The following is a 115,343-nucleotide window of genomic DNA, read 5'->3' on the forward strand; positions in this document are numbered from 1 at the left end:
GGAGATGCCGGTGTCCGTGCAGGGGTCGAGTGCGGTCGAAGCCGACCGCGAGCAGTGGCGCACCGCGGTCGCCGGGGTGCTGGCCAAGAGCACCCGCCGCGATCCCGCCGACCTGCCCGCCGAACCGGAACGGCTGCTCGAGTCGCCCACCTATGAGGACTTCGTCATCCGCGCGCTCTACACCGGCGCCGATGCCCTGCCCGAGCATCCGCTGCCCGGGCGGTGGCCGTTCGTCCGTGGCGCCGATGCGCGGCGCGACGTCAAGGCGGGCTGGCGGGTCGCCGAGACGTTCCCCGCCGCGCCCGCCGCGGTCGGCGAGGTCAACGGGTCCGTGCTGGTGGCCCTCACCGAAGGGGTCAGCGCGCTGGCACTGCGGATCGGCGGCCCCGACGGCGTCGCCGCGGACGAGCTGGACCGGCTGCTCGACGGCGTCTTCCTCGACCTGGTGCCGGTGATCCTCGACGCCGGTGCGGACTTCGCCGCGGCCGCCGCGGCCACGGTGCCGCTGCTCGCCGACCTCGACGCGGACCAGCGGGGCCGGTTGTCGATCGACCTGGGCGCGGACCCGCTGACCGCGGCACTGAGCCGGCGGCCGTCGCCCGAGGTGGCCGACGTGCTCACCACGGCGGCGAGTCTGACGGAGTTCGACGGCGGCGTGCGCGCTATCACCGTCGACGGCCCCGCCCTGCACAGCCTGGGCGCCAACGTGTCGTGGGAGCTCGCCGGTGCGGTGGCCGCCGGTGTCGACTATCTGCGGCTGCTCGGCGACGCGGGTCTCGCGGTTCCGGACGCCGTGGCGCAGATCAGCTTCCGCTACGCCGCCGACGACGACCAGTTCATGACGATCGCCAAGCTGCGCGCCGCGCGCCGGCTCTGGGCCCGCGTCGCGGAGGTGGTGGGCGCGCCGGACGCCGGTGACGCGACCGTGCACGTGGTCACCTCGCTGCCGATGATGACCCGCCGGGACCCGTGGGTGAACATGTTGCGCACCACGCTGGCGGCCTTCGCGGCCGGGGTGGGGGGCGCGGACACGGTGCTCGTGCAGCCCTTCGACGTCGCGATCCCGGAAGGATTCCCCGGCACGTCGCGCAGTTTCGCCCGCCGGATCGCCCGCAACACCCAGCTGCTGCTGCTCGAGGAGTCGCATCTGGGCCGCGTGCTCGACCCCGCGGGTGGATCGTGGTTCGTCGAGGATCTGACCGATCAGCTGGCCGAACAGGCGTGGCGGCATTTCCAAAAGATCGAATCCCACGGCGGCTTCGCCGCCGCGCGCGACGTCGTCACCGCCGGGATCAGTGCGGTCGCGGCCCGCCGCGAGGACGACATCGCGCACCGGCGCACCGCGGTCACCGGCGTCAACGAGTATCCGAACCTCGCGGAACCACCGCTGTCGCAAGGGAATTCGCTCGCCGCCGTGGCCCCCTACGCCGCGGGCTTCGAGAAGCTGCGCGACCGGTCCGACGCGTTCCTCGACCGCACCGGTGCGCGCCCGAAAGTGCTGCTGCTGCCGATCGGGCCGCTGGCCGAACACAACATCCGCGCCACGTTCGCGGTGAATCTGCTGGCCTCCGGCGGCGTCGAGGCCGTCAACCCGGGCCCGCTGGACGCCGCCGGGGTGGCCCAGGCCGTCGCCGATGCGGGTGCGCCGGACGTCGCGGTGATCTGCGGCACCGACAGCCGGTACGCCGCGGAGGCGGCAGGCGTGGTGAGCGCCGCCCGCGACGCCGGGATCTCCCGGGTGTACCTGGCCGGACCGGAGAAGGCCGTCGCGGAGGCGGACCCGAAACCCGACGACTTCCTCACCGCGAAAATCGATGCGGTCGGCGCACTGTCGGACCTGCTCGGCAGATTGGGGGCCTGAAGATGACCGCGACCACGAACGTCGGCAAGGGTATCGGCAGCTTCGAGGATGTGCCGCTGCGCGGTGAGCGCAGCGGCGAGGAGCCCACCGCCGCGGCGGTCGAGGAGCACGTCGTCGCGGCCGCCGCCGCGCACGGCTACACCCCGGAGCAACTGGACTGGCTGACCCCCGAGGGCATCGAGGTCAAGCCGGTCTACATCGCCGCCGACCGCGACGAGGCCGTCGCCGCGGGCTATCCGCTCGACTCGTTCCCCGGCGCTGCGCCGTTCGTCCGCGGCCCGTATCCGACGATGTACGTCAACCAGCCGTGGACCATCCGTCAGTACGCCGGCTTCTCCACCGCCGCGGAGTCCAATGCGTTCTACCGGCGCAACCTGGCCGCCGGCCAGAAGGGCCTGTCGGTGGCCTTCGACCTGGCCACCCACCGCGGTTACGACTCCGACCACCCACGCGTGCAGGGCGACGTCGGAATGGCCGGTGTCGCCATCGATTCCATCCTCGACATGCGCCAGCTGTTCGACGGCATCGACCTGTCGCAGGTCTCGGTGTCGATGACGATGAACGGCGCGGTGCTGCCGATCCTGGCGCTGTACGTCGCCGCCGCGGAGGAGCAGGGGGTGCCGCCGGAGAAGCTGGCGGGCACCATCCAGAACGACATCCTCAAAGAGTTCATGGTCCGCAACACCTACATCTATCCGCCCAAGGCGTCGATGCGGATCATCTCCGACATCTTCGGCTACACCAGCACCAAGATGCCGAAGTACAACTCGATCTCGATCTCCGGCTATCACATCCAGGAGGCCGGGGCCACAGCCGATCTCGAGCTCGCCTACACGCTCGCCGACGGGGTGGAGTACATCAAGGCCGGGCTTGACGCCGGGCTGTCGATCGACAAGTTCGCGCCCCGGCTGTCCTTCTTCTGGGGCATCGGCATGAACTTCTTCATGGAGGTCGCCAAGCTGCGGGCCGGCCGGCTGCTGTGGAGCGAGCTGGTCTCGCAGTTCGAGCCGCGCAACGAGAAGTCGCTGTCGCTGCGCACCCATTCGCAGACCTCCGGCTGGTCGCTGACCGCACAGGACGCGTTCAACAACGTCGCCCGCACCTGCATCGAGGCGATGGCCGCGACGCAGGGCCACACCCAGTCGCTGCACACCAACGCGCTCGACGAGGCGCTCGCGCTGCCCACCGACTTCTCCGCGCGGATCGCCCGCAACACCCAGCTGGTGCTGCAGCAGGAGTCCGGAACCACCCGCCCGATCGACCCGTGGGGCGGCTCGTACTACGTCGAGTGGCTGACCCATCAGCTCGCCGAGAAGGCCCGCGCGCACATTCGTGAGGTGGCCGAGCACGGCGGCATGGCCCAGGCCATCGACGACGGCATCCCGAAACTGCGCATCGAGGAGGCCGCCGCCCGCACCCAGGCCCGCATCGACTCGGGGGCGCAGCCGGTGATCGGCGTGAACAAGTACCAGGTCGAAGAGGACCACGAGATCGAGGTGCTCAAGGTCGAGAACAGCCGGGTGCGCGCCGAGCAGCTGGCCAAACTCGAGCAGCTGCGGGCCGACCGGGATCCGGCGGCGGTCGAGGCGGCGCTCGCCGACCTGACCCGGGCCGCCGGCGAGCACGGTCCAGGCGGGGAGGACGGCCTTGGCAACAACCTGCTGGCGCTGGCGATCAACGCCGCGCGTGCCAAGGCCACCGTCGGCGAGATCTCCGACGCATTGGAAAAGGTGTACGGCCGCCACCAGGCCGAGATCCGGACGATCTCCGGGGTCTACCGTGACGAGGTCTCGGGAGGAGGCGGAAACATCAGCCCCTATTCCTCTGCCACCGAGTTGGTGGAGAAATTCGCCGACGCCGACGGCCGCCGGCCGCGCATCCTGGTCGCCAAGATGGGCCAGGACGGCCACGACCGCGGGCAGAAGGTGATCGCGACCGCCTTCGCCGACATCGGATTCGACGTCGACGTCGGCTCGCTGTTCTCCACACCCGACGAGGTGGCGCGCCAGGCCGCCGACAACGACGTGCACGTCGTCGGGGTGTCCTCGCTGGCCGCGGGGCACCTGACCCTGGTGCCCGCGCTGCGCGACGCGCTGGCCGAGGTGGGCCGCCCGGACATCATGATCGTGGTGGGCGGCGTCATCCCGCCCGGTGACTTCGACGAGCTGTACGCGGCGGGCGCGACCGCGATCTTCCCGCCCGGCACCGTCATCGCCGACGCGGCCATCGGCCTGCTGCAGAAGCTGGCCGAGCGGCTGGGTTACGAACTCGGCTAGGGCCGGACACCATCGGCTCGATGAGCACCAGCCCGCAGGATCTCGCGCATGCCGTCCGCAGCGGTGACCGGTCAGCGCTCGCGCGGGCCATCACCCTGGTCGAGTCGACGCGCCCCGACCACCGCGCGCGGGCGCAGGAACTGCTGCTGGAGCTGATGCCGGAGGCCGGCAACGCCCTGCATGTGGGGATCACCGGCGTTCCGGGGGTGGGGAAGTCGACCACCATAGAGGCGCTCGGCATGCACCTCATCGAGCAGGGACACCGCGTCGCGGTGCTGGCCGTCGATCCCTCGTCCACCCGTACCGGCGGCTCGATCCTCGGCGACAAGACGCGGATGGCGAAGCTGGCCGTGCACCCCGAGGCCTATATCCGGCCATCGCCCACGTCGGGCACGCTCGGCGGGGTCGCGAAAGCGACGCGCGAGACGATGGTGCTGCTCGAGGCGGCCGGATTCGACGTCATCCTGGTGGAGACCGTCGGGGTGGGCCAGTCGGAGGTGACGGTCGCCAACATGGTGGACACGTCCGTGTTCCTCACCCTGGCCCGCACCGGCGATCAGCTCCAGGGCATCAAGAAGGGGGTGCTCGAACTCGCCGACGTCGTGGTGGTCAACAAGGCCGACGGTGAGCACGCCGTCGAGGCCAAGGCCGCCGCGCGCGAGCTCGCCGGTGCGATCCGGCTGATCTATCCCCGCGAAACACTCTGGCGCCCCCCGGTTCTCACGACGAGCGCACTGACCGGCGCCGGCCTGACCGAGCTGTGGGACACGGTGCTCGAGCACCGTCGGGTGCTCACCGAGGCCGGCGAGTTCGAGGCGAGGCGCCGCACCCAGCAGGTCGAGTGGACCTGGGCGATGGTGCGCGACACCGTGCTCGACCGCGTGCTGTCCCACCCGGACGTGAAGGCGGGCCGCCGGGAACTCGAACGCCGGGTACGCGACGGTGAGCTCACCCCGGCGCTGGCGGCGCAGCAGATCCTCGACGCCGCAGGCTGGGGAGGGCAGGAATCCTCCGGCGGTTAACGACTCGGTAACGCCTGGTTTATTTGCCGGGGTTGCGAGTAAATTCACATCTGTGACGGACGTACCGAAACGGGACCGCAACGCAGCGCTCCCGCACGGCGTACAGGGTGCGGCGGACCGGAATTTCGCCTGCACCCTGCGCGGTTTCTCCCAGCTGTTCCCGGGACGGCGGTTCGGCGGTGGGGCGCTGTCCATCTACCTGCACGGCGAGCCGGTCGTCGACGTGTGGACCGGGTACTCCGACCGCCGCGGCACCCAGTACTGGACGGCCGACACCGGCGCGATGGTGTTCTCCGCGACCAAGGGCATGGCGTCGACGGTGATCCACCGGCTCGCGGACCGCGGCCTGATCGACTACGACATGCCCGTCGCCGAGTACTGGCCCGACTTCGGCGCCAACGGCAAGGCTCACATCACCGTGCGCGACGTGATGCGCCACCGGGCCGGACTGTCACAGCTCAACGGCGTCGGCAGGGTCGATCTGCTCGACCATCTGACGATGGAGCAGCGGATGGCCGATGCTCCGGTCAACCGGTTGCTGTACGGGCACTCCGCGTATCACGCCCTGACCTACGGGTGGCTGATGTCGGGCCTGGCCCGCGCGGTCACCGGACAGGGCATGCGTGACCTCATCCGCACGGAGCTGGCGCAACCGCTCGGCACCGAGGGGCTGCACCTGGGCCGCCCGCCCGCCGAGTCGCCCACCCGGGTGGCGCAGATCCTGGTGCCGCAGAACCGGATCGCCAACCCGGTGTTCAACTTCGTCGCCCCCAAGGTGGCCAGGCTGCAGTTCTCCGGTGGATTCGGGTCGATGTACTTTCCGGGCATGAAGGCCGTGGTGCAGGGGGACATCCCGTTCCTCGATGCGGAGATCCCGGCCGCCAACGGCGTCGCCACCGCCCGCGGTCTGGCCAGGATGTACGGCGCCATCGCCAACGGCGGGTCGATCGACGGCGCCCGGTTCCTGTCCACCGAGACCACGGCGGCGCTGACCGGCGAGCCCGACCTGCGTCCGGACCGCAACATCATGGTGCCGCTGGCGTTCCACCTGGGCTATCACTCGCTGCCGTTCGGGGTGATGCGCGGCTTCGGCCACGTCGGCCTCGGTGGATCGCTCGGATGGGCCGATCCCGAGAGCGGTCTGGCGATCGGATACGTGCACAACCGCCTGTTGACGCCGATGCTGCTGGACATGGGGTCGTTCGCCGGCCTCAACGTGCTGATCCGCCGTGACGCGGCGCGCGCACGCCGGCGCGGCTACCAGACGGTGCCGGATTTCGGTTCGTCGTTCGCCGTGGCCGAGACGGCCACCGGCTAGATCTCGAGCGCCCCGCCGGTCATCGGTCGGCGCGGGCGAACCACTTGGTTCTGATGCGCCAGGAGTGTGCCGAGGCCAACGCGAAGCCGGCGCCGCACACGCAGGCGAAGATCCACACGAGCGTGCCGCCCTCGACCGCCTGCAGGCTGGGCACGAAAGCGGTGGTGATGCGGACGACGCACGCGATGATGCCGCTGGCCGAGGCCGCGAGGTACACGTTGGCGATCCGGCGCGACCGCGGATCCTTGCGGAGGATCAGCAGCGCCCGGGATCCGTAACCCAGCAGGTAGATCAAGGTGCCGCAGAGCAGCAGCCAGTACACGCTGAGCCAGAGGTCGGTGGGGACGTCGAAGAAGTCGGGCCGGTAGATGGCGGCGCCGTTGCCGATGGAGAACGTGGCCAGCAGCAGGGGGATGCAGAGCGTGGCGGGCCGCTCCACGTACTGCTTGAACGACACCTGCATCGCGTGATCGTCGGCGAGGCGGCCCAGCGCGTTGTAGACGATCGCCGAGGCGGCCACGATGTAGCAGTCGTGACCGATGTAGTCCTCGAGGTTCCACTTACCGGTCAGTGCATAGAGCCAGTGCCCGACGGTCTCGGAGGCGAACGGCGACATCAGGAACACCGCCATGCCCTGGAGCGCGATGTTGAGGGTGGCCGCAACCTCCCACCGGCAGCCCCACGTCACACGGCGGATCCACAGGCTCCACGCGATACACAGGAGTGTGATCGCGATCAGCGTTGCGAGGGCCATGAAACCGCTTTCCGGGCTGGGGATCGTCCAGCAAATTGTACGGCTTAGAGCGGCGGTGCGTCCGGACGCGGCGCCATTTCCGACAATTTGGCCGGCCGGGCCTCGGTCCTGGTCGCCTCGGTTACCGCCGTCGCCACCGAGAACGGAGCGGACTCGATGTAGCTCCACACCTCTTGGCGGCTCATCAGCCCGAACCGAATCTGCAGGTCGGGGTAGCTGAGTGCGAACCTGTCGGAGACTCTGCGCAGCTCCTCGGCGTCGGGGTAGTCCTGCTCCTTGATGCGCCGGTAGTACGTGCTGCTCGAGATGCCGAGCGCGTCGTAGATGTCCTTGGCCTCGACGTCGCCGTCGAGCAGGTAGTCGAGCAACGCCTTCAGCTGTCTGCCGTTCTCGTCTGTCCGGGGCACCCACCCACCTTAGCGGCAGTTCCCGACATTGGGCAGTGGCAACCAGAGACAGAAAGGTATTGCCTTTATTGACAGTGCCGTCACAGTTTTGGCACGGGTCTCCCATATCTGGGACACGGGGCGTAGCGTGGTCCACATGGTCGCCCCATATCTCGCCCATTCCGGCAACTACGCGACGGATTCGGTGGATCCCGCCCACATCCGGCTACGGATCGCGGACCGCGATGCGCCAGGCAGCCCGATCGCCAACACCCGGCTGGCGATGCCGCTGACCGACATGCTGACCATGGAACTGGACGGTGCGGCCGGCAGCCTCGGCCTCGCGGCCGACGAGATCCTGCTCGCCGCGCTGGGCCGGACCATCGCCCGCACCATCGGTCACGGCGTGCTCGCCGTCGACGTCGCTCGCAACGGCCGGGCCGTCCTGCACCCGGTGGAGCTGACCTGTGCCACCGAGCGCCAGGTGAGCGCCGACGACGCCGTCGGTGCGGTGCACCGCACCCTCGCGACGATGCCGCACCGCACCTTCAGGCACGGCATCCTGCACTACTTCGGGTCGGCGCATCCCGCGTCCGAGGTCTTCTTCAACGATCTCGGTGAGCGCTCGCAGGCGCCGTCGGGTCAGCCGGTCATGGGGCACGCTCTGGAGCTGCGGCTGTACCGCACGGCCGAGGGGGTCCAGCTGGAGTGGTGGTACGACAGCAGCCGGTTCGACCGGGTGACGGTGCTCGAACTCACCGAGCAGTTCCCGTTCGCGCTCATCGAGCTGACCTCGGAAGCCACCGCCGCGGCCTGACGCTAGAATCTCCTTCATCGGCACGGATCCGGACATCACCGGGGAGCCTCCGGAAGAACGGTCCCGGCACGCGCGCGGGGCCAAGTAGAACCGGACGGGTTGGCCCGTCACAGCCAGCGAAGAGCGGCGCACCGCGAGGCGCGCAAGCGGGGTGGTACCGCGGCGCTCGCGCACCAGCGCGACGTCGTCCCCGTGCCTGAACGTGGCACAGGAGACTACGCAGTGACCGCCTATCCCAAGCCGGCCGGTGGCGCGCCGAACTTCCCGGCGCTCGAAGCCGACGTCCTGGACTACTGGGACCGCGACGACACGTTCCGGGCCAGCATCGCCCGGCGCGACGGCGCCCCGGAATACGTCTTCTACGACGGCCCGCCGTTCGCCAACGGACTCCCGCACTACGGCCACCTGCTGACCGGATACGTCAAGGACATCGTGCCGCGGTACCGGACGATGCAGGGCTACCAGGTCGAGCGCCGGTTCGGCTGGGACACCCACGGTCTGCCCGCCGAGCTCGAGGTGCAGCGCCAGCTCGGCATCACCGACAAGGCGCAGATCGAGGCGATGGGCATCGAGAAGTTCAACGACGCCTGCCGGGCGTCGGTGCTCAAGTACACCGACGAGTGGCGCAACTACGTCACCCGCCAGGCCCGCTGGGTCGACTTCGACAACGACTACAAGACCCTCGACATCGGCTTCATGGAGTCGGTGATCTGGGCGTTCAAACAACTGTGGGACAAGGGCCTCGCCTACGAGGGCAACCGCGTCCTGCCGTACTGCTGGAACGACGAGACCCCGCTGTCCAGCCACGAGCTGCGGATGGACGACGACGTCTACCAGAGCAGGCAGGACCCGGCGCTGACGGTCGGATTCCGGCTGACCGGAGGCGAATTCGCCGACGCCCACCTGCTGGTCTGGACGACGACGCCGTGGACGTTGCCGTCCAACCAGGCCGTCGCGGTGAACCCCGACGTCACCTACGCGCACATCCGGGACGCGGACGGCCGGCGTTTCGTGCTGGCCGAGGCCCGGCTGGGCGCCTACACCCGCGAGTTCGGTGACGAGCCCGAGATCCTCGGAACCTGCACCGGGCGAGACCTTCTCGGCACCGGCTACCTGCCGCCGTTCCCGTACTTCGCCGACGCCGCGGGCTCCTTCGTGGTGCTGCCGGGCGACTTCGTCAGCACCGACGACGGCACCGGCGTCGTCCACATGGCCCCGGCCTACGGCGAGGACGACATGGCGACCTGCCAGGCGGCCGGCATTGTCGCCGTCACCCCGGTCGACGCGAAGGGCCGCTTCGACGCCACCGTGCCCGACTACGCCGGACAGCACGTCTTCGACGCCAACCCGCAGATCATCCGGGACCTCAAGAACGGCAGCGGCTCCGCCGGCGTCAACGGCGCCGTGCTGCTGCGGCACGAGACCTACGACCACTCGTATCCACACTGCTGGCGGTGCCGCAACCCGCTGATCTACCGCGCCGTGTCGTCGTGGTTCATCAAGGTCAGCGCGTTCCGGGACCGGATGGTGGAACTCAACCAGGAGATCACCTGGTACCCCGAGCACGTCCGCGACGGCCAGTTCGGCAAGTGGCTGCAGGGCGCGCGGGACTGGTCGATCTCGCGGAACCGCTACTGGGGCACCCCGATCCCGGTGTGGACGTCGGACGACCCGGCGTACCCGCGGGTCGACGTCTACGGCAGCCTCGACGAGCTCGAACGCGACTTCGGGGTGCGGCCGGACAACCTGCACCGGCCCTACATCGACGAGTTGACCCGGCCGAATCCCGACGACCCGACCGGGCGCTCGACGATGCGGCGCATCGAGGACGTGCTCGACGTGTGGTTCGACTCGGGGTCGATGCCGTATGCGCAGGTGCACTACCCGTTCGAGAACCAGAAGTGGTTCGACGGCGTCAGCGGGGCCGACGGACACGGCGGCGCCGACGCGCACTTCCCGGGCGACTTCATCGTCGAGTACATCGGCCAGACCCGCGGGTGGTTCTACACCCTGCACGTGCTGGCCACCGCGCTGTTCGACCGGCCGGCGTTCAAGACCTGCGTGGCCCACGGCATCGTGCTCGGCAACGACGGGCAGAAGATGAGCAAGTCGCTGCGCAACTATCCCGACGTCACCGAGGTGTTCGACCGCGACGGCTCCGACGCGATGCGGTGGTTCCTGATGGCGTCACCGATCCTGCGGGGCGGCAACCTGATCGTCACCGAACAGGGCATCCGCGAAGGGGTCCGTCAGGTGCTGCTGCCGCTGTGGAACGCGTACACGTTCCTGGCGCTCTACGCGCCGCAGCGGGGCAGCTGGCGCACCGACTCGCCGCATGTGCTGGACCGCTACATCCTGGCCAAGCTGGCGCAGCTGCGCGACGACCTCACCGAATCGCTTGACACCTGCGACATCTCGGGTGCGTGCGACCAGCTGCGGCAGTTCACGGAGGCGCTGACCAACTGGTACGTGCGGCGCTCGCGGTCGCGGTTCTGGGAGGAGGACGCGGACGCGATCGACACCCTGCACACCGTGCTGGAGGTCACCGGCAGGCTGGCCGCGCCGCTGCTGCCCCTGATCACCGAGGTGATCTGGCGGGGGGTGACCGACGGGCGGTCGGTGCACCTCGCCGACTGGCCGTCGGCCGACGACCTGCCGCGCGACCCCGACCTGGTGGCCGCCATGGACCAGGTCCGTGAGGTGTGCTCGACCGCGTCGGCGCTGCGCAAGGCCAACAAGCTGCGGGTGCGGCTCCCCTTGCCGAAACTCACTGTGGCCGTTGATGATCCGGCGGCGTTGGCGCCGTTCACCGATCTGATCGCCGACGAGCTGAACGTCAAGGCCGTGCAGTTGAGCGACGACATCGCCGCGTACGGGCGGTTCGAGCTGACCGTCAACGCGCGCGTCGCCGGCCCCCGCATCGGCAAGGAGGTGCAGGCCGCGATCAAGGCGGTGAAGGCCGGTCAGGGCGTGGTGAATCCGGACGGCACACTGACGGCGGGACCTGCGGTGCTGCAGCCCGGTGAGTTCAGCTCCCGGCTGGTGGCCGCCGACGCGGAGTGGACCGCGGCGCTCGCCGACGGCTCCGGGCTGGTGGTGCTCGACGGCACCGTCACCCCGGAACTGGAGGCCGAGGGATGGGCGAAGGACCGCATCCGCGAACTCCAGGAGCTGCGCAAGTCGACCGGACTCGACGTGTCCGACCGGGTCTCGGTGGTGATGTCGGTGCCCGCCGGGCAGGCCGAGTGGGCGCACACGCACCGCGAGCTGATCGCGCGCGAGATCCTGGCCACCAGCTTCGACTTCGGCGACGTGCTGGACGGCGCCGAGATCGGCGACGGTGTGCGGGTCGCGCTCACCAAGGCGTGATCCGCGGCGCTCAGCCGCGGACGACGCGGGCGGACTCGGTGCCGATCGACACGGTGTCCCCGGGGTGCAGCTGTCGGCCGCGACGCACCTCGACCTCGCCGTTGACGCTCACCAGCCCGTCGGCGATCGCCGCCTTCGCATCCGAACCGGAGTCCAGCAGCGAGGCCAGTTTCAGGAACTGGCCGAGCCGGATCGACTCGTCGACGATGGGCACCTCGTGCATGCACGTCAGGCTAGCGCCCTAGCATCGGCGGGTGTGGGCGCGCGGTGGGTCCTGCACCTGGACATGGACGCGTTCTTCGCATCGGTCGAGCAGCTGACCCGGCCGACGCTGAAGGGCCGGCCGGTGCTGGTCGGCGGGCTCGGCGGGCGCGGCGTGGTGGCCGGCGCCAGCTACGAGGCCCGGGTGCACGGCGCGCGTTCGGCCATGCCGATGCACCAGGCCCGCCGGCTCGTCGGTGCACCCGCAGTCGTCCTGCCGCCGCGCGGGGTGGTCTACGGCGTCGCCAGCCGCCGGGTGTTCGACGTCGTCCGCGCGGTGGTGCCCGTGCTCGAACAGCTCTCCTTCGACGAGGCCTTCGCCGAGCCCGCCGAGCTCGTCGGCGCCGCCACCGCCGACGTGAGCGCCTACTGCGAGGCACTGCGGGCGCGGGTGCGCGACGAGACCGGTCTGGTCGCCTCGGTGGGGGCGGGGTCGGGCAAGCAGGTCGCCAAGATCGCCTCCGAGCTGGCCAAGCCCGACGGGGTGCGGGTGGTCGGCCCGGACGAGGAGCGTTCGCTTCTCGACGGTCTGCCGGTGCGGCGGCTGTGGGGCATCGGACCGGTGGCCGACGAGCGGCTGCACCGCCTGGGCATCGGGACCATCGGCCAGCTCGCGGCGCTGTCGGACGCCGAGGTGGCCAACGTGCTCGGCGGCACCGTCGGCCCGGCGCTGCACCGGCTGGCCCAGGGCATCGACGACCGGCCGGTCGCCGAGCGCGCCGAGGCCAAGCAGATCAGCGCCGAATCGACCTTCCCGGCCGACCTCATCACCCTGGACCAGCTGCGGGAAGCGGCCGGACCGATCGGCGAACACGCCCACCGGCGGCTGGAGAAGGACGGCAGGGGAGCGCGCACGGTCACCGTGAAGCTGAAGAAGTCGGACATGAGCACGCTGACCCGCTCGGCCACCCTGCCCTATGCCACGGCCGACGCCGCGACACTGATCGCCATGGCCCGCCGGTTGCTGCTCGACCCGATGGAGATCGGGCCGATACGCCTTGTCGGCGTGGCGTTCTCGGGTCTGACAGAGGTGCGCCAGGAGTCGCTGTTCCCCGATCTCGACCTCGTCGCCGACGACGGCGGCGCACCGGTGGCAGCGGTACCGGTGCCGCCGTCGGTGAGCGACGCCGCGTCGACCGCGCCGGCCTGGCGGATCGGGGACGACGTGGCACACCCCGAACACGGGCACGGCTGGATCCAGGGCGCCGGGCACGGCGTCATGACGGTGCGCTTCGAGACCCGCAGCACCGGGCCCGGCATCGCCCGCACGTTCCCCGACCCGGCGCCGGACGTGGTGCGCGCCAATCCGGTGGACAGCCTCGACTGGCCGGACTACATCGACGGGTTGGCGGCCTACCAGAACTCGCTGTAGACGGCCGACAGGATGAATCCGTGCTGCCCGTAGGTCGTGCACGTGACCGTGCCCGGGTGGCCGACCGCGCAGCCGGCGCCCCAGTTCTCCAGCCGGTGGCCCTCCGGGAGTACGTCGACGTCGCGGGTGAACGTCGCGGCGTCCGAGTGGCGGTACTCGGCCGGGCCCCAGCTGTTGACCACGGTCTGGTTCATCCCCTCGGGGGCGTCGACGGGCACCGCGCCGCACCCGACCGGGCCGCCGTTCGGGCCGATTCCGCAGGACCGGCCGTCTGGTGTCCTGAAGAACACCCAGTAGAAGTCGGTGGGCGAGGTGTAACGGCCCTGGGCCAGGGGATAGGTGGCCGTCTCAGCGACGCCGGGCGGCGGCTGGGCGTGCGACATTGGCGCCGGCGCCGCGGCCAGCACGACCAGTCCCGATGCCGCCCCGATGCCACGCCAATTCATGGCACCAGCGTGTCATCCCCAGCGGTCGAGGACGTCGGCAACCGGTGAACCGGAGGCCAGCGCGGCCATCACCAGCACCCGCGCCTGCGACGGGCGCACCCGCGCCACCGGCACGGCGCCCGCGTCGACCAGCGCACGGCCGGGCCCGTAGCCGGGGCTGACCCGCCCGCCCGGCACCCGGGTCGACACCGCCACGGTCAGCCCGGCCGCGCAGAGCCGCCGCACCTCGTCGACCACCGCCCGGCCTGCGTTCCCCGCGCCGAGCGCCTCGAGCACGATCGCCTGCGCACCCGCGTGTGCGCACGCCGCCATCGCCACTCCGTCGCTGCCGGGATACACCGCGACGATGTCGACCCGTGGGGCGCCGGCGCCCGTCACCGCACCCAGATACGGCCTGGTTTTCTCCGCGGTGCGGACGAACTCGCCGCCGTCGACCGCGCCCACCGCCCGCCCGGCGAACCCCCGCAGGTCGCCGGTCGCCACCTTCTGCAGGCCGAGCGGCTGCCACACCGTGCCCGCGAAGCTCAGCACCACCCCGAGGTCGCGGGCATCCGGGTGGGCCGCCACGGCCAGCGCATCGCGGAGGTTGGCCGGGCCGTCGGCGTCGGGCGCGTCGGCACTGCGCTGCGCACCGGTCAGCACCACGGGAACCGTTCCGTCGTAGGTGATCTCGAGCCACAGCGCCGTCTCCTCCATGGTGTCGGTGCCGTGGGTGACGACGACCCCGGCGGCGCCGGCGCCGACGGCGTCGCCGACCGCCGACCGGATGGTGTCCCAGTCCGCCGGGGTCAGCTCGGAGCTGTCCAGCGAGAGCGCGTCGACCCAGCGCACGCCGGGGCCATCTGCGGTGCCGAGGCCGCCCAGCAGGTCGGCGCCGCTGCGGGTCGGTCGGCGGACACCGGCGTCGTCGACGCTGGTCGCGATGGTTCCACCGGTGGTGATCACGACGAGGCTCACGTGCGGAATTCTTCCCCATCCGCCGGTTTGGGATGATGGTCCGGTGACTGACGAAACACCGGGCCCCCTCGAACGGGCGACCGGCGCCGCTGCAGGCGGCGCCGCGGCGCCTGACGAGGCGCCGCCGCGGCGCCGGGTGCGGCTGCTGGTGAGTGTGGCCGCGGTGGTGCTGATCTGCGACATCGTCACCAAGGTGCTCGCCGTCAAGCTGCTCACACCGGGTCAGCCGGTCTCGATCATCGGTGACACCGTGACCTGGACGCTGGTGCGCAACTCCGGCGCCGCGTTCTCGATGGCCACCGGCTACACCTGGGCGCTCACCCTGGTCGCCACCGGCGTGGTGATCGGCATCATCTGGATGGGCAGGCGGCTGGTGTCACCGTGGTGGGCGCTCGGCCTCGGCATGATCCTCGGCGGCGCGACGGGCAACCTGGTCGACCGCTTCTTCCGTTCCCCCGGGCCGCTGCGTGGTCACGTCGTCGACTTCTTCTCGGTGGGCTGGTTCCCCGTCTTCAACGTCGCCGACCCGTCGGTGGTGGGCGGCGCGATCCTGCTGGTGGCGCTGTCGCTGTTCGGCTTCGACTTCGACAGCCCGACCCGCCGCACCTCGGAAGCGGCCACCGCGACGCCGGCCGACCGTCCCGCCGACCCGACCGCCGACAACGCGTAGTGGCCACCAGATCGATGCCGGTCCCCGAGGGGCTGAGCGGTATGCGGGTGGACGCCGGTCTGTCGCGCCTGCTCGGGTTGTCGCGGACCGCCGCGGCGGCGCTCGCCGAGGACGGCGGGGTCGATCTCGACGGCGCCCCGGCGGGCAAGTCCGACCGGCTCACCGCGGGGGCGTGGCTGGAGGTCAGGCTGCCCGAGGCGCCGGCGCCGGTGGAGAACACTCCGGTCGACATCGAGGGCATGGACATCCTGTATTCCGACAACGACATCGTGGCGGTCGACAAGCCGCCAGGGGTGGCGGCGCACGCCACCGTCGGCTGGCACGGCCCCACGGTGCTCGGCGGGCTGGCCGCGGCGGGATTCCGGATCAGCACCTCGGGCATCCACGAACGCCAGGGCATCGTGCACCGGCTCGACGTCGGCACCTCCGGGGTGATGGTCGTCGCGCTGTCCGAACGCGCCTACACCGTGCTCAAGCGGGCGTTCAAGGAACGCACCGTGCACAAGCGCTACCACGCACTGGTGCAGGGTCACCCGGACCCCAGCAGCGGAACCATCGACGCGCCGATCGGCAGGCATCGCGGGCACGACTGGAAGTTCGCGGTGACCGAGGGCGGGCGGCACAGCATCACGCACTACGACACCGTCGAGGCGTTCCAGGCCGCCAGCCTGCTCGACATCGAGCTGGAAACCGGGCGCACGCATCAGATCCGGGTGCACTTCGCGGCGCTGCACCACCCGTGCTGCGGTGACCTGACCTACGGCGCCGATCCCACGCTGGCCCGCCGCCTCGGCCTGGAACGGCAGTGGCTGCACGCGCGGTCGCTGGCATTCGTGCATCCCGCGGACGGCCGGCGGGTCGAGATCACCAGCCCGTATCCCGCGGATCTGCGGCACGCACTCGACGTGCTGCGCGATCACGCGCTGTGACCGGCGACGCCCGCACGAGGCGCACCGGCACACTGTTCGGCGCCGGCGCCTTCACGTGGTGGGGCCTGTGCCCCGGCTTCTTCCCGCTGCTGCTGCCCGCCGGATCGGTCGAGGTGCTGGCCCACCGCATCGTGTGGAGCGCGGTGTGCATGGCGCTGGTGCTGCTGGTGGTCCGCCGGTTCGGCGATCTGCGCAGGCTCAGCGCACGCACCTGGCTGCTGCTGGCGGCCGCGTCGGTGCTGATCGCCCTGAACTGGGGGGTCTACATCTACGCCGCGACCAACGGTCACGTCGTCGACGCGGCGCTCGGGTACTTCGTCAACCCGCTGGTCACGGTGGCGCTCGGCGTGCTGGTGTTCCGCGAGCGCATCGGGAGGTGGCAGCTCGTCGCGCTGGTGCTCGCCGCGGTGGCGGTGGTGGTGCTGACGGTGGGCGTGGGCACCCCGCCCTACATCGCGGGCGTCCTCGCGGTGTCGTTCGCGGTGTACGGCGTCGTGAAGAAGGTGGTGGTGGCCGACCCGCGGGTCAGCGTGGCCGTCGAGAACTTCATCTCGCTGCCGGTGGCCGGCGGCTATCTCGTCGTGCTCGGGGTGCTGGGGCAGGGACACTTCCCGCACGAGGGCGCCGCGCACTCGGTGCTGCTGGTGCTCTCGGGGCCCATCACCGCCGTCCCGCTGCTGCTGTTCGCCGCCGCGGCGCAGCGGCTGCCGCTCGTGACGATGGGGCTGCTGTTCTACCTCAACCCAGGACTGCAGATGGTGTGGGGTGTGCTGATCGGACACGAACCGATGCCGGTGGCCCGGTGGGTCGGTTTCGCGTTGATCTGGACGGCGCTGGCGGTGATGACGTTCGACGCACTGCGCAGGAAACCGGACGGCGAGGCCTCACCTGTCGATCCGGCGACGTCCGGATCGTCATCACGGTGACACCGCACGACGCGGCGCACACCGCGACGGAGGAGGAGCCATGCAGTACTGCCTGATCACCCACTACCAGGAGGGCGCGGAGGCCGGCGTGCCCGAGGAGGTGCTGGCCGCGGGCCGGGCCGCCTTCGCCCGCTACGCCGACGACCTCGACGCCGCAGGCGTGCTCGTCGGCACGCAGGTGCTGGAGTCGGCCGCGGCCACCACCACGGTGACGGCGCGCACCGGCGCCGTCGACATCCAGGACGGTCCGTTCGCCGACACCAGGGAGCGGCTGGGCGGCATCTTCGTCATCGACGTGCCCGACCTCGACGCGGCGATCGGGTGGGCGCAGCGCAATCCCGCCGCGCATTTCGGTGCGGTCGAGATCCGTCCGGTGGCCGTCACCTACGCCAGCGGCCGCGGCTGGTACCGCCCTGAGTGACAACGCGCCCGCCGCGCAGCTCGCCCGGCTCACCCGCGAGTCGTACGGCCGGCTGCTCGCGGTGCTGGCCGCGCCGAGCCGCGACATCGCCGCGGCGGAGGACGCGCTGGCCGACGCCCTCGAGCGCGCCCTTCGGCGCTGGCCGGACGACGGCGTCCCGGCCAATCCGGAGGGCTGGGTGCTCACCGTCGCGCGCAACCGGCTGCGCGACACCTGGAAGTCCGCGGCCCATCGGAGCACCCGGCCGCTCACGGGGACCGACGAGCGGGCGGCGGAGGCCGACGAGCCGGTCGCGATCCCGGACCGCCGCCTCGAGCTCATGCTGGTGTGCGCACATCCCGCGATCGCGGCCGACGTTCGCACGCCGCTGATGCTGCAGACGGTGCTGGGCGTCCGGGCCGCCGACATCGCCGCGGCGTTCGCCGTGGAGCCGGCGACGATGGCGCAACGGCTGGTGCGGGCGAAGAAGCGCATCCGGGATGCCGGGATCCCGTTCGTCGTCCCCGATCCCGCCGAACTGGCGGTTCGCCTGCCCGCCGTGCTGGAGGCGGTCTACGGGGCCTACTCCATCGACTGGCCCGCCATCGACTGTCCGGCCGGCGACGCGTCGCAGACGCTGGCCGCCGAGGCGCTGCACCTGGCCGACGTGCTGGCCGAACTGATGCCCGACGAACCGGAGGTGCTCGGCCTGCTGGCCCTGATCTGCCTCGCAGAGGCCCGCCGCCCGGCAAGGCGCGGCCCGGACGGGGCGTTCGTCCCGCTCGACGAGCAGGACACCGCACAGTGGGACGCCCGGCTCATCGCGCGCGGAGAGGACCTGCTGCGGCGCGCGCACGACAGGGGGAGGCCCGGCCGCTTCCAGTACGAGGCGGCGATCCAGTCCGCGCACTGCGCACGCAGGCACGGCCCCGCCGACCTCGAGGCGCTGCGCCGTCTGCACCGGGCACTCATGCGCGTTGCGCCGTCACTCGGCGCGGCGGTGGCGACGGCGGCGGTGGAAGCGCGGATCGACGGTCCGGCCGCGGGTCTGCGGCTGCTCGACGCGATCACCGACCCGGCGGTCGTCCGCTTCCAGCCGGCGTGGACGACACGTGGTCACCTGCTCGCCGAGGCGGGCCGGACCGACGAGTCGGCGGCCGCCTACCGGCGCGCCATCGAGCTCACCGGGGACGCCGGCGTGGCCGCCCATCTGCGGCGACAGCTGTGATGACCGGATGCCGGGATCGCAGGCCGTTGCCATGATCAACACCGATGTCATACGGTTTGCTCGTGCAGCGAGGGGGTCGCAGCGTGCCGGCTGCGCGTGGGCGTGGTCGCCCCGTCGGCGCGGACTCCGCCCAGACCCGGCGCCGTATCGTGCGTGCCGCGCGTGAGGTGATCAACCAGCGGGGCTATCCGGCGATGACGTTCCAGGCGATCTCGAAGCACACCGGGCTGAGCAGGCCGACCCTGCACTACTACTTCGCCTCCCGCGAGGATCTGTACCGCGCGGTGATGGAAGAGGCGAAGTCGATGCTGACGTCGGCGATCGAGCGTTCGCTGGCCCACGACGCGTTGCTCGACCGGTTGGCCACCTTCTTCGTCGCGCTGCAGGAGGCCGAGCAGCGCGACCGGTCGACCATCGCGTTCACCATCTCGGCGCGGCTGGAACCGCAGCGCAACCCCGAGCTGCTGCCGTTCAGCGCGCCGTCCCCGGTGCGGCAGTTCCTCACCAGGGTGGTCGAGGACGGCGTCGCGCACGGCGAGATCCGGGCCGACACCGACACCGCCGCGATCGTGTCGATGCTGCATGTCGTGATGTGGGGGCTCGGCTGCTACGCGAGCTTCGTCGCACGTCCCGACGACATGGAGCCGGTGACCCAGCAGCTGGTCCGGCTGTTCGCCGGCGGACTGCCCACCGAGGCCGCAGGCGACCGCCCGGGTTGAGGCCGAAGACACGCATCGCGACACGCCGAGCGGTGTCGGAGGTCGGTCATAGACTGGCCACCCTATGAGCGGTTCTGATTCACGGTCTTTCGTGCACCTGCATAACCACACCGAATACTCGATGCTCGACGGTGCCGCGAAGGTCAAGCCGATGCTCGCCGAGGCGCAACGGCTCGAGATGCCCGCGCTCGGGATGACCGACCACGGCAACATGTTCGGCGCCAGCGAGTTCTACAACGCCGCCACCGATGTCGGGATCACGCCGATCATCGGGGTCGAGGCCTACATCGCCCCGGCCTCGCGCTTCGACACCAAGCGGGTGCTCTGGGGAGACCCGAGCCAGAAGAGTGACGACGTGTCGGGCAGCGGCTCCTACACGCACATGACGATGGTGGCCGAGAACGCCACCGGCTTGCGGAACCTGTTCAAGCTGTCGTCGCTGGCGTCGTTCGAGGGGCAGCTCGGCAAGTGGTCCCGGATGGACGCCGAGATCATCGCCGAGCACGCCGAGGGCATCATCGCCACCACCGGCTGCCCGTCCGGCGAGGTGCAGACGCGGCTGCGGCTCGGGCACGAGCGCGAGGCACTGGAGGCGGCGGCGAAGTGGCGGGAGATCTTCGGGCCGGAGAACTTCTTCCTCGAGCTGATGGACCACGGCCTCGACATCGAGCGCCGGGTGCGCGAGGGACTGCTGGAGGTGGGCCGCAAGCTCTCGATCCCGCCGCTGGCCACCAACGACTGCCACTACGTCACCCGCGACGCGTCCCAGAACCACGAGGCGTTGCTGTGCATCCAGACCGGCAAGACGCTGTCGGACCCCACCCGCTTCAAGTTCGACGGTGACGGCTACTACCTGAAATCGGCGGCGGAGATGCGCGCGCTGTGGGACCAGCAGGTTCCCGGTGCGTGCGACTCGACGTTGCTGATCGCCGAGCGCGTGCAGTCCTACGCCGACGTGTGGCAGCCGCGCGACCGGATGCCGGTGTTCCCGGTGCCGGAGGGTCATACGCAGGAGAGCTGGCTGCGGCACGAGGTGAGCGCCGGTCTGGCGCGCCGCTTCTCGGGCGGCACCGTGCCGCAGGAATACGTCGACCGCGCCGACTTCGAGATCACGGTGATCTGCGACAAGGGTTACCCGTCGTACTTCCTCATCGTCGCCGACCTGATCAACTACGCCCGCTCGGTCGACATCCGGGTGGGGCCGGGGCGCGGATCGGCGGCGGGCTCGCTGGTGGCCTACGCGATGGGCATCACGAACATCGACCCGATCCCGTACGGGCTGCTGTTCGAGCGGTTCCTCAACCCCGAGCGGGTGTCGATGCCCGACATCGACATCGACTTCGACGACCGCCGTCGCGGTGAGATGCTGCGCTATGCCGCCAACAAGTGGGGCAGCGACCGGGTGGCCCAGGTCATCACCTTCGGCACCATCAAAACGAAGGCGGCGCTGAAGGATTCGGCGCGGGTGCACTACGGTCAGCCGGGATTCGCGATCGCCGACCGGATCACCAAGGCGTTGCCGCCGCCGATCATGGCCAAGGACATCCCGCTCTCGGGCATCACCGACCCGGCCCACGACCGGTACAAGGAGGCCACCGAGGTCCGCGGGCTGATCGACACCGATCCCGACGTGCGGACCATCTACGAGACCGCCAGAGGGCTGGAGGGCCTGGTCCGCAACGCCGGCGTACACGCCTGCGCGGTGATCATGAGCTCCGAGCCGCTGGTCGACGCGATCCCGCTGTGGCGGCGACCGCAGGACGGCGCGGTGATCACCGGTTGGGACTATCCGTCATGTGAGGCCATCGGCCTGCTGAAGATGGATTTTCTGGGCCTGCGCAACCTGACGATCATCGGCGACTGCCTGGAGAACATCAGCGCCAACCGGGGCATCGACCTCGACCTCGACGCGGTGCCCCTCGACGACCCGGCGACCTTCGAATTGCTCGGCCGCGGTGAGACACTCGGGGTGTTCCAGCTCGACGGTGGCCCGATGCGTGACCTGCTGCGGCGGATGCAGCCGACGGGATTCGAGGACGTCGTCGCGGTCATCGCGCTGTACCGGCCCGGGCCGATGGGCATGAACGCCCACAACGACTACGCCGACCGCAAGAACAACCGCCAGGCCATCAAGCCGATCCATCCCGAGCTCGAGGAACCGCTGCGCGAGATCCTCGCCGAAACCTACGGCCTGATCGTCTACCAGGAACAGATCATGCGCATCGCGCAGAAGGTGGCCGGCTACTCGCTCGCACGAGCCGACATCCTGCGCAAGGCGATGGGCAAGAAGAAGCGCGAGGTGCTGGAGAAGGAGTTCGAGGGCTTCTCCGAGGGCATGAAGGCCAACGGGTTCTCGGCGGCGGCCGTCAAGGCGCTGTGGGACACCGTGCTGCCGTTCGCCGACTACGCGTTCAACAAGTCCCACGCCGCCGGGTACGGTCTGGTGTCCTACTGGACGGCGTACCTCAAGGCCAACTTCCCGGCCGAGTACATGGCCGGTCTGCTCACCTCCGTCGGTGACGACAAGGACAAGGCGGCGGTCTACCTGGCCGACTGCCGCAAGCTCGGAATCACCGTGCTGCCACCAGATGTCAACGAGTCGGTGCAGAACTTCGCCTCCGTGGGCACCGACATCCGGTTCGGGCTCGGCGCGGTGCGCAACGTCGGCGCGAACGTGGTGGCGTCGCTGGTGAACACCCGCGCCGAGAAGGGCAAGTACACCGACTTCTCGGACTACCTGAACAAGATCGACATCTCGGCGTGCAACAAGAAGGTGACGGAGTCGCTGATCAAGGCGGGCGCCTTCGATTCGCTCGGTCATCCGCGCAAGGGCCTGTTCCTGGTGCACACCGACGCGGTGGACTCGGTGCTGGGCACCAAGAAGGCCGAGGCGATGGGTCAGTTCGACCTGTTCGGCGGGGCCGACACCGCCACCGACGCGGTGTTCACCATCAAGGTGCCCGACGAGGAGTGGGAGGACAAGCACAAGCTCGCTCTGGAACGGGAGATGCTGGGGCTGTACGTGTCCGGGCATCCGCTCAACGGGGTGGCGCACCTGCTGGCCAACCAGGTCGACACCCAGATCCCGGCGATCCTCGACGGCGACGTCGCCAACGACGCACAGGTGCTGGTGGGCGGCATCCTCGCCTCGGTGAACCGGCGGGTGAACAAGAACGGATTACCCTGGGCCTCAGCGCAATTGGAGGATCTCACCGGTGGCATCGAGGTGCTGTTCTTCCCGCAGACCTACTCGTTGTTCGGCGCCGAGATCGCCGACGACGTGGTGGTGCTGGTGAAGGCGAAGGTCGCCGCCCGGGATGACCGGATCGCGCTGATCGCCCATGAACTGGTGGTGCCGGACTTCTCGAGCGCGCAGGTTAACCGCCCGCTCGCGGTGAGCCTGCCGACGCGCCAGTGCACGGTGGACAAGGTGAGCGCGCTCAAGGCGGTGCTGGCCAACCATCCGGGGGTGTCGCAGGTGCATCTGCGGTTGATCAGCGGTGAGCGCATCACCACGCTCGAACTCGATCAGGCCTTGCGGGTCACGCCGTCGCCGGCGTTGATGGGTGACCTCAAGGCGCTGCTCGGTCCGGGCTGCCTGGGCGGTTAGAGGTCGATCCGGACGATCGCGCTGTCGTTCCACAGGCCGCGGTCGCGCGCCCGCCGGAGCTTCTCGCGCCACGGCAGGTTGCTGTGCACGTTGCGCACGCCTGGGATCTTCAGCAGCGGGACGACGTTGTACTGCCAGCCGTAGCGGCCGCGCAGCAGCTCGTTGGCCGCCTCCGCCGCGGCGCCGTCCAGGATCGACGCCCGCCCGTCGACGGTCGCGCCGTCGTGGCCGACCCGGCCGCGGTGGTCGCAGACCTGTAGCTGGACTCTTGGGTCGTTGGTCAGGCGCCGGGTCTTCGGGCCGATCTTCGTGCGGAACACCAGGGCGGAGCCCTCGAACGCGAACCAGATCGGGGTGTCGACGGGGCTGCCGTCGCGGCGGTAGCTGCGCAGCAGCGCGTAACGGGAAGTGCGGAGGTCGTCGAGGGTGTGCATGACGTCGAGTCCAGCACTTAGAGTTGACTCCAAGTCAAGGGTGAGGACGAAACGGATGACAGCGAGCCTGACGATCGGCGAGGTGGCCCGCCGCGCGGGGATCGCGGCGACCACGCTGCGGTACTACGAGCAGATCGGGCTGCTGGCGCCCACGGCCCGGGTGGGAGGGCAGCGCCGTTACGGCGACGCGATCCTGGCCCGGCTCGAGGTGATCCGGTTGTGCAAATCGGCGGGGTTCGCACTCGACGACATCGTCGTGCTGTTCGCCGACGATGCACCGGGGCGGCCGGTCAGCCGGTCGCTGGCGCGGGCGAAGCTCGCCGAGATCGACGCCAGGATCGACGAGTTGCGCCGGGCGAGGGAGATCGTCGAGTGGGGGATGGCCTGCACCTGTCCCTCGATCGACGACTGCACGTGCGGGGTGCACGCTGTCGGGGCGCCTGCCGGATGACTCCCGTCTGCGTCACCATGGAGTGGTGACCGACGAGACGACCACACCACCGACCTCCCGTCACATCGGGGTATGGATCGACGCGCCGCCGGATGCGGTGTACGCGTTCGCGTCCGACCCGCAGCAGATGCCGCGCTGGGCGGCCGGGCTGGCCGAGGGCGAACTGCGGAGAAGCGACGAGGGCTGGGTGGCCGATTCACCGATGGGGCAGGTGACCGTCGAGTTCGCGCCGGTCAACGAGTTCGGGGTCATCGACCACGTGGTGCGGATGCCGTCCGGCGAGGCGGTGTACAACGCGTTGCGCGTCCTGCCCGCGGGCGCCGGTGTGCCGCGCTGCGAGGTCGTGTTCACCGTGCGGCAGCGCGCCGGGATGACCGACGAGGAGTTCGAGGCCGACGTCGCAGCGGTGACCGCGGACCTGCAGGAACTGCGCAGGCTGCTGGAGCGCTGAGCTACTGGCGGTCGGTGCAGAAGACGCCGAGGCCGAGCCAGGCGACGGTTGCGGCCGCGGCGCCGGCGAGCACCGCAGGCGCGGCGCTCATGGCGGCGAGGCCGACGATCACGGTCACCAGGGCGCCGAGCATCAGCGCGATCACCTTGTAGGCCGGCCACGGCACACCGGCGACACTCACGTCACACGTCGCACGGGAGACCGTGGAGCGGAAGTGGCCTGCGGTGGTCATAGTTCGAGGGTACCTCTCAACCATGGTTTCGGCCAGCCGAAACTCTCAATGCGGGGACCGCGTTTCTGTACCCGCCTAAGCTGGTTTCATGCCGCTGACCGGAGAATACGAACCGAGCTCGTCGGACTGGGCACGCGAGAACGCCGAGCAGTACGTGGCCTCCGGGGGAACGGAGGGCACCGAGCTCAAGGGCCGCCCCGTCATCCTGCTGACCACCGTCGGTGCGAAGACCGGCAAGCTCCGCAAGACCCCGCTGATGCGGGTGGAGAGCAACGGCGAGTACGCGGTGGTGGCGTCGCTCGGCGGCGCGCCGAAGCACCCCGTCTGGTACCACAACATCAAGAAGAACCCGCGCGTCGAACTGCAGGACGGCCCGGCCACCCGCGACTACGACGCCCGCGAGGTGTTCGGCGACGAGAAGGCCGAGTGGTGGGAGCGCGCCGTCGAGGCCTGGCCCGAGTACGCGGAGTACCAGGAGAAGACCGACCGGGAGATCCCGGTGTTCGTGCTGACCCCGGCCGAATAGACCGGGCACGGCAAAACCGCCTGTACCCGTGTGACGGGCGGATGGCACCATTGAGCGGTGTCCGCCGACCTGAGCCAGCCCGTCACGTCGCCGTTGACCGCGGCCGACATCGACGAGGCCGCCCAGCGGATCGCCGACATCGTGGTGCGCAGCCCGCTGCACCTGTCCGAACGGCTGTCGGAGGCCACCGGTGCGACGGTGTACCTCAAACGCGAGGACCTGCAGGCCGTCCGGTCCTACAAGCTGCGGGGCGCCTACAACCTACTGACGCAGCTGACCGACGACGAGCTGGCCGCAGGCGTGGTCTGCTCCTCGGCGGGCAACCACGCCCAGGGGTTCGCGCTGGCCTGCCGGTCGATGGGCATCAGGGGCCGGGTGTACGTGCCGACCAAGACGCCCAAGCAGAAGCGTGACCGCATCCGGTACCACGGCCGCGAGTTCATCGACCTGATCGCGGTCGGCGCCACCTACGACCTGGCGGCGGCGGCAGCCCTCGACGACGTGGCGCGCACCGGGGCCACGCTGATCCCGCCGTACGACGACCTGCGCACGATGGCAGGGCAAGGCACCATCGCCGCGGAGATCCTCGACCAGCTCGACGTCGAGCCGGACCTGGTGATCGTCCCGGTCGGCGGCGGCGGGTGCATCTCGGGCATCACCACCTACCTGGCCGAACGCACCGCCAACACCGCGGTGCTGGGTGTGGAGCCTGCGGGTGCCGCCGCCATGATCGCGGCACTGGCCGCAGGCGAGCCGGTCACCCTCGACCACGTCGACCAGTTCGTCGACGGCGCCGCCGTGAACCGCGCGGGCACGCTGCCGTTCGCCGCGTTGACCGCCGCGGGGGACATGGTGTCGCTCACCACGGTCGACGAGGGCGCGGTGTGCACGGCGATGCTGGACCTCTACCAGAACGAGGGCATCATCGCCGAGCCGGCCGGGGCGCTCGCGGTGGCGGGCCTGCTGGAGGCGACGGTCGAACCGGGCGCCACGGTGGTGTGCCTGATCTCGGGCGGCAACAACGACGTCTCCCGCTACAACGAGATCCTCGAACGCTCACTGGTCCACCTCGGGCTCAAGCACTACTTCCTGGTCGACTTCCCGCAGGAACCGGGCGCGTTGCGGCGCTTCCTCGACGAGGTGCTCGGTCCGGGCGACGACATCACGCTGTTCGAGTACGTCAAGCGCAACAACCGGGAGACCGGCGAGGCGCTGGTCGGCATCCAGCTCGGTTCGGCCGCCGACCTCGACGGGCTGATGGTGCGCATGCGCAGCTCGGACATGCACGTCGAGACGCTGGAGCCGGGTTCGCCGGTCTACCGCTATCTGACCTAGGGGCTCAGCCGGTCACTGCCGGCGCAACACCGCGAACGAGTGTCCCGGCAGCCGGGTCGCCCCGCCCTCGACCGCCGGCTCGTCCCAGGACAGCACCACCTCGCCGGCGACCGGCACGGACACCGGGTCGGCGCCGAGGTTGCAGGCCACGGCGAATGCGCCGCGGTGCATGACGAGCCAGCGCTGCTCCTCGTCGTAGTCCACCCGCAGGTGATCCAGCCACGGATCGGCCAGATCGGGTTCGCGGTGCCGCAGCGCGATCAGATCCCGGTACACGGCCAGCATCCGGGCGTGATCGCCGTCGGCCACCTCGTCCCAGTTCAGCTTGGATCGCAGGAACGTCTCCGGGTCCTGCGGATCGGGGATCTCGTCGGCGTCCCAGCCGTGTTCGGCGAACTCGGCCTTGCGGCCCTCGGCGGTGGCGCGCGCGAGCTCCGGTTCGGGATGGGAGCTGAAGAACTGGAACGGTGAGGACGACGCCCACTCCTCGCCCATGAACAGCATTGCGGTGTAGGGCGATCCGAGCGCCAGCGCCGCCTTGACCGCGAGCTGGCCCGGTTCCAGGTTCTGCGACGGGCGGTCGCCGACGGCGCGGTTGCCGACCTGGTCGTGGGTCAGCGTGTACGCGAGGAGCCGGGTCGCCGGGATCGACGACGCGTCCAGCGGCCTGCCGTGCCTGCGATGCCGGAACGACGAGTACGTGCCCGCGTGGAAGTACCCGTTCCGCAGCGTCTGCGCCAGCGTCTCGAGAGAGCCGAAATCGCCGTAGTAGCCCTGTGTCTCGCCGGACACCGCGGCGTGGATGGCGTGGTGGATGTCGTCGTCCCACTGTGCGGTCATCCCCAGGCCGCCCCGCTCGCGCGGTGTGATCAGCCGCGGGTCGTTCTTGTCGCTTTCGGCGATCAGCGACAGCGGGCGGCCGAGTTCGGCTGCCAGCGCATCGGTCTCGGCGGACAACTCCTCGAGGATGTGGATCGCGGTGGTGTCGACCAGGGCGTGCACCGCGTCCAGCCGCAGCCCGTCGGCATGGAAGTCGCGCATCCACCGCAGGGCACAGTCGATGATGTAGCGGCGCACCTCGTCGGCGTCGGCGTCGGCGATGTTGACCGACTCGCCCCACGGGTTGCTGCCGCTGGACAGGTAGGGGCCGAACCGGGGGAGGTAGTTGCCCGACGGTCCAAGGTGGTTGAACACCGCGTCGATCAGCACACCAAGGCCGCGGCGGTGGCACGCGTCGATCAGCCGGATCAGGCCGTCGGGACCGCCGTACGGTTCGTGCACGGCATACCAGAGCACGCCGTCGTAACCCCAGCCGTGGGTACCGCCGAATGCGTTGACCGGCATCAGCTCCACGACGTCGATTCCGAGATCGACGAGGTGGTCCAGCTTGTCGATCGCCGCGTCGAACGTGCCCTCCGGCGTGAAGGTGCCGACGTGCAGCTCGTAGATCACCGCACCCTCGATCGACTTGCCCGCCCAGTCGGAGTCGGTCCACGCGTCGGGCGCGGGCCGCCAGCGCTGCGAGCGTTCGTGCACGCCCTCGGGCTGGCGCGGCGACCGCGGGTCGGGCAGTACCTTCGGATCGTCGTCGAGCACGAAGCCGTACCGCGCGTCGATGCGGGCGTCGACGTCGGCGCGCCACCACCCGTCGCCGGAGGCGGCCATCGGATGCAGCGTGCCGTCCACGTCGAGACGCACCCGCTCGGGCCGCGGCGCCCAGACCGCGAACTCAACCATCCGTGCGCTCCAGCAGGGCCACCGGCAGTTCGGCGAAGAGCTCGCCCACCGAGACCGCACCGCTGTACCGGCCGCCCCCGATGCGATCGGTCCACTCACCGGCCGGTAACGGCAGAGTCGTGTCGCCCCAACCGGATTCGGTCAGCCCGACACTGTGTCGGGTCACCGCGGTGAGCACATCGGCGCCTCGGGTGAACGCCAGCACGTGCTCGGCGGCGGCACCGCCTGCGAGCACCGGCCGGTAGTCACCGGTGAGGAACGCCTCGGGGCGCTCGCGGCGCAGGTGCAGCGCCTCGCGCACCACCCGGATCTTGGGGTGGGTGGCCGCGTCCAGCGCCGCCCGCCGTTCGGCGTAGTCGACCGGTCGCCGGTTGTCCGGATCCACCAGGCTGTCCTCCCACAGTTCGGTCCCCTGATAGACGTCGGGCACGCCGGGCGCGGTGAGCGCCACCAGCTTCTGGCCGAGGCTGTCGCTGCGGGCATGCCGGTCGAGCTGTTCGAGCAACCGGGTCAGCTCCGCGCCGACAGGTCCGTCGAGCACGGTGTCCAGCCACCGGTGCACCGCCGATTCGAACGTCTCGTCCGGGTCGTTCCAGGTGGTCTTCAGCGCTGCCTCGCGGATCGCCTTCTCGGCGTAGCCGTGCAGCCGCTCCCGCAGCTCCGGGGTGACCGTTCCGTCGGTGGGCCAGACGCCGAAGATGTTCTGCAGCAAGAACATTCCGGTTGCGGAGTCGGGCGGCGAGGTGCGCTCCAACCAGGCCTCGACGTACTGCGCCCACAGTGCGGGCACCTGCGAGAGCACCCCGATCCGGGCCCGGACGTCCTCGCCGCGCTTGGTGTCGTGCGTGGTGAGCGCGGTCATCGCCGACGGCCACAACCGGGCCCTGCCGTCGGCGCGCTGATGGAACTCCGCGGTGCTGACCCCGAACTTCTCGGGCTCGTTGCCCACCTCGTTGAGCGCAACCAGCCGGGCGTCCCGGTAGAACAGGCAGTCCTCCATCGACTTCGCCGTGGAGGCGCCGCACAGCTGCTGCAGCCGCACTGACGTCTCGCGATTCGCCGTCACCGCCGCGCTCAGGATCGCCAGTGGCTCCGCGAGAGCCGGGCGTTCGGCCAAGGTCTCTTCGATGGCGACGGGCAGCACCAGGGACAGTGACGGGTAGTCCGACCGGTACACCCCGACGTGGCTCAGCAGGGCGGCGATCGCGGTCCGCAGCTGCGGGTGGTCGACGCCCGTCGCGCCGGTCACGGTCCGGTGCAGCCGGGCCAGTTCGCTGCCCAGCGTGTCGGTGACCGCCTGCGCCTTGAGCCGGCGGGCCTCCGCGGGCATCGACGCGTAGTCGACGCCGGTGGATTCGTAGAGGTCGGTCAGCGGCGCCTCACCGGCCGGATCGAGGAACACCCCGCCCACCTCGCGCAGCGCGTCGTATCCCGTGGTGCCGGAGACGGGCAGGCTCAGGTCGAGCGGTTCGTCGACGGCGAGGATCTTCTCGATCACGATCCAGGCGTCGGCTCCGAGCAGGTCCCGCAGCCATGCGAGGTATCCGGCGGGGTCGGACAGGCCGTCGGGATGGTCGATGCGCACACCGTCGACCAGACCGTCGGCGACCCATCGGCCCACCTCGGCGTGCGTCGCCTCGAACACCGCACGGTCCTCCTGGCGCAGCCCCGCCAGCGAGGTGATGGAGAAGAACCGGCGGTACCCGCAGATGCCGTTGCGCCAGCCGATCAGGCGGTAGTGCTGGCGGTCGTGCACCTGCGCGCCGGTGGCGTCCTCGCCTGCGGTGCCCGGCGCGATCGGGTAGGCCAGATCGCCGAGGCGCAGCACCGGTTCCTCACCGCTGCCGTCGACGGTCAGGTCGGCGACGTCGTCGTCGGAACCCAACACCGGCAACACGATCCGGTGATCGGGATCGAGATCCCAGTCGATGTCGAAGTAGGTGGCGTAGCGGGATTCGCGACCGTGGGTGAGCACGTCCCACCACCAGGCGTTCTGCGCGGGGGAGTCCACGCCGACGTGGTTGGGCACGATGTCGACGACCAGGCCCATGCCGCGTGCCCTGGCGGCGGCGGACAGCCGCGCGAGACCTTCGGGACCGCCGAGCGCCTCGGACACGGTGGTGGGGTCGGTGACGTCGTAGCCGTGGGTGGAACCCTCGGCCGCGGTCAGGATCGGCGACAGGTACAGGTGCGAGACACCCAGCGCGTCGAGGTAGTCGAGCACGTTCTCGGCGTCGGCGAAGGTGAAGCAGTCGCCGCGCATCTGCAGTCGGTACGTCGAGAGCACACGATCCATCGGTCAGGCCGTCTTGCGCAGCACGAGGACCGAACGGGCCGGCAGCGATACCTTCTCGCCCGCCGCCACCACCAGCTCGGTGGCACCGGCGGGATCGGCGGTGTCGAGTTCGGCGGTCCACTCGTTGGCGTAGAAGCCCTCCGGCGCGGCGAAGTCCTGCACGCGGTCATGGGCGTTGAAGCACAGCAGGAACGAGTCGCCGACCACCCGCTCGCCGCGCGCATTCGGCGCGAAGATCGCCTCGCCGTTGAGGAACACCGCGACGCACTTGCCCAGTCCGGTGCCCCAGTCCTGCGGCGTCATCTCCGTGCCCGCCGGTGTCAGCCACGCGATGTCGCGCACCTCGTCGCCGCTGCGGATCGGGTTGCCCTCGAAGAACCGCCTGCGCCGGAACACCGGGTGCTTCTTGCGCACCCCGATCACCCTGCGGGTGAAGTCCAGCAGGTCGGCGTTGGTCTCACACAGCGACCAGTCCATCCAGGCGATGTCGGAGTCCTGGCAGTACACGTTGTTGTTGCCGCGCTGGGTGCGGCCGATCTCGTCGCCGTGGGCGATCATCGGGGTGCCCTGGGACAACATCAGCGTCGCCAGGATGTTGCGCATCTGCTTGCCCCGCAGCGCCGTGATGTCGGGGTCGCCGGTTGGCCCCTCGACGCCGCAGTTCCACGACCGGTTGTGGCTCTCGCCGTCGCGGTTGTCCTCGCCGTTGGCCTCGTTGTGCTTCTCGTTGTAGGACACCAGGTCGTTCAACGTGAAGCCGTCGTGGCAGGTGACGAAGTTGATGCTGGCGCTGGGCCGGCGTCCGGTGGCCTCGTAGAGGTCGGACGATCCGGTCAGCCGCGAGGCGAACTCGCCGAGGGTCGCGGGCTCGCCCCGCCAGTAATCACGCACAGTGTCGCGATACTTCCCATTCCACTCTGTCCACAAACCTGGGAAATTACCGACCTGGTAACCGCCTTCGCCGATGTCCCACGGTTCGGCGATCAGCTTGACCTGACTGACCACCGGGTCCTGCTGCACCAGGTCGAAGAACGCCGACAGCCGGTCCACGTCGTAGAACTCGCGGGCCAGGGTGGAGGCCAGGTCGAAGCGGAATCCGTCGACGTGCATGTCGAGCACCCAGTAGCGCAGCGAGTCCATGATCAGCTGCAGGGTGTGCGGGTGGCGGGCGTTGAGGCTGTTGCCGGTGCCGGTGAAGTCCTTGTACAGCCGCAGGTCGCCGTCGAGCAGCCGGTAGTAGGCCGCGTTGTCGATCCCGCGGAAGTTGATCGTGGGCCCGAGGTGGTTGCCTTCGGCGGTGTGGTTGTAGACGACGTCGAGGATGACCTCGATGCCCGCCTCGTGGAAGGCCTTCACCATCGTCTTGAACTCGGCGACGGCGCCGCCGGCGTGCCGATTGGACGCGTACTGGTGGTGCGGTGCGAAGAACCCGTAGGTGTTGTATCCCCAGTAGTTTCGCAATTCCAGGTCGAGCAGCCGGTGATCGTGCATGAAGGCGTGCACGGGCATCAGTTCGATCGCCGTGATGTTCAGCGACTTGAGGTGGTCGATGATGACCGGATGGGCCAGGCCCGCGTAGGTGCCGCGCAGCTCCTCCGGGATGCCCGGGTGGGTCTGCGTCATGCCCTTGACGTGTGCCTCGTAGATCACCGTCTCGTGGTAGGGCGTGCGCGGCGCCCGGTCCGATCCCCACTGGAAGAACGGGTTGATCACCACGCTGGTCATGGTGTGCCCGAGGGAATCCAGCCGTGGCGGGGTGCCACCGCTCGCCAGGTCGTCGGCGGCCAGGTCGTAGGAGAACAGCTCCTGGCCGAACGCGAAGTCGCCGTGGAAGGACTTGCCGTACGGGTCGAGCAGCAGCTTGCTCGGATCGCACCGGTGCCCGGCGGGCGGATCCCACGGGCCGTACACGCGGAATCCGTAGCGCTGTCCCGGGGTGACGGTGGGCAGGTAGGCGTGCCACACGTATCCGTCGACCTCTTCGAGGTCGATCCGCTCCTCGGTGCCGTCCTTGGCGATCAGGCAGAGTTCGACGCGATCGGCGACCTCGGAGAACAGCGAGAAGTTGGTGCCTGCACCGTCATAGGTGGCGCCGAGAGGATAGGCCTCACCCGGCCAGACGGTGGTGGCGCTGCGCGGGTTCGGCGCGGGGGATGCTGCGGTCACGGGGTCACCACCAGCCGGTGGCAGCGGCGATCTGTCGTCCCAGTTCGTTGGTCATGGTGCGCATGTACGTCGCCGAGATGTGGTGAGAGTCGTGGTACAGCAATATGTTTCCCTCCACTACGCGGCAGTAGTCCTGGCGACACACCGCATCGCTGAGGTCGAGGGCTTTCAGCATCGGGAATCGAGCGACGAAGTCCAGTGTCGGGTTGTGGTCGGAGAGTACCTCGGCGCGCTTGATGCCGCAGGAGATCGCATTGCCGCCGTCGGCCAGGCAGTCTGCCGGGAAGTACGGCTCGCCGTCGCGCACCATCCACGGTGTGTCGCGCATGGCCAGGATCGGGATCTGGTTCTGCGACAACCGTTCCCAGATGCCGAGGTAGCTCGCGGGCATGACGTCACCCGGCTTGACGTTCCACGGCCGGGTCGAGGTGGTGAACACGTAGTCGGGGCGGTCGGCGATCAGCTTGGCCATCACCCGTTCGTTCCACTGGTGGCACTTCGGGTACGGCCGGTTGTCGCCCATCACCAGCGGCACCTCTTCGGTGGTGAGCGGGCAGCCCATCTTCAGGTAGGTGACCACCCGGAAGTTGTGCAGCCGGCCGAGCAGGTCGAGCGCGGTGACCCAGTGCTCTGCGTGCGAGCCGCCGGCCAGGGCGATGGTGCGGGTCGCGGTCTTGTCGCCGTAGGTGCAGTTGATCACACCGATGTTGTCGAAGTCGCTGATGCAGCCGTCGCTGGTGGTGACGGGCAGGTCATTCTTGGCCTCGAGCACGGTGGGCCGCATCGGCAGCTTGGGGACCTTCGCCTGGTTGAGCAGTGCCCGCGCACCGGGGTAGTCGCGGGCCGACAGCCCGGACAGCTCCTTGCCGCTGGCACGTTCCACGGTGACGTGTTCGCGCCATGTGAAGGAGGTCGCGGTCAGTGCCACGCCGAGCAGCGCGACCACCGACCCGAGCACGATCGTGGGCCTGCGCAGCCGCGATCGCAGCGGCACCGCGGGGCTGGTCGCCACCGGCGCGCGGTAGCGCAGCGGCTCTTCGATGTAGCGGGTGGTCAGCCAGGCCAGCAGGCCCGACACCAGCAGCACGCCCGCGCCGTCGAGGAGGGTCGCCCGCTGGTGGCCGGTGTAGGACAGCCAGAAGATGAGCAGCGGCCAGTGCCACAGGTACAGCGAGTAGGCCATCGCACCGAGGGCGACGAACGGCTTGGTGGCCAGCAGCCGGTTGGGTGCGGGCAGCCGGCCGCCGGTGTGCGGGTCCGCCAGGCGGTTCGCGGCCGACAGGATGAACAGGATGGTGGCGCCGACCGGTACCAGTGCCCACGGGCCGGGGAACTCCTTGACGCCGTCGATGAGGGCGCCGCAGGCCAGGATCGCCGCCAGCGCCACCGTCGCGATGATCGTCCGCAGCCACATGGGCCAGCGCACGTACTGCACCAGTGCGCCGGCCAGCGCGCCGAGCAGCAACTCCCAGGCCCGCGCGAGACTGTTGTAGTAGGCGGTGGCCTGGTCGGCGTCGTGGGCATGGATCGCGTACACGAAGGACGCGACGGTCAGCGCGGTCAGCAGCACCACGAACACGGCCTTGAGGTGGCGGCGGAGAACGCGCCGCAGCAGCACTGCCAGGCCGAGGATCAGCGCCAAGAAGGCGATGTAGAACTGGCCCTGCACCGACATCGACCAGATGTGCTGCAGCGGGCTGACCGTCTCGCCGGCGCGCAGATAGTCCGACGCGGTGTTCGCCAGCTCCCAGTTCTGGTAGTAGCCCAGGCTGGCCAGGCTCTGGTCGGCGAAGGTCTCCCACCGGGTCTCGGGCTGGACCAGGATCGTCAGCACCGCGGCGGCGGCGAGCACCACCACCAGCGCAGGCAGCAGCCGCCGGCCCAGCCGGATGACCTCGCGCCCCGGCCGCAGCGACACGCCGGGGGTGAGTGCCGCGCGCAGCAGCCGGCCGCCGAAGAAGAAACCCGAGAGCGCCAGGAAGACGTCGACCCCGCCGGACACCCGGCCGAACCAGATGTGGAACACCGCCACCATCGCGATCGCGACACCACGAAGACCGTCGAGGTCGTGTCGGTAGAAGCCCGACGTTCGGGAACCCATGGCGGCGCGCGGACCGGAACCGGTTTTGGTGGGCGCCGGCCTGGGGGCGGCGAGGGTGATCATGGTCGACAAGCAATTTACCCAACTTCGGCCGCTGACTCATGTCGCGGTGGTCGCCGCCCTGCTCCGGAGCGGGAAAGTAGGCTCGGAGCCCGTGCCCCTGACGCCCGCGGAGATCAGCGCGATCGACGCCGCCCACGTGTGGCACCCCTACAGCACCATCGGCGCCGAGGCGTTCCCGCCCGTCGTCGCGGTGGGTGCGCGGGGTGCCTACCTGACCGTGGTGCACGAGGGGCGCCGGCTCGAGGTGCTCGACGCGATGGCGTCGTGGTGGACCGCCATCCACGGCCACGGGCACCCGGTGCTCGACGCGGCGATCGTCGACCAGCTGGCGACGATGAACCACGTGATGTTCGGCGGCCTGACCCACGAACCGGCGGCCCGGCTGGCGCAGCTGCTCGTCGAGGTGACGCCCGAGGGTCTGGACACGGTGTTCTTCTCCGACTCCGGTTCGGTGTCCGTGGAGGTGGCCGCCAAGATGGCGCTGCAGTACTGGCGCAGCCTGGGCAAGCCCGGCAAGCACCGGCTGATGACCTGGCGGGGCGGCTATCACGGCGACACGTTCACGCCGATGAGCGTGTGCGACCCCGACGGCGGGATGCACTCGCTGTGGACCGACGTGATGATGCGGCAGGTGTTCGCGCCGCCGGTGCCCGCGGACCACGACCCCGCCTACTCCGCGGAGTTCGAAGGCCTGCTGGCCGCCCACGCCGACGAGGTGGCGGCGGTGATCGTCGAGCCGGTGGTGCAGGGTGCGGGCGGGATGCGGTTCCACGACCCGCGCTACCTGGTCGACCTGCGGGACATCTGCGACCGGCACGGCGTGTTGCTGATCTTCGACGAGATCGCCACCGGCTTCGGGCGCACCGGCGAACTGTTCGCGGCCGACCATGCCGGCGTCCGGCCGGACGTGATGTGCGTCGGCAAGGGACTCACGGGCGGGTACATCACGCTGGCCGCGACGCTGTGCACCGCCGACATCGCGCACACGATCAGCGCGGGGGAGCCCGGCGCGCTGATGCACGGGCCGACGTTCATGGCCAACCCGCTGGCGTGCGCGGTCGGGGTGGCGTCGGTGGAGCTGCTGCTCGCGGGGGACTGGCGGGCCCGGGTGCGCGCCATCGAGGAGGGCCTGCGTGCCGGCCTGGCACCGGCCCGGGACCTGGCGGGTGTCGCCGACGTGCGCGTGCTCGGCGCGATCGGCGTCATCCAGCTGGACCGGCCCGTCGACGTGCCGGTGGCGACGGTGACCGCGCTGGAGCACGGGGTGTGGCTGCGGCCGTTCCGCGACCTGGTGTACGTGATGCCGCCGTACATCTGCACCGCCGAGGAGGTGGACACGATCACCGCCGCGATGGTCGCGGTCGCCCGTGCGCTAACCTGAACGGTGTTCAAGTCGTCGAGAGGAGGGGCCGGATGACGCGCGCAGGCCTCTCACCGCTGGCCTGGCTGGCCGACGTCGAGCAGCAACGCCGCGCCGACGGACTGCGCCGCTCGCTGCGGTCCCGCCCGCCCGTCGGCGCCGAACTCGACCTGGCGTCCAACGACTACCTGGGCCTGTCCCAACATCCCGACGTCATCGCCGGCGGCGTCGACGCGCTGCGCACCTGGGGCGCCGGCTCGACCGGATCGCGGCTCGTCACCGGCAACACCGAGCTGCACGAGGGCTTCGAGCACGCGCTCGCCGACTTCGTCGGAGCCGAGTCGGCGCTGGTGTTCTCGTCCGGCTACACCGCCAATCTCGGCGCCGTCGTCGCGCTCTCCGGGCCCGGCACGCTGCTGGTCTCCGACGCGCTCACGCACGCCTCCCTGGTCGACGCCTGCCGGCTCTCGCGGGCCAGGGTGGCCGTGACGCCGCACCGCGACGTCGACGCCGTCGCCGTGGCGCTGGCCGGGCGCACCGAGGCCCGCGCCGTCGTGCTGACCGACTCGGTGTTCTCCGCCGACGGCGTGATGGCGCCGCTGCGCGCGCTGCACGACGTGTGCCGGCGCCACGGCGCACTGCTCGTCGTCGACGAGGCACACGGCCTCGGGGTGCGCGGCAGCGGCGGCCGTGGGCTGCTGCAGGAGGTCGGCCTGGCGGGCGCCCCCGATGTGGTCATGACCACCACCCTGTCCAAGGCGCTCGGCAGTCAGGGCGGCGTGGTGCTGGGACCGGCGGCGGTGCGCGCGCATCTGATCGACGCGGCGCGGCCGTTCATCTTCGACACCGGGCTGGCCCCGGCCGCGGTCGGCGCGGCGTGGGCGGCGCTGCGAGTGCTGACCGCCGAGCCGTGGCGGGCCGGGGCGGTGCTGGTTCGGGCAGCAGGCCTGGCCGACGTGTGCGGTGTCACCGAACGCCCGGAGTCCGCGGTCGTGTCCGTGGTGCTGGGCGAGCCGGAGGTCGCGCTGGCGGCGGCGACCGACTGCCTGGACCACGGGGTGCGGGTCGGGTGTTTCCGGCCGCCGACGGTGCCCGCGGGGACGTCGCGGCTGCGGCTGACCGCACGGGCGTCGCTCACCGACGACGACATGAGCCTCGCCCGCGACGTGCTGACCCGCGCGCTGGCCGCGGCCCGCGGGTGACCGTCTGCCTCGTCTCCGGCACCGACACCGGAGTCGGCAAGACGGTCGCGACCGCCGCCCTGGCCTGCGCGGCGCGGCTGGCCGGCGTCGACGTCGCGGTGTGCAAGCCGGTGCAGACGGGCGCCCGGTCGGACGACGGTCCCGGTGACGACGACCTGGCCGAGGTTCGCCGCCTCTCGGGGGTGACGGCGCTGCACGGGTCGTGGCGTTATCCCGAACCGCTGGCACCGGTGGCCGCGGCCCGCCGGGCCGGCATGCCGCTGCCCACCCTCGACGAGCTGGCGGACTCGGTGCGCGCGGTGGACGCCCCGGGCCGGCTGACGCTGGTGGAGGGCGCGGGCGGCCTGCTCGTGCACGTCGGTGCGGGGGGCGCGACGCTGCGCGACCTCGCGGTGGCGCTGTCCGCGCCGGTGCTGGTGGTGGTCAAGGCCGGCCTCGGCACCCTGAACCACACCGCGTTGACGCTGGAAGCGCTTGCCCGCGATGACGTTTCGTGTGCCGGCCTGGTGATCGGCGCGTGGCCCGCGCAGCCCGGTGTTGCCGAGACGGACAACCGGGAGTCGCTGTCGGTACTCGCCCCGGTGCGAGCGGTCCTGCCTGCGGGTGCGGGAACGATGAGCGCCGCGGAGTTCGAGGCGATGAGCGCCGCGGCGTTCGACCCCGGCTGGATCGCGAGCCTGTAAATGGTGCACAGCGTCGAGTTGATCTTCGACGACGACACCGACGCCGCGATCCGGCGAGTGTGGGACGACCTGATGGCGGCGGGCGTGCGGAGTCAGGCGGGGCACAGGTCACCGAGCAACCGTCCGCACACGACGGTGACAGTGGCCGAACGGATGGACGCCGAGGTCGACACGGCGCTGCGGCCGGTGCTGCAGCGGCTGCCGCTGGAGTGCACGATCGGCGCGCCGATGCTGTTCGGCGGCCGCGCCTTCACCCTGGTGCGGTTGCTCGTTCCCTCGACGGAACTGTTGGCGCTGCACGAGGAGGTCCATCGGCTGTGCCTGCCGCACATGCCGAACGGCGTTCTGCCGCATGCCGATCCGGGCCACTGGACGCCGCACGTGACGCTGGCGCGGCGAGTTCCGGCCGACCAGCTGCCCACCGCGTTCGCGCTTCCGTCGGTGGCGCGCGACGTGCGCGGTCACGCGGTCGGGCTGCGGCACTGGGACGGCGACGAAAAGGTCGAGTACCCGATCAGCTGACCGCCGCCGACGGTGATCACGGTCGCGTCCCGCGCACCCATTCGTGTTCGGCGACCCCGATGCCGTTGACGAGCAATTCGACGCCGAAGCGGAACCGGCCGTTGGCGTCGTCGGCCAACGCGGACTGGCCCTCGGGGAGCTCCGCGCCTGCGGCGTCCCACTGCAGCCGGGACTGCTCGTCGGCGGTGAAGCCGAGCACGTAGTACACCACCGTGCGGGCCGCCAGGCCGGTGTGCGCGGGGTCGACACCGGCATCGGCCGCCGCCTCGCCGAGGTGTCCGACGATCCGGGTCATCGCCTCGGACTGGCCTGCGGCGAAACTCGCCGAGACGAGCTCGGCGCCGTCGGTGTGGGACAACAGCGCGTCGCGCAGTGTCCCGCACAGGCCCGCGACGCGGTCGCGCCAGTCGCCGCGCACCTCGCCGACCGGTTCGAGGATGCGATCGGCCACCGCGCCGAGGAGCTGCTGCTTGTTGGCGAAGTGCCAGTACAGCGCCCCCGGGGTGACGGCGAGCTCACGGGCGAGCCGGCGCATGGTCAGGTCGCTGATGCCGTACTCGTCGAGGATGGTGGTCGCCGCGTCGACCACGTCGCGTTTGTGCAGCTGCACGCGATTACTCTAACCTGAACACCGTTCAAGACGTGAGGAGTACGGGTGAGCGACATTCTGGCAGTGGCACGCGAGCAGGTGCTCGAACGCGGCGAGGGCCTCGAGCAGGACCAGACGCTGCAGGTGCTGCAGCTGGGCGACGATCGCCTGGACGACCTCCTCGCGCTTGCCCATGACGTGCGGATGAAGTGGTGCGGACCCGACGTCGAGGTCGAGGGCATCATCAGCCTCAAGACGGGCGGCTGCCCCGAGGACTGCCACTTCTGTTCGCAGTCCGGGCTGTTCGCCTCGCCGGTGCGCAGCGCCTGGCTGGACATCCCCAGCCTGGTCGAGGCCGCCAAGCAGACCGCCAAGACCGGCGCGACGGAGTTCTGCATCGTGGCGGCGGTGCGCGGCCCGGACGAGCGGCTGCTGGCGCAGGTCGCCGCGGGCATCGAGGCCATCCGCAACGAGGTCGACATCCAGATCGCGTGCTCGCTGGGCATGCTGACCGAAGAGCAGGTCGAGCGGCTGGCGGCGATGGGCGTGCACCGCTACAACCACAACCTGGAGACCGCGCGGTCGTTCTTCACCAACGTCGTCACCACCCACTCGTGGGAGGAACGCTGGGACACGCTGCGGATGGTCCGCGAGGCCGGCATGGAGGTGTGCTGCGGTGGCATCCTCGGCATGGGGGAGTCGCTGGAGCAGCGCGCGGAGTTCGCCGCCAACCTGGCCGAGCTGGACCCGCACGAGGTGCCGCTGAACTTCCTGAACCCGCGTCCCGGCACGCCGTTCGGCGATCTCGATGTGCTGCCCGCGTCGGAGGCACTCAAGGCGGTCGCGGCGTTCCGGCTGGCGCTGCCGCGGACCATGCTGCGCTTCGCCGGCGGCCGCGAGATCACGCTCGGCGACCTGGGGGCCAAGCAGGGCATCCTGGGCGGCATCAACGCCGTGATCGTCGGCAACTACCTGACCACGCTGGGCCGGCCCGCCGAATCCGACCTCGAGCTGCTCGAGGATCTGCAGATGCCGATCAAGGCTCTCAACGCGACCCTGTAGAACCGTAGGTGATGACCCACGAACTGCCTGCGCCGGTGAGCGCGGGTGTCTACAACGTCTACACCGGCGGGCCCGCGGGCAGCGTCGTGCCGACGGCGGCCCAGCTGGGACTCGAGCCGCCCCGATTCTGTGCCGGCTGCGGACGCCGGATGATCGTGCAGGTGCGGCCCGACGGGTGGTGGGCGAAGTGCTCGCGGCACGGCCTGGTCGACTCCCACGATCTGGAATCGCAGCGGTGAGCGCGCCGTTGCCGCTCGACGCCGGCCGCCGGCGCGCGGTGCTGCTGGTGGTCGGCGGGCTCGTCGCCACGGGCGCCCTGGTGGGGGCGTTGTGGGCGCTCCTCGCGCCGCCGGTGCAGGGCGTGGTGGTGCTCAGCCGCCAAGGCGAGCGCGTCAAGGCGTTCCTCGGCGACGAGGCCGACCACTTCTTCACCTCCGGCGCCCTGCTCGTCGGCATGCTGCTGGTGGTCGCGGTCGTGGCCGCGGTCCTGCTCTGGCAGTGGCGGGCACACCGCGGGCCCGTGCTGGTCGCCGCCCTCAGCGTGGGATGTGGTGGCGCCGCCGCGGTGGCCGCGGGTGTCGGCGCCGGGATCGCTCGGCTGCGCTACGGCTCGGTCGACGTCGCCGCCGCCCCGGTCTCGCCCGAGCACCGGGTGCACTACGTCACCGAGGCGCCCGCGGTGTTCTTCGGTCACTCGCCGCTGCAGGTGTTGGTGACGATCCTGTTCCCGGCGGCCGTCGCGGCGCTGGTGTACGCGCTGCTGGCGGTGTCCACCGCGCGTGACGACCTGGGCGGATGGCCGCCGCAGGATGGCTGGCAGCCGACTACTGATCGACCGACTACTGATCGAACTGGGACAGCGGACGACGCTCGACCCGTCGGCCCGCGATCACCTTCGCACTGATCACACCGAGTCGCAGCATGCCGCGGTAGGTCGACGGGTTCAGCATGGTCGGCCACTTGGTCCGCGTCAGGTGCGCGCGCAGCGGCCGGCCGGCGAACCGGTCGCGCAGCCAGCGCAGCGTCATCGGCGCCGACATCGGGTGCAGCAGCATGTGCTCGCTGAACATGTCGCGGTGGTAGGTGACGTTGGCGCCGCCGCTGCAGTACGTCTCGGTCAGCTCGTCGATGTCGTCGACCGACACGATCCGGTCGTGCACGGCCTGCACGATCAGCACCGGCGGGGTGGGCACGGCGGTGCCGAGCTTGATGCGGTCGAACACGCCCTGCACCTGCGGCGTCTGCAGGATCTGCTCGAGCGGCGCGTCGACGAAGTCGCCCATGTCCATGCCGATCCAGCGCAGCACCGCGTGGGCGGTCGTCATCTTCTCGATGCGCAGCAGCATCGCCTTGCCCTCTTCGGTGGCGTGCTCCTGGATCACCTCGTCGAGTTCGGGGTAGATGTGGGTCAGCGCGGCCACCACCATCGCGGGCAGCCCGGAGTAGAAGCTGCCGTTCAGCCGGCGGAAAGCGTGGCCGAGGTCGGCGACCGGTGACCCGAGGACCGCGCCGACGACGTCGAGTTCGGGCGCGTACTCGGCGCACACCTCGGCCGCCCATGCGGTGGCGAGCCCGCCGCCGGAGTATCCCCACAGCCCCACCGGCGCGTTCGCCGAGAGGTTGAGACGCTCGCAGTTCTGGGCGGCCCGCACGCCGTCGAGGATGTGGTAGCCAGGCTCGTAGGGGGCGCCCCAGATGCCGTTGATGCCCTCGTGGTCGGGTACCGAGACCGCCCAGCCCTCCGCGAGCGCCGCGGCGACCAGCAGGAACTCGAACTGCGCGAGCGCGCCGACGGCCCTGGCGCCGCGGCGCAGCGCGTAGGACGGGAAGCAGCGCGCTGCCACCGCGTCGATGGCGCACTGGTAGGACACGATCGGGCAGGGCTTCTCCGAGGTGCGCTCGGTGGGCACCACCACCGTGGTCACCGACGCCGACGGGGCGCCGTGCAGGTCGGTGGTGCGGTACAGCAGCTGGGTCGCGGTGAACTTCTGCGGGACCAGGCCGAGAAACGCCAGCTCGACGTCGCGCGAGCGCAGCACGGTGCCGGGCCGGGCGTGTTCGAAACCCGACGGCGGCTGGTAGAAGGGATCCCTGTTCGGCAGGACCGGCCGGGTCCTGGGCACGACGTCCTCGTGCAGTGGCTGGCCGATCCACTCGGCGCCGGTGTCCCGTGCCACATTGCCCAAGTCCATCCGGCCACTATCCCTTAAGAGGTCGTTAAGAAGCCAGTCGACTCACCCTGGCGGCCGCAATGCGGCGAACTCGTCGGTGACGCGGTAGCGCGACTCGGCGAACCGGAACAGCGCGGGCGGCCGGCCGCCGCTCTTACCCGAGCGCGCGGTGGTGCCCGTCCGGCTGATCACCTGGCGGCGTTCCAGCACCCGCTGCAGATTGGTGGCGTCGACCTGGTAGCCGAGTGCGGCGCCGTAGATGTCGCGCAGTGTGGACAGCGCGAATTCCTTGGGAGACAACGCGAATCCGATGTTGGTGTAGGAGAGTTTGGCCGCCAGCCGGGCATGGGCGTGCTGCACCATCGGTTCGTGGTCGAACGCCATCTCCGGCAGCGCACTGACCGGGTGCCAGCGGGTGTCGGCGGGCAGGGCCGGCGTGGCGGGGGAGGGCACCAGCCCGAGGAAGGTGGAGGCGATCGTGCGCGGCCCCGGCACCCGGGCCGGGTCGGAGAACACTGCCAGCTGCTCGAGGTGAGCGAGTTCACGCAGGTCGACCTTTTCGGCGAGCTGGCGCCGCACCGAGCTGATCAGGTCCTCGTCGTCACCGAGCCGTCCGCCCGGCAATGACCACCTGCCGCGTTCGGGAGCCAGCGCTCGCTGCCATAACAGCACGTGAAGGGCGGGTTTCCGGGTGTCGAGCCCGCGAACCTGGAACACGACGGCGAGAACCTCGTGGGCAGTGCTACGATTGGGCATGTTTTCGATCATAAGTCGAAAACCTCACCGATCGAAGGAGGCGACCGTGACGGTTCTGGACCGGACGTTCGCAGGAGACCACTCCGGAAGCTTGGCAGACGACGTCGCGCCCACGGAGGAGTGGGCGGCCGAGATCCGGCGGCTGGCACGGCAGCGCGGCGCCACCGTGCTGGCGCACAACTACCAGCTGCCCGAGATCCAGGACGTCGCCGACCACGTCGGCGACTCACTCGCGCTGTCGCGGATCGCCGCGGAGGCGCCCGAGGACACGATCGTGTTCTGCGGCGTGCACTTCATGGCCGAGACCGCCAAGATCCTCTCGCCGCAGAAGACGGTGCTCATCCCGGACCAGCGGGCGGGCTGCTCGCTGGCGGATTCCATCACCGCCGACGATCTGCGGGAGTGGAAGGCCGAACACCCCGACGCCGTGGTGGTGTCCTACGTCAACACCACCGCCGCGGTGAAGGCGCTGACCGATATCTGCTGCACCTCGTCCAACGCCGTCGAGGTGGTGGCCTCCATTCCGGAGGACCGCGAGGTGCTGTTCCTGCCGGACCAGTTCCTGGGTGCCCACGTCCGGCGCGTCACGGGCAGGACGAACCTGCACGTGTGGGCGGGCGAGTGCCACGTGCACGCCGGCATCAACGGTGACGAGCTGGCCGAGCAGGCCCGCACCCACCCCGATGCCGAGCTGTTCGTTCATCCCGAATGCGGTTGCGCCACATCGGCTCTCTATCTGGCCGGTGAGGGTTCGTTCCCCGCCGACCGGGTGAAGATCCTGTCCACCGGCGGGATGCTCGACGCCGCTCGCGAGTCCAAGGCACGTCAGGTGCTGGTGGCCACCGAGGTCGGCATGTTGCACCAGTTGCGCCGCGCCGCACCGGAGATCGACTTCCAGGCCGTCAACGACCGGGCGGCGTGCAAGTACATGAAGATGATCACCGCCGGTGCGCTGCTGCGCAGCCTGACCCACGGCACCGATGTCGTCGACGTCGACCCCGAGACCGCCCGGCTGGCCCGGCGCAGCGTTCAGCGGATGATCGAGATCGGTCAGCCCGGCGGCGGGGAATGACGCGGCAGGCCGCGTGCGGCGGCGGCATGTGGCAGGTCCGCGCCGACGTCGTGGTGGTCGGCACCGGGGTGGCGGGACTCGTCGCCGCGCTCACCGCGCAGCGCCGCGGCAGCCGGGTGCTCGTGCTCAGCAAGGCCTCGGAGTCCGAGGGGGTGACGGCCACCTTCTACGCCCAGGGTGGCATCGCGGTGGTGCTGCCGGACGGCCTGGCCGACACCGACGACTCGGTGACCGCGCACGTCGCCGACACGCTGGCCGCAGGTGGCGGGCTGTGTGATGCGGACGTGGTCCGGTCGATCGTCGCCGACGGCTACCGTGCCGTCGCCGACCTGGTCGACGACGGCGCCCGCTTCGACGAAAGTGCAAGCGGGCGTTGGGCGTTGACCCGCGAGGGCGGGCACACCCGGCGGCGCATCATCCACGCGGGCGGCGACGCCACCGGCGCCGAGGTGCAGCGGGCGCTCGACCGGGCGGCGGCCCGCCTCGACATCCGCCGTGACCACGTCGCGCTGCAGGTGCTGCACGACGGCGCCGCGGTGACCGGCCTGCTGGTGCTCAACGCCGACGGCCTCGGGGTGGTGCACGCTCCCACGGTCATCCTGGCGACGGGCGGACTCGGCCAGCTCTACTCCGCCACCACCAATCCGGAGGGGTCCACCGGTGACGGCGTCGCACTGGCGCTGGAGGCGGGCGTCGCGGTGAGCGACGTCGAGTTCATCCAGTTCCACCCGACCATGCTGTACAGCGGGCCCGGCGGCGGCCGCCGCCCGCTGGTCACCGAGGCGATCCGTGGTGAGGGCGCGAACCTGGTCGACGGGCGAGGCGCTCCGGTGACGGCCGGGTTGCACCCGATGGGGGATCTCGCGCCGCGCGACGTGGTCGCCGCGGCCATCGACGACCGGCTGCGCCGAACCGGTGACCCATGCGTGTTCCTGGACGCCCGGCGCATCGACGACTTCGAGCGCAGGTTCCCCACGGTCACCGCGGCGTGCCGCGAGGCCGGCGTCGACCCCGCCCGCGAGCCCATTCCGGTGGTTCCGGGCGCGCACTACAGCTGTGGCGGCGTGGTCACCGACGTCGCGGGCCGCACCTCGCTGCCCGGTCTGTTCGCGGCAGGCGAGGTGGCCCGCACCGGCATGCACGGCGCGAACCGGCTGGCGTCGAACAGCCTGCTCGAAGGCCTGGTGGTGGGCGGCCGCGCGGGCCGTGCGGCCGCCGGGCACGCAGCGGCGTCCGGTGCCCCGCGCGCCGAGGTCACCGACCGGGCCCCGGTTCTCGCGGTCGCTCGCGCCGATCTGCAGGCCGCGATGAGCGCGAACGCCTCGGTGGTCCGTGACGCGGCGGGTCTGCGGCACCTGCTCGACAGGCTCGACGACGCGCCGGTACGGCGGATCCGCGGGCGCGCCGACGCCGAGGATGCGGCACTCACGCTGACCGCGCGGGCGGTGGCGGTGGCCGCCATGCATCGCGCCGAGTCCAGGGGCTGTCACCACCGCGGCGACCACCCGGACACCGACCCGCAGCAGGCCGTCAGCATCGGCATCACCCGCGACGCCGACGGCCGGGTGCACGCACAGGAGGAGATCGCGGCATGCTGCTGACGACGCTGAGCGAGGCGGAACTGCGCGAGGCCCGCGACATTGTCGCCCGGGCGCTCGACGAGGACCTGCGGTACGGCCCGGACGTCACCACCCGGGCCACGGTCGCCGAGCACGCCACCACCACTGCGGCGATGGTCACCCGCGAACACGGCGTGGCCGCCGGACTCGACCTCGCGGTGCTCGTGCTCGACGAAGTGATCGGCCGCGATGGCTACCGGATCACCCAACGGGTGCAGGACGGCGCCCAGCTCGACGCCGGAGACGCGCTGCTCACGGTCGAGGGGCCCACCCGCGGCCTGCTGACCGCCGAGCGCACCATGCTGAACCTGGTCTGCCACCTCTCCGGGATCGCGACCGCCACCGCCGCATGGGTGGACGCGGTGTCCGGCACCGACGCCCGGATCCGCGACACCCGCAAGACGCTGCCGGGCCTGCGGGCGCTGCAGAAGTACGCGGTGCGGGTCGGTGGCGGGGAGAACCACCGGATGGGGCTCGGCGACGCCGCGCTGATCAAGGACAACCACGTCGCGGCGGCCGGCTCGGTGGTGGCAGCGCTGCGACAGGTCCGTGCCGCGGCGCCCGACCTGCCGTGCGAGGTCGAGGTCGACTCGCTGGAACAGCTCGACGACGTGTTGGCGGAAGGCCTGGGCGCCGACGGGCTGGTGCTGCTCGACAACTTCCCGGTCTGGCAGACCCAGATCGCCGTGCAGCGCCGCAACAACGCCGCACCGGCCACCCGGCTGGAGTCCTCGGGCGGGCTGACCCTCGACACGGCGGCCGACTACGCCCGCACCGGGGTGGACTACCTGGCGGTCGGCGCCCTCACCCACTCGGTGCGGGTGCTCGACGTCGGCCTGGACGTCTGAAGTGCGTCAGGCGGTCGCGGGTCCGCCGCGGCGGACCAGTGACAGCACCACCGCGGCGGCGGCGAACAACCCGGACAGCGCCCGGTTGAGGATCGTCTGCTGCCGCGGGGTGTGCAGCCAGCGGATCAGCCGGGCCGCCAGCCCGGTGTAGAGCCCCATGACCACGAGGTCGACTGCGACCATCGTCGCCCCGATCGCCAGGTACTGCGGCAGCAGCGGCGCGGTGGGGATGACGAACTGCGGCAGCACCGCGAGGAAGAACACCAGGCCCTTGGGGTTGGTGGCGTTGACGAGGAAGCCGCGAACCAGCAGCGCGACGCGGCCGCCGTCGACGGTCCTGCCGACCTGGGCGCGCAGATCCACGGCGGCGGCGCGCCACTGGTGCACCGCGAGGTAGAGCAGATAGGCCACGCCGATCCACTTGATGACGTGGAACGCCAGGATCGAATTGGCCACCGCCGCGCCGAGTCCGACGGCGACCAGCGCCAACTGCAGCATCAGCCCGACCTCGAGGCCGGCGATCGACCAGTACCCGCGCCGGACCCCGTGGGTGAGGCCGGTCGCCATGCACTGCACGGCGCCCGCCCCCGGGGAGACGCTGATCAGCACCGCCGCGCCCAGGAACGTCAGCCACACCTGGAGAGCCATGTCAGCAGTCTGTCAGGTGACGTCCGCCACGAACACCGCGAGATTCTTGGCCTGACGCCGGGCGAATCCGGGCAGCGCCGCGACCGTTGACCCGGGCGGCACCACGCGGGGATTGCGGAGGTGCACCCGGTCACGGAACAGCTGGATGTCGGCCTCGCCTGCGGCGATGACGTTGCGCACCCAATCGGTTTCGCCGTGGCCGAGCACGATCGCCACTTCACTGCCGCTGCGATAGGCCGTGACCGGGGTCTGGTAGCTGCGGCCACTCCGCCTGCCGCGGTGCGTGAGCTTCGCGATGCCCGGCAGCCTGCCGGCGAGCGGCCTGATCACCGGGTTCATGTACTTGATCTGGATGCGGTCCAGCCACTCGGGGAACATCCTGGGCAGGTCTGCCACGACGCCTCCATATCGATTTGTGCAGCTCTGGGACAATGGTCGATGTGAATGTATCGCCGACCGGCTCCGAGGTCGCCACCAGCGCGGCAACGGTGATCGCCCGTACCGATCTGCGCGGCCGCACCATGACCGCGGCGCAGCTGCGGGCGGCGCTGCCACGTGGCGGCGTCGACGTGGAATCCGTGGTGCCGAGGGTCCGTCCGATCGTCGACGCGGTGGCCGAGCGCGGCGCCGAGGCCGCCCTGGAGTACGGGGAGACGTTCGACGGCGTCCGCCCCGCGGCCGTGCGGGTCCCGGTCGCCGAACTGGGCGCCGCACTGGAGGCACTGCCCGCCGACGTGCGGGTCGCACTCGAGGTCGCGATCGAACGCACCCGCGCGGTGCACGCCGACCAGCGCCGCACCGACACCACCACCACGTTGGGGCCGGGGGCGACGGTCACCGAGCGCTGGGTCCCGGTCGAGCGGGTCGGGCTGTACGTGCCCGGCGGCAACGCGGTCTACCCGTCCAGCGTGGTGATGAACGTCGTGCCCGCGCAGATCGCCGGGGTGGAGTCCCTCGTCATCGCCTCGCCGCCGCAGGCCGCGTTCGGCGGGCTGCCGCACCCGACGATCCTCGCCGCCGCCGTGCTGCTCGGCGTCGACGAGGTGTGGGCGGTGGGTGGGGCCCAGGCCGTCGCGCTGCTGGCCTACGGCGGCGCCGACACCGACGGCGCCGAACTCGCCGCGGTCGACATGATCACCGGGCCAGGCAACATCTACGTCACCGCCGCGAAGCGCATCTGCCGTTCGCAGGTCGGCATCGACGCCGAGGCCGGACCGACCGAGATCGCGATCCTGGCCGACCACACCGCCGACCCCGTGCACGTCGCCGCCGACCTGATCAGTCAGGCCGAACACGACGAGATGGCCGCCAGCGTGCTGGTCACCGACAGCGTCGCGCTCGCCGACGCGACCGAACGCGAACTGGCCGAACAACTCCGGACCACCGTGCACCGGCAGCGGGTCGCGACGGCACTGGCGGGCAGGCAGTCGGCCGTCGTGCTGGTCGACGACCTCGACGCGGGCGTGCGCACCGTGAACGCCTACGCGGCCGAGCATCTCGAGATCCAGACCGTCGACTCTCGCGAGGTGGCGCTGCGCGTCCGGTCGGCGGGGGCGATCTTCGTCGGACCCTATTCGCCGGTCAGCCTCGGCGACTACTGCGCGGGCTCCAACCATGTGCTGCCCACGGCGGGATGCGCGCGGCACTCCAGCGGCCTGTCGGTGCAGACGTTCCTGCGCGGCATCCACGTGGTCGACTACACCGAGGCCGCGCTCAAGGACGTGTCGGGATACGTCATCACCCTGGCCAACGCCGAGGACCTGCCCGGCCACGGCGAAGCGGTGCGCCGGAGGTTCGAGAGATGACCGTCGGAGAACGCGTCGGCCTGGCCGACCTGCCGCTGCGCGACGACCTGAGGGGCAAGTCGCCCTACGGCGCGCCGCAACTGGCGGTGCCGGTGCGGCTGAACACCAACGAGAACCCGCACCCGCCGAGCAAGGCACTGGTCGACGACGTCACCCGGTCGGTGGCCGCGGCCGCCGCCGACCTGCACCGCTACCCGGACCGCGACGCCGTCGCACTGCGCACCGACCTCGCCGACTACGTGGGGCTGCAGACCGGCTGTCCGGTGGGCGTCGAGAACCTCTGGGCGGCAAACGGTTCCAACGAGATACTGCAGCAGCTCCTGCAGGCGTTCGGCGGCCCCGGCCGCACCGCGATCGGATTCGTGCCGTCCTATTCGATGCACCCGATCATCGCCGACGGCACCCAGACCGCGTGGCTGCAGGCCGCCCGCTCCGACGACTTCGGCCTCGACGTGTCCGTCGCGGTGGCCGCGGTCACCGAGCGCAGGCCCGACATCGTGTTCGTGGCGAGCCCGAACAACCCGTCGGGACAGAGCGTCCCGCTCGACGACCTGCGCAGGCTGCTCGACGCGATGCCGGCCGGGATCCTGATCCTCGACGAGGCCTACGGCGAGTTCTCCGCACAGCCCAGCGCGGTGCAGCTGATCGAGGAGTACCCGACCCGGCTGGTCGTCACCCGGACGATGAGCAAGGCCTTCGCGTTCGCGGGCGGTCGGCTCGGCTACCTGATCGCTGCCCCCGCCGTCATCGAGGCGATGCTGCTGGTGCGGCTGCCCTACCACCTGTCGTCGGTCACCCAGGCCGCCGCCCGGGCGGCCCTTCGGCACGCCGACGACACGCTGGCCAGCGTGGCCACGCTGATCAGCGAGCGTGACCGGGTGTCGGCAGCGTTGTCCGGCATGGGTTTCCGCGTCATCCCCAGTGATGCGAACTTCGTGCTGTTCGGTGAGTTCGCCGACGCACCGGCCAGCTGGCAGCGCTACCTCGACGAAGGCATCCTGGTGCGCGACGTCGGCATCCCGGGGTATCTGCGGGCCACCACGGGTCTCGCCGAAGAGAACGACGCGCTGCTGGCGGCCAGCGCAGAACTCGCCGCCGCCGAGCTGGTCCAGCCCCTAGGAGCATCATGACCGACATCCTCGCCGGCACCCGCCGCGCCCGGGTCGAACGCAAGACCAAGGAGTCCGACATCGTCGTCGAACTCGACCTCGACGGCACCGGCATCGTCGACATCGCCACCGGCGTGCCGTTCTTCGACCACATGCTGACCGCGCTCGGCAGCCACGCCAGCTTCGACCTCAGCGTGCACGCCACGGGCGACGTCGACATCGAGGCGCACCACACGGTGGAGGACACCGCGATCGTGCTCGGCCAGGCCCTCGGTGAGGCACTGGGCGACAAGAAGGGCATCCGCCGGTTCGGCGACGCGTTCATCCCGATGGACGAGACGCTCGCCCATGCCGCGGTGGACGTGTCGGGGCGGCCGTACTTCGTGCACACCGGCGAGCCGGAGTTCATGGTGGAGTTCACGATCGCGGGCTCGAGCGCGCCGTACCACACCGTCATCAACCGGCACGTGTTCGAGTCACTGGCGTTCAACGCGCGCATCGCCCTGCACGTCCGCACGCTCTATGGCCGCGACCCGCACCACATCACCGAGGCGCAGTACAAGGCGGTGGCCAGGGCACTGCGCCAGGCCGTGGAGTACGACGCCAGGGTGACCGGCGTCCCGTCCACGAAAGGCACGCTGTGACAGCAAGAGTCGTCGTGCTCGACTACGGCTCGGGCAATCTGCGCTCTGCTCAGCGCGCGCTGGAACGCACCGGCGCGGAGGTGGAGGTCACCGCCGACGCCGACGCCGCCCTGAACGCGGACGGCCTCGTGGTGCCGGGAGTCGGTGCGTACGAGGCGTGCATGGTGGGGCTGCGCGAGATCGGCGGCGAGAAGATCATCGCCGAACGGGTGACGGCGGGCCGGCCGGTGCTCGGGGTGTGCGTGGGCATGCAGATCCTGTTCGCTCGCGGTGTCGAGTTCGGCGTGGAGAGCGCCGGCTGCGGGCAGTGGCCGGGTTCGGTGGTCCGCCTCGACGCGCCGGTGACCCCACACATGGGCTGGAACACGGTGGACGCGCCTGCGGGCACCACGTTGTTCGCGGGACTGGACCCCGACACCCGGTTCTATTTCGTGCACTCCTACGCCGCGCAGCAGTGGGAGGGCGACCCCGCCGCGAAGTTGACGTGGGCCACCCACCACGTCCCGTTCCTCGCCGCCGTCGAGGACGGGGTGCTTGCGGCGACGCAGTTCCACCCGGAGAAAAGCGGTGACGCCGGTGCGACGCTGCTGGACAACTGGGTCCGCGGGCTGAGCTAAGGTTGCCGACCGTGCCTGCCGACACCCCGCTGATCCTGCTGCCCGCCGTCGACGTGGTCGAGGGCCGCGCCGTGCGCCTGGTACAGGGCAAGGCGGGCAGTGAAACCGAATACGGCTCGGCGCTCGACGCCGCGCTGGGCTGGCAACGCGACGGCGCCGACTGGATCCACCTCGTCGACCTCGACGCCGCCTTCGGCCGCGGCTCCAACCGCGAACTGCTCGCCGACGTGGTCGGCCGCCTGGACGTCGCAGTGGAGCTGTCCGGCGGCATCCGTGACGACGAGTCGCTGCGCGCGGCGCTCGCCACCGGGTGCGCCCGGGTCAACATCGGCACCGCCGCGCTGGAGAACCCGCAGTGGTGCGCGCAGGCGATCGCCGAGCACGGCGACAAGGTGGCCGTCGGCCTTGACGTGCTCATCGACGACGGCCGGCAGCGGCTGCGCGGGCGCGGCTGGGAGACCGACGGCGGTGACCTGTGGGAGGTGCTCGACCGGCTCGACCGGGAGGGCTGCTCCCGTTACGTGGTCACCGACGTGACCAAGGACGGCACACTCACGGGACCGAATCTCGATCTACTCGGCGCCGTCGCCGAGCGCACCGACGCACCCGTGATCGCCTCCGGCGGCGTCTCCAGTCTCGACGACCTGCGCGCGATCGCCACCCTCACCGGCCGCGGCGTCGAGGGCGCGATCGTCGGCAAGGCGCTGTACGCGGGGCGATTCACGTTGCCGCAGGCGCTGGCAGCAGTGGGCGAGTAACACTCGATGGCACTCGGCGCGGCCGACTTGCAGGGTCTGGTCAGGGAGGCTGCGGCCATCCTCGACGAGGCGGCCGTCCCGTTCGTGGCGGGCCACGGCGCGGATTCCGCGGTGCAGAAGAAGGGCAACGACTTCGCCACCGAGGTCGACCTGGCCATCGAACGTCAGGTGGTCGAAAGACTGGAGTCCGCCACCGGTATCGGTGTGCACGGCGAGGAGTACGGCGGCGCGGACATCGAGTCGCCGCTGGTGTGGGTGCTCGACCCGATCGACGGCACCTTCAACTACGCCGCGGGCCTGCCGACATCGGCGATCCTGCTGGGCCTGCTGCGCGACGGGGAGCCCGTCGCCGGGCTGACCTGGCTGCCGTTCACCTCGCAGCGGTACACCGCCGTGGTCGGTGAACCGTTGTACGCCAACGGTGTGGCGCAGAAGCCGCTGGATGCCGCTGCGCTCGGCGAGTGCGTGGTGGGCACCGGCACGTTCAACGTCGACTCCAAGGGCCGCTTCCCGGGCCGCTACCGCATCGCGGTGCTGGAAGGCCTGAGCCGGCAGTGCTCCCGGATGCGCATGCACGGCGCGACCGGAGTCGACCTCGCTTACACCGCCGCCGGAATCCTGGGCGGTTCCATCAGTTTCGGCCACCACGTCTGGGATCACGCGGCGGGGGTGGCGCTGGTGCGCGCCGCCGGCGGTGTCGTGACCGACCTCGAGGGAGCACCGTGGACGCCGCGCTCGCGCTCGGCGCTCGCCGGGCTGCCCCGCGTACACGGCGAGATCCTCGACATCGTGAAGTCCGCGGGCGACCCGCAGGGGTACCGGTGACGGCCGGCGCGGGGCTCGCGGTACGGATCATCCCCTGCCTCGATGTCGACGCCGGCCGCGTGGTCAAGGGGGTGAACTTCGAGAACCTCCGCGACGCAGGGGATCCCGTCGAGTTGGCGGCCGTCTACGACGCCGAGGGCGCCGACGAGCTGACGTTCCTCGACGTGACAGCGTCGTCGTCGGGCCGGACCACGATGCTGGAGGTGGTCCGGCGCACCGCCGAGCAGGTGTTCATCCCGCTGACCGTCGGCGGTGGCGTGCGGTCGGTGGCCGATGTGGACTCGCTGCTGCGCGCGGGCGCGGACAAGGTGTCGGTGAACACCGCCGCGATCGCCCGCCCGGAGCTGCTGGCCGAACTGGCCCGTCAGTTCGGATCGCAGTGCATCGTGCTGTCGGTGGACGCGCGCACCGTGCCGCAGGGCGAGCAGCCGACGCCGTCGGGCTGGGAGGTCACCACCCACGGTGGGCGGCGGGGCACCGGGATCGATGCGGTGGAGTGGGCCGCCCGCGGTGCGGAACTCGGTGTCGGCGAGATCCTGCTGAACTCGATGGACTTCGACGGCACCAAGGCGGGATTCGACCTGCCGATGCTGCGCGCGGTGCGCGGCGCGGTGACGGTACCGGTGATCGCCAGCGGCGGGGCTGGTGCGTTGGGGCACTTCGCGCCTGCGGTCGAGGCGGGTGCCGACGCCGTGCTCGCGGCAAGCGTGTTTCACTTCGGTGAGCTGACCATCGGCCAGGTGAAGGCGGCGATGGCCGCGGAAGGGATCACGGTGCGATGAGCGCTTGCGCGAAGAGCCGAGGGCGGCGATGAGCCTCGATCCGGACATCGCGGCGCGGCTGAAGCGCAACGCCGACGGGCTGTTCACCGCCGTCGCGCAGCAACGCGGCACCGGTGAGGTGCTGATGGTCGCGTGGATGGACGACGCCGCGCTGGCGCACACGCTGGAAACCCGTCGGGGAACGTACTTTTCGAGGTCCCGCCAGCAGCAGTGGGTCAAGGGCGAGACGTCCGGTCACACCCAGTACGTGCACTCGGTGCGGCTGGACTGCGACGGCGACACCGTGCTGCTGGAGGTTGATCAGGTCGGCGCGGCCTGTCACACCGGCACCCACACCTGCTTCGACGCCGATCTGCTGCTGGCGCCCGCCGACCCGGGGCAACTTCCCCGGCCATGAGGGGGATCGCCGCCGGGGTAGCGGCTGGAGCAGTCGCGGGTGCGGCGTTGCGGCGGTGGTGGTCGGCCAGGGAGGCCCTCGCCGCCGTCCGGCCGGAGCTGCGCAGCCCGTTGCTGCCGTTCATCCCCGGCGTGACGGCACGCACCCTCCCGGTCGTTCGGGCCGTTTCACGTCTGCGGACGCCACCGGGACCCGGCGTCTCGGTGACCGAACACGACGCCGGGGACGGTGTGCGGCTGCGGGTGCTCGTCGCCGAACCGGTCGAGCGGGAGCCGTTGCGGCCTGCGGTGCTGTGGATCCACAGCGGCGGGCTGGTGGTGGGTTCACCGCAGTTCGAGTTGGGGCTGGCCGGACCGCTCGTGCGTGAGCTCGGCGCGGTCGTGGTGCTGCCGGACTACCGGTTGGCGCCCGAGCATCCGTTCCCCGCGGCGCTGGACGACTGCATGGCGACGCTGGCCTGGATGCGTACGCACGCAGGTCAATTGGGCATCGATGCCGACCGGATCGCGGTCGCGGGCCCGAGCGCAGGCGGCGGGTTGTCGGCCGCGGTGGCCCAACGCTGTCTCGACGAGGGCATCACGCTGCGGGCGCAGGCGCTCGTCTACCCGATGCTCGACGACCGGGTCACCCTGCGGGACAACGGCGGACGCGGGCGTTTCCTGTGGACCGCGGCGGGCAGCCGGTTCGGCTGGCAGGCCTATCTCGGTCGCGAACCCGCACATTCGACGGCGCCACCGTATTCGGCAGCGGCCCGCAGGACGGATCTGACCGGCCTGGCGCCCGCATGGATCGGTGTCGGAGACCAGGACCTGTTGTACGACGAATCCGTCGACTACGCCGATCGGCTGACGGCGTGCGGTGTGCCGTGCGAACTGGTCGCGGTGCCGGGCATGTATCACGGGGCGGAACTGTTCGGCAGGCGCTCCGAGGTGATGAGGGATTTCCAGGCCGCGATGGTCGGCCACCTGCGCACGTACCTCTGATCAGACGATGCGGCTGGCCTTGGCGCGGGCGGTCCAGCGGCCGTCGTCGTAGGTCACCCGCACCGGGTGGTCGAACGCCGCGGTGACGTTGTCGGTGGTGACGACGTCGCGCGCCGGGCCGGACGCGACGGTGCGGCCGTCAGCGATCAGCAGCGCATGAGTGGTCGTGGTCGGCAGCTCCTCGAGGTGGTGGGTCACCAGGATCGACGCCACATCGGGGTGAGCGTCGCCGAGGGAGTCGATGGTCTCCAGCAGTTGCTCGCGCGCCGCGACGTCCAGACCGGTGGTCGGTTCGTCGAGCAGCAGCAGCCGCGGGTCCGAGATCAGCGCGCGGGCAATGAGAGTGCGCCCGCGTTCACCCTGTGACAGCGTCGGCCAGACGTGGTCCGCCAGCCGGGTGAGCCCCACCGTCGCCAGCAGGGCGTCGGCGCGGCGCTGCTCGCCGGGCGAGGGCGCCCAGTGGTTCGGCGTGTCGATGGTGGCGGTGATGCCGGTGAGGACGACGTCGCGGACGGTCAGCGGATACTGCAGGCGGTGGCGGGGATTGACGTGACCGATCGACTGGCGCAGCCGGGCCAGCTCGGTGCGCCCCATCTGCTCGCCGAGCACGTGCACCGTGCCGGAACTGGGGAACGTCTCCGCCGCGCAGAAGTTGAGCAGGGTGCTCTTTCCTGCGCCGTTGGGACCCAGCAGCGCCCAGTGCTCACCCGGCTGCACGGTCAGCGAGATGCCGTCGATGATCTGCTTGCCGTCGCGGCGGAAGGTGACGTCGGCCAGCTCGAGAACGGGAGTCATGCCTGCGTGCGCCCGTCAGGCGGACTGCCGTTGGCGCAACACCTCCAGCGCCTTGTCGGCGTGGGTGTCCATGTTGATCTCACTCGAGATCACCTCGAGCACCGTGCGGTCGGCGTCGATCACGAAGGTGGTGCGCTTGACGGGCATGAACTTGCCCAGCAGGCCGCGCTTGACGCCGAACTGACTGGCCACGGCGCCGTCGGCGTCCGAAAGCAGCGGGTAGTCGAAGCGCTGAGTGTCGGCGAACTTGGCCTGCTTGGCCACGGCGTCGGTGCTGATACCGACCCGCGATGCGCCGAGTGCGGCGAATTCGGCGCCGAGGTCGCGGAAGTGGCAGGCCTCCTTGGTGCATCCCGGTGTCAACGCGGCGGGGTAGAAGAACAGCACCACCGGACCGTCGGCGAGCAGACTGGTGAGGCTGCGCACGGCGCCGGTCTGGTCGGGCAGTTCGAACTCTGTGACCTGGTCACCACGTTTCATGGCGCTCACGCTACGCGCACTGACTGTCGGTGTGATCGGACCGGTCTGGGAGAATCGGCCCGTGCAGACGACAGTGACGACCTCACGGGCGGACTTCCGCGCGCTGGCCGCCGAACACCGCGTGGTGCCGGTGACGCGCAAGGTCCTGGCCGACAGTGAGACACCGCTGTCGGCGTACCGCAAACTCGCCGCGAACCGGCCGGGCACGTTCCTGCTGGAGTCGGCCGAGAACGGTCGCTCGTGGTCGCGCTGGTCGTTCATCGGCGCGGGTGCGCCGTCGGCGTTGACGGTTCGCGACGGCGAGGCGGTCTGGCTCGGTGTGACGCCGCAGGACGCACCGCGCGGCGGTGATCCGCTTCAGGCGTTGCGAGACACGTTGACGCTGTTGGAGACTGCTGCGTTGCCGGGTCTGCCGCCGTTGTCGTCCGGGCTGGTCGGCTTCTTCGCCTACGACATGGTGCGCCGGCTGGAGCGGCTGCCCGAACTGGCCGTCGACGATCTCGGCCTGCCCGACATGCTGTTGCTGCTGGCGACAGACGTCGCCGCGGTGGATCACCACGAGGGCACGATCACGCTGATCGCCAACGCGGTCAACTGGAACGGCACCGACGAGCGGGTGGACTGGGCCTACGACGATGCGGTGGCGCGGCTCGACGTGATGACCGAGGCGCTGGGTCAGCCACTGCACTCGACGGTGGCGACGTTCACCCGGCCCGCCCCGAGCCATCGGGCGCAGCGGACGGTCGAGGAGTACACGGCCATCGTGGACAAGCTGGTCGGCGACATCGAGGCCGGCGAGGCGTTCCAGGTGGTGCCGTCGCAGCGGTTCGAGATGGACACCGCTGCCGATCCCCTCGACGTGTACCGGATGCTGCGGGTGAGCAACCCCAGCCCGTACATGTACCTGCTCAACGTCCCCGACGACACGGGGGGCCTGGACTTCTCGATCGTCGGGTCCAGCCCGGAGGCACTGGTCACGGTGAAGGACCGCAAGGTCACCACCCACCCGATCGCAGGCACCCGGTGGCGCGGCGACACCGAGGAGGACGACCTGCTGCTGGAGAAGGAACTGCTCGCCGACGAGAAGGAGCGCGCCGAGCACCTGATGCTGGTCGACCTGGGCCGCAACGACCTGGGCCGGGTCTGCGAACCGGGCACCGTGCGGGTCGAGGACTACAGCCACATCGAGCGGTACAGCCATGTCATGCACCTGGTCTCGACGGTCAAGGGCCGCCTGGCCGACGGCCGGACCGCCTTGGACGCGGTGACGGCATGCTTCCCGGCGGGCACGCTGTCGGGGGCTCCGAAGGTGCGCGCGATGGAGTTGATCGAGGAGGTCGAAAAGACCCGGCGCGGGCTGTACGGCGGCGTGCTCGGCTACCTCGACTTCGCGGGCAACGCCGACTTCGCGATCGCCATCCGCACGGCGCTGATCCGCGGTGGCACCGCGTATGTGCAGGCCGGCGGGGGAGTCGTGGCCGATTCCAACGGCCCCTACGAGTACACGGAGGCGGCGAACAAGGCCCGCGCGGTGCTCAACGCGATCGCCGCCGCGGAGACGTTGACCGCACCCGAGGCCGAATCGCCCGCGCCGTGATCCGGGTCGCGCAGTTGCTCCTGGTGCTCGCCGCGGCGGCGCTCTGGCTGGCATCGCGGATGACGTGGGTGCAGGTGAGCTCCTTCGACGGGCTGACCCACCCCCGGACGACGGCGCTGACCGGGGCGACCTGGTCGACCGCGCTGATCCCGTTGGCGCTGCTGGTGCTGGCCGCGGCGGTCGCCGCGCTGGCGGTGCGGGGCTGGCCGCTGCGGCTGCTGGCCCTGCTGGTGGCGCTGGCCAGCGCGGGCATGGCCTACCTCGCCATCAGCCTGTGGATGGTGCGCGACGTGGGGCCGCGCGGCGCCGATCTGGCCGAGGTGCCGGTGGCCGACCTCACCGGAGCGCAGAGGTACCACACCGGGGCGGTGATCACCGTGGTGGCGGCGGTGTGCGCGCTGGTCGGCGCGGTGTTGCTGATGCGTTCGGCCGCCAGGGCACGCGCGACGCCGGGGAAGTACGCGGCACCGGCCGCGCGACGCGAAGCGGCCGCCCGCCAGGAGGACGGTGAGGGCGCGTCGGGGCCCGGCGGGATGTCGGAACGGATGATCTGGGACGCACTCGACGAGGGGCGCGACCCGACCGGTCCCGACAACCAGGGTCGGTGACAGCGGATCGTGGGGTGCCGACTACCCTTCGGAGAAGATCGTCCGTCGCTGGGGGCGGCGTACCGGAAGGGAACCGAGGGGCTATGAGTTCGGCCACCGTGCTCGACTCCATCATCGAAGGAGTCCGCGCCGACGTCGCCGCTCGGGAAGCCCTCGTCAGCCTCGACGAGATCAAGGAACGGGCCGGCCGTGCGCCGGCACCGCTGGACGTGATGGCGGCGTTGCGGGAACCCGGTATCGGCGTGATCGCCGAGGTCAAGCGGGCCAGCCCGTCGCGTGGGGCGCTCGCCTCGATCGCCGACCCCGCCGAACTCGCCCGCGCGTACCAATCGGGCGGCGCGCGGGTGATCAGCGTGCTGACCGAGGAGCGCCGCTTCCACGGCTCGCTCGACGATCTCGACGCCGTGCGGTCCGCGGTGTCGATCCCGGTCCTGCGCAAGGACTTCATCGTCCGGCCGTACCAGATCCACGAGGCCAGGGCGCACGGTGCCGACATGCTGCTGCTGATCGTGGCGGCGCTGGAGCAACCGGCGCTCGAGTCGCTGCTGGAGCGCACCGAGTCACTCGGGATGACCGCGCTGGTCGAGGTGCACACCGAGGAGGAGGCCAGCCGCGCGTTGCAGGCCGGAGCCAAGGTGATCGGTGTCAACGCCCGCGACCTCAAGACCCTGGCGGTCGACCGGGACTGCTTCGCGCGCATCGCGCCCGGGCTGCCCTCGAATGTCATCCGGGTGGCCGAGTCGGGGGTGCGCGGCACCGGTGACCTGCTGGCCTACGCGGGCGCGGGCGCCGACGCGGTGCTCGTCGGCGAAGGCCTGGTGACCAGCGGTGACCCGCGCAGCGCCGTCGCCGATCTGGTCACCGCAGGCACGCATCCGTCCTGCCCGAAACCCGCACGCTAGCCCGTGGCGGACCTCGCCGGCCCGGAGTTGCCGCGTTCCAGCGCGGCCGTGGCAGAACCCAGCGGCCACGAACCCGACGCCCGTGGCCATTTCGGCGCCTACGGAGGACGTTTCGTCCCTGAGGCGTTGATGGCGGTGATCGAGGAGGTCACCGCCGCCTACGAGAAGGCCCGCGGCGATCAGACGTTTCTCGACGAACTCGACCGGCTGCAGCGGCACTACAGCGGGCGGCCGTCACCGCTGTACGAGGCCGAGGCCCTTGGCAGGCATGCCGGTGGTGCGCGCATCTTCCTGAAGCGGGAAGACCTCAACCACACCGGTTCTCACAAGATCAACAACGTGCTGGGGCAGGCGCTGCTGGCCCGGCAGATGGGCAAGAACCGGGTCATCGCCGAGACGGGCGCCGGCCAGCACGGGGTGGCGACCGCGACCGCGTGCGCGCTGCTCGATCTGGACTGCGTGATCTACATGGGCGCGGTCGACACCGCCCGGCAGGCGCTGAACGTGGCCCGGATGAGGTTGCTCGGCGCCGAGGTGGTGTCCGTCGAGGCGGGCTCGAAGACGTTGAAGGACGCCATCAACGAGGCGTTCCGCGACTGGGTCACCAACGCCGACGACACTTACTACTGCTTCGGCACGGCCGCTGGACCGCATCCGTTCCCGACCATGGTTCGTGACTTCCAGCGGGTCATCGGGCTCGAGGCGCGGGTGCAGATCCAGGATCAGGCCGGACGGCTGCCCGACGCGGTGACCGCCTGCGTCGGTGGCGGCTCCAATGCGATCGGCATCTTCCACGCCTTCATCGACGATCCCGGCGTCCGGCTCATCGGATACGAAGCCGCCGGCGATGGCGTCGAAACCGGTAGGCACGCAGCGACTTTCACCGGCGGATCGCCGGGTGCGTTCCAGGGTTCATTCTCCTACCTGCTGCAGGACGAGGACGGGCAGACCATCGAGTCGCATTCCATCTCGGCGGGCCTGGACTATCCGGGGGTGGGTCCCGAGCACGCCTTCCTGAAAGACATCGGCCGCGCCGAGTACCGGCCGATCACCGACACCGAGGCGATGGACGCGTTCTCGCTGCTGTGCCGGACCGAGGGCATCATCCCGGCGATCGAGTCGGCCCACGCGATCGCCGGTGCGTTGAAGCTGGGCGTCGAACTCGGTGCCGGAGCGGTGATCCTGGTCAATCTGTCCGGCCGTGGCGACAAGGATGTCGAGACGGCGGCCAAGTGGTTCGGACTGCTCGACAAGGCGGCGCCATGAGCCGGCTGGCAGCGCTGTTCGACCAGTGCCGCAACGAGAGCCGAGCGGCACTGATCGGTTATCTGCCCACGGGCTACCCCGACGTGCCGGGGTCGATCGAGGCGATGACGGCGCTTGTCGAGGCGGGCTGTGACCTCATCGAGGTCGGGGTGCCCTACTCGGATCCCGGGATGGACGGGCCGACCATTGCCGCCGCGACCGAGGTCGCGCTGCAGGGCGGGGTGCGTGTGCGGGACACGCTGGCGGCGGTCGAGGCGATCAGCAGTGCAGGTGGCCGCGCCGTGGTGATGACGTACTGGAACCCGGTGCTGCGATTGGGCATCGACGCTTTCGCCCGCGATCTCGCGTCGGCAGGCGGCCTCGGGCTGATCACGCCCGACCTCATCCCGGACGAAGCCGACGAGTGGCTCTCTGCGTCGGAGACCCACGACCTCGACCGCATCTTCCTGGTCGCACCGTCGTCGACGCAGGAGCGGTTGGCGAAGACGGTGGAGGCGTCGCGCGGATTCGTGTACGCGGCATCGACCATGGGTGTGACGGGTGCGCGTGACGCGGTGTCCAACCTCGCACCCGAGCTGGTCGCGCGGGTCAAGTCGGTGACCGACATTCCGGTCGGAGTCGGCCTCGGCGTGCGGTCCCGGGAGCAAGCCGCCGAGATCGGCGCATACGCGGACGGGGTCATCGTCGGGTCGGCCCTGGTGTCGGCGCTGACCGACGGCATCCCCGCGATGCGGGCACTGACCGAGGAGCTCGCGGACGGGGTAAGGCAGAGGATCACCGCGTGACATCGATGTTGGCCTCATTTCCCAGTCCGCCCCAGGGTGTGTGGTACCTCGGTCCACTCCCGATCCGCGCGTACGCGTTCTGCATCATCGTCGGCATCGTCGCTGCGCTGATCATCGGCGACCGGCGGTGGCAGAACCGCGGCGGTGAACCGGGCGTCATCTACGACATCGCCCTGTGGGCGGTCCCGTTCGGGCTGATCGGTGGTCGGCTGTACCACGTGATCACCGACTGGGAGAAGTACTTCGGTGAGTACGGCGTCGGACTCGGCGGTGCGCTGCGCATCTGGGAAGGTGGCCTCGGCATCTGGGGCGCCGTGGCGCTCGGTGGCGTCGGCGCATGGATCGCCTGCCGGCGGCGGGGTATCCCGCTGCCCGCGTTCGGCGATGCGATCGCGCCGGGGATCATTCTGGCGCAGGCCATCGGCCGGCTCGGCAACTACTTCAACCAGGAGCTGTTCGGCAGGCAGACCACGCTGCCGTGGGGGCTGGAGATCTACCAGCGGGTGCCCGACGACCTCAATGGCGTGTCCAACGGCACGCTGGTGCAGACCGTCCACCCCACGTTCCTCTACGAGCTGCTGTGGAACCTGCTGATCTTCACGTTGCTCATCCTGATCGACCGCCGATTCACGATCGGTCACGGTCGGCTGTTCGCGTTGTACGTCGCGGGCTACTGCCTGGGCCGGTTCTGGATCGAGTTGCTGCGCAGCGACTTCGCCACGGAATTCGCCGGGATTCGGGTGAACTCGTTCACGTCGGGATTCGTCTTCATCGGGGCGGTCATCTACATCATGGCCGCGCCACGCGGTCGGGAGGATCCGGCGACGCTGAGCGGAAAGACCGACGACGAGGAGTCCGACGTCGAGGAGCTCGTCAAGGTGGCCGCCGGGACGTCCGCCGCCGCCGGCGCCGTGGTCGCCGCAGCGAAAGTCGCGGGCCGCGAAGATCACTCCGACGGTCTCGGAGACGACGAACCGTCGTCCGAGGCAGCGCTCGAGGCGGATGCGCTGGCGGTCGACGTCGAGGAGGCGCCGGCCGAGGAGATCGTCGAGGCCGACGAGTTCGCGGCTGCGGGTGACGAAGCCGACGGTGAGAGCGGCGAGGCGGAGGCGGTGCTCGAGGCGGAGGCGTTGACCGCCGATGTCGAGGAGGCGCCTGCCGAGGAGATCGCCGAGGCCGACGAGTTCGCCGTCGCAGGTGACGAAGCGGACGAGACGGGCCTCGGTGCGGTCGAGGGCGATGATCCGGCCGAGGCCGAGAAGGCCGCCGAGGAAGCGCATGAGGCCGCCCTGGCGAGCCTCGATGAGCCATCGGCGGAGACTTCCGATGATGTCGGTGGTGTGGGTTCGGTCGAGGGTGAGGATGCGGTCGAGGCTGAGGTGGCTGCCGCGGAGGTGCATGAGGCGGCGATCGCGGGTGTCAGTGAGGCTGAGGCGGTCGAGGCCGAGGTAGCCGAGGCCGATGCTGTCGCCGACGAGGGCGCCGAAGCCGATGATGTCGTCGAAGAGCCGCTTCCCGTAGGCGAGAACGCCGCGGCTGCGGCCGATGCCGAAGACATCGCCGTGGATCAGGACAGCGACGCTTCCGGCGGTGTCGGTGGTGTGGGTTCGGTCGAGGGTGAGGATGCGGTCGAGGCTGAGATCGCTGCCGCGGAGGTGCATGAGGCGGCGGTCGAGGGTGTCGATGAGGCTGAGGCGGTCGAAGCCGAGGTAGCCGAAGCCGATGCTGTCGCCGACGAGCCGCTGGCCGGGGCCGGTGGCGACGTCGGTGGTGTGGGTTCGGTCGAGGGTGAGGATGCGGTCGAGGCGGAGGCGGAGGCGGCTGCCGCGGAGGTGCATGAGGCGGCGGTCGAGGGCGTCGATGAGGCTGAGGCGGTCGAAGCCGAGGTAGCCGAGGCCGACGCTGCCGAGTCCAACGAAGAGCAGCCGGTAGGCGAAAATGCCACGGCGGCTGCAGAAGCCGATGATCTCGCGGCCGACGAGCAGGCCGGCGCCGCTGACGAAGCCGCCACCGAGATCGCGGAGCCCGTTGACGATGACGCCCAACCGGTCGGGGACACGCCCGCAGTTGAAGCCGATGACCTGGTCACCGATGCCGACAGCGCGGCGGCGGTCTCTGAGACCGCCGACGTGGGCGGGGTGGGCTCGGTCGAGGGCGAGGACGCCGTCGAAGCCGAGGCCGCCGCTGAGGAAGCCCACGACAGTGCAGTCGCCGGTATCGACGAGGCAGAGGCGTCGAAGTACGAGATCCAGGTCGCCCCGCCGCCCTCGACGCCGCGGCGTCGCTGGTGGCGTCGCAACCGCTGATCGGTTATCCCCAACCGTTTCTCGTTGCTTTCGCGTGTCATAGCTCTCTGCAATAATCGAATGTATGTTCGATCCGGCGCAGGCAAGCTTCGACCAGGTGCTGGCTGTCACGCGCCCGGAGTCCGTCGAGGCCGGCACGCTGATCGCCGATCTGGTCGCGACCGCGCGTCGGGAGAATCAGCAGGCCGCGGCCCGGTTGACGATCATCGGCGACCTCTACGGGGTGCGGTTCGCCCAGCGCGATGAGATCAGCGACCAGTGGGCGGTCGACACCGAGTGCGCAGTGGCCGTCGAAGTCGCTGCCGCCTTGAACATCGGCCACGGGTCGGCGTCGATCCAGGTCAATCTGGCCCGCGGATTGCGGGAACGGCTCCCGCTGGTGGCGGCGGTGTTCCGTGCCGGGGACCTGAGCCTGGCCGTGGTCGATGTGTTGTTGCATCGAACCAGCTTGATCACTGATCCCGATAACTTGGCTGGCGTCGACGCACGGTTGGCTGGGGCGGCGGTGCGGTTGATGGCGATGAGTCCCGGTCAGCTGTGCGGGCATGTCGACCGGATCATCGCCCGGGTGGATCGGGATGCGGTGCGGCGGCGTAAGAGGGCCCGGGAGCTCCGTGAGTTCTGGGTCAACGACGGCCTCGATGGGATGAGCAGTTTCGGCGGCACCATGAGCACCGTCGATGCTCAGGTGTTCGAGCGCAGTGTCGACGCGATGGCCGACACGGTGTGCCCCGATGACCCCCGCACCAAGCGTCAGCGCCGTGTCGATGCCATCGCCGCGGTGTGCAGCGGCGCCCAACGCCTGGGATGCCAATGCGGCAACCCTGAGTGCCCGAAGCAGGACGCGGTCGCCGCCCCGTTCGTCATCCACACCATCACCGGCCCCCACACTGACGCCGATGCCCACGCCGACGACGTGGATGCCGATGCCGCCTCCTACACCGATGCCGACTCGACTGCCGATGCCGCCGAGAACTCCGACACCGTCGATGAGTCGGTGGCGAGTCTGGTGCACAACGACGGCATCCTGCCGCCTGAACAGCTCACCGGCCTGGCCGAGCACGCCACCATCCGGCCACTCATCCACCCCGGCGACGCGCCACCTGAGCCGCGCTACACCCCGTCGCGGAATCTGGCGGAGTTCGTGCGGTGCCGCGACATGGGCTGCCGATTCCCCGGCTGCGATGTGCCGGCGTTCAGCACCGACATCGACCACACCGTCCCTTACAGCCAGGGCGGGCCGACGCAGGCGTCGAACCTCAAATGCCTGTGCCGCCTGCACCATTTGATCAAGACGTTCTGGGGTTGGCACGACCGACAACACCGCGACGGCACCGTCGTCTGGACCAGCCCCGCCGGGCAGACCTACACCACCCGACCGGGTTCGGCGCTGCTGTTCCCGTACCTGTGCACCCCGACCGCCGCGGCGGTCATCACACCGCGGCCCGACGACCGCGGCGTTGATCGCACCGCGATGATGCCGAACCGGCAACGCTCCCGGGCCCAGAACAAGGCGGCCCGCATCGCCGCCGAACGCCAACAAAATCGCGATCACCGCGAAGCCCGCCGGCGCGCCCGCCGGCAAGCACTCGACAAATTGTTCGCCCCCCAGCCACCACCCCAACCCGGCGACGAACCGCCACCCTTCTGAAAGCCACCACCACCTTTTCCGGTTTCCCTCCCTTATGGGGAACCGGGGGTTCTGGCATGCTGGCGGCATGACCGATCCCGCGCAGTTCGGCAGCAGCTCAGAGGGCACGAACCCGCCCCCTCCGCCGGGGCAGTACCCGCCGCCTCCCGGCCAACACGAAGCATCCCCCGGCCAGTACGGCACCTCGCCCGGCGAGTACGGCACCTCGCCCGGCCAGTACGGCACATCAGGCCAGTACGGCACTCCCGGTCAGTACGGCACCCCGCCGCCGGGTCAGTACGGCACCCCGCCCGGCCAGTACCCGCCGCCGGCAACTGGCCAGTACGACCCGGTGGCGCCCTACGGCCGTCACCCCTTCACCGGTGAGCCCTTCTCCGACAAGTCGAAGATCGTCGCCGGACTTCTCCAGCTGATCGGCCTGTTCGGGCTCGTCGGCATCGGCCGCATCTACATGGGGGACACCAAGCTCGGCGTCATCCAGCTCGTCGTCGGCATCGTCACATGCGGCCTCGGCGCCGTCATCTGGGGCATCGTCGACGCCATCCTCATCCTCACCGACAAGGTGCGCGATCCGCTGGGACGTCCGCTGCGCGATGGAACCTAGCGTCGCATCGAGCAGCCGCACACGGCTGTACGGCGCGCTCGGTGCCGGCGCGGTGGTGGCCGGTTCCCTGGCTTACATCGGCATCGCCGACCCGCACCGCCCCGGCTTCCTGTTCCCCGGCTGTCCCTTCAAGCAGCTGACGGGGTGGGACTGCCCGGCCTGCGGCGGCCTGCGCATGACGCACGACCTGCTGCACGGCGATGTCGCGGCGGCGGTGACCGACAACGTCTTCCTGCTCGTCGGGCTGCCGCTGTTGGCACTGTGGTTCGCGGTGCGCTGGCGACTCGGGCGCCGTCTGATGCCGGTCGCGGCCATCGCTGTGCTCGTGGTCACCGTGACCACCTGGACCGTGGTGCGCAACCTCCCCGGGTTTCCGCTGGTCCCGACTCTTCTCGACGGGTAGCAACCCACCTCCGCTGATACACTGGCTCCTCGGGCCGGTGCAGTCCCGGAATCGAAAGAATCCGGACTGCGGAGGTACCAACGCATGCTGTTCTCGGCATTGCCTCGACCGCAGGGTCTCTACGACCCCGCCAACGAAGCAGACTCCTGTGGCGTCGCCATGATCACCGACATCCAGGGCCGCCGCACCCACGCCATCGTCGCCGACGGCCTGGTCGCGCTCGAACACCTCGATCACCGCGGCGCTGCCGGCGCGGAGACGAACAGCGGCGACGGCGCAGGCATCCTCATCCAGCTCCCGGTCGAACTCTTCCGCGACGTCGTCGACTTCGACCTCCCCGCCCCCACCGACGACGGTTGCAACACCTTCGCCGCGGGACTCTGTTTCTTGCCCCAGGATTCGGCCGCCCGGGCCGCCGCCACCCAGCGCATCGAGGCCATCGCCGGTGAAGAGGGACTCGAGGTCCTCGGCTGGCGCAAGCTGCCCGTCGCCCCCGACGGCGCCGGTGTCGGAGCGACCGCGCTGAGCTGCATGCCCTACTTCTCTCAGCTCTTCGTCGCCGCCCCCGAACACCATGGCACCCGCCCCGGCGGCATCGAGCTCGACCGCCGCGTCTACCCCCTGCGCAAGCGCGCCGAAGCCGAGGCGCAGGCCTACTTCCCGACGCTGTCCAGCCGCACCATCGCCTACAAGGGCATGCTCACCACCGTCCAGCTTCCGCAGTTCTTCGCCGACCTGCGCGACGAGCGCTGCATCAGCGCCATGGCGATCGTGCACAGCCGCTTCTCCACCAACACCTTCCCGTCCTGGCCGCTGGCCCACCCGTTCCGGTTCGTCGCCCACAACGGCGAGATCAACACCGTGCGCGGCAACCGCAACCGCATGCATGCCCGGGAGGCGATGCTGGCCAGCGCGAAGATCCCGGGCGACATCACCCGGCTCTCACCGATCTGCACGCCCGAGGCGTCCGACTCGGCGTCGTTCGACGAGGTGCTCGAACTGCTGCACCTCGGCGGCCGTGAGCTGCCGCACGCCGTGCTCATGATGATCCCCGAAGCGTGGGAGAACGACTCCGCCATGGACCCCGCCGAGCGGGCGTTCTGGCAGTTCCACGCCTCCCTGATGGAACCGTGGGACGGTCCGGCGTGCGTCACGTTCACCGACGGCACCGTCGTCGGAGCGGTGTTGGATCGCAACGGTTTACGGCCCGGCCGCTGGTGGCGCACGGTGGACGACCGGCTCATCCTTGCCAGCGAGGCCGGGGTGCTCGACGTGCCGTCCGGGCAGATCGTCGCCAAGGGCCGCCTACAGCCGGGCCGCATGCTGCTCATCGACACCGCCCAGGGTCGCATCGTTCCCGACGACGAGATCAAGGAACAGCTCTCGGCGGCCGAACCGTACGGCGAATGGCTGCATGCCGGCCTGCTGGACCTCGCGACCCTGCCCGACCGGGCCCGGGTGCAGCCCAACCACGAGTCGGTGGTGCGCAGGCAGATCTCCTTCGGCTACACCGAGGAAGAGCTCCGCATCCTGCTCACCCCGATGGCCGCCTCCGGCACCGAACCGCTGGGCTCCATGGGCACCGACACCCCCACGGCGGTGCTGTCGGAACGGTCGCGCCTGCTCTACGAGTACTTCGTCGAGTTGTTCGCCCAGGTGACGAATCCGCCGCTGGACGCCATCCGCGAGGAGGTCGTCACCAGTATGTCCCGGGTGATGGGCCCGGAGCGGAACCTGCTCGAACCCACCGCCGCGTCGTGTCGCCAGATCCTGGTCAAGTGGCCGGTGCTCGACAACGACGAACTCAACAAGATCGTCCACATCAACGCCGACGGCGAACACCCCGGTCTGCGCACCACCGTGCTCAAGGCGCTCTACGACGTCGAGCGCGGCGGCGAAGGTCTGGCCGACGCCCTCGACGAGCTCCGCAACCGCGCCTGCGACGCCATCGCCAAAGGCGCCCGCACCCTGGTGATCTCGGACCGCGACTCCGACCACACGCGCGCCCCGATCCCGTCGCTGCTCGCGGTGTCGGCGGTGCACCACCACCTGGTGCGGACCAAGGAGCGCACCGCCGTGGCGCTGGTCGTCGAGTCCGGCGACGCCCGCGAGGTCCACCACATCGCGATGCTCATCGGCTTCGGCGCCGCCGCCGTGAACCCGTACCTGGCCTTCGAGTCGATCGAGGACCTCATCCGCGAGGGCGAACTCACCGGCATCGAACCGGCCACCGCCGTCCGCAACTACCTCAAGGCGCTGGGCAAGGGCGTCACGAAGGTGATGAGCAAGATGGGCATCTCCACCGTGGCGTCCTACACCGCCGCCCAGGCCTTCGAGGCGGTGGGCATCGACCGTGACGTGATCGACGAGTACTTCACCGGGACCCCCACCCAGCTCGGCGGCATCGGCCTCGACGTCATCGCCGAGGAGGTCAAGCTGCGGCATCGCCGCGCCTACCCGGAGAATCCCACCGAACGCGTGCACCGGCGCCTCGAGGTCGGCGGTGAATACGCCTTCCGCCGCGAGGGCGAGCTCCACCTGTTCACCCCCGAAGTCGTCTTCCTGCTGCAGCATTCGACCCGCACCGGCCGCCACGAGGTGTTCCGTCAGTATTCCGACGAGGTGAACCGGCTGGCCCGCGACGGCGGTGCGCTGCGCGGGCTGTTCGAATTCCGCACCGACGTCCGCCCGCCGGTCCCGCTCGACGAGGTGGAGTCCGTCGACTCGATCGTCACCCGGTTCAACACCGGCGCCATGAGCTACGGCTCCATCAGCGCCGAGGCGCACGAGACCATGGCCATCGCGATGAACAACCTCGGCGGCCGGTCCAACAGTGGCGAGGGCGGCGAGGACGTCGACCGCCTCTACGACCCCCGCCGCCGCAGTGCGGTCAAGCAGGTGGCCTCCGGCCGGTTCGGCGTCACCAGCGACTACCTGGTCAACGCCAGCGACATCCAGATCAAGATGGCCCAGGGCGCCAAACCCGGTGAGGGCGGCCAGCTCCCGGGCTACAAGGTGTACCCGAACATCGCCAAGACCAGGCACTCCACTCCGGGCGTCGGGCTCATCTCGCCGCCGCCGCACCACGACATCTACTCCATCGAGGACCTCGCGCAGCTCATCCACGATCTCAAGAACGCCAACGACCAGGCGCGCGTCCACGTCAAGCTGGTCGCCAGCGTCGGGGTGGGCACCGTGGCCGCGGGCGTGTCCAAGGCGCACGCCGACGTGGTGCTGATCTCCGGCTACGACGGCGGCACCGGCGCGGCGCCGCTGACATCGCTCAAACACGCGGGCGCGCCGTGGGAGATCGGCCTGGCCGACGCGCAGCAGACGCTGATGCTCAACGGTCTGCGCGACCGCATCACCGTGCAGTGCGACGGCGGGATGCGCACCGCTCGCGACGTGATCGTCGCCGCGCTGCTCGGCGCCGAGGAGTTCGGCTTCGCCACCGCACCGCTGGTGGTGTCCGGTTGCATCATGATGCGGGTCTGTCACCTCGACACCTGCCCGGTCGGCGTGGCCACCCAGAACCCCGAGCTGCGGGCCCGGTTCAACGGCAAGCCGGAGTTCGTGGAGAACTACTTCCGGTTCATCGCCGAGGACATCCGCCGCTACCTGGCAGATCTCGGGTTCCGCAGCATCGACGAGGCCGTCGGGCGCGCCGAGATGCTCGACACCGCCGCCGGCGTCGCGCACTGGAAGGCCAAGGGGCTCGACCTGGCCCCGATCTTCGCGGTGCCGACCGACGCGCACGGCGCCGAGATCACCCAGCGGCACAAGGTCAAGGACCAGTACCACGCACTCGATCAGGCGCTGGACCAGACGCTGATCCAGCTGGCCGAGGGCGCGCTCGAGGACGCCCACCCGGTGCGGCTGGAACTGCCGATCCGCAACGTCAACCGAACCGTCGGCACCCTGCTCGGCGCCGAGGTGACCCGGCGCTACGGCGCCGCCGGGCTGCCCGACGGCACCATCCACATCAGCCTCACCGGATCGGCCGGCCAGTCGATCGGGGCGTTCCTGCCGCCCGGCATCACCCTCGAGCTGGTCGGCGACGCCAACGACTATGTGGGCAAGGGCCTTTCGGGCGGCCGGGTGATCGTGCGGCCGCCCGACGACGTGCTGTTCCTGCCGGAGGACAATGTGATCGCCGGCAACACCCTGCTCTACGGCGCCACCTCCGGTGAGGTGTTCCTGCGCGGCCGTGTCGGAGAACGCTTCTGCGCCCGCAACTCCGGCGCACTGGCCGTCGTCGAGGGCGTCGGCGACCACGCCTGCGAATACATGACCGGCGGGCGGGTCGTCGTGCTCGGCCGCACCGGGCGCAACATGGCGGCGGGGATGTCCGGCGGCATCGCCTACGTGCTCGGCCTCGACCCTGCGCGAGTGAACCCGGCGATGGTCGAATTGCAACGCCTGGAACCCGAGGACCTGGTGTGGCTGCACGGCGTGGTCGCCGAGCACGCTCGCCGCACCGGCAGCACACTTGCGACGTCCGTGCTGTCGGACTGGCCGCGCCGCAGCGCCCAGTTCACCAAGGTGATGCCGCGCGACTACCAGCGCGTGCTGCAGGCGACCCGGATGGCCAAGGCCGAGGGCCGCGACGTCGACACCGCGATCATGGAGGCGAGCCGTGGCTGATCCCAGCGGATTTCTCAAGGTGCACAAGGTCGAGGCGCCCAAGCGGCCGGTCGACGAACGGGTCGGCGACTGGCGTGAGGTCTACGAACAGCAGAGCGCGCAGGACCGCGCCGCGGAGGTGTCCCAGCAGGCCCGCCGCTGCATGGACTGCGGAATCCCGTTCTGCCACTCCGGAACCGCGGGATGTCCGCTGGGCAACCTGATCCCGGAGTGGAACGACCTGGTGCGCCGCGGCCGGTGGGACGCCGCCAGCGACCGGCTGCACGCCACCAACAATTTCCCCGAGTTCACCGGACGGCTGTGCCCGGCGCCGTGCGAGGCGGCCTGCGTGCTGTCGATCGGGGAGGACCGCACCGGCGGCAGCGTCACGATCAAGCGCATCGAGAACACCATCGCCGACCACGCCTGGGCGATGGGCATCGTCGAACCCCAGCCTGCCGCCATCGCGACCGGTAAGCGTGTCGCGGTGGTCGGCTCCGGGCCCGCGGGCCTGGCGGCCGCACAGCAGCTCACCCGCGCCGGCCACGACGTGACGGTCTACGAGCGCGACGACCGGCTCGGCGGCCTGATGCGGTACGGCATCCCGGAGTACAAGCTGGAGAAGTCGACGCTCAATCAGCGGCTGGCCCAGATGCGCGCCGAGGGCACCCGCTTCGTCACCGAGTGCGAGGTCGGTGTCGACCTCACCGTCGAGCAGCTGCGTGCCCGCTACGACGCGGTGGTGCTCGCCGTCGGCGCGCTGCGCGCCCGTGACAACGACGTCGAGGGCCGCGAGCTCAACGGCGTCCACCTGGCGATGGAGCACCTGGTGCCTGCCAACAAGGAGTGCGAGGGCGACGGGCCGTCGGCGATCTCGGCCGCGGGCAAGCACGTCGTCATCATCGGCGGTGGCGACACCGGCGCCGACTGCCTGGGCACCGCGCACCGACAGGGCGCGGCGTCGGTCACCCAGCTGGACTACAACCCCGAACCGCCCGAGCAGCGCGACGACACCCGGTCACCGTGGCCCACGTGGCCGCTGGTGCTGCGCACCCGGCTCTCACCGGCACACGCCGAGGGTGGGCACCGGCGCTACGAGGTGGCCGTGCAGCGGTTCATCGGCGACGGCGACGGCAACCTGCGGGCGCTGGAGATCGCCGAGGTCAAGGTGGAGCGCGACGCCGAGGGCAGGCGGCACATCGTGCCGGTCGGGGAGTCCCTGGAGATCCCGTGCGAGCTGGCGTTGCTGGCGATCGGGTTCGACGGTGTCGACCACATGCCGCTGCTCGACGGGCTCGGCCTGGCGCTGAACCGGCGCGGTGCGCTGCCGTGCGGTTCGGACTGGCAGACCGACGCCCCCGGCGTGTTCGTGTGCGGTGACGCACACCGTGGCGCATCGCTGATCGTGTGGGCCATCGCGGAGGGCCGCAGTGCTGCGCACGCCGTCGACGCCCACCTGATGGGTGAATCGGATCTGCCCGCACCCGTCATCCCCGGTGCGCTGCCGTTGGCCGTCGTCTGAATCGATTAGGGACTATATTGAGGCAACGTGAGTAGACGCGGGAAAATCGTCTGTACCCTCGGCCCGGCCACCGCCAGCGACGAGAAAGTCAAAGCGCTGGTGAAGGCGGGAATGGACGTCGCGCGGCTGAACTTCAGCCACGGCGACTACCCCGACCACGAGGCCAACTACAAATGGGTGCGCGCGGCCTCCGACGCCACCGGCCACGCGGTCGGCATCCTCGCTGACCTTCAGGGCCCCAAGATCCGGCTCGGTCGCTTCGCCGACGGTCCCACCGAGTGGACCGCGGGCGAGACCGTGCGCATCACGGTCGACGACGTCGAGGGCACCCACGACCGGGTGTCCACCACCTACAAGCGGCTCGTTGAGGACGCCAACCCGGGTGACCGGGTGCTGGTCGACGACGGCAACGTCGGGCTGACCGTCGAGAGCATCGACGGCACCGACGTCGTGTGCACCGTCACCGAGGGCGGCAAGGTCAGCAACAACAAAGGCATGTCGCTGCCAGGGATGAACGTCTCGGCGCCAGCGCTGTCGGAGAAGGACGTCGAGGACCTCGAGTTCGCGCTGCGGCTCGGCGTCGATCTGGTCGCGCTGTCGTTCGTGCGCTCCCCGGCCGACATCGAGTTGGTGCACGAGGTGATGGACCGGGTCGGCCGGCGGGTCCCCGTGATCGCCAAGCTGGAGAAGCCCGAGGCCATCGACAACCTCGAGGCGATCGTGCTGGCCTTCGACGCGATCATGGTCGCCCGCGGTGACCTCGGTGTCGAGCTCCCGCTCGAGGAGGTGCCGCTGGTGCAGAAGCGGGCCATCCAGATGGCCCGGGAGAACGCCAAGCCGGTGATCGTCGCCACCCAGATGCTCGAGTCGATGATCGAGAACTCCCGGCCGACCCGCGCGGAGGCGTCCGACGTCGCCAACGCCGTGCTCGACGGCGCCGACGCGGTGATGCTCTCCGGTGAGACGTCGGTCGGCAAGTACGCGCTCGACGCCGTCAGGACCATGGCGCGCATCGTCTGCGCGGTCGAGGAGAACTCGGTGGTGGTGCCACCGCTGACCCACGTGCCGCGCACCAAGCGCGGGGTCATCTCCTATGCGGCCCGCGACATCGGCGAGCGCCTCGACGCCAAGGCGCTGGTCGCCTACACCCAGTCGGGGGACACGGTGCGCCGGCTGGCTCGGCTGCACACGCCGCTGCCGTTGCTGGCCTTCACCTCGCTGCCCGAGGTCCGCAGTCAGCTCGCCCTGAGCTGGGGCACCGAGACGTTCATCGTCCCGCACATCCAGACCACGGACGGGATGATCCGGCAGGTCGACAAGTCGCTGCTGGAACTCGGCCGCTACAAGCGCGGCGACCTGGTGGTCATCATCGCGGGCGCTCCGCCCGGCACAGTAGGCTCCACCAATCTGATCCATGTGCACCGGATCGGGGAGGACGATGTGTAGTCCGATGCGGGTCTAGTCGGACGGCGGGATGAGGGGGACTCTTGGCGGCAGCGGATTTCCACGAGCTGCTGGCGGTCCTCGACCTCCACCGCGTCGACGACGCGACGTTCGTCGGCAGGCATCCGAGCAAGAACCCGATCCGCACGTTCGGCGGCCAGATGATGGCGCAGGCGTTCGTGGCGGCCGGCCGGTCGCTGGACGTCCCGATCGCGCCCAGTGCGTTGTCGGCGCACTTCATCGCAGGCGGTGATCCCACCCGCGACCTCGAGTTCCACGTCCACCGGTTGCGCGACGAGCGCCGGTTCGCGAACCGGCGGGTCGACGTCTGCCAGGGTGACCTGCTGCTGACCACGGCGATGGTGTCGTTCATGAACGGCGGCCGGGGCCTCGAGCACGCCGTCGAGGCGCCGCCGGTTCCCGGACCGGACAGCCTGCCCACGATCGACGACCTGCTCCGCGGTTACGAGAAGACGGTGCCGCACTTCGTGGAGGCGCTGCGGCCGATCGAGTGGCGCTACACCAACGACCCCGCCTGGGTGATGCGCGACAAGGGCGAGCGGCTCGACTACAACCAGGTGTGGCTCAAGGCCGACGGCACGATGCCCGACGACCCGGTGCTGCACACCGCGGCGCTCGTCTACAGCTCGGACACCACGGTGCTCGACTCGATCATCACCACCCACGGCCTGTCCTGGGGCCATGACCGCATCTTCGCGGTGACGATGGACCACTCGGTGTGGTTCCACCGGCCGGTGCGGTTCGACGAATGGGTGCTGTACTCCACCACCTCACCGGTCGCCGCGGAATCCCGCGGGCTCGGCACCGGGCACTTCTTCGACCGGTCCGGCGCGATGCTGGCCACCGTGGTGCAGGAGGGTGTGGTGAAGTACTTCCCCGGCCGCTAGGGGGTGGCCGTCGGTGTCAGCGTGACGCTGAACTGGTCTTCCATGTTGTTGGTGAATTCTTCCTCGCACTGTTGCTGAGCCTCGACGTCGTTGCCCGCGCGCTGCAGGCAGTCGACGAGGTCGGCCCCGCCGAGTTCGCTGAAACCCCAGATCGACAGTGCGATGGCGACGATGGACACGATCACGCCGAGAAATCCGAGCACGATGCCCGCGGTGGCGATGCCGCCGTTGGTGGCCTCACCGCGCTTGGCCCGGCCCCGCCCGACGAAGCCGAGGACGATGGCGGCGACGCCGAGCACGATGCCGCCGAACACGGTGAACAGCCCGATGATCGCGACGACGAGCGCGGCGATCCCGATGCCGTTCTTCGGAGCGGTCGGCGGCTGCGCGTAGGGATATCCGCCGTAGGGCTGCGGCGGGGGCGGCGGATATGCACCGGGCTGCGCGCCGTACTGGTAGCCCGGCGGGGGCCCTGGTGGCGGCGACTGCTCTGGCTTGTCCGGGTCGGTCATGCGTCGGAGGTTACCCGTCCGGGGGCGAGGTCGAGTCGCAGACAGTCGATGTCGCGTGTCAGGTGGTGGGTGGCCACCACCACCGCGCGATCGGCGGGGAAAAGGGCACCGGGGGTGAGCAGTTCGGCGAGCAGACGCTGCGCGTCTGCGGCGTCGAGGTGTTCGGTCGGCTCGTCGAGCAGCACCACAGGGAAGGTCGACACCAGTGCGCGCGCCAGCAGCAGCCGCCTGCGCTGGCCGGCCGACACCGCCGCGCCGCCACCCACCAGCACGGTGGACAGGCCGGCGGGCAACGCGTCGAGCCAGTCCGTCAGGCCGGCACGGCCCAGTGCCGATCGCAGCTCGTCATCGGTCGCGTCGCCGCGGGCGACGAGCAGGTTGTCCCGGACCGTGGTGGCGAACAGATGGCCGTCCTCACCGAAAAAGCCTGCGGCCGATCCGTTCTCGCGTCCCTTGTCGGCGATCGCGAGCAGCAGCGTGGTCTTGCCCGACCCGCTGGGGCCGGTGACGGCGATGCGGTCGCCGGAGCGGACGTCGAGCGGCGGCACCGGCGGGCGGCGCCGTGGGGTGTCGTGCGGGTCGACCAGGTCGTGCAGTCGGCGCGCGGCGATCCGTGCGCGGTTCAGCGCCACCGCGGCGGCGGGCAGCGCGCCGGTCGCCTCGAAGGCCGCCAGCGGCACGAGCATCAGCACGGCGAGCGTGGTGGGCGCGACGGCACCGGCGAGCGACACCGCGGCAACGACGGCGGCCAGCACGCTGACGCCCGTCGCCGCGGTGGGCGTGGCCGCGGCGGTGGCGGCAGGCGCCGCGGCGCGGTCGGTGGCCTCGCCCCAGTCGCACTGCCTGCGGTGCGCCTCGGCGAGCACGTCGTCGAGCCTGCCGCCGACGCGCAGTTCCGGTGCGTGCTCCAGCGCCAGCATCGCGGCCACGTCTCGGCGCGAGTGATGTTCGGCGGCAACCGCTTCGGCGGCGCCGACGGCCCTGGCGGTGACGGCGGGCGCCGCGACACCGGCGATCAGCAGGCACACCGCCAGCACACCTGCGGCGGCGGGGGAGATGACAGCCAGTAGGCCGACGGCGGCCACGGACAGCACCGCCGCCACCGCAATCGGCAGCACGGCGCCCACCAGCACATCGGACAGCTCGTCCACCGAGGCGCCCGCGCGGGCCACCAGTTCGCCGCTCGGCAGCCGCATCACGACCTCCGTGGGCGCCGCCGCCAGCCGCCGGTACAGGTCGACGCGGACGTTCCCGGCCGACCGCAGCGCGGTGTCGTGTGCGGCGAGCCGCTGGCAGTACCCGAGGACACCGCGGGAGATGCCCAGCGCCCGGACGGCGACTACGGCCACGGTCAGGTCGAGGATCGGCGGCATCTGCCACGCGCGGGTGATCAGCCACGCCGACACGGCGGTCAGCGCGAGCGCGCTACCCAGCGACAGCACCCCGAGCGTCGTCGCCACCAGCAGGCGGGACCATCGCGGCCGCAGCAGCGCGACCGCCAGCCGGAGGAAGTCACCGTGCGGCAACGGCGTCGGCACCGACATCACCCCCGATGTGCAGCACCTGGTCACCGATCGCCAGCACCGGGTCGCGGTGTCCGACCACCACCACGGTCGCCCCGGCGCGTGCCCGCGCGGTGATCGCCTCGAGCACCCGGGCCTCCAGGGCGGCGTCCAGGTGCGCGGTCGGTTCGTCGAGCAGCAGCACGGGTGCCGACGAGCCCAGCGCGCGCGCCAGCCCGAGCCGCTGGCGCTGGCCGAGTGACAGGCCGACGCCGTCGCGTCCGACCACGGTCTGCGCCCCCGCGGGCAGGTCGGCCAGCACCGCATCGAATCCCGTTGCACGGCAGACCTCGTCGATGTCCACTAGCGGGCCGAACAGCTCGAGGTTGTCGGCCACCGTTCCGGGCACCACGACCGGGCGGTGGTCCAGCCAGGACACCTGCGCCCACCAGGCGGGCAGGTCGAGGTCGGCCACGTCGACACCTGCGACGCGGACCCGGCCCGATGCCGGCGCGGCCAGCCCGAGGATGGTGTGCAGGGTGGTGCTCTTGCCGCACCCGTTCGGTCCGGTCAGCACGGTGACCGCACCGGGGGCGATCTCGAGCGCGGGATCGTCGACGGTGATGGTGGCGCCCGCCGCGTGGACGCGGGTGCTGCCGCTCGGGGGCGCCGGCTGGTCGAGAAGGGTGAAAGCCCGCTCCGCGGCCGCCTTTCCGTCCTGGGCGGCGTGGAACTCCACGCCGACGCGGCGCAGCGGCCAGAACACCTCGGGTGCCAGTAGCAGCGCGGTCAGCCCCGCCGACAGGGTGAGCTCGCCGTACACCAGTCGCAGGCCGACACCGACCGCCACCAGCGCCACGCCGAGGGTGGCGATCAGTTCAAGCACCAGTCCGGACAGGAAGGCGATCCGCAGCGTGGCCATCGCCGAACGGCGGTGCGCGGCCGACAGTTCGGCGATGCGCCCGGCGGCGCCGTCGGCCCGTCCCAGCGCACGCAGCGTCGGGATGCCTGCGACGAGGTCGAGCAGGCGCGACTGCAGTGTGGTCAGCGCGGCCAGCGAGGCGGCCGACCGGTCGCGGGTCAGCAGGCCGATCAGCACCATGAACACCGGGATGAGGGGCAGGGCGATCAGCACGATCAGCGCGGAGCGCCAGTCGTAGACGGCGATGGCCAGCGCGGCGGCCGGTGTGAGGACCGCCGCGAGCAGCACGGCGGGCAGGTAGGCGGTGAAGAACGGTCGCAGCCCGTCGAGTCCGCGGCTGACGAGGACCGCCGCGGCATCCCGGTCGGCGGCGAGCCGGCGGGGCGGCGCAGCGGTGACCGCGCGCAGCACCCGGCCGGACAGGTCAGCGATCAGCGCGGTAGCCCCGCGCTGCGACAACCGTCCCTGCGCCCACTGGGCGGCGACGCGCACGGCGTAGAGCAGGGCCAGCACCGACAGCGCGGGAGTCCACCGCGCCAGGCCGCCAGAGCCGGGGTCGGTGACGATGCCGGCCACCAGATGGGCGAGCAGCACGGCCGAGGCGATGGTTGCGGCAGCGGTCACCACACCGCACGCCACCGAGGCGATGACGTGGCGGCGCACCGCCGGTGAGGCGGCGACGACCCGGGGCAGGCTCAGCGACTCCGCCATGACAATCCTGTCGGCTCGGGGATGCGTTCGGCCGAGATGCGTTGGCGGAACACCCAGTACGTCCAGCCCTGATAGACCATCACCAGCGGCGCCAGGATCACCGCGGCCCAGGTCAGGATCTTCAGCGTGTACGGCGACGACGACGCGTTGTCGACGGTGAGGCTCCAGGCGGGGTCGAGCGTGGACGGGATGAGGTCGGGGTACAGCGACGCGAACAGCAGCACCACGACCGCCGCTACCGCGGTGGTGGTGTGCACGAACGCCCAGCCGTCACCCGAGCCGCTCCAGATGCGGGTCATCGCTGCGAGCAGCGCGACCGCGGCGGCGGCGAGCACCAGCCAGGTCCAGCTCTTGCCGTACGCCAGCTGGGTCCACAGCCCGAATCCGGCGACCACCACGGTCACCGGCACCGAGAGCCGCGTCGCCACCCGCAACGCGTCGGTGCGCACACTGCCCTCGGTCTTGAGGGTGATGAAGACGGCGCCGTGCAGCAGGAACAAGCCGCCGGTGGCCAGCCCGCCGAGAAGCGGGTAGCCGAGAAGGTCTCCCACGGTGAGGCTGACCTGTTTGTCCGCGGTGACGGGCAGGCCCCGCACCAGCGCGGCGAACACGACGCCCCACAGCACGGCAGGGACCCACGAGCCGGCGGCGATGGCGAGGTCGGCGCGCGACCGCCAGCGGGGATCGTCGATCTTGCCGCGCCATTCGATCGCGACGACACGCAGGATCATCGAGCACAGGATGAGCAGCAGTGGCAGATAGAGGCCGGAGAACATGGTGGCGTACATGTCCGGGAAGGCGGCGAACATCGCTCCGGCGGCGGTGATCAGCCATACCTCGTTGCCGTCCCACACCGGTCCGATCGTGTTGAGCACCGCGCGCCTGCGTTTCTCGACCGCATCGGCGCCCGACTCGGCGCCCATCCGGCCGATCAGACCCATCAGCATGCCGACGCCGAAGTCGAAGCCCTCCAGCACCAGGAAGCCGAGGAAAAGCAGCGCGAGCAGGACGAACCAGATGTCAGCCACGGTGACTCCTCAGTATGCGAACGACAACGGGGCCACGTCATCGTCTTTCGGCGGTGTGGGCGGCGCCGGCTCGGAATCGTGTTCCTGCGGACCCGCGATGACGTATCGGCGCAGCAGCCCGAACCAGATCACCGCGAGCACGCCGTAGACCAGGGTCAGGCTCACCAGTGAGGTGACCACCATGCCGGTGGCGTGGCCGGACACCCCCTCGGCGACGGTGAGCCGGATGTCGGGGTCGCCGGTGGGGTTGGGCACCACCACCCAGGGCTGGCGGCCCATCTCGGTGAACACCCAGCCCGCGCTGTTGGCCAGGAACGGTGTCGGGATGGTCAGCAACGCGAAGCGGGAGAACCAGACCCGGTCGGGGGTGCGCCCACCGCGGGTGAGCCACAGCGCCACGAGGGCGAACAGGGCGGGCACCGCGAGCAGTCCGATCATCGCCCGGAACGACCAGTAGGTGACGAACAGGTTGGGCCGGTAGTCGCCGGGTCCGAACGTGGCCTGGTACCGCTGCTGTAGGTCCTCGACCCCCTCGAGATGCACGCCGTCGAATCGGCCTTCGGCCAGGAACGGCAGCACGTAGGGCACCTCGATGACGTGCACCACGCTGTCGCAGTTGTTGTGCGTGCCCACGGTGAGGACGGAGAAGTCAGGGTCGGTCTCGCTGTGGCACAACGACTCCGCCGACGCCATCTTCATCGGCTGTTGCTCGAACATCAGCTTGCCCTGGACGTCGCCGGTCCATGCGAGCGCACCGGCGGAGATCAGCGTCACCACGCAGCCGAGCAGCATCGCCGGACGGAACATGCCGGGCGGCGGCGTCTCCGGCTTGTCCGCGCGGTGCGCCCGCACCATCCACCACGCGCACACGCACGCGACGAAGGCGCCCGCGGTCAGGAAGGACCCGGCGACCGCGTGCGAGAACGCCGCCACCGCCGTGTTGTTGGTGAGCAGCCCGACGATGCTGGTGAGCTCGGCACGGCCGGTGTCGGGGTTGAACCGTGCGCCGACCGGATGCTGCATCCAGGAGTTCGCGGCGATGATGAAGAACGCCGACGCGTTGACCGCCAGGGCGACGATCCAGATACACGCCAGGTGCACCAGGCGGGGCAGCCGGGTCCAGCCGAAGATCCACAGGCCGATGAACGTGGACTCGAAGAAGAACGCCGCGAGGCCCTCCATCGCCAGCGGCGCACCGAACACGTCGCCGACGAAGCGGGAGTACTCGCTCCAGTTCATGCCGAACTGGAATTCCTGGACGATGCCGGTGGCCACGCCGATGGCGAAGTTGATCAGGAACAGCTTGCCGAAGAACCGGGTCAGCCGGTACCAGGCGGGATTGTCGGTGACCAGCCACAGCGTCTGCATGAGCGCGACGAGCGGGGCCAGGCCGATGGTCAGCGGGACGAAGATGAAGTGGTAGACGGTGGTGATCCCGAACTGCCACCGTGACACATCGAGCGCGTCCATCTGACCCTCTTCCGTGGGCTGTGAGACCAGCCTACGACAGGGCTACGACAACTTGTAGTAGATGCCCTGTGCGTTAGCTCACCGTGGTGCCGGCGCCCGCCGCCGGACCGCTCGCCGGGCCGGCGAGCTGGGACTCCTTGCGGATCCGCAGCGCCGTCACGATCTCCACCACGCCCAGCACGACGAGGATGATGCCGGTCACCTGGGTCACGGCCACCAGGCCCTCGAGCGGGGCGGCGAACATGATGATGCCCGCCACGATCCCGAGCGCGCCGACGATGATCTCCCAGATCCGGCCCGGCAGGGTGTTGTCCGCGATCGCCGACATCAGCGTGGCCACGCCGCGGAAGATGAAGCCGACGCCGATCCAGATCGCCAGCAGGTCGACCGAGTTCTGCAGGTTGATGAAGCACAGCACGGCAAGCACGAGTGCGGCAGCGCCACTGATGAACAGCAGTGCCCGGCCACCCAGCGACGAGCGCACGCTGAAGGCCAGCACCACCTGCGACACCCCGGTCACCAGCAGGTAGGCGCCGAAGAAGATGGCGGTGACGAGGATCGCCGCGCCCGGCCGCACGAATACCAGAACGCCCAGGATCAGCGCCGCGACGCCGGTGAACAGCGCCGCCTTCCACAGGTGCGGCAACATGGTTGGGGCAGTGGTGGATTCCATGATCGGAGTGTGGCACAACGCCGCCTGGCCAGGGCGGATTTGGTAGTACGGCTGTGGCGGCGGTGCGCGGTCGTTAATGTTCCGTTACCGGCGCTGCGCGCCGGGTCCACGGTCGTTAACGTCGTCGGTTCGGGACGACCAGACGACCCGAGCTAGGAGAAAGAGGCAATCGTGTTAGCTGAATGTCGCACCCGGCGAGGCAAGCTGTGGCGCATCGCAACGGTGCTCGCCGCCAGCGGCGCGCTGGCCCTGTCCGGCTGCGTCGACAACTCCGAATCCTCGGAACAGGGGAGCGGTAACACCGCGGCCACCGCGACGAAGGTCGACGAGATCGCCAATTCGGTCCCCGACGCCGTCAAGTCGACCGGCAAGCTGATCGTCGGAACCGATCCGACATACCCGCCGAACGAGTTCAAGGATTCCGCGGGGCAGGTCATCGGATTCGACGTCGAGCTGATGAACGCCATCGCCGCCACACTCGGGCTCACCGCCGAGTACCGGCAGTCGGCGTTCGACAAGATCATCCCGTCCGTGCAGGGCGGCACCTACAACGTCGGCATGTCGTCGTTCACCGACTCCAAGGAGCGCGAGGAGCAGGTCGACTTCGTCACCTACTTCGAGGCCGGGTCCGCCTGGGCCCAGCGGGCGGGTGCGGGCATCAACCCCGAGGACGCCTGCGGCAAGCGCGTCGCCGTGCAGACGGCCACCGTGCAGGACACCGACGAGATGCCCAAGCGCACGCAGAAGTGCATCTCGGAGGGCAAGCCGGCGATCAACGTGGTGAAGTTCGACGACCAGACCGCAGCCACCACCGCGGTCAGGCTGGGCCAGGCCGATGCGATGTCGGCCGACTCCCCGGTGACGTTGTATGCGATCAAGCAGAGCGAGGGCAAACTCGAGGCGGCCGGTGAGCTCTTCGACTCGGCTCCCTACGGTTGGGCGGTCCAGAAGGGATCACCACTCGCCGAGCCGCTCAAGCTTGCGCTGGAGCATCTGATCGAATCGGGCGTCTACGAGCAGGTGGCCAAGAACTGGGGCGCCGAGCAGGGGATGATCGACAAGCCCGTCATCAACGGCGCGATCAGCTGAGTCGCCGATGACCGACGCATCGCCGCCGCCCGCCATACACGCTGTCCCGCTGAGACATCCGTGGCGGTGGGTGGCGGCGTTCGTCATCCTGGCGTTGCTGGGGCTGTTCATCTACGGCGCCGCCACCAATGAGGCGTACGGCTGGGAGACATACGTCAAATACCTGTTCGACCAACGCATCTCGGAAGCAGCCTTCAACACGCTGCAGCTCACCATCCTCGCGATGCTGCTGGCGCTGACGCTCGGCGTGCTGCTGGCCGTGATGCGGCTGTCCCCCAATCCGGTGCTCAAGGCGGTTTCCTGGGGCTACCTCTGGATCTTCCGCGGCACACCGGTGTACGTGCAGCTGGTGCTCTGGGGCCTGGTGCCGACCATCTACGCCAACCTCCAGTTCGGTGTGCCGTTCGGCCCGTCGTTGTTCCACCTGAACCTGCAGGCGCTGTCGGTCGGTTTCATGCTGGCTGTGATCGGCCTGGGGCTGAACGAGGCGGCCTATATGGCCGAGATCATCAGGGCCGGCATCAACTCGGTGCCCGAAGGGCAGGCGGAAGCCTCGATAGCGCTTGGCATGTCGTGGGGGCTGGCCATCCGGCGCACCGTGCTCCCACAGGCGATGCGGGTGATCATCCCGCCGACCGGCAACGAATTCATCAGCATGCTCAAGACCGCGTCGCTGGTCACCGCGGTGCCCTACAGCTTCGAGCTGTACGGCCGTGCCCGCGACATCGGGGTGGAGCTGTTCCAGCCCATCCCGCTCCTGCTGGTCGCCTCGACGTGGTATCTGGCGATCACCAGCGTGCTGATGATCGGCCAGTTCTACTTGGAGCGGTACTTCGCCCGCGGCGCGTCGCGGAAGCTGACCACCAAACAGCTGCAAGTGCTGGCCAATGCGCAGACGGGAGAACCGCACCCATGACGCCGATGGTCAAGGCCGAGACCGTGTGCAAGAGTTTCGGCGCCCTGCACGTGCTCAAGGGCGTCACACTCGAGGTCGAGAAGGGCGAGGTGCTGTGCATCGTCGGCCCGTCCGGGTCGGGCAAGTCGACCTTCCTGCGCTGCGTCAACCACCTGGAGCAGGTCAACGCCGGCCGGCTCTACGTCGACGGCGAACTGGTGGGTTACCGCGAGCGCGGCGGAAAGCTGTACGAGCTCCCGCCCCGTGAGGCGGCACGGCAGCGGCGCGATGTCGGCATGGTCTTCCAGCACTTCAACCTGTTCCCGCACCGGACCGCGCTCGGAAACGTCGTCGAGGCGCCGATCCAGGTGAAGGGGGTGAAGAAGGACGAAGCGCTCGCCCGCGGTAGGGACCTGCTCGAACAGGTCGGCCTGGCCGAGAAGGCGACCGCGTATCCCGCGCAACTCTCCGGCGGGCAGCAGCAGCGCGTCGCGATCGCCCGTGCGCTGGCCATGAACCCGAAGCTGATGCTCTTCGACGAGCCGACCTCGGCGCTCGACCCCGAACTCGTCGGCGAGGTGCTCGCGGTGATGAAGAAGCTGGCCGGTGAGGGAATGACCATGCTGGTGGTGACCCACGAGATGGGATTCGCCAAGGAGGTCGCCGACAAGCTGGTGTTCATGGACGGTGGCGTCATCGTCGAGAGCGGTGACCCCCGCGAGATGATGGAGAACCCGCAGCAAGACCGCACGAAGGCGTTCCTGTCCAAGGTGATGTAGGTGGCTGCGGCCGTTACGGCAGATCCACGACGGGACCCCACCACCCCGCTGTGGCGGGCGGCTCAGGTCTTCCGGCTGCTGAGTTGTCTCTACGCGTTGGGTTTTCACATCGCGATCAACGACGACCTGCGGCGGCCGGTCACCGCCTGGGTGTTGTTCGGCGTGCTCATCGCGTGGAGCGCGGCGTGCGCGGTGGCCTACCTGGCGGGCTTCGGCCGGCGGGCGGCGTGGGTGGTGGCCGAGGTCGTCGTCGCCATAACGTTGATGTCGTCGACGGAGTTCGTCGCGTCCGATCAATGGGTGCAGGACAACCAGTCCTGGCCCACCACACTGTGGGTCACCAATGCGGTGATCTCGGCGGCGATACTGCGCGGCCCGCTCGCCGGGATGGCGACCGGGCTGCTGGTGATGGCCGCGTACGCGGGCCTCAAGGGTTACGTCAGCATCAATCTCGGCCGCAACGCGACGGTGGTCATCGAGTTGGCCGTCGGGCTGGCGGTCGGGATGGCGGCGCAGACGGCCCGGCGCGCGTATGCCGAACTGCAGCGGGCCACCCGGCTGGCCGCCGCGCTCGAGGAGCGTGAACGGCTGTCGCGGCAGGTCCACGACGGCGCCATCCAGGTGCTCGCGCTGGTGTCCCGTCGCGGTCGCGAGATCGGCGGTGCCACAGCCGAACTGGCCAAACTGGCCGGCGAGCAGGAGCGCGCGCTGCGGCGGCTGATGAGCGCCGGACCGGCGGCACCCGAGGCAGGCGCGGTCACCGATGTCGGCGCGGAACTGCGCCGCAGGGCGTCCGACCGGGTGTCGGTGAGCCTGCCCGCCGATCCGGTGCTGCTCGACGCCGCCGTCGCCGCGGAACTCTGTGCGGCAGTGGGCAATGCGCTCGACAACGTCGCCGCCCACGCCGGCCCCGACGCGCACGCCTACGTCCTCGTCGAAGACCTCGGCGACACCGTCACCGTGAGTGTGCGCGACGACGGGCCCGGCATCGCGACGGGGCGGCTGGCGGAGGCCAGGGCAGAGGGGCGGCTCGGGGTCGCCGCCTCGATCGTCGGACGGATGGAATCGCTGGGAGGCGGCGCCGTGCTGCACACCGATCCCGGCGGCGGGACGGAATGGGAACTGACGGTGCCGCGGCGGGACGGACACACGAGAGGGCGCGATGGCTGAGCAGGACCGGCCGACGACGGTGATGGTCGTCGACGACCACCCGATCTGGCGCGACGCGGTGGCCCGCGACCTGGCCGAGGACGGCTTCGACGTGGTGGCCACGGCGGACGGTGTGGCGTCGGCCAGGCGGCGGGCCGCCGTCGTGCAACCGCGGGTGGTGGTGATGGACATGCGACTCGGTGACGGCGACGGCGCCCAGGCCACGGCCGAGGTGCTCACCGTGTCACCCGAGTCGCAGATCCTGGTGCTGTCGGCCTCCGACGAGCGCGACGACGTGCTGGAGGCGGTCAAAGCCGGCGCCACCGGATATCTGGTCAAGAGCGCGTCGAAGACCGAACTCAGTGCGGCCGTGCGAGCGACCGCCGAAGGCCGGGCGGTGTTCACGCCGGGCCTGGCCGGACTCGTGCTGGGGGAGTACCGCAAGATCGCCCAGCGGCCCGCGGACGGCCCGGCGACGCCGAGCCTCACCGAACGGGAGACCGAGGTGCTCCGTTACGTCGCGAAAGGGTTGTCCGCCAAGCAGATCGCGAGCCGGCTGTCACTGAGTCACCGCACGGTGGAGAACCACGTGCAGGCGACGTTCCGCAAACTCCAGGTGGCCAACCGGGTGGAACTGGCGCGTTATGCGATCGAGCACGGCCTCGACGAGTAGGCGGATCGGGTAGTCCTACTCATCCGCACGCGGTGGTCGCGTTGCGACGATGGCGCCATGACCGAACCGCATCGCGCCGTGATCGCCCGGCTGTCGGCGGAGTTCGCCGCGCTGTCCCAGCAGCTCGTACGGGTGTCGGGCGAACTGGGTGAGCTCGACCGGCTGCTGGCGGCGGCTAATTCCGTTCCGCAGCAGGCGCCCGCCCCGCCGCCGACGCCCTACTACGCGCCGTACTACGCCCCGCAATACGGGTCGCCGGCCCCGCCGCCACTGCCACCCCCGCCGCCGCCGGCACCGAGGCCGGTGCCCAGCGCGCCGCGGACCGCCGCGTCGGAAGGCTGGATCGGCAAGGTGCTCGCGGTCGCCGGAGTCGCCGTCACGCTGATCGGTGTGGTGCTGCTGCTGGTGCTGGCCGCCCAGGCCGGCGTGCTGCGGCCCGAGTTCCGGGTGGCTGCGGGCGCGGTGCTGGCAGGCGTGTTGGTCGCGATGTCGACGCGGCTGATGTCGCGGCCAGGCGGTCGCGTGGGAGCCATCGCACTGGCCGCCACCGGAGTGGCCGCCGCCTACATCGACCTGATCGCCGTCACCACCGTCTACAGCTGGGTGCCCGCCCCCGCCGGCTTGCTGCTCGCCGCCGCCGTCGGCGCGGCGGGCCTGACATTGGCCCGACGATGGGATTCCGAGCACCTCGCGGTGCTGGTGCTGGTACCGCTGATCGGGTTGGCGCCGGTGGTCACCGACGGCATCACGCTGCTCCTCGTCGGCTTCATGCTGTCGCTGGCGGCCGCTGCACTGCTGGTACAGCTGGGCAGGGACTGGCTCTGGCTGCACGCGTCCCGCACGGCCGCTCCAACCTTGCCGTTGCTGATCGCGCTCGCGGCGGCGGGGGTCGGCTCCCGGCACGAACTCTGGCTCGCCGGTGCCTGCGGCATCGCGGCGCTGCTGGCGCTCGTCGGGGCACTGCTGGTGCTGCCGGCCACGGCGAACCGGGGAGTGCTGGCGCTGCTAGCGAGCGCGGGAATGTTGCCGGTGCTGTGCGTGCCGCTGGCGGTGGACCGGACTGTCGCCGCGCTGATGATCGGTGCGCTGGCCGCCGCCCTGCTGGCCGTCGTCGCAGTCGGCGACCGGCTGCCCGGTGTGCCCGGTGTGGTGCGGCAGATCTGGACAGCGCTGTCGGCGGTCTGCACCCTGATCGCCGTCAATGTCGCATTCGAGGGTGAGGTGGCAGCGCCACTGCTGCTGGCGATGGCATTCGTGGTCGCCGTCCACGCCTGCACCGGAGGCCGCCGCACCGATGCGGCACGCTGGGTCTCCATCGCCTTCGCCGTCGTCGGATCCGCTCTGTACCTCAGTTATGCGCCGCCGAGCCTGCTGGTCACGGCCACCGAGTCGAGCGTTCCGGATGCGGTGTCCATCCTGGCTGCCAGCGTTCTGCTGGTCGGCGCCGCCGCGGCGATCGGGTGGGCGTGGGCGCGCCGCGACGGGATCGACGCGGACGTGCTGCGGCTACTGTGCCTGTCGGCGGCGGCGGCGTGTGGATATGCCGTCACGACGTTCGCGGTCACCGCGGGCGTGCTGTTCGGCGGTACCGGAGGCGGCTTCTTCGCCGGACACATGGCCGCGACGATCCTCTGGATCGCCATGGCCGCCGGGCTGTTCCGCTTCGCGGCACGCAGACCCAAGGCGCAACGATCACTGCCGATCGGCGGGGGGTTGGCGCTGGTCGTCGCCGCCATGGCGAAATTGTTCCTATTCGACCTGGGCACGCTGGACGGCATCTTCCGGGTCGCCGTCTTCATCGTCACCGGCCTCGTGCTGCTCGGCATGGGTGCGGGATATGCGCGGCTGCTCGCACAGCAGGATCAGCAGGGTGTGACGTGACTCACCAACTTAACTGGACTCATTCCAGAAAAGGCGACGTTGTATCGGTCATGACGACTACGACAGTGAAGACGGCGGCGCGCCGCACCGAAGCAGAAATCCAGGGCTTTGTGGCCTCTAGCGAACTGAGCGCCAACCTGCAACGGGTCCTCGTCGACCTCATCGAACTGCACCTGCAGGGCAAGCAGGCGCACTGGAACGTCGTGGGCACCAACTTCCGTGACCTGCACCTGCAACTCGACGAACTCGTCGACTTCGCCCGTGAGGGCAGCGACATCATCGCCGAGCGGATGCGCGCACTCGACGCCGTCCCGGACGGCCGGTCGGACACCGTGGCGGCGACGACCACGCTGCCGGAGTTCCCGGCCTACGAGCACAGCACCGCCGACGTGGTGGACTTCGTCACCGCACGGATCTACGCCACGGTCGACACCCTGCGCAGCGTCCACGACGCGGTCGACGCCGAGGATCCCAGCACCGCCGACATGCTGCACGGACTGATCGACGGACTCGAGAAGCTGGCCTGGCTGATCAAATCCGAGAACCGCAAGGTCTAGCCGACGCGACGGGCGGGTACACCTGCGGCGTGACTGTGACACGAGACATCGCCGCGTCACGCCGACAGGTGTGGGACGTGCTGGCCGACGGATGGACCTACTCCCAGTGGGTCGTGGGCAACAGCCGGATGCGGGCCGTCGATCCGAACTGGCCCGCCCCCGGCAGCAAGATCCACCACTCCATCGGGGTGTGGCCCGCCGTTCTGGACGACGAGACCGTGGTGGAGAAAGCCGTTCCGACCGCCGAACTGGTCCTGCACGCCAAGGGCAGGCCGTTCGGCGGCGCCCGGGTGATCCTGACGCTGTCCGACGCCCCCGGCGGCTGCCGGGTGGAGATGGAGGAGTATCCGGTCAGCGGGCTGGGCAAGCTGATGCCCGACAAGCTGTCGGACATGGCGGCCTGGCCGCGCAACCGGGAATCGTTGCGGCGGTTGGCGTTCATCGCCGAGCGCCGGGCCTCAGACGAGGGGTGACGTCATCGTCGGCCCGGTCACCTCGACCGCGCCGCGGACGGCCTCGTCGTCGCGTCGGCCGGTCAGATACCAGGTGCGCATCAGGCCCTTGCCCTTGACGTCGACGTCGCCGCGCTCCTCGAACTCGAACGCGTGCCGGATGCGTTCGTAGACCTGGTGGGGCACCTGAATCCGGCCCTCGACGTCGGTGCTCTCCATCCGTGACGCGACGTTGACCGCGTCGCCCCACACGTCGTAGAAGAATTTCCGCGCGCCCACCACACCGGCCACCACCGGTCCGGCCGCCAGCCCGATCCGCAGCGGCACGGCCCGCCCGTCCGGGTCGGTCAGATCCGCCACCGCGTCGGCCATGTCGAGCGCCAGGCAGGCCAGTGCCTCGACGTGGTCGGGCCGCTCCCGCGGCACCCCGCTGACCACCATGTACGAGTCGCCGCTGGTCTTGACCTTCTCCAGGCCGTGCCGGTCGACGAGTGCATCGAGGTCGGTGTAGAGCCCGTCGAGGAACCGCACCAGATCGGTAGGCGAGGTGTCACTGGCCCACCTGGTGTAGCCCGCGATGTCGGCGAACAGGATCGAGGCGTCGTCGTACTTGTCGGCGATGATCGTGTGCGCCGGATCCTTGAGCCGCGCCGCGATGCTCGCGGGCAGGATGTTGGCGAGCAGCGTCTCCGACCGCTGGTACTCCGACTCCATGGCGGCCTCGGCCCGGTCGATCTCGCGCAGCGCGAACCACACCGTCGCGAACACCATCACCGTCGAGAAGACGGCGGAGGAGATGAATCCGACGGTCAATGTCCACGCGGGTGCGATCCCGCGGTCGTCGGGCACGGTCAGCTCGAGCGTGATCGTGCCCGCCACTCCCAGCGTGACCAGGAACCCGGACAGCACCAGCCGCTCGGTTCCGAGCACCAGCACCACCAGCGAGGCAGACACCAGGAAGTAGAACTGCAGGCCGGAGTCGGTGCCGATGGAGAAGCAGATGAACCCGATCGACAGGTAGGAGAAGACGAAGAAGGTCAGCGGCGCGATCAGCGCGCCGAACCGGTACAGCACCGGGATCAACAGGAAGACCACCGAGGACGACAGGTTGAGCCAGCCGAGCGCCTCGAACTTGCCGGCGAACGTGAGCTGGAACAGCCCGAACAGGCCGGACACCGCGGCGGCGATGTAGGTGGCGATGGTGAGCACCCGCAACCGGCTGAGCACGCTCTGCGCGTAATGCTGGGTGCGGGCCGGCATGCGATGGTCGCGGGCCATGTCGGGCACGCAGATCGCCCGCCGGAACTCGCTGATCGCCACGGTCGAAGCGTATCGCCGCAGGAGACGCGGGTTGGTGCCCTCGGTGAGATTCGAACTCACACTGCACGGGTTTTGAATCCGTTTCCTCTGCCAGTTGGGATACGAGGGCCTGGCGGCCTACCACGATAGAGGATGGCCCCGAGGTCGCTGATCGCGTGGGTAACCGCCACAATGTGAGCCATGACGGCATCCCACACCGGGCCCCCTTCGGGCACAGCGCCAGCACGCCGGGTACTCATCGCCGAGGACGAGGCGCTCATCCGGATGGATCTGGCGGAGATGCTCCGCGAGGAGGGCTACGAGGTCGTCGGCGAGGCCGGTGACGGGCAGGAAGCCGTCGAACTGGCCGAGCGCCTCAACCCCGACCTGGTGATCATGGACGTCAAGATGCCGCGCCGGGACGGCATCGACGCGGCGTCCGAGATCGCAGGCAAGCGGATCGCGCCGATCGTCATCCTCACCGCGTTCAGCCAGCGCGACCTGGTCGAGCGGGCCCGCGACGCCGGCGCGATGGCCTATCTGGTCAAGCCGTTCAACGCCTCCGACCTGATTCCGGCTATCGAGGTGGCGGTCAGCCGGTTCAGTGAGATCAGTGCGCTGGAGTCCGAGGTCGCCTCGCTGTCGGAGCGGCTGGAGACCCGCAAGCTGGTCGAGCGGGCGAAAGGCCTACTGCAGTCGAAGCAGGGGATGACCGAACCCGAGGCGTTCAAGTGGATCCAGCGTGCGGCCATGGACCGCCGGACCACCATGAAGCGCGTCGCCGAGGTGGTTCTGGAGACGCTCGACGAGCCGGCCGGCGGGCCCGCGGCCGGCCAGCCGCCGCAGCACACGTAAACACTGCGTTTCCCAACGCGCCGTTCGGCGCGGTCACCAGGCGTCGATCGCGGCACGCATTTCCCAACACGACGCACCGCGGCCATGCGGCGGCTATGTTCTTTCCCGAAACGACGTACTTTTTCCGATCGACGTATGCCCGATCCATGCTCTGCCCCGAATTGCCCCTCGACCAGGAGGTGACACGTGCGCCGTAGCGCGACACGGAGTGCTTTCGCTCTGACCACTGCAGGCCTGCTCGTCCTCGGCATCGCCGGCTGCTCCGAGCAGTCCGCGCCCGAACAGGAGGGCGGCGGCCAATCGAATCTGAAGATCGTCGAACAGGTTCAGATCGACCAGGCGGGCGCCGAGGTGCCTGCGGGCAACACGGGCACGCCGGCCGACCCGGCCGGTGACGGGCAGGCCCGTTGCGAGCCGGTCTCGATCGCCATGGCCGGTGCGCTCACCGGTCCCGACGCGGCGCTCGGCATCAACATCGAGCGTGGCGCGCGGCTGGCCATCGACAAGCACAACGCCGCCAACCCCAACTGCCAGGTGAACCTGCAGACCTTCGACACCCAGGGCAACGAGCAGACCGCCAGCGGTATCGCGCCGCGCATCATCAACGACGCGTCGATCCGGGCCCTGATCGGGCCGGCGTTCTCCGGCGAGACCGAGGCGACCGGCAAGCAGTTCAGCGATGCCGGACTGGTCGCCACCACCGCCTCGGCGACCCGCGTGTCGCTCTCCGAGAACGGCTGGCGCACCTTCTTCCGCGGGCTCGCCAACGACGGGGTGCAGGGGCCGGCGGTCGCGAACTACCTGAAGAACAACCTGAAGTACTCGAAGGTCTGCGTCATCGACGACAGCACGGCCTACGGCACCGGCCTGGCCGAGACGTTGCGCACCACCCTCGGGCCTGCCGCCGATGCCGGCTGCAGCGGTCAGATCAAGAAGGGTGAGAAGGACTTCTCCGCCACGGTGAACAAGGTCAGCAGCGCCTCGCCCGATGCGATCTTCTTCAGCGGCTACTACTCCGAGGCCGCACCGCTGGTGCAGCAGCTGCGCGACGGCGGCGTGACCGCGACGTTCGTCTCGGCCGACGGCACCAAGGACCAGCAGTTCGTCGACCAGGCGGGCGACTCCTCCAAGGATGCGCTGCTGTCCTGCCCGTGCGGACCCGCCCCGGCTGAGTTCGCCAAGGAATACACCGAGAAGTTCGACGCCGAGCCGGGCACGTACAGCACCGAGGGCTACGACCTGGCCACCATCCTGCTCAAGGGCATCGACGCCGGGAAGGTCGCCCGCCCGGATCTGCTGGAGCACGTCCGCACGTACAACGCCCCCGGCGTGGCGCGCAACTACCAGTGGACGCCCAACGGTGAGCTCACCACGAATCTGATCTGGATCTACAAGGTCCAGTCGTAACAGCACGGTGACGACGGGACGCGCCCGGACCGAAAGGCTCGGGCGCGTTCTCGTATCCGAACCCGTCGAACAGATGTGAAAAGGAGCTCTCGCGCAGGATGATTCACGACTGCCTGGCCCAGTGCGTGATGTCCGCGGCCGACATCAACTTCGATGTCGACGCGCTCCGGAGTGGCTTCCTGGGCCTCACCATCGACGGGTTGTCCTGGGGCGCGATCTACGCGCTCGTCGCGGTGGGTTACACGCTGGTGTTCGGCGTGCTGCGGCTGATCAACTTCGCCCACTCCGAGATCTTCATGCTGGGCATGTTCGGCGCCTATTTCGCGCTCGACATGGTCCTCGGCTTCCGGCCGAGCGGCAACGCCTACGCGGTCGGGATCGTCAGCACGATCTTCTATCTCATCGTCGCCGCGGTGTTCGCGATGCTGGTGTCCGGCGGCGCCGCGGTCGGCCTCGAAGCCGTCGCCTACCGGCCGTTGCGGAAACGCAATGCGCGGCCGCTGACGTTCCTGATCACCGCGATCGGGATGTCCTTCATTCTCCAGCAGTTCGTGCTGTTCATCCTGCCGCGGATCATTCCCGGCTACGGCGGCCCGAACGCACAGCAGCCAATCCGGCTGGTGGAACCCGAGGTCCAGTTCAGGATCTTCGGCGCGCCGGTCACCAACATCACGCTCATCATCGTGATCGCCGCCATGGCGTTCGCGCTGCTGGCCGACACCGCCATCAACCGCACCAAGTTCGGTCGCGGGATCCGCGCCGTCGCACAGGATCCCACCACCGCGACACTGATGGGGGTGTCGCGCGAACGGGTGATCATGCTGACGTTCCTCATCGGCGGCCTGCTGGCAGGCGTGGCCGCGCTGCTGTACACGCTCAAGGTGCCCCAGGCGATCGTGTTCTACGGCGGATTCGTGCTCGGCATCAAGGCATTCGCGGCGGCGGTGCTCGGCGGCATCGGCAACCTGCGCGGCGCGCTGCTCGGCGGGCTGCTGCTCGGCGTCATCGAGAACTACGGCCAGGCGCTGTTCGGCACGCAGTGGCGCGACGTCATCGCGTTCGGATTGCTGGTGCTGGTGTTGCTCATCAGGCCGACGGGCATCCTCGGCGAGAGCCTCGGGAAGGCACGCGCATGACCGCCCCGACGACGCCCAAGTCGAAGGCACTGCTCGCCCCCGGCGACGCGCTTCGCCGCCGGTGGGATGACCTGCCGCGGCCCGCCAAGTGGGTGGCAGGTGTCTTCCTCTTCGGATTCCTGGCGCTGCTGCCGCTGTTCCCGCCGCCGTTCCTGGACACGCCAGGCACCAGCCTGGGGGTGACGATGGCGCAGTTCGTGATGATCGCGCTGATCGCCGTCGGCCTCAACGTGGTCGTCGGCCAGGCCGGGTTGCTCGACCTCGGCTACGTCGGCTTCTACGCCGTCGGCGCCTACACCGTCGCCCTGCTGACCAGCCCGTCGAGCCCGTGGAACCTGATGGGCTGGAACGCCTTCTTCAACTCCGACTGGGCGTGGTTGTCGTGCGTGCCGCTGGCCATGGCGTTCACCGCGCTGTCGGGCCTGATCCTCGGCACGCCGACCCTGCGGTTGCGTGGCGACTACCTGGCGATCGTGACACTCGGCTTCGGCGAGATCATCCGCCTCGTTGCCGACAATCTGCAGAGCGTGACCAACGGCCCGCGCGGGCTCGGCGGCCTGGCATACCCCCACGTCGGTGAGCACCCCGGGTTCCCTGGTTACTTCTCCAGCGGGAACACCGCCGCCAACACCAACTCCGGCACCTGGTGGTTCTGGTTGGGCCTGGTCCTGCTGGCGGCCGTGCTGCTGCTGGTCGGGAACCTGGAACGCAGCCGGGTGGGCCGGGCATGGGTGGCGATCCGCGAGGACGAGGACGCCGCGGAGGTGATGGGCGTCAACGCCTTCAAGTTCAAACTGTGGGCGTTCGTGATCGGCGCGGGCATCGGCGGCCTGTCCGGGGCGCTGTATGCCGGGCAGGTCCAGTTCGTCTCGCCGATGAGCTTCAACATCATCAACTCGATGCTGTTCCTGTGCGCGGTGGTGCTCGGCGGGTCCGGCAACAAACTCGGCGTCGTCTTCGGCGCCTTCGTCATCGTCTACCTGCCGAACCGGCTGATGGGCGTGGAGTTCCTCGGCGTCAACATGGACCAGCTCAAGTTCCTGTTCTTCGGACTCGCACTGGTGGTGCTGATGATCTTCCGCCCGGAGGGCCTGTTCCCGGTGCGCCAGCAGTTGCTGGCCTACAGCAGGGCGGCCAAGCGAATGTTGCGGTCCACCACCGACAAGACGGAGGCGACGCCGTGACCGAACCCGTCGCCGACGACGGCGCGCTGATCGACGAGGACCTCGCCGCGCTGCACCGCGAGATCGCCGTCGACGAGGGCGAGGCGCTGCTGAAGGTGCAGGACCTCACGGTGCGGTTCGGTGGGCTGGTCGCGCTCGACGCGGTGAACTTCGACATCCGGCGCGGCGAGATCCTGGGCCTCATCGGTCCCAACGGGGCGGGCAAGACCACCTGCTTCAACGCCATCACCGGCGTCTACCGCCCCAGTGGCGGAACGGTGACCTTCGACGGCGCGCCGCTGGGCCGCATCAAGCGGCACCAGATCACCCGCCGCGGCATCGCCCGCACCTTCCAGAACATCCGGCTCTTCGGCGAGATGACTGCGCTGGAGAACGTCGTGGTCGGCACCGACGCCCGGCACAAGACCTCGGTGCCGGGAGCGCTGATCCGCTCCCCGCGGCACCGCAGGGAGGAGCGCGACGCCGTGGAACGCGCGGCCGCACTCCTGCAGTTCGTCGGCATCGCCGCGCGCGGTGAGGAGAAGGCGAAGAACCTGCCCTACGGCGATCAGCGCCGGCTGGAGATCGCCCGCGCACTGGCGACCGAGCCGAAACTGCTGTGCCTCGACGAACCCGCCGCCGGGTTCAATCCGGGCGAGAAGTCGGCGCTGATCGAGCTGATCCAGAAGATCCGGGACGACGGCTACACCGTGCTGCTGATCGAACACGACATGCGGTTGGTCATGGGCGTCACCGACCGGATCGTGGTGCTCGAGTTCGGTCGCAAGATCGCCGACGGCCTGCCGGCCGAGATCCGTGAGAATCCTGCGGTGATCGCCGCCTACCTGGGGGTGCCCGATGACGAGCTCGAGTAGTGGCGACCCGATCCTCGAGCTGCGCGACGTCGCCGTCCACTACGGCAGAATCCAGGCGTTGCACGGAATCTCGCTGACGGTGCGGGAGGGCGAGCTGGTCACGCTGCTCGGCAGCAACGGGGCGGGCAAGACGACCACGATGCGGGCGATCTCCGGTCTGCGCCCGCTGAGTTCCGGCTCCGTCTGGTTCGAAGGCCGCGACATCTCGAGGGTCAAGGCGCACAAGCGGGTCGGCGACGGACTCATCCAGGCACCGGAGGGCCGCGGCGTCTTTCCCGGCATGACCGTCACCGAGAACCTCGAGATGGGTTGCTACGGACGCAAATTCCCGACCCGCGCCGCTCATCGCGAGCGGCTGGACTGGGTGTTCGAGACATTCCCCAGACTGGGGGAGCGGCGCGACCAGGTCGGCGGCACCCTGTCCGGCGGTGAGCAGCAGATGCTCGCCATCGGCCGGGCCCTGATGGCGCGGCCGCGGGTGCTGCTGCTCGACGAGCCGTCGATGGGCCTGGCCCCGATGGTGATCTCGCAGATCTTCGGCATCATCGCCCAGATCAACTCCGAGGGCACCACCGTGCTGCTCGTCGAGCAGAACGCCCAGCAGGCGCTGAGCAGGTCGGACCGGGCCTACATCCTGGAGACCGGTGAGATCACCCGGGAGGGCGTGGCGCGCGAACTGCTCCACGACGACGCGGTGCGGGCCGCCTACCTCGGCGTCGCCTGAAACCGGCGGGGCCGCGCTCGCACGCCCTAAGGTGGGGTGAGCGTAGGGGCTCGTCGGTGGTGAGCGGGGGGAAGAGAGTGCGGCGTGAGTGAGCCGGGGGTGCCGCGATCGCGCCGCCGGGTGACCGTGCTGGCCGCGGTCGTGCTGGCGGGCCTGCTCGTCGCGGGCGTGGTGGCCGCCGTGCGGCTGCAACCGACCCGATTCGCCCTGGTGCCGAGGGCCGAGATCGGGGTGGACGGCGCCGTTGTCGACAGCCTGGATCCGGCGCCGGGGCCGGTGAACCCGGCCGGTGACGGCGGGGCCGTGTGCGCCCTGGTGTCGATCGCCGTGGCGGGGCCGTTGACCGCCGCCCGCGCGCCGACCGGAGCGGGCGTCCGCGACGGGGTGCGGTTGGCCGTCGACGACCACAACGACGCCAACCCCGGTTGCCAGGTGCAGCTCAAGGAACTCGACACCGACGGCGCCGACCAGATGCCGCCGGGCGCGGGGCTGCAGATCGTGGACGACGTCTACACCATCGGGCTGATCGGACCCGCGGCGTCGGAGATCAGCGACGAGTTGCGAGACGCGCTGGCCCGCAGCGGTCTTGCCACCGTCGCCGCGTCGGCGGGCACCCACACCGCGCCTACGGGCGGGCGCGCCGCGTTCTTCCGTGGCCTTGCCGGGTTGACCGCACAGGGCAGCGCCGTCGCCCGCTATCTGACCGGTCCTGCGGGCTACCGCAGGGTCTGTGTCGCCGACGACGGCACGCCGCACGGCTCGGGGCTCGCGCAGGCGGTGAGCACCGCGCTCAATCCGTCCCGCGTCGGCTGCGGCGGACCGCAGACGTTGCGAGACAACAGCATCGACGCCATCGCAGAGTCCATCGGCGCCGCGGCGCCCGACGCCGTGTACTTCGGCGGATCGGCGACGCAGGCCGGCGAGTTGCTGCGGCGGCTGCGCGAGCGCGGCGTCGGTGCGGCGTTGCTGTCGGCTGCCGAGGCCGACAGCGCGGCGTTGTTCGGCTATGTCGGCGAAGACCCGCGCGGGGTGTCGGTGGCGCTGCCGTTCGGTCCGGACCCTGGCTGGTTCGCCGACGACTTCGCGGCCAAGTTCGACCGTGCGCCAGACGATCTGACGGCCGTGGGTTATGACCTGGCGACCATCATGCTGCGCGGCATCGACGCCGGCATGCTGACCCGGCCGCAGATGGCCGACTGGATCCGCCGCTACGACGGACAGGGTGTGGCGCACCGCTACCGGTGGGCGGCCGACGGTGAGCTGAGCGATCCCACCGTCTGGCTCTACGACGTCGAAAAGCGCTGAGCCGCAGGACCGTCAGCGGGCAACGATCACCGACGAGCCGTGGCCGAACAGCCCCTGGTTGGCCGTCACGCCGACCTTCGCGCCTTCGACCTGCCGCCCGGTGGCCTGGCCCTTGAGCTGCCAGGTGAGTTCGCAGACCTGTGCGATCGCCTGTGCGGGAATGGCTTCGCCGAAGCAGGCGAGTCCGCCCGACGGGTTGACGGGGATCCGCCCGCCGACGGTCGTCGCGCCGCTGCGCAGCAGCTGCTCGGCCTCACCCTTCGGGCACAGGCCCAGGTGTTCGTACCAGTCCAGTTCCAGCGCCGTGGACAGGTCGTACACCTCGGCGAGGCTGAGATCCTCGGGTCCGATGCCCGCCTCGGCGTAGGCCGCGTCGAGGATCTGGTCCTTGAAGACGCGGTCGGGCGCGGGCACCACCGCGGTGGAGTCGGTGGCGATGTCGGGGAGTTCCGGAAGGTGCTGCGGGTATTGCGGGGTGACCGTGGACACGGCCCGCACCGAGGGCACTCCTTCGGTGGAGCCCAGGTGCTTCTCGGTGAACGCCTTGCTCGCCACGATCAGCGCGGCCGCGCCGTCGGAGGTGGCGCAGATGTCGAGCAGCCGCAGCGGATCGGAGACCACCGGGCTGGCCAGCACGTCGTCGACCGAGGTCTCCTTGCGGAACCGGGCGTTCGGGTTCTCGAGGCCGTGTCGGGCGTTCTTGACCTTGACCGACGCGAAATCCTCCAGGGTGGCGCCGTAGAGGTCCATCCGGCGGCGCGCCAGCATCGCGAAGTACACCGGGTTGGTGGCGCCGATCAGGTGGAAGCGCTGCCAGTCGGGGTCGTTGCGGCGCTCGCCACCGACGGGCGCGAAGAAGCCCTTGGGGGTGGTGTCCGCGCCGATCACCAGTGCGACGTCACAGAATCCGGCGAGGATCTGGGCGCGCGCGCTCTGCAGGGCCTGTGATCCGCTGGCGCACGCCGCGTAACTCGACGACACCGGCACGCCGTTCCAGCCGAGCTTCTGGGCGAAGGTCGCGCCGGACACGAAGCCGGGATAGCCGTTGCGGATGGTGTCGGCGCCTGCGACCAGTTGGATCTGGGTCCAGTCCAGTCCTGATTCGGCGAGCGCGGCGCGGGCGGCGACGACGCCGTACTCGGTGAAGTCGCGGCCCCATTTGCCCCAGGGGTGCATGCCTGCGCCGAGGATGTAGAGCGGCTCGGGAGCTGTTGCTGGGCTCATCAGGCGATCCTCCAGGCGTGGACGATGCGTTCGACGCCGTCGTCGTCGGTGTAGAGCGGCATGGTGGTCAGTTCCATCTGCATGCCCACCCGCAGGTCCGCGGCGAGCGTGCCGTCGACCACCTTGCCGAGCACGATCAGGCCTTCGTCGGCCAGCTCGACCGCGGCCACGGCGAACGGCTCGAAGGGATCCGGGGACGGATACGGCGGCGGCGGGGCGTACCGGTTCTCGGTGTAGCTCCACAGGGTGCCGCGCCGTGACAGCGGCACCTGCGCCAGGTCGTCGCCGTCGCAGCCGGGGTTGGGGCAGTTACCGGAACGCGGCGGGAACACGTAGGTGCCGCACTGGTGGCACTTGCCGCCGAGCAGATAGGGAGTTCCGGACCCGTCGGTGGCGAACCAGCCGTCGACGGCTGGCTGCGTTGCTGCTTCTGACACGCGGTCAGCGTACCGATCCATCGGGCAGAACTGAAACGTGTTCCAGTTTGATCATCGCCGCGAAGTCGGGATCGGTAGCGGTCACCGCCGGGTGGACTGTGCCTCGCACCGGAAATTCGTCTCGACACCAGCGTCGGGGAGCCGGGAGAGATTCGGAGAGATCATGGGACTGTTCAAGAAGGCACAGCAGGCCGGCACCGTGCACGTGCGGGGCGCAGGACCCCTCGACCCGGCCATCTTCGGTGGGCCGTCGACCCGGTCGGTCGCCGCGGACGATGCGATCTGGCAGCCGATCAACGGTTTCTCGCTGCAGGACTACGCCGACCTCGCCCGCCAGGCGCAGGCTCGCGGCGTCACCGACGAGGCCGGCATGATCGCCATCGCGCAGGAGAAGGGCTTCGAGCAGGCCGACACCAAGGCGGCGCTCGACGGCTGGGTGCAGCGGATGGGCCAGTCGATGGCGGTGGGGCAGCGGTTCCGCAAGCTCCTCGGCTATTGAGTCCCTGCGTCGAGCAGGATGCGCAGCACGTCGTCGGGATTGTCGCGCATCAGATTGTGCTTGCCGTCGAGTTCGTGGACGTGCCAGGAGTCGTCGTCGCGGACGCGTTCGTAGGACGACCGCATCGGTGATTCGCCGGGCCAGTCGAGGGCGTAGACGAAGTCGCGTCGACGGAACCGGCCGAGGTCGCCGGTGAGCTTGATCCGCTGCAGGAAGGACGCCAGCGGGTGCGCGGTGGCCCTGGAGTCGAAGAACGGCATCGGCGGCACCCCGTAGCCGGTGTCGTCGACGTCGAGGTACCACTCGCGTTCCTCGTCGTTGACCAGGTGCCAGCACGATTCGCCGTCACGGGGCAGCAGCGCGTCGAGGTAGACCAGCGCGTCGACCCGGTCCGGGATGCGGTCGGCGACACCGGAGATCACCATGCCGCCGTAGCTGTGGCCGACGAGCACCAGATCGTCGGCGTCGGTGTCGGCGGCCAATGCCGTTACGACGTCGGTGATGTGGGTGTCCAGATTGACGCCGGCGTGCGCCAGGTGGGCGCGCTCGGCGACACCGGTGAGGGTGTAGCCGAACACCCGGTGGCCGCGCTCGCGCAGCGCATCGGTCAGGTCATCGAAGCACCAGGCGCCGTGGCAGGCGCCGGGGATGAGGACATAGGTGGTCATGCTCGTCTCCTGTCTGCGTGAGTGTCGGATCGGTACCGGGCGGTCACCCGGGCCAGCTCGTCGGGGTGAAAAGTCGTGCCCTCACTGAGCATTCGGCGGTTGGCGGCGACGACGTCGGCGGTCTGGGGGCGGCGCTGCTCCTCGTAGCGCCGCAGCGCGCGCTCGGTGTCGCCGGCGGCGAGTTCGTCGGCCAGCACACGAGCGTCGAGGATGGCCTGTGAGCCGCCGTTCGCGCCGACCGGGTACATCGGGTGCGCGGCGTCGCCCAGCAGCGTCACCCGGCCGTCGCCCCAGTGGGGTAGCGGGTCCCTGTCGACCATGGGGTACTCGAACACCTCGGCCGTCGTGCCGACCATCTCTGCGACGTCGAGCCAGTCGAGGCGCCAGTGCCCGACGAGGCCGGCGACGGCGGCCGGGTCGGCGGGACGGTTCCAACCGGCACCACCGTGCAGGACGCCTGGGTCGCCTGCGGGAACCTGAAGCACCCAGTTCACCAGGTGTTCGCCGATCGTGTAAGCGATCAGGTCGATGCCGTTGTCGCCCTTGACGATCGCCATCGTCCGCCCGTCGAGGAAGGCCGGCCGCGCGGCGGCCCCCCGGAACATCCGCACTCCCGACCACCGCAACGGGTCGCCGACGGGGTGCAGGGCCGTGCGCACGGCGGAGTCGATGCCGTCGGCGCCGACCAGGACGTCGGCGGTGACGTCGCCGGAGTCGGTGTGCGCGACGATCCGGGCGCCGTCGCGGGTGAACGACCGCAGCCCGGCCGCCGTCGTCACCGCGTCCCCGCCGAGGCGGTCGCGGACCGCGTCGAGCAGGATCATCTGCAGCAGGCCGCGGTGCACCGAGAGTTGCGGATGCCGGTACCCGCCGTCGACGCCGCGTGGCTCGCGGAACAACTCGGTGCCGGTGCTGTCGAAGTAGCCGATCGCCCTCGGCGCGACCGCCGCGGCGGCCACCGCGTCGGTGAGCCCGAGTGCGTCGAGCTCGCGCACCGCGTGCGGCAACAGGTTGATGCCGACGCCGAGTGGGCGCAGTTCGCGCGTCCGCTCGACGACGAGGGTGGTTATTCCGCGCCGGTGCAGGGTGAGCGCTGTGGTCAGCCCTCCGATGCCCGCACCGGCGATCAGCACCGTCGTTTCGCTCATATCTCGACGGTGCGTCGGGGTCGGCTATAAGTCCAATACCAGTATCTGCGGAAAACTATAATCAACACTTATGGAACTCCGTCAGCTCGAGTATTTCGTCGCGGTGGTCGAGGAGGCCAACTTCACCCGGGCGGCTGCGCGGATACACGTCGCCCAGCCCGCGGTGAGCGCGCAGATCGCCCGCCTGGAGCGCGAGCTGGGCCAGCCGCTGCTGGACCGCACCCGGCGGGCGGTGCGGCTCACCGCGGCGGGCGCGGCGGTGCTGCCGCACGCGCGTGCCGCGCTCGCCGCCGTGGCCGACGCGAGGACCGCGATGGAGGAGATCGGCGACCTGGTGCGCGGCTCGGTGGCGATCGGCACCGTGACGGCGCACAACGTCGACATGCCCGCCCTGCTCGCGGCGTTCCACGCGGCGCACCCGGCCGTGGAGATCACGCTCGGCACCGAGGATTCCGACGCGCTGGTCGACGGCCTGCTGTCCGGACGGCTCGACCTGGCGATCGTGTCGGTCGGCTCCGACGAGGTGCCCGCGGGCCTGGCTGTCGAGGTGACCACCGACGAGGCGATCGAGGCGGTCGTCGGGCGCGGCGACCCGTGGTGGGGTCGCTCCCGGGCCTCGGTGCCCGCGCTGACCGCGCGGCCCCTCATCGCGCTTCCGGTGGGCACGGGCATCCGCCGCAGGCTGGACGAGGCATGCAGGTCCGCGGGAGTCACTGCGCGGATCGCGTTCGAGGCGAGCACACCCGATGCACTCGCTGACCTCGCCGCGCGCGGGCTGGGCGTGGCGATCGTGCCGCAGTCGGTGTCGCGGTCGCGCGACGACGTGCACCCGGTGGCCATCACGCCGCAGCTGCGCGGCCGGCTGGTGCTGGCATGGCGGGCCAGGGGTCCGATGAACCCGGCGGCCCGCGTCCTGGTCGGCATGGCCCGGGAGCACGTGCGTGTCGGGGGCGGTGCCTAGAGTTAGGCGGGTGAGCCCCGCCCGTACCGCCACCGACAAGAAGAAGGCCGCCGCCGCGACGGACGACAAGCCGACGTTGATGCTGCTGGACGGCAATTCGCTGGCGTATCGGGCGTTCTACGCGCTGCCCGCCGAGAACTTCAAGACCCAGGGCGGCCTGACCACCAACGCCGTGTACGGGTTCACCGCCATGCTGATCAACCTGCTGCGCGACGAGAGCCCGTCCCACGTCGCCGCCGCGTTCGACGTGTCGCGGCAGACGTTCCGTGTGGACAAGTACCCGGAGTACAAGGCCGGCCGTTCGTCGACACCTGACGAGTTCCGGGGCCAGATCGACATCGCCAAGGAGGTGCTCGTCGCGCTCGGCATTGCCGTCCTGGCCGAGCCGGGGTTCGAGGCCGACGACATCATCGCCACCCTGGCCACCCAGGCCGAGGCCGAGGGGCACCGGGTGCTGGTGGTCACCGGTGACCGCGACGCCCTGCAACTGGTCAGCGACAACGTCACCGTGTTGTACCCGCGCAAGGGGGTCAGCGAGCTCACCCGGTTCACCCCTGAGGCCGTGCAGGAGAAGTACGGCCTCACCCCGGCGCAATATCCGGATTTCGCCGCGTTGCGGGGCGACCCCAGCGACAACCTGCCGGGTATCCCCGGCGTGGGGGAGAAGACGGCCACCAAGTGGATCGCCGAATACGGATCGCTGCAGGCGCTGGTCGACCAGGTCGACACGGTCAAGGGCAAGGTCGGCGACGCGCTGCGGGCCAACCTGTCCAGCGTGGTGCTCAACCGTGAACTGACCGACCTGGTCAAGGACGTGCCGCTGGCCCACACCCCGGACACGCTGAAGATGCAGCCGTGGGACCGCGACCAGATCCACCGGCTCTTCGACGACCTGGAGTTCCGGGTGCTGCGCGACCGGCTGTTCGAGACACTCGCCTCGGTCGACCCCGAGGTCGAGCACGGATTCGACTACCGCGGACGGGCCCTGGAACGCGGTGAGCTGGCGGCCTGGCTCTCCGAGCACAGCCTGGGCAACCGGTTCGGACTCGCCGTCGTCGGGACCCACCTGGCCTACGACGCGGACGCGACCGCACTGGCCATCGTGGCGGCCGACGGGGAGGGCCGCTACATCGACACCGCGACACTGGATCCCGAGGACGAGGCGGCCTTGGCGTCCTGGCTGGCGGACCCCGGGCCGCCGAAGGCGCTGCACGAAGCCAAGCTGGCCATGCACGATCTGGCCGGACGCGGCTGGACGCTGCGGGGCGTCACCTCGGACACCGCGCTGGCGGCCTACCTGGTGCGCCCCGGTCAGCGCAGCTTCTCCCTCGACGATCTGTCGCTGCGGTACCTTCGTCGCGAGCTGCGTGCGGAAAACCCTGAGCAACAACAACTCTCTTTGCTCGACGACTCCGACGGCGTCGATGACCAGGCTGTCCAGACGGTGATCCTGCGCGCCGTCGCGGTGCTCGACCTGGCCGAGGCACTCGACGAGGAACTGGCCCGCATCGACTCCTCGTCGCTGTTGGACCGGATGGAGCTGCCGGTACAGCGGGTGCTGGCCGACCTCGAGCACGCGGGCATCGCCGTCGACCTCGACCAGCTGCAGCAGCTGCAGAGCGAATTCGCCGACCAGATCCGCGATGCGGCGGAGGCGGCATACGAAGTGATCGGCAAGCAGATCAACCTGGGCTCACCCAAACAGCTGCAGACGGTGCTCTTCGACGAGCTGGAGATGCCGAAGACGAAGCGCACCAAGACCGGATACACCACCGATGCCGACGCGCTGCAGTCACTGTTCGACAAGACCGGGCACCCGTTCCTGCAGCACCTGCTGACCCACCGCGACGCGACCCGGCTGAAGGTCACCGTCGACGGGCTGCTCAATTCGGTGGCGTCCGACGGGCGGATCCACACCACGTTCAACCAGACCATCGCCGCGACCGGCCGGCTGTCGTCGACGGAGCCGAACCTGCAGAACATCCCGATTCGCACCGAGGCCGGCCGGCGGATCCGCGACGCGTTCGTCGTCGGCGAGGGCTACGCGGAACTGATGACGGCCGACTACAGCCAGATCGAGATGCGGATCATGGCCCACCTGTCCAAGGACGACGGCCTGATCGAGGCGTTCCGCACCGGCGAGGACCTGCACTCGTTCGTCGCATCGCGGGCGTTCTCGGTGCCCATCGACGAGGTGACCGCCGAGCTGCGGCGGCGGGTCAAGGCGATGTCCTACGGCCTGGCGTACGGGCTGAGCGCCTACGGTCTGGCCGCTCAGCTCAAGATCTCGACCGAAGAGGCGAAGGTCCAGATGGACCAGTACTTCTCGCGATTCGGCGGGGTGCGCGACTACCTGCAGTCCGTCGTCGACCAGGCCCGCAAGGTCGGATACACCGAGACGGTGTTCGGCAGGCGCCGCTACCTGCCCGAGCTCGACAGCAGCAACCGCAACGTCCGCGAGGCGGCGGAGCGGGCAGCGCTCAACGCGCCGATCCAGGGCAGCGCGGCGGACATCATCAAGGTCGCGATGATCGACACCGCGGCGGCGCTGGAGGACGCCGGGCTGTCGTCGCGAATGCTGTTGCAGGTGCACGACGAATTGCTGTTCGAGGTGGCGCCGGGCGAACGCGACGCGGTGGAGGCGCTGGTGCGCGACAAGATGGGCAGCGCCTACCCCCTCGACGTGCCGCTCGAGGTGTCGGTCGGATACGGCCGCAGCTGGGACGCCGCCGCGCACTAGGCGACCGCTCGCTGCTCAGCGGCGGGGCCGGCCGCCCATCGCGCGGTAGCCCGCCATCGTGTGCAGCACCGGTGCGCCCGCACGCGCGGCGCCGACCCAGTACGCCTCCTCGTTCTGCAGCGCGAACACCCGCGGATCGCCGAAGCCCCGGTCGATGCGGTCGCGCACGAACGCCAGCTCGACGACCTGAGCGGCGAACTCCTTGACCGCCTTACCCGCGGGCCGGCCACCGAGCCGGGAGGCCTCGGTGACCGCGGACCTGCGTGTGCCGATCGACCCGAGCCAGGTCGCCTCGTTCGGTGTCACGATTCCGGCCGCGAGCATCCCGGGCAGCTTCGAGGCCACGATTTGCTGCTCCCTGCGCCGGCTGGTCACCCCCAGGGCGATTGCCAGCGCGAAGATCGGCACCATCCAGAGCAGATAGACCGCGAAGTAGAACTGCCAGCTCAGCAGCGACGAGCCGTTCCACAGGGCGTGCATGAACACCGCGGCGGCGTAGCCGAGCAGGATGCAGCCGAACTTGGCGCCCGCGCCGCGCCGGTGCAGCGCGTAGTAGACCCCGATCCCGAACATGGTGGTGAACAGCGAGTGCGCGAACGGCGCCATCACCAGCCGCATCGCCGCCGTGGCCAGGGAGTCGCCGAGCGATTCGCCTGCGGAGATATAGAGGATGTCCTCCAGCCAGGTGAAGCCGGCGGCAACGATGCCCGCGTACACCAGGCAGTCGGTCAGCGAGTTCAGTTCGTTGCGCCGTCTGCCGGTCATCATGAGCAGCAGGAACGCGCCCTTGGCGGCCTCTTCGACCAGCGGCGCTCCCAACCAGGTCGACACGGCGCTGTTCCCGTCCCCGCCGGGGTCGAGCACCGCCTCGAAGATCGCTCCCAGCACCACCGACGCCACCACCGCGACCGAGGCGCCCCAGAGGAACGCGAAGATCAGCAGCCGCAGCGGCTCGGGCTCCCAGCGGTCGAGCCACAGGTAGGCCAGCACCACGACCGCGATCGCGACGGTCGACATGACAAAGCCGATCGCCGCGCCGACCGGGTTGAGCGCGGTCATGCCGATGACCAGCAGCCCCACCACGGTGCCGAGCAGGATGATCACGCCGATCGGTGCACCTACTTTGCGCACACGCCTGGGGAAGCCGGGCAGATACGGGTGTGAATACGGTGTCGTCGCAGGATGGGACACCAGAGCAGGGTAGCTGTGGGGGCCCGCGAGGGTGGTGCGTCCGGTTGCGTCCTCACCGACGGCTTTGCCGAATTGTGGGTGCTTGCGCCGGCAGAGGTCTACTTTCCAGGTCAACGGCCACACGCGCCGTGTCGTCGACGGTCCGGATCGGCTCGGGAAACAGATGTACGTAGGTCAGCACGCGAAACTCCGCCCGCAACAACCGGCGTTCGTCATGGCGGGCACGGGCGAGTCGGTCACCTACGCGGAACTCGACTCCCGCTCGAACAGGCTCGCGCACTTCCTGCGTGACCGTGGACTCCGGCGCCTCGACCACTACGCCATCTTCACCGAGAACAATCCGCGGCACATCGAGTGCTGTGCGGCAGGCGAACGTTCCGGCCTCTACTACACGTGCGTCAACTCGTTCCTGACGGCGGACGAGGTGGCCTACATCGTCAACAACAGCGAATCGAAGGTGCTGATCTTCTCCGAGGAGAAGCGCGCCGTCGCCGTCGAGGCGTTGAAGCAATGCCCCGACGTCACGGTCGCGCTCGTCGTCGACGGACCGGGAGCGGGCAGCCGGATCCTGAACCTCGACGAGGCGACCGTGGGCTGTCCGGACATCCCGATCGCCGACGAATCGCTCGGCACCGCGATGCTGTACTCCTCGGGCACCACCGGCCGGCCGAAGGGGATCCTGCGCCGGCTACCCGAGCAGGAACCCGCGCGGTCGTTGCCGGTGATGGACTTCATGGCCGGGCTGTGGCGGTTCCGCGACGGGATGACGTATCTGTCGCCCGCGCCGCTGTACCACTCCGCGCCCTGGACCGGGGTGAATCTCACTCTGCGGATGGGCGGCACCGCCGTCATCATGGAGCGCTTCGACCCCGAACTCTTCCTGCGGCTCGTCGAGCACTACCGGCCCACCCACACCCAACTGGTGCCGACGATGTTCTGGCGCATGCTCAAACTGCCCGCGGACGTCCGCGGACGTTACGACGTCTCGTCCCTGGAGGTGGCCATCCACGCGGCTGCGCCGTGCCCTGTTCAGGTGAAGGAGCAGATGATCGACTGGTGGGGGCCGATCATCATGGAGTACTACGGCGCCACCGAAGCGCTCGGCTTCGCCGCGTGTGACGCCGACGAGTGGCTGGGCCATCCCGGCACCGTCGGGAAGGTGGTGTTCGGCGAACTCCACGTGCTCGACGACGCCATGCGGCCGTCGCCCACCGGTGAACCCGGCACGTTGTGGTTCGAGGCGGGCGCCGAGTTCTCCTACTTCAACGATCCGGTGAAGACTGCGGAGGGCAGTTCCGCCGACGGATCGCTGCGCACCGTGGGCGACATCGGGTATGTCGACGACGACGGCTTTCTGTATCTCACCGACCGCGCCACCTTCATGATCATCTCCGGCGGCGTCAACATCTACCCGCAGGAGTGCGAGAACCTGCTGATCACGCATCCGAAGGTGGCGGACGCGGCGGTGTTCGGGGTGCCCAACGAGGACCTGGGGGAAGAGGTCAAAGCGGTGGTGCAGCCGATCGACGGAATCACTCCCGGCCCGCAGCTCGCCGAGGAGCTGATCCGCTTCTGCGCGGACCACCTCGCGCGGCAGAAGGTCCCGCGCACTGTCGACTTCGAGGCGCAGCTGCCCCGCCTGCCCACCGGAAAGCTCTACAAGCGCCAGTTGCGGGAGAAATACTGGCAGCATCGTGACGGTCGGCTGGTCTGAGCGGACGCTCGCTCGCAGACCCGAGTTTGTCCTGCGTGTGCCTAGTCGAGTAACCTCGACGCGTACCTGTGTGCACTATCGCGGGTTCAGTACAGCCCCATTCACGGTCCCTACTACCAAAGCTGTCCGGAGCAACCCAACAATATGCCAAGTCCCGTCGCCACCTCGCCGCAAGTAGCCGTCAACGACATCGGCTCGGCCGAGGATTTTCTCGCCGCCATCGACAAGACCATCAAATACTTCAACGATGGCGACATCGTCGAAGGGACGATCGTCAAGGTCGATCGCGACGAAGTCTTGCTCGACATCGGGTACAAGACCGAAGGTGTCATCCCTTCCCGCGAACTCTCCATCAAGCACGACGTCGACCCCAATGAGGTTGTGTCCGTCGGCGATGAGGTGGAGGCCCTGGTCCTCACCAAGGAGGACAAAGAAGGCCGCCTGATCCTGTCCAAGAAGCGCGCTCAGTACGAGCGCGCCTGGGGCACGATCGAAGAGCTCAAGGAGAAGGACGAGGCCGTCAAGGGCACCGTCATCGAGGTCGTCAAGGGCGGCCTGATCCTCGACATCGGCCTGCGCGGCTTCCTGCCCGCGTCGCTGGTGGAGATGCGTCGTGTCCGCGATCTGCAGCCGTACATCGGCAAGGAGATCGAGGCCAAGATCATCGAGCTCGACAAGAACCGCAACAACGTGGTGCTGTCCCGCCGCGCGTGGCTCGAGCAGACGCAGTCCGAGGTCCGCAGCGAGTTCCTCAACCAGCTGCAGAAGGGCGCCATCCGCAAGGGTGTCGTGTCGTCGATCGTCAACTTCGGCGCGTTCGTCGATCTCGGCGGCGTCGACGGCCTGGTGCACGTCTCCGAGCTGTCCTGGAAGCACATCGACCACCCGTCCGAGGTCGTCACCGTCGGCGACGAGGTCACCGTCGAGGTGCTCGACGTCGACATGGACCGCGAGCGGGTTTCGCTGTCGCTCAAGGCGACTCAGGAAGATCCGTGGCGTCACTTCGCCCGCACCCACGCGATCGGTCAGATCGTGCCGGGCAAGGTCACCAAGCTGGTGCCGTTCGGTGCGTTCGTCCGCGTCGAGGAGGGCATCGAGGGCCTGGTGCACATCTCCGAGCTGTCCGAGCGGCACGTCGAGGTCCCGGACCAGGTGGTCCAGGTCGGCGACGACGCGATGGTCAAGGTCATCGACATCGACCTGGAGCGTCGCCGGATCTCGCTGAGCCTCAAGCAGGCCAACGAGGACTACACCGACGAGTTCGACCCGTCGAAGTACGGCATGGCCGACAGCTACGACGACCAGGGCAACTACATCTTCCCCGAGGGCTTCGACTCCGAGACCAACGAATGGCTCGAGGGTTTCGAGAAGCAGCGTGAAGAGTGGGAGTCCCGCTACGCCGAGGCGGAGCGCCGGCACAAGATGCACACCGCGCAGATGGAGAAGTTCGCCGCTGCGGAGGCCGAGGAGGCCGCACGGCCCGCATCGGCCAACGGTTCGTCGCGCTCCGAGGGTGAGTCGGCCGGCGGATCGCTCGCCAGCGACGCGCAGCTCGCAGCGCTTCGGGAGAAGCTCGCAGGCAACGCCTGATTCAGCTGCCTGATCTGACAGACCTGTCAGAACGGCTGACGCCCCGGCTCATTCGAGCCGGGGCGTCGGTCGTCTCCGGGCTTTGATTGCTCGAGTCGCTTCGCTCCTCTCCGCGGGGTCCTGACAGACTGTCCCCGTGCTGCGAATCGGACTGACCGGCGGAATCGGTGCGGGAAAGTCGACGGTGTCGTCGACGTTCGACGAACTGGGCGGCATCGTCGTCGACGGTGACGTGATCGCGCGCGAGGTGGTCGAGCCGGGAACAGAGGGATTGGCCGCGCTGGTCGAGGCGTTCGGCGACGGCATCCTGCGGCCCGACGGTGCGCTCGACCGCCCGGCACTGGCGGCGGTCGCCTTCAGCGACGACGAGAAGCGCAAGACCCTCAACGGCATCGTGCACCCGCTGGTGGGGCGACGCCGCGAAGAACTCATCGCCGCCGCCCCCGCCGACGCGGTGATCGTCGAGGACATCCCGCTGCTGGTCGAGTCGCAGATGGCGCCGATGTTCCCGCTGGTGATCATCGTGCACGCCGACGAGGACGTGCGGGTGGCCCGGCTGATCGAACACCGCGGCTTCACCGAGGCCGACGCCCGGGCCCGGATCGCCGCCCAGGCGACCGAGGAGCAGCGCCGCGCCGTTGCCGATGTGTGGCTGGACAACTCCGGCACCGCCGACGACCTCGTCGCGCGTGCGCGGGACCTGTGGCACAACCGGATCGTTCCGTTCGCGGCCAACGTCGATGCCGGACGCTGCGCGGCGGCTCAGCCGCGGCTGGTGCCGGCCGATCCGACCTGGCCGGACCAGGCGGGCCGCATCCTGGCCCGGTTGGCCACCGCCTGCGGGCATCGTGCCGTGCGCATCGACCACATCGGCTCGACGGCGGTGCCCGGCCTGGACGCCAAGGACGTCATCGACATACAGGTGACCGTCGCGTCGCTGGATGTCGCCGACGAGTTGCGCGATGCACTGTCGGCGGCGGGTTACCCGCGGATCGCGCCGATCTCCGCGGATACCCCGCACACCGACGATGCGGCGCTGTGGCAGAAGCGGGTTCACGCATCGGCGGATCCCGGCCGGCCGACCAATGTGCACCTGCGGGTCGACGGCTGGCCCAATCAGCGGTTCGCACTGATCTTCCGGGACTGGCTGCGGGCCGACGAATCGGCGCGCGAGGAGTACGTCGCGCTCAAACGCCGGGTGGTGGCCGCTGCGCCGGCGAGCAGCGCCGAGTACGCGGACGCCAAGGAGCCCTGGTTCGTCGACGCCTACCCGCGCGCCTGCGCCTGGGCCGACGACACCGGCTGGCGGCCCTAGCGCGTAGGAATAACGGTCCGTCCCCTGGGTGCCGTTGACGCTGGGGCATAATTTGCCGGTTCATCGCGCGGCTAAGCAATTCCCTGCGTAGCATCGCGGTGGGCGCTTGAGTCACCAGGTGGTACCGGATGCCGGCACATCGTGCCGTCGCAGCTGGGTTCCTTGGTTCCGACTCCGGGCGCCCCTCTGCGTTTCCGCACGAGTTCGCTTGAAGGGGAAACTATTTTGCCGCAGTTCGCCACGCCGGAAGCGGCAGTCATGCTGACGTTGGAGACTGCTCGGCATCCGATGCACATCGCGTCCCTGCAGATCTTCGAGCCACCGGCCGACGCCGGACCCGGCTTCGTCGAGCAAATTTTCGCGAAGATGCGGGCTTGCACCGATGTGGCGACGGTCTTCACCGGTCACCCGCGGCAGACGCGCCGCGGCACCTCTGCGGTGCGGTGGTCCTACGACACCGAGATCGACCTCGACGACCACCTCGAGATGCTCTGGCTACCCGCTCCCGGCGGGGACACCGAATTCTTCCGCGTGCTCTCCGGGCTGCACAGTGGCCTGCTCGATCGCACCCGGCCGCTGTGGAGGGCGACGGTCATCGGCGGTCTGGAGGGCGGACGGTTCGCCGTGTACACCAAGACCCACCACGCCCTACTCGACGGTGTGTCCGGGATGCGCATGCTGCACCAGTCGCTGAGCACGGACCCCGAGGAGCGCGAAGTGCGGGCGTCCTGGGCCAGGCAGCCCGCGAGCCCGGCGGCGCCGGCCGCGCGGCCGGCGCCCCGCAGCAGGGCGACCAGGGCGGCCGGCACCGCCAGGGCGGCGCGCCGGTCGGCGTCGGCGATCCGGGCGGCACTGCGGGAGCGCGAGCTGTTCCCGGTGTTGCGCGCGCCACGCACGATGTTCAATGCACCCGCCGGCGGCGAGCGCAGCGTGGCGGTGCGATCGTGGCCGATGGCCCGGATCACCGACGTGGCGAAGGCGGTGGGCGTCAGCCCGAACGACGTGTCGGTCGCGATGATCTCCGGCGCGCTCCGCGAGTACCTGACCGACTGTGACGCGCTGCCGGACACTCCGATGCTCGGCATGCTGCCCGTGAGCATGCGGACCGGGACGGAGGCCAACGAACGCAACATCTTCGGCAGCGCGGTGTGCAATCTCGGCACGCACCTCGAGGATCCCGTGCAGCGACTGCGGATCATCAACCGGTCGATGGACTACAACAAGCGGTTCATCAGATCGCTGCCGCAGCAGGTCGCGATCCACCTGGCCGGCCTGATCTGCGCCCCGGTGGGGAGTGGCCGCATCCCGCCGGTGTTCAACGTGTCCATCTCCCAGGTGCCTGCGCCGCGGGAAGCGCTGTACCGCGGGGGAGCGCGACTCCTCGCGACGTACGCGCTCGCCCCGACGCTGAGTGGGCAGGCGCTGAACTTCGGCCTCATCAGCGACGGCGAGAACGTCACGTTCTCGGCGGTCGGCAACACCGCGACGGTGCCCGGGCTCGCGCGGTTCCTCGACCTCTTCGAGACGGCCCTGAAAGATCTCGAACGCGCGGCCGGTCTGTGACCACGGTTCCCGCCGGGGCCGCTCACCCAGCGGTCGCGGTCGAGGGAGTGAGCAAGTCGTTCGGTGACGTGACGGCCCTGCGGGACATCACCTTTCACATCGACCGCGGCGAGGTGGTGGGACTGCTCGGGCCGAACGGCGCCGGCAAGTCCACCCTGGTGGACATTCTGTCCACCCTCACCGGACCCGACACCGGCCGCGCCCTTGTCGCGGGGTTCGATGTCGCCAACCAGGCTGCCGAGGTGCGCAAGAAAATCATGCTGACCGGTCAGCAGGTCGCGGTGGACACCATGCTCACCGGTCGGCAGAACCTGGTGATGTTCGCCCGTCTGCAGGGACTGCGTAAAGCCGCGGCACGGATTCGCGCCGACGAACTGCTCGCCGAGTTCGAGCTGACCGGGGCGGCGGACCGCAGGGTGTCGACCTACTCCGGTGGGATGCGGCGCCGCATCGACATCGCGTGCGGACTGGTGGTCCGCCCCGAAGTGGTGTTCCTCGACGAACCGACGACGGGGCTGGACCCACGCAGCAGGCAGGGGGTCTGGACCATGGTGCGGCGGTTCAAGGCCGAAGGAATCACGACGCTGCTGACCACCCAGTACCTGGAGGAGGCCGACGCGCTGAGTGACCGCATCATCCTGATCGACCACGGGGTGGTGATCGCCGAAGGCACGCCTCAGACGCTCAAGGGGCGCACCGGCGCGAGCTTCTGCGAGGTCGTGCCGCGAGACCCGGCCGACGTGGCGAGGGTCGCCGCGTTGATGCGGCCGCTGCTGCCGCCAGACCGCGGCGATGTGGCGGTCGCGGTGGCGGGGGACCGGGTGATCATGCCGGCGCCGGACGGGGCGACCACATTGCTTCGTGTACTCACCGAGCTGGCGGCAGCCGGTGTCGAGGTCGCCGACGTCGTCCTGCGCCGGCCCTCACTCGACGATGTCTTCCTCTCGCTGACCGGGAACGGGGCGGCACCGACGGTCGACGCGCTGTCGTGAGGTCGACTGTGGCGCGGCCTGATCCGTCGGGTGTGCAGCAGTGGTGGGTGCTCACCGTGCGCGTCGTCGCGCCCCCGTTGCGCAACGGCGAACTGGCCATCGCCATCGCACTCTCCGCGGTGTTCACCGTCAGCTTCTACGTGCCTTTGCGGGAGGTGATGGGTGCGTTCGTGCCGGGGCGCGGCGGGTATGCGCAGTACCTGATGCCGCTCATCGCCGTACAGGCGGTGTTCTTCGCGGCGATGTCGGCCGCCATCCGCTCAGCCACCGATGCCGTGCAGGGGGTCGAGCGACGCTTCCGCACCCTGCCGGTGTCGCCGTTCGTCCCGTTGGCGGCCCGCATGACCGCGAACGGGTATCGGTGCACGGTCGCCCTGGCGGTCGCCATCGGGTGCGGCTACGCCATCGGATTCCGCTTCTACGGCAACGGCGTTCGCACCGCGGCATTCTGCATGCTGGTGATCGCGATCGGCCTGAGTGTGTCTCTGGTCGGCGACGTGATCGGCGTGGCCGTCCGCAGGCCGGAGGCGACACCCCACCTGCTCCTGGTGCCGCAGCTGATACTCGGTTATCTGTCGGTGGGCATCCAGCCCGCCGAGCAGTTCCCCGGCTGGATCCAGCCGGTCGTCCGCCACCAGCCGGTCTCGGTGTTCGTCGAGGCGCTACGGGCACTGGCCGGGGACGCGGGTGGGCCGGGTCGGGCGGTGGCCGCCGCATGCGGCTGGGTGGTCGTCCTCTCGGTGGCCGCCGTGGTGTGGCACCGGAGGTTGACGGCGAGGAACCGAG

The 115,343-nt window shown here is 70.0% G+C and carries 104 protein-coding genes and 1 tRNA gene (1 of these 105 only partly in view); 74 read left to right on the forward strand and 31 right to left on the reverse strand.

Annotated features, from left to right (window positions below):
• Positions 1-4: 4 nt before the first annotated feature.
• From mutA to ACPCHZ_RS23550, 4 genes are read left to right on the forward strand one after another with little or no spacing between them, the layout of a single operon-like run.
• Entirely contained in the window at positions 5-1,861 is a 1,857-nt protein-coding gene (gene mutA / locus ACPCHZ_RS23535; RefSeq protein ID WP_423487106.1) for a methylmalonyl-CoA mutase small subunit, read from the forward strand.
• Between the two features lie 2 nt (positions 1,862-1,863).
• Positions 1,864-4,137, forward strand: coding sequence for a methylmalonyl-CoA mutase (gene scpA, locus ACPCHZ_RS23540; RefSeq protein ID WP_423486958.1), 2,274 nt, complete (start codon positions 1,864-1,866; stop codon positions 4,135-4,137).
• A 20-nt stretch (positions 4,138-4,157) separates the two neighbouring features.
• A complete protein-coding gene (meaB, locus tag ACPCHZ_RS23545; protein WP_423486959.1) occupies positions 4,158-5,159 on the forward strand; it encodes a methylmalonyl Co-A mutase-associated GTPase MeaB in 1,002 nt (333 codons plus the stop codon).
• 52 nt (positions 5,160-5,211) lie between these two features.
• A complete protein-coding gene (locus ACPCHZ_RS23550) occupies positions 5,212-6,477 on the forward strand; it encodes a serine hydrolase domain-containing protein (RefSeq protein ID WP_423486960.1) in 1,266 nt (421 codons plus the stop codon).
• Between the two features lie 19 nt (positions 6,478-6,496).
• Here ACPCHZ_RS23550 and ACPCHZ_RS23555 read toward each other — a convergent pair whose 3' ends face one another.
• Together ACPCHZ_RS23555 and ACPCHZ_RS23560 are read right to left on the reverse strand one after the other, a co-directional pair.
• Positions 6,497-7,231 (reverse strand): hypothetical protein, encoded by a 735-nt coding sequence (locus ACPCHZ_RS23555; RefSeq protein WP_423486961.1) that lies wholly within the window; start codon positions 7,229-7,231, stop codon positions 6,497-6,499.
• A 44-nt stretch (positions 7,232-7,275) separates the two neighbouring features.
• A complete protein-coding gene (locus tag ACPCHZ_RS23560; RefSeq protein ID WP_364979919.1) occupies positions 7,276-7,638 on the reverse strand; it encodes an XRE family transcriptional regulator in 363 nt (120 codons plus the stop codon).
• 136 nt (positions 7,639-7,774) lie between these two features.
• Here ACPCHZ_RS23560 and ACPCHZ_RS23565 point away from each other — a divergent pair, with 136 nt between their 5' ends.
• A complete protein-coding gene (locus ACPCHZ_RS23565) occupies positions 7,775-8,434 on the forward strand; it encodes a hypothetical protein (RefSeq protein WP_423486962.1) in 660 nt (219 codons plus the stop codon).
• A gap of 222 nt (positions 8,435-8,656) precedes the next feature.
• Positions 8,657-11,803 carry an isoleucine--tRNA ligase gene (ileS, locus tag ACPCHZ_RS23570; protein WP_423486963.1) on the forward strand — a complete coding sequence of 1,049 codons (3,147 nt, stop codon included), beginning with the start codon at positions 8,657-8,659 and terminating at the stop codon, positions 11,801-11,803.
• 10 nt (positions 11,804-11,813) lie between these two features.
• Here ileS and ACPCHZ_RS23575 read toward each other — a convergent pair whose 3' ends face one another.
• Positions 11,814-12,026, reverse strand: a complete 213-nt coding sequence (locus ACPCHZ_RS23575; RefSeq protein ID WP_364979928.1) for an RNA-binding S4 domain-containing protein — start codon at positions 12,024-12,026, stop codon at positions 11,814-11,816.
• A gap of 63 nt (positions 12,027-12,089) precedes the next feature.
• Here ACPCHZ_RS23575 and ACPCHZ_RS23580 point away from each other — a divergent pair, with 63 nt between their 5' ends.
• A complete protein-coding gene (locus ACPCHZ_RS23580) occupies positions 12,090-13,436 on the forward strand; it encodes a DNA polymerase IV (protein WP_423487107.1) in 1,347 nt (448 codons plus the stop codon).
• On the opposite strand, the gene ACPCHZ_RS23585 is transcribed toward ACPCHZ_RS23580, so the two are convergent.
• Both ACPCHZ_RS23585 and ACPCHZ_RS23590 read right to left on the reverse strand, forming a co-directional pair.
• Positions 13,418-13,882 (reverse strand): hypothetical protein, encoded by a 465-nt coding sequence (locus ACPCHZ_RS23585; protein ID WP_423486964.1) that lies wholly within the window; start codon positions 13,880-13,882, stop codon positions 13,418-13,420. The genes ACPCHZ_RS23580 and ACPCHZ_RS23585 overlap by 19 nt on opposite strands.
• A 12-nt stretch (positions 13,883-13,894) precedes the next feature.
• Positions 13,895-14,839, reverse strand: coding sequence for an asparaginase (locus tag ACPCHZ_RS23590; RefSeq protein ID WP_423486965.1), 945 nt, complete (start codon positions 14,837-14,839; stop codon positions 13,895-13,897).
• A gap of 43 nt (positions 14,840-14,882) precedes the next feature.
• On the opposite strand from ACPCHZ_RS23590, the gene lspA reads away from it, so the two are divergent.
• The 7 genes from lspA to dnaE all read left to right on the forward strand — a co-directional run bounded on the left by lspA (position 14,883) and on the right by dnaE (position 23,321).
• Positions 14,883-15,509, forward strand: coding sequence for a signal peptidase II (lspA, locus tag ACPCHZ_RS23595; protein WP_423486966.1), 627 nt, complete (start codon positions 14,883-14,885; stop codon positions 15,507-15,509).
• Entirely contained in the window at positions 15,509-16,438 is a 930-nt protein-coding gene (locus ACPCHZ_RS23600; RefSeq protein WP_423486967.1) for an RluA family pseudouridine synthase, read from the forward strand. Before lspA ends, ACPCHZ_RS23600 begins: the two co-directional genes overlap by 1 nt.
• Positions 16,435-17,364: an EamA family transporter RarD gene (gene rarD, locus ACPCHZ_RS23605; RefSeq protein ID WP_423486968.1), complete on the forward strand. Its 930-nt coding sequence runs from the start codon at positions 16,435-16,437 to the stop codon at positions 17,362-17,364. The genes ACPCHZ_RS23600 and rarD overlap by 4 nt, the downstream gene beginning before the upstream one ends.
• Positions 17,365-17,404: 40 nt before the next feature.
• Positions 17,405-17,785: a YciI family protein gene (locus ACPCHZ_RS23610; protein ID WP_423486969.1), complete on the forward strand. Its 381-nt coding sequence runs from the start codon at positions 17,405-17,407 to the stop codon at positions 17,783-17,785.
• Positions 17,786-17,837: 52 nt separating this feature from the next.
• Positions 17,838-18,992: an RNA polymerase sigma factor gene (locus tag ACPCHZ_RS23615; RefSeq protein ID WP_423487108.1), complete on the forward strand. Its 1,155-nt coding sequence runs from the start codon at positions 17,838-17,840 to the stop codon at positions 18,990-18,992.
• 62 nt (positions 18,993-19,054) lie between these two features.
• Positions 19,055-19,711: a TetR/AcrR family transcriptional regulator gene (locus ACPCHZ_RS23620; protein WP_423486970.1), complete on the forward strand. Its 657-nt coding sequence runs from the start codon at positions 19,055-19,057 to the stop codon at positions 19,709-19,711.
• A 64-nt stretch (positions 19,712-19,775) separates the two neighbouring features.
• On the forward strand, positions 19,776-23,321 hold the full coding sequence (gene dnaE, locus ACPCHZ_RS23625) for a DNA polymerase III subunit alpha (protein WP_423486971.1): 3,546 nt from the start codon (positions 19,776-19,778) through the stop codon (positions 23,319-23,321).
• On the opposite strand, the gene ACPCHZ_RS23630 is transcribed toward dnaE, so the two are convergent.
• The gene (locus ACPCHZ_RS23630; RefSeq protein WP_423486972.1) at positions 23,318-23,755 is read right to left on the reverse strand and encodes a PPOX class F420-dependent oxidoreductase; all 438 of its coding nucleotides are present in this window, start codon (positions 23,753-23,755) and stop codon (positions 23,318-23,320) included. The genes dnaE and ACPCHZ_RS23630 overlap by 4 nt on opposite strands.
• Before the next feature lie 55 nt (positions 23,756-23,810).
• Between ACPCHZ_RS23630 and ACPCHZ_RS23635 the strand changes: the two genes are divergently transcribed.
• Entirely contained in the window at positions 23,811-24,206 is a 396-nt protein-coding gene (locus ACPCHZ_RS23635) for a MerR family transcriptional regulator (RefSeq protein ID WP_423486973.1), read from the forward strand.
• 25 nt (positions 24,207-24,231) lie between these two features.
• Complete coding sequence (locus ACPCHZ_RS23640) at positions 24,232-24,657, forward strand: SRPBCC family protein (RefSeq protein WP_423486974.1); 426 nt, start codon at positions 24,232-24,234, stop codon at positions 24,655-24,657.
• 1 nt (position 24,658) lies between these two features.
• Here the strand turns inward: ACPCHZ_RS23640 and ACPCHZ_RS23645 are convergent, their stop codons facing one another.
• Positions 24,659-24,889 carry a hypothetical protein gene (locus ACPCHZ_RS23645; RefSeq protein WP_364979968.1) on the reverse strand — a complete coding sequence of 77 codons (231 nt, stop codon included), beginning with the start codon at positions 24,887-24,889 and terminating at the stop codon, positions 24,659-24,661.
• A gap of 88 nt (positions 24,890-24,977) precedes the next feature.
• Here ACPCHZ_RS23645 and ACPCHZ_RS23650 point away from each other — a divergent pair, with 88 nt between their 5' ends.
• Both ACPCHZ_RS23650 and ilvA read left to right on the forward strand, forming a co-directional pair.
• Positions 24,978-25,415, forward strand: coding sequence for a nitroreductase family deazaflavin-dependent oxidoreductase (locus tag ACPCHZ_RS23650; RefSeq protein ID WP_423486975.1), 438 nt, complete (start codon positions 24,978-24,980; stop codon positions 25,413-25,415).
• 57 nt (positions 25,416-25,472) lie between these two features.
• Positions 25,473-26,750, forward strand: a complete 1,278-nt coding sequence (gene ilvA / locus ACPCHZ_RS23655; RefSeq protein ID WP_423486976.1) for a threonine ammonia-lyase IlvA — start codon at positions 25,473-25,475, stop codon at positions 26,748-26,750.
• A 12-nt stretch (positions 26,751-26,762) separates the two neighbouring features.
• On the opposite strand, the gene treZ is transcribed toward ilvA, so the two are convergent.
• The 4 genes from treZ to ACPCHZ_RS23675 are packed head-to-tail and all read right to left on the reverse strand — an operon-like array spanning position 26,763 to position 35,113.
• On the reverse strand, positions 26,763-28,487 hold the full coding sequence (gene treZ, locus ACPCHZ_RS23660) for a malto-oligosyltrehalose trehalohydrolase (protein WP_423486977.1): 1,725 nt from the start codon (positions 28,485-28,487) through the stop codon (positions 26,763-26,765).
• Positions 28,480-30,783, reverse strand: coding sequence for a malto-oligosyltrehalose synthase (gene treY / locus ACPCHZ_RS23665; RefSeq protein WP_423486978.1), 2,304 nt, complete (start codon positions 30,781-30,783; stop codon positions 28,480-28,482). The genes treZ and treY overlap by 8 nt, the downstream gene beginning before the upstream one ends.
• A 3-nt stretch (positions 30,784-30,786) precedes the next feature.
• Entirely contained in the window at positions 30,787-32,949 is a 2,163-nt protein-coding gene (gene glgX / locus ACPCHZ_RS23670; protein ID WP_423486979.1) for a glycogen debranching protein GlgX, read from the reverse strand.
• A 4-nt stretch (positions 32,950-32,953) separates the two neighbouring features.
• Entirely contained in the window at positions 32,954-35,113 is a 2,160-nt protein-coding gene (locus ACPCHZ_RS23675; RefSeq protein ID WP_423486980.1) for an acyltransferase family protein, read from the reverse strand.
• A 91-nt stretch (positions 35,114-35,204) separates the two neighbouring features.
• Between ACPCHZ_RS23675 and ACPCHZ_RS23680 the strand changes: the two genes are divergently transcribed.
• The 4 genes from ACPCHZ_RS23680 to ACPCHZ_RS23695 are packed head-to-tail and all read left to right on the forward strand — an operon-like array spanning position 35,205 to position 38,880.
• Positions 35,205-36,494, forward strand: coding sequence for an adenosylmethionine--8-amino-7-oxononanoate transaminase (locus tag ACPCHZ_RS23680; protein WP_423486981.1), 1,290 nt, complete (start codon positions 35,205-35,207; stop codon positions 36,492-36,494).
• Positions 36,495-36,526: 32 nt separating this feature from the next.
• Positions 36,527-37,675: an 8-amino-7-oxononanoate synthase gene (locus tag ACPCHZ_RS23685; protein ID WP_423486982.1), complete on the forward strand. Its 1,149-nt coding sequence runs from the start codon at positions 36,527-36,529 to the stop codon at positions 37,673-37,675.
• On the forward strand, positions 37,672-38,358 hold the full coding sequence (gene bioD / locus ACPCHZ_RS23690) for a dethiobiotin synthase (RefSeq protein ID WP_423486983.1): 687 nt from the start codon (positions 37,672-37,674) through the stop codon (positions 38,356-38,358). Before ACPCHZ_RS23685 ends, bioD begins: the two co-directional genes overlap by 4 nt.
• Positions 38,359-38,880 (forward strand): 2'-5' RNA ligase family protein, encoded by a 522-nt coding sequence (locus ACPCHZ_RS23695; protein ID WP_364979998.1) that lies wholly within the window; start codon positions 38,359-38,361, stop codon positions 38,878-38,880. It abuts the gene before it with no gap.
• Between the two features lie 16 nt (positions 38,881-38,896).
• Here ACPCHZ_RS23695 and ACPCHZ_RS23700 read toward each other — a convergent pair whose 3' ends face one another.
• Positions 38,897-39,490 (reverse strand): TetR family transcriptional regulator, encoded by a 594-nt coding sequence (locus tag ACPCHZ_RS23700; protein ID WP_423486984.1) that lies wholly within the window; start codon positions 39,488-39,490, stop codon positions 38,897-38,899.
• Positions 39,491-39,535: 45 nt separating this feature from the next.
• Between ACPCHZ_RS23700 and bioB the strand changes: the two genes are divergently transcribed.
• Genes bioB through ACPCHZ_RS23715 form a run of 3 tightly spaced genes read left to right on the forward strand, consistent with a single transcriptional unit; the run spans position 39,536 to position 41,435 of the window.
• Positions 39,536-40,531: a biotin synthase BioB gene (gene bioB / locus ACPCHZ_RS23705; protein ID WP_423486985.1), complete on the forward strand. Its 996-nt coding sequence runs from the start codon at positions 39,536-39,538 to the stop codon at positions 40,529-40,531.
• A gap of 11 nt (positions 40,532-40,542) precedes the next feature.
• Positions 40,543-40,770 carry a hypothetical protein gene (locus ACPCHZ_RS23710; protein ID WP_364980007.1) on the forward strand — a complete coding sequence of 76 codons (228 nt, stop codon included), beginning with the start codon at positions 40,543-40,545 and terminating at the stop codon, positions 40,768-40,770.
• Positions 40,767-41,435, forward strand: a complete 669-nt coding sequence (locus ACPCHZ_RS23715; RefSeq protein WP_423486986.1) for a DUF2567 domain-containing protein — start codon at positions 40,767-40,769, stop codon at positions 41,433-41,435. Before ACPCHZ_RS23710 ends, ACPCHZ_RS23715 begins: the two co-directional genes overlap by 4 nt.
• Here ACPCHZ_RS23715 and ACPCHZ_RS23720 read toward each other — a convergent pair.
• Complete coding sequence (locus ACPCHZ_RS23720; protein WP_423486987.1) at positions 41,371-42,723, reverse strand: lipase family protein; 1,353 nt, start codon at positions 42,721-42,723, stop codon at positions 41,371-41,373. The two genes, ACPCHZ_RS23715 and ACPCHZ_RS23720, sit on opposite strands and share 65 nt — an antisense overlap.
• A gap of 42 nt (positions 42,724-42,765) precedes the next feature.
• The gene (locus ACPCHZ_RS23725) at positions 42,766-43,458 is read right to left on the reverse strand and encodes an NUDIX hydrolase (RefSeq protein ID WP_423486988.1); all 693 of its coding nucleotides are present in this window, start codon (positions 43,456-43,458) and stop codon (positions 42,766-42,768) included.
• A 46-nt stretch (positions 43,459-43,504) separates the two neighbouring features.
• Between ACPCHZ_RS23725 and nadA the strand changes: the two genes are divergently transcribed.
• The 3 genes from nadA to nadC are packed head-to-tail and all read left to right on the forward strand — an operon-like array spanning position 43,505 to position 46,997.
• Positions 43,505-44,530, forward strand: coding sequence for a quinolinate synthase NadA (gene nadA / locus ACPCHZ_RS23730; RefSeq protein WP_423486989.1), 1,026 nt, complete (start codon positions 43,505-43,507; stop codon positions 44,528-44,530).
• The gene (locus ACPCHZ_RS23735; RefSeq protein WP_423486990.1) at positions 44,527-46,131 is read left to right on the forward strand and encodes an L-aspartate oxidase; all 1,605 of its coding nucleotides are present in this window, start codon (positions 44,527-44,529) and stop codon (positions 46,129-46,131) included. Before nadA ends, ACPCHZ_RS23735 begins: the two co-directional genes overlap by 4 nt.
• A complete protein-coding gene (nadC, locus tag ACPCHZ_RS23740; protein WP_423486991.1) occupies positions 46,122-46,997 on the forward strand; it encodes a carboxylating nicotinate-nucleotide diphosphorylase in 876 nt (291 codons plus the stop codon). Before ACPCHZ_RS23735 ends, nadC begins: the two co-directional genes overlap by 10 nt.
• 6 nt (positions 46,998-47,003) lie before the next feature.
• On the opposite strand, the gene ACPCHZ_RS23745 is transcribed toward nadC, so the two are convergent.
• Positions 47,004-47,645: a LysE family transporter gene (locus tag ACPCHZ_RS23745; protein ID WP_423486992.1), complete on the reverse strand. Its 642-nt coding sequence runs from the start codon at positions 47,643-47,645 to the stop codon at positions 47,004-47,006.
• A 12-nt stretch (positions 47,646-47,657) separates the two neighbouring features.
• Positions 47,658-48,041 (reverse strand): nitroreductase family deazaflavin-dependent oxidoreductase, encoded by a 384-nt coding sequence (locus ACPCHZ_RS23750; RefSeq protein WP_423486993.1) that lies wholly within the window; start codon positions 48,039-48,041, stop codon positions 47,658-47,660.
• A 92-nt stretch (positions 48,042-48,133) separates the two neighbouring features.
• Here ACPCHZ_RS23750 and hisD point away from each other — a divergent pair, with 92 nt between their 5' ends.
• The 9 genes from hisD to ACPCHZ_RS23795 are packed head-to-tail and all read left to right on the forward strand — an operon-like array spanning position 48,134 to position 55,565.
• Positions 48,134-49,450: a histidinol dehydrogenase gene (hisD, locus tag ACPCHZ_RS23755; protein ID WP_423487109.1), complete on the forward strand. Its 1,317-nt coding sequence runs from the start codon at positions 48,134-48,136 to the stop codon at positions 49,448-49,450.
• Positions 49,447-50,580 carry a histidinol-phosphate transaminase gene (locus ACPCHZ_RS23760; protein WP_423486994.1) on the forward strand — a complete coding sequence of 378 codons (1,134 nt, stop codon included), beginning with the start codon at positions 49,447-49,449 and terminating at the stop codon, positions 50,578-50,580. Before hisD ends, ACPCHZ_RS23760 begins: the two co-directional genes overlap by 4 nt.
• Positions 50,577-51,203 carry an imidazoleglycerol-phosphate dehydratase HisB gene (hisB, locus tag ACPCHZ_RS23765; protein ID WP_423486995.1) on the forward strand — a complete coding sequence of 209 codons (627 nt, stop codon included), beginning with the start codon at positions 50,577-50,579 and terminating at the stop codon, positions 51,201-51,203. The genes ACPCHZ_RS23760 and hisB overlap by 4 nt, the downstream gene beginning before the upstream one ends.
• Positions 51,200-51,820 carry an imidazole glycerol phosphate synthase subunit HisH gene (gene hisH, locus ACPCHZ_RS23770; RefSeq protein WP_423486996.1) on the forward strand — a complete coding sequence of 207 codons (621 nt, stop codon included), beginning with the start codon at positions 51,200-51,202 and terminating at the stop codon, positions 51,818-51,820. Before hisB ends, hisH begins: the two co-directional genes overlap by 4 nt.
• A gap of 11 nt (positions 51,821-51,831) precedes the next feature.
• A complete protein-coding gene (gene priA / locus ACPCHZ_RS23775) occupies positions 51,832-52,578 on the forward strand; it encodes a bifunctional 1-(5-phosphoribosyl)-5-((5-phosphoribosylamino)methylideneamino)imidazole-4-carboxamide isomerase/phosphoribosylanthranilate isomerase PriA (protein WP_364980040.1) in 747 nt (248 codons plus the stop codon).
• A 6-nt stretch (positions 52,579-52,584) separates the two neighbouring features.
• Positions 52,585-53,403: an inositol monophosphatase family protein gene (locus ACPCHZ_RS23780; RefSeq protein WP_364980043.1), complete on the forward strand. Its 819-nt coding sequence runs from the start codon at positions 52,585-52,587 to the stop codon at positions 53,401-53,403.
• Complete coding sequence (gene hisF, locus ACPCHZ_RS23785; RefSeq protein WP_364980046.1) at positions 53,400-54,185, forward strand: imidazole glycerol phosphate synthase subunit HisF; 786 nt, start codon at positions 53,400-53,402, stop codon at positions 54,183-54,185. Before ACPCHZ_RS23780 ends, hisF begins: the two co-directional genes overlap by 4 nt.
• Before the next feature lie 28 nt (positions 54,186-54,213).
• The gene (hisI, locus tag ACPCHZ_RS23790) at positions 54,214-54,582 is read left to right on the forward strand and encodes a phosphoribosyl-AMP cyclohydrolase (RefSeq protein ID WP_423486997.1); all 369 of its coding nucleotides are present in this window, start codon (positions 54,214-54,216) and stop codon (positions 54,580-54,582) included.
• Entirely contained in the window at positions 54,579-55,565 is a 987-nt protein-coding gene (locus ACPCHZ_RS23795; RefSeq protein WP_423486998.1) for an alpha/beta hydrolase, read from the forward strand. The genes hisI and ACPCHZ_RS23795 overlap by 4 nt, the downstream gene beginning before the upstream one ends.
• Here ACPCHZ_RS23795 and ACPCHZ_RS23800 read toward each other — a convergent pair whose 3' ends face one another.
• Both ACPCHZ_RS23800 and ACPCHZ_RS23805 read right to left on the reverse strand, forming a co-directional pair.
• A complete protein-coding gene (locus ACPCHZ_RS23800; RefSeq protein WP_423486999.1) occupies positions 55,566-56,360 on the reverse strand; it encodes an ABC transporter ATP-binding protein in 795 nt (264 codons plus the stop codon).
• Between the two features lie 15 nt (positions 56,361-56,375).
• Positions 56,376-56,840 (reverse strand): peroxiredoxin, encoded by a 465-nt coding sequence (locus ACPCHZ_RS23805; RefSeq protein WP_423487000.1) that lies wholly within the window; start codon positions 56,838-56,840, stop codon positions 56,376-56,378.
• A 61-nt stretch (positions 56,841-56,901) separates the two neighbouring features.
• On the opposite strand from ACPCHZ_RS23805, the gene ACPCHZ_RS23810 reads away from it, so the two are divergent.
• The 13 genes from ACPCHZ_RS23810 (at position 56,902) to ACPCHZ_RS23870 (ending at position 75,458) form a co-directional block, all read left to right on the forward strand.
• Positions 56,902-58,437: an anthranilate synthase component I gene (locus ACPCHZ_RS23810; protein ID WP_423487001.1), complete on the forward strand. Its 1,536-nt coding sequence runs from the start codon at positions 56,902-56,904 to the stop codon at positions 58,435-58,437.
• Positions 58,434-59,045, forward strand: a complete 612-nt coding sequence (locus ACPCHZ_RS23815; protein WP_423487002.1) for a TIGR02234 family membrane protein — start codon at positions 58,434-58,436, stop codon at positions 59,043-59,045. Before ACPCHZ_RS23810 ends, ACPCHZ_RS23815 begins: the two co-directional genes overlap by 4 nt.
• An 83-nt stretch (positions 59,046-59,128) precedes the next feature.
• Positions 59,129-59,947, forward strand: coding sequence for an indole-3-glycerol phosphate synthase TrpC (trpC, locus tag ACPCHZ_RS23820; RefSeq protein WP_423487003.1), 819 nt, complete (start codon positions 59,129-59,131; stop codon positions 59,945-59,947).
• Positions 59,948-59,950: 3 nt separating this feature from the next.
• Positions 59,951-61,213 (forward strand): tryptophan synthase subunit beta, encoded by a 1,263-nt coding sequence (trpB, locus tag ACPCHZ_RS23825; protein ID WP_364980069.1) that lies wholly within the window; start codon positions 59,951-59,953, stop codon positions 61,211-61,213.
• Positions 61,210-61,998: a tryptophan synthase subunit alpha gene (gene trpA / locus ACPCHZ_RS23830; RefSeq protein ID WP_423487004.1), complete on the forward strand. Its 789-nt coding sequence runs from the start codon at positions 61,210-61,212 to the stop codon at positions 61,996-61,998. Before trpB ends, trpA begins: the two co-directional genes overlap by 4 nt.
• A 5-nt stretch (positions 61,999-62,003) precedes the next feature.
• Complete coding sequence (gene lgt / locus ACPCHZ_RS23835) at positions 62,004-64,304, forward strand: prolipoprotein diacylglyceryl transferase (RefSeq protein WP_423487110.1); 2,301 nt, start codon at positions 62,004-62,006, stop codon at positions 64,302-64,304.
• Between the two features lie 64 nt (positions 64,305-64,368).
• The gene (locus ACPCHZ_RS23840; protein WP_423487005.1) at positions 64,369-65,955 is read left to right on the forward strand and encodes a DUF222 domain-containing protein; all 1,587 of its coding nucleotides are present in this window, start codon (positions 64,369-64,371) and stop codon (positions 65,953-65,955) included.
• A 67-nt stretch (positions 65,956-66,022) separates the two neighbouring features.
• On the forward strand, positions 66,023-66,559 hold the full coding sequence (locus tag ACPCHZ_RS23845) for a TM2 domain-containing protein (protein ID WP_423487006.1): 537 nt from the start codon (positions 66,023-66,025) through the stop codon (positions 66,557-66,559).
• The gene (locus tag ACPCHZ_RS23850) at positions 66,549-66,962 is read left to right on the forward strand and encodes a DUF2752 domain-containing protein (protein WP_423487007.1); all 414 of its coding nucleotides are present in this window, start codon (positions 66,549-66,551) and stop codon (positions 66,960-66,962) included. The genes ACPCHZ_RS23845 and ACPCHZ_RS23850 overlap by 11 nt, the downstream gene beginning before the upstream one ends.
• An 84-nt stretch (positions 66,963-67,046) precedes the next feature.
• Complete coding sequence (gene gltB / locus ACPCHZ_RS23855; RefSeq protein WP_423487008.1) at positions 67,047-71,606, forward strand: glutamate synthase large subunit; 4,560 nt, start codon at positions 67,047-67,049, stop codon at positions 71,604-71,606.
• Positions 71,599-73,107, forward strand: coding sequence for a glutamate synthase subunit beta (locus ACPCHZ_RS23860; RefSeq protein WP_423487009.1), 1,509 nt, complete (start codon positions 71,599-71,601; stop codon positions 73,105-73,107). Before gltB ends, ACPCHZ_RS23860 begins: the two co-directional genes overlap by 8 nt.
• A gap of 27 nt (positions 73,108-73,134) precedes the next feature.
• Positions 73,135-74,553: a pyruvate kinase gene (gene pyk, locus ACPCHZ_RS23865; protein ID WP_302916245.1), complete on the forward strand. Its 1,419-nt coding sequence runs from the start codon at positions 73,135-73,137 to the stop codon at positions 74,551-74,553.
• A gap of 41 nt (positions 74,554-74,594) precedes the next feature.
• Entirely contained in the window at positions 74,595-75,458 is an 864-nt protein-coding gene (locus ACPCHZ_RS23870) for an acyl-CoA thioesterase II (protein ID WP_423487010.1), read from the forward strand.
• On the opposite strand, the gene ACPCHZ_RS23875 is transcribed toward ACPCHZ_RS23870, so the two are convergent.
• From ACPCHZ_RS23875 to ACPCHZ_RS23900, 6 genes are all read right to left on the reverse strand, one after another.
• Positions 75,455-75,970: a DUF4190 domain-containing protein gene (locus ACPCHZ_RS23875; protein WP_423487011.1), complete on the reverse strand. Its 516-nt coding sequence runs from the start codon at positions 75,968-75,970 to the stop codon at positions 75,455-75,457. The two genes, ACPCHZ_RS23870 and ACPCHZ_RS23875, sit on opposite strands and share 4 nt — an antisense overlap.
• Complete coding sequence (locus ACPCHZ_RS23880) at positions 75,967-77,514, reverse strand: ATP-binding cassette domain-containing protein (RefSeq protein WP_423487012.1); 1,548 nt, start codon at positions 77,512-77,514, stop codon at positions 75,967-75,969. Before ACPCHZ_RS23880 ends, ACPCHZ_RS23875 begins: the two co-directional genes overlap by 4 nt.
• Positions 77,483-79,057, reverse strand: coding sequence for a thiol reductant ABC exporter subunit CydD (cydD, locus tag ACPCHZ_RS23885; protein WP_423487111.1), 1,575 nt, complete (start codon positions 79,055-79,057; stop codon positions 77,483-77,485). The genes ACPCHZ_RS23880 and cydD overlap by 32 nt, the downstream gene beginning before the upstream one ends.
• Before the next feature lie 32 nt (positions 79,058-79,089).
• The gene (gene cydB / locus ACPCHZ_RS23890; RefSeq protein WP_423487013.1) at positions 79,090-80,133 is read right to left on the reverse strand and encodes a cytochrome d ubiquinol oxidase subunit II; all 1,044 of its coding nucleotides are present in this window, start codon (positions 80,131-80,133) and stop codon (positions 79,090-79,092) included.
• Positions 80,134-80,142: 9 nt separating this feature from the next.
• Positions 80,143-81,603: a cytochrome ubiquinol oxidase subunit I gene (locus ACPCHZ_RS23895; RefSeq protein WP_423487014.1), complete on the reverse strand. Its 1,461-nt coding sequence runs from the start codon at positions 81,601-81,603 to the stop codon at positions 80,143-80,145.
• Positions 81,604-81,676: 73 nt separating this feature from the next.
• Entirely contained in the window at positions 81,677-82,276 is a 600-nt protein-coding gene (locus ACPCHZ_RS23900; protein WP_423487015.1) for an HdeD family acid-resistance protein, read from the reverse strand.
• A gap of 171 nt (positions 82,277-82,447) precedes the next feature.
• On the opposite strand from ACPCHZ_RS23900, the gene ACPCHZ_RS23905 reads away from it, so the two are divergent.
• From ACPCHZ_RS23905 to ACPCHZ_RS23940, 8 genes are read left to right on the forward strand one after another with little or no spacing between them, the layout of a single operon-like run.
• Entirely contained in the window at positions 82,448-83,365 is a 918-nt protein-coding gene (locus tag ACPCHZ_RS23905) for an ABC transporter substrate-binding protein (RefSeq protein ID WP_423487016.1), read from the forward strand.
• A gap of 7 nt (positions 83,366-83,372) precedes the next feature.
• Positions 83,373-84,281 (forward strand): amino acid ABC transporter permease, encoded by a 909-nt coding sequence (locus ACPCHZ_RS23910; RefSeq protein WP_423487017.1) that lies wholly within the window; start codon positions 83,373-83,375, stop codon positions 84,279-84,281.
• A gap of 5 nt (positions 84,282-84,286) precedes the next feature.
• Positions 84,287-85,039, forward strand: a complete 753-nt coding sequence (locus tag ACPCHZ_RS23915; protein ID WP_423487112.1) for an amino acid ABC transporter ATP-binding protein — start codon at positions 84,287-84,289, stop codon at positions 85,037-85,039.
• Complete coding sequence (gene macS, locus ACPCHZ_RS23920) at positions 85,040-86,209, forward strand: MacS family sensor histidine kinase (RefSeq protein ID WP_423487018.1); 1,170 nt, start codon at positions 85,040-85,042, stop codon at positions 86,207-86,209.
• A complete protein-coding gene (locus tag ACPCHZ_RS23925; protein ID WP_423487019.1) occupies positions 86,202-86,861 on the forward strand; it encodes a response regulator in 660 nt (219 codons plus the stop codon). The genes macS and ACPCHZ_RS23925 overlap by 8 nt, the downstream gene beginning before the upstream one ends.
• Before the next feature lie 57 nt (positions 86,862-86,918).
• The gene (locus tag ACPCHZ_RS23930) at positions 86,919-88,742 is read left to right on the forward strand and encodes a DUF2339 domain-containing protein (RefSeq protein WP_423487020.1); all 1,824 of its coding nucleotides are present in this window, start codon (positions 86,919-86,921) and stop codon (positions 88,740-88,742) included.
• A 50-nt stretch (positions 88,743-88,792) separates the two neighbouring features.
• A complete protein-coding gene (locus ACPCHZ_RS23935; RefSeq protein ID WP_423487021.1) occupies positions 88,793-89,299 on the forward strand; it encodes a Dps family protein in 507 nt (168 codons plus the stop codon).
• A 29-nt stretch (positions 89,300-89,328) separates the two neighbouring features.
• On the forward strand, positions 89,329-89,772 hold the full coding sequence (locus ACPCHZ_RS23940) for an SRPBCC family protein (RefSeq protein ID WP_423487022.1): 444 nt from the start codon (positions 89,329-89,331) through the stop codon (positions 89,770-89,772).
• On the opposite strand, the gene ACPCHZ_RS23945 is transcribed toward ACPCHZ_RS23940, so the two are convergent.
• Entirely contained in the window at positions 89,758-91,071 is a 1,314-nt protein-coding gene (locus ACPCHZ_RS23945; RefSeq protein ID WP_423487023.1) for an adenylate/guanylate cyclase domain-containing protein, read from the reverse strand. The genes ACPCHZ_RS23940 and ACPCHZ_RS23945 overlap by 15 nt on opposite strands.
• Before the next feature lie 32 nt (positions 91,072-91,103).
• A tRNA-Leu gene (locus ACPCHZ_RS23950) sits at positions 91,104-91,180 on the reverse strand.
• 71 nt (positions 91,181-91,251) lie between these two features.
• Between ACPCHZ_RS23950 and ACPCHZ_RS23955 the strand changes: the two genes are divergently transcribed.
• The 7 genes from ACPCHZ_RS23955 (at position 91,252) to ACPCHZ_RS23985 (ending at position 98,515) form a co-directional block, all read left to right on the forward strand.
• Positions 91,252-91,905 (forward strand): ANTAR domain-containing response regulator, encoded by a 654-nt coding sequence (locus ACPCHZ_RS23955; RefSeq protein ID WP_423487024.1) that lies wholly within the window; start codon positions 91,252-91,254, stop codon positions 91,903-91,905.
• Between the two features lie 186 nt (positions 91,906-92,091).
• Positions 92,092-93,312, forward strand: a complete 1,221-nt coding sequence (locus tag ACPCHZ_RS23960) for a branched-chain amino acid ABC transporter substrate-binding protein (protein WP_423487025.1) — start codon at positions 92,092-92,094, stop codon at positions 93,310-93,312.
• Between the two features lie 98 nt (positions 93,313-93,410).
• Positions 93,411-94,448 (forward strand): branched-chain amino acid ABC transporter permease, encoded by a 1,038-nt coding sequence (locus ACPCHZ_RS23965; protein ID WP_423487026.1) that lies wholly within the window; start codon positions 93,411-93,413, stop codon positions 94,446-94,448.
• On the forward strand, positions 94,445-95,632 hold the full coding sequence (locus ACPCHZ_RS23970) for a branched-chain amino acid ABC transporter permease (protein WP_423487027.1): 1,188 nt from the start codon (positions 94,445-94,447) through the stop codon (positions 95,630-95,632). Before ACPCHZ_RS23965 ends, ACPCHZ_RS23970 begins: the two co-directional genes overlap by 4 nt.
• Complete coding sequence (locus tag ACPCHZ_RS23975) at positions 95,629-96,486, forward strand: ABC transporter ATP-binding protein (RefSeq protein WP_423487028.1); 858 nt, start codon at positions 95,629-95,631, stop codon at positions 96,484-96,486. The genes ACPCHZ_RS23970 and ACPCHZ_RS23975 overlap by 4 nt, the downstream gene beginning before the upstream one ends.
• Positions 96,470-97,210: an ABC transporter ATP-binding protein gene (locus ACPCHZ_RS23980; protein ID WP_364980147.1), complete on the forward strand. Its 741-nt coding sequence runs from the start codon at positions 96,470-96,472 to the stop codon at positions 97,208-97,210. The genes ACPCHZ_RS23975 and ACPCHZ_RS23980 overlap by 17 nt, the downstream gene beginning before the upstream one ends.
• Before the next feature lie 84 nt (positions 97,211-97,294).
• On the forward strand, positions 97,295-98,515 hold the full coding sequence (locus tag ACPCHZ_RS23985) for a branched-chain amino acid ABC transporter substrate-binding protein (protein WP_423487029.1): 1,221 nt from the start codon (positions 97,295-97,297) through the stop codon (positions 98,513-98,515).
• A 12-nt stretch (positions 98,516-98,527) separates the two neighbouring features.
• On the opposite strand, the gene ACPCHZ_RS23990 is transcribed toward ACPCHZ_RS23985, so the two are convergent.
• Together ACPCHZ_RS23990 and ACPCHZ_RS23995 are read right to left on the reverse strand one after the other, a co-directional pair.
• Positions 98,528-99,739 (reverse strand): lipid-transfer protein, encoded by a 1,212-nt coding sequence (locus tag ACPCHZ_RS23990; protein WP_423487030.1) that lies wholly within the window; start codon positions 99,737-99,739, stop codon positions 98,528-98,530.
• Positions 99,739-100,197: a Zn-ribbon domain-containing OB-fold protein gene (locus tag ACPCHZ_RS23995; RefSeq protein ID WP_423487031.1), complete on the reverse strand. Its 459-nt coding sequence runs from the start codon at positions 100,195-100,197 to the stop codon at positions 99,739-99,741. The genes ACPCHZ_RS23990 and ACPCHZ_RS23995 overlap by 1 nt, the downstream gene beginning before the upstream one ends.
• Before the next feature lie 142 nt (positions 100,198-100,339).
• On the opposite strand from ACPCHZ_RS23995, the gene ACPCHZ_RS24000 reads away from it, so the two are divergent.
• Positions 100,340-100,675, forward strand: coding sequence for a hypothetical protein (locus tag ACPCHZ_RS24000; RefSeq protein WP_423487032.1), 336 nt, complete (start codon positions 100,340-100,342; stop codon positions 100,673-100,675).
• Here ACPCHZ_RS24000 and ACPCHZ_RS24005 read toward each other — a convergent pair.
• Together ACPCHZ_RS24005 and ACPCHZ_RS24010 are read right to left on the reverse strand one after the other, a co-directional pair.
• Positions 100,669-101,343, reverse strand: coding sequence for an alpha/beta fold hydrolase (locus ACPCHZ_RS24005; RefSeq protein ID WP_423487033.1), 675 nt, complete (start codon positions 101,341-101,343; stop codon positions 100,669-100,671). The genes ACPCHZ_RS24000 and ACPCHZ_RS24005 overlap by 7 nt on opposite strands.
• Complete coding sequence (locus ACPCHZ_RS24010; protein WP_423487034.1) at positions 101,340-102,491, reverse strand: FAD-dependent monooxygenase; 1,152 nt, start codon at positions 102,489-102,491, stop codon at positions 101,340-101,342. The genes ACPCHZ_RS24005 and ACPCHZ_RS24010 overlap by 4 nt, the downstream gene beginning before the upstream one ends.
• Before the next feature lie 70 nt (positions 102,492-102,561).
• Here ACPCHZ_RS24010 and ACPCHZ_RS24015 point away from each other — a divergent pair, with 70 nt between their 5' ends.
• On the forward strand, positions 102,562-103,452 hold the full coding sequence (locus ACPCHZ_RS24015; RefSeq protein ID WP_423487035.1) for a LysR substrate-binding domain-containing protein: 891 nt from the start codon (positions 102,562-102,564) through the stop codon (positions 103,450-103,452).
• A 79-nt stretch (positions 103,453-103,531) separates the two neighbouring features.
• A complete protein-coding gene (gene polA, locus ACPCHZ_RS24020; RefSeq protein ID WP_423487113.1) occupies positions 103,532-106,192 on the forward strand; it encodes a DNA polymerase I in 2,661 nt (886 codons plus the stop codon).
• Positions 106,193-106,207: 15 nt separating this feature from the next.
• Here the strand turns inward: polA and ACPCHZ_RS24025 are convergent, their stop codons facing one another.
• Positions 106,208-107,383 (reverse strand): PrsW family intramembrane metalloprotease, encoded by a 1,176-nt coding sequence (locus tag ACPCHZ_RS24025; protein ID WP_423487036.1) that lies wholly within the window; start codon positions 107,381-107,383, stop codon positions 106,208-106,210.
• A 163-nt stretch (positions 107,384-107,546) separates the two neighbouring features.
• On the opposite strand from ACPCHZ_RS24025, the gene ACPCHZ_RS24030 reads away from it, so the two are divergent.
• The 6 genes from ACPCHZ_RS24030 to ACPCHZ_RS24055 all read left to right on the forward strand — a co-directional run.
• Positions 107,547-109,097 carry an AMP-binding protein gene (locus ACPCHZ_RS24030; RefSeq protein ID WP_423487037.1) on the forward strand — a complete coding sequence of 517 codons (1,551 nt, stop codon included), beginning with the start codon at positions 107,547-107,549 and terminating at the stop codon, positions 109,095-109,097.
• 144 nt (positions 109,098-109,241) lie between these two features.
• A complete protein-coding gene (gene rpsA, locus ACPCHZ_RS24035; protein WP_264015247.1) occupies positions 109,242-110,687 on the forward strand; it encodes a 30S ribosomal protein S1 in 1,446 nt (481 codons plus the stop codon).
• Positions 110,688-110,823: 136 nt separating this feature from the next.
• Positions 110,824-112,002, forward strand: coding sequence for a dephospho-CoA kinase (gene coaE / locus ACPCHZ_RS24040; RefSeq protein WP_423487038.1), 1,179 nt, complete (start codon positions 110,824-110,826; stop codon positions 112,000-112,002).
• Positions 112,003-112,260: 258 nt separating this feature from the next.
• Positions 112,261-113,565 (forward strand): wax ester/triacylglycerol synthase family O-acyltransferase, encoded by a 1,305-nt coding sequence (locus ACPCHZ_RS24045; RefSeq protein ID WP_423487039.1) that lies wholly within the window; start codon positions 112,261-112,263, stop codon positions 113,563-113,565.
• Positions 113,566-113,612: 47 nt separating this feature from the next.
• A complete protein-coding gene (locus ACPCHZ_RS24050; protein ID WP_423487040.1) occupies positions 113,613-114,557 on the forward strand; it encodes an ATP-binding cassette domain-containing protein in 945 nt (314 codons plus the stop codon).
• A protein-coding gene (locus ACPCHZ_RS24055; RefSeq protein WP_423487041.1) for an ABC transporter permease crosses the window boundary here: on the forward strand, positions 114,554-115,343 show its 5' portion. It continues 5 nt past the right edge of the window; 790 of the gene's 795 nt are visible here — the first part of the coding sequence; it begins with the start codon at positions 114,554-114,556; its stop codon lies beyond the right edge, outside the window. Before ACPCHZ_RS24050 ends, ACPCHZ_RS24055 begins: the two co-directional genes overlap by 4 nt.

Origin of the sequence: Mycobacterium sp. NPDC050041 (assembly GCF_049541695.1) — a bacterium.
Classification (GTDB): Bacteria; Actinomycetota; Actinomycetes; order Mycobacteriales; family Mycobacteriaceae; genus Mycobacterium.

Excerpts from the sequence above, each read along its gene's own strand:
- ACPCHZ_RS23580 (WP_423487107.1), top strand. The coding sequence starts at position 12,090 with ATGGACGCGTTCTTCGCATCGGTCGAGCAGCTGACCCGGCCGACGCTG.
- ACPCHZ_RS23955 (WP_423487024.1), top strand. The coding sequence starts at position 91,252 with ATGACGGCATCCCACACCGGGCCCCCTTCGGGCACAGCGCCAGCACGC.
- ACPCHZ_RS23630 (WP_423486972.1), bottom strand. The coding sequence starts at position 23,755 with ATGCACACCCTCGACGACCTCCGCACTTCCCGTTACGCGCTGCTGCGC.
- ACPCHZ_RS23915 (WP_423487112.1), top strand. The coding sequence starts at position 84,287 with ATGGTCAAGGCCGAGACCGTGTGCAAGAGTTTCGGCGCCCTGCACGTG.
- ACPCHZ_RS23840 (WP_423487005.1), top strand. The coding sequence starts at position 64,369 with ATGTTCGATCCGGCGCAGGCAAGCTTCGACCAGGTGCTGGCTGTCACG.
- ACPCHZ_RS24010 (WP_423487034.1), bottom strand. The coding sequence starts at position 102,491 with ATGAGCGAAACGACGGTGCTGATCGCCGGTGCGGGCATCGGAGGGCTG.
- ACPCHZ_RS23650 (WP_423486975.1), top strand. The coding sequence starts at position 24,978 with ATGCCGCTGACCGGAGAATACGAACCGAGCTCGTCGGACTGGGCACGC.
- ACPCHZ_RS23980 (WP_364980147.1), top strand. The coding sequence starts at position 96,470 with ATGACGAGCTCGAGTAGTGGCGACCCGATCCTCGAGCTGCGCGACGTC.
- ACPCHZ_RS23780 (WP_364980043.1), top strand. The coding sequence starts at position 52,585 with ATGGCACTCGGCGCGGCCGACTTGCAGGGTCTGGTCAGGGAGGCTGCG.
- ACPCHZ_RS23610 (WP_423486969.1), top strand. The coding sequence starts at position 17,405 with ATGCAGTACTGCCTGATCACCCACTACCAGGAGGGCGCGGAGGCCGGC.
- meaB (WP_423486959.1), top strand. The coding sequence starts at position 4,158 with ATGAGCACCAGCCCGCAGGATCTCGCGCATGCCGTCCGCAGCGGTGAC.
- ACPCHZ_RS23695 (WP_364979998.1), top strand. The coding sequence starts at position 38,359 with ATGGTGCACAGCGTCGAGTTGATCTTCGACGACGACACCGACGCCGCG.
- ACPCHZ_RS24015 (WP_423487035.1), top strand. The coding sequence starts at position 102,562 with ATGGAACTCCGTCAGCTCGAGTATTTCGTCGCGGTGGTCGAGGAGGCC.
- dnaE (WP_423486971.1), top strand. The coding sequence starts at position 19,776 with ATGAGCGGTTCTGATTCACGGTCTTTCGTGCACCTGCATAACCACACC.
- ACPCHZ_RS23925 (WP_423487019.1), top strand. The coding sequence starts at position 86,202 with ATGGCTGAGCAGGACCGGCCGACGACGGTGATGGTCGTCGACGACCAC.
- lgt (WP_423487110.1), top strand. The coding sequence starts at position 62,004 with ATGTTGGCCTCATTTCCCAGTCCGCCCCAGGGTGTGTGGTACCTCGGT.
- hisB (WP_423486995.1), top strand. The coding sequence starts at position 50,577 with ATGACCGACATCCTCGCCGGCACCCGCCGCGCCCGGGTCGAACGCAAG.
- scpA (WP_423486958.1), top strand. The coding sequence starts at position 1,864 with ATGACCGCGACCACGAACGTCGGCAAGGGTATCGGCAGCTTCGAGGAT.
- ACPCHZ_RS23850 (WP_423487007.1), top strand. The coding sequence starts at position 66,549 with ATGGAACCTAGCGTCGCATCGAGCAGCCGCACACGGCTGTACGGCGCG.
- ACPCHZ_RS24030 (WP_423487037.1), top strand. The coding sequence starts at position 107,547 with ATGTACGTAGGTCAGCACGCGAAACTCCGCCCGCAACAACCGGCGTTC.
- hisI (WP_423486997.1), top strand. The coding sequence starts at position 54,214 with ATGAGCCTCGATCCGGACATCGCGGCGCGGCTGAAGCGCAACGCCGAC.
- ACPCHZ_RS23645 (WP_364979968.1), bottom strand. The coding sequence starts at position 24,889 with ATGACCACCGCAGGCCACTTCCGCTCCACGGTCTCCCGTGCGACGTGT.
- treY (WP_423486978.1), bottom strand. The coding sequence starts at position 30,783 with ATGGATCGTGTGCTCTCGACGTACCGACTGCAGATGCGCGGCGACTGC.
- ACPCHZ_RS23685 (WP_423486982.1), top strand. The coding sequence starts at position 36,527 with ATGACGCGCGCAGGCCTCTCACCGCTGGCCTGGCTGGCCGACGTCGAG.
- ACPCHZ_RS23845 (WP_423487006.1), top strand. The coding sequence starts at position 66,023 with ATGACCGATCCCGCGCAGTTCGGCAGCAGCTCAGAGGGCACGAACCCG.
- rpsA (WP_264015247.1), top strand. The coding sequence starts at position 109,242 with ATGCCAAGTCCCGTCGCCACCTCGCCGCAAGTAGCCGTCAACGACATC.
- trpA (WP_423487004.1), top strand. The coding sequence starts at position 61,210 with ATGAGCCGGCTGGCAGCGCTGTTCGACCAGTGCCGCAACGAGAGCCGA.
- ACPCHZ_RS23675 (WP_423486980.1), bottom strand. The coding sequence starts at position 35,113 with ATGATCACCCTCGCCGCCCCCAGGCCGGCGCCCACCAAAACCGGTTCC.
- ACPCHZ_RS23725 (WP_423486988.1), bottom strand. The coding sequence starts at position 43,458 with ATGCCCAATCGTAGCACTGCCCACGAGGTTCTCGCCGTCGTGTTCCAG.
- ACPCHZ_RS23995 (WP_423487031.1), bottom strand. The coding sequence starts at position 100,197 with ATGGATCGGTACGCTGACCGCGTGTCAGAAGCAGCAACGCAGCCAGCC.
- ACPCHZ_RS23935 (WP_423487021.1), top strand. The coding sequence starts at position 88,793 with ATGACGACTACGACAGTGAAGACGGCGGCGCGCCGCACCGAAGCAGAA.
- ACPCHZ_RS24000 (WP_423487032.1), top strand. The coding sequence starts at position 100,340 with ATGGGACTGTTCAAGAAGGCACAGCAGGCCGGCACCGTGCACGTGCGG.
- ACPCHZ_RS23575 (WP_364979928.1), bottom strand. The coding sequence starts at position 12,026 with ATGCACGAGGTGCCCATCGTCGACGAGTCGATCCGGCTCGGCCAGTTC.
- ACPCHZ_RS23895 (WP_423487014.1), bottom strand. The coding sequence starts at position 81,603 with ATGGACGCGCTCGATGTGTCACGGTGGCAGTTCGGGATCACCACCGTC.
- ACPCHZ_RS23745 (WP_423486992.1), bottom strand. The coding sequence starts at position 47,645 with ATGGCTCTCCAGGTGTGGCTGACGTTCCTGGGCGCGGCGGTGCTGATC.
- ACPCHZ_RS23795 (WP_423486998.1), top strand. The coding sequence starts at position 54,579 with ATGAGGGGGATCGCCGCCGGGGTAGCGGCTGGAGCAGTCGCGGGTGCG.
- ACPCHZ_RS23760 (WP_423486994.1), top strand. The coding sequence starts at position 49,447 with ATGACCGTCGGAGAACGCGTCGGCCTGGCCGACCTGCCGCTGCGCGAC.
- ACPCHZ_RS23875 (WP_423487011.1), bottom strand. The coding sequence starts at position 75,970 with ATGACCGACCCGGACAAGCCAGAGCAGTCGCCGCCACCAGGGCCCCCG.
- ACPCHZ_RS23805 (WP_423487000.1), bottom strand. The coding sequence starts at position 56,840 with ATGAAACGTGGTGACCAGGTCACAGAGTTCGAACTGCCCGACCAGACC.
- ACPCHZ_RS23965 (WP_423487026.1), top strand. The coding sequence starts at position 93,411 with ATGATTCACGACTGCCTGGCCCAGTGCGTGATGTCCGCGGCCGACATC.
- polA (WP_423487113.1), top strand. The coding sequence starts at position 103,532 with ATGCTGCTGGACGGCAATTCGCTGGCGTATCGGGCGTTCTACGCGCTG.
- gltB (WP_423487008.1), top strand. The coding sequence starts at position 67,047 with ATGCTGTTCTCGGCATTGCCTCGACCGCAGGGTCTCTACGACCCCGCC.
- ACPCHZ_RS23710 (WP_364980007.1), top strand. The coding sequence starts at position 40,543 with ATGACCCACGAACTGCCTGCGCCGGTGAGCGCGGGTGTCTACAACGTC.
- ACPCHZ_RS23585 (WP_423486964.1), bottom strand. The coding sequence starts at position 13,882 with ATGAATTGGCGTGGCATCGGGGCGGCATCGGGACTGGTCGTGCTGGCC.
- ACPCHZ_RS23720 (WP_423486987.1), bottom strand. The coding sequence starts at position 42,723 with ATGGACTTGGGCAATGTGGCACGGGACACCGGCGCCGAGTGGATCGGC.
- mutA (WP_423487106.1), top strand. The coding sequence starts at position 5 with ATGCCGGTGTCCGTGCAGGGGTCGAGTGCGGTCGAAGCCGACCGCGAG.
- treZ (WP_423486977.1), bottom strand. The coding sequence starts at position 28,487 with ATGGTTGAGTTCGCGGTCTGGGCGCCGCGGCCCGAGCGGGTGCGTCTC.
- ACPCHZ_RS23565 (WP_423486962.1), top strand. The coding sequence starts at position 7,775 with ATGGTCGCCCCATATCTCGCCCATTCCGGCAACTACGCGACGGATTCG.
- nadC (WP_423486991.1), top strand. The coding sequence starts at position 46,122 with ATGCTGCTGACGACGCTGAGCGAGGCGGAACTGCGCGAGGCCCGCGAC.
- ACPCHZ_RS23800 (WP_423486999.1), bottom strand. The coding sequence starts at position 56,360 with ATGACTCCCGTTCTCGAGCTGGCCGACGTCACCTTCCGCCGCGACGGC.
- ACPCHZ_RS23900 (WP_423487015.1), bottom strand. The coding sequence starts at position 82,276 with ATGGAATCCACCACTGCCCCAACCATGTTGCCGCACCTGTGGAAGGCG.
- ACPCHZ_RS23990 (WP_423487030.1), bottom strand. The coding sequence starts at position 99,739 with ATGAGCCCAGCAACAGCTCCCGAGCCGCTCTACATCCTCGGCGCAGGC.
- ACPCHZ_RS24005 (WP_423487033.1), bottom strand. The coding sequence starts at position 101,343 with ATGACCACCTATGTCCTCATCCCCGGCGCCTGCCACGGCGCCTGGTGC.
- ACPCHZ_RS23930 (WP_423487020.1), top strand. The coding sequence starts at position 86,919 with ATGACCGAACCGCATCGCGCCGTGATCGCCCGGCTGTCGGCGGAGTTC.
- ACPCHZ_RS23880 (WP_423487012.1), bottom strand. The coding sequence starts at position 77,514 with ATGTCGGTGCCGACGCCGTTGCCGCACGGTGACTTCCTCCGGCTGGCG.
- ACPCHZ_RS23555 (WP_423486961.1), bottom strand. The coding sequence starts at position 7,231 with ATGGCCCTCGCAACGCTGATCGCGATCACACTCCTGTGTATCGCGTGG.
- ACPCHZ_RS24045 (WP_423487039.1), top strand. The coding sequence starts at position 112,261 with ATGCTGACGTTGGAGACTGCTCGGCATCCGATGCACATCGCGTCCCTG.
- trpC (WP_423487003.1), top strand. The coding sequence starts at position 59,129 with ATGAGTTCGGCCACCGTGCTCGACTCCATCATCGAAGGAGTCCGCGCC.
- ACPCHZ_RS23735 (WP_423486990.1), top strand. The coding sequence starts at position 44,527 with ATGACGCGGCAGGCCGCGTGCGGCGGCGGCATGTGGCAGGTCCGCGCC.
- ACPCHZ_RS23970 (WP_423487027.1), top strand. The coding sequence starts at position 94,445 with ATGACCGCCCCGACGACGCCCAAGTCGAAGGCACTGCTCGCCCCCGGC.
- ACPCHZ_RS23910 (WP_423487017.1), top strand. The coding sequence starts at position 83,373 with ATGACCGACGCATCGCCGCCGCCCGCCATACACGCTGTCCCGCTGAGA.
- ACPCHZ_RS23635 (WP_423486973.1), top strand. The coding sequence starts at position 23,811 with ATGACAGCGAGCCTGACGATCGGCGAGGTGGCCCGCCGCGCGGGGATC.